General features: G+C 67.0%; 120 protein-coding genes and 2 tRNA genes (2 of these 122 only partly in view). 56 read left to right on the plus strand and 66 right to left on the minus strand.

Annotation, left to right across the window (positions count from 1 at the left end; all coding sequences use genetic code 11):
• Positions 1–129, plus strand: partial view of a glycosyltransferase family 2 protein gene (locus AB431_RS26910; RefSeq protein WP_047332521.1) — the final stretch only. Its footprint begins 573 nt before the window's first position; the window shows 129 of its 702 coding nt (coding positions 574–702); its start codon lies beyond the left edge, outside the window; the stop codon is at positions 127–129.
• On the plus strand, positions 126–464 hold the full coding sequence (locus tag AB431_RS26915; protein ID WP_047332522.1) for a DUF2304 domain-containing protein: 339 nt from the start codon (positions 126–128) through the stop codon (positions 462–464). Before AB431_RS26910 ends, AB431_RS26915 begins: the two co-directional genes overlap by 4 nt.
• Here AB431_RS26915 and AB431_RS26920 read toward each other — a convergent pair.
• Positions 461–1,393 carry an NAD-dependent epimerase/dehydratase family protein gene (locus AB431_RS26920; RefSeq protein ID WP_047333839.1) on the minus strand — a complete coding sequence of 311 codons (933 nt, stop codon included), beginning with the start codon at positions 1,391–1,393 and terminating at the stop codon, positions 461–463. The genes AB431_RS26915 and AB431_RS26920 overlap by 4 nt on opposite strands.
• A gap of 38 nt (positions 1,394–1,431) precedes the next feature.
• Between AB431_RS26920 and AB431_RS26925 the strand changes: the two genes are divergently transcribed.
• From AB431_RS26925 to AB431_RS26935, 3 genes are all read left to right on the plus strand, one after another.
• Entirely contained in the window at positions 1,432–3,222 is a 1,791-nt protein-coding gene (locus AB431_RS26925) for a hypothetical protein (RefSeq protein WP_047332523.1), read from the plus strand.
• A gap of 27 nt (positions 3,223–3,249) precedes the next feature.
• Positions 3,250–3,618, plus strand: a complete 369-nt coding sequence (locus AB431_RS26930) for a carboxymuconolactone decarboxylase family protein (protein ID WP_047332524.1) — start codon at positions 3,250–3,252, stop codon at positions 3,616–3,618.
• A gap of 256 nt (positions 3,619–3,874) precedes the next feature.
• The gene (locus tag AB431_RS26935; protein WP_047332525.1) at positions 3,875–4,324 is read left to right on the plus strand and encodes a hypothetical protein; all 450 of its coding nucleotides are present in this window, start codon (positions 3,875–3,877) and stop codon (positions 4,322–4,324) included.
• Between the two features lie 58 nt (positions 4,325–4,382).
• On the opposite strand, the gene AB431_RS26940 is transcribed toward AB431_RS26935, so the two are convergent.
• Together AB431_RS26940 and AB431_RS26945 are read right to left on the minus strand one after the other, a co-directional pair.
• A tRNA-Thr gene (locus AB431_RS26940) sits at positions 4,383–4,458 on the minus strand.
• A gap of 28 nt (positions 4,459–4,486) precedes the next feature.
• Positions 4,487–5,701 carry a DNA polymerase III subunit delta' gene (locus AB431_RS26945; RefSeq protein WP_047332526.1) on the minus strand — a complete coding sequence of 405 codons (1,215 nt, stop codon included), beginning with the start codon at positions 5,699–5,701 and terminating at the stop codon, positions 4,487–4,489.
• Between the two features lie 72 nt (positions 5,702–5,773).
• Between AB431_RS26945 and AB431_RS26950 the strand changes: the two genes are divergently transcribed.
• A complete protein-coding gene (locus tag AB431_RS26950; protein ID WP_200902794.1) occupies positions 5,774–7,384 on the plus strand; it encodes an adenylate/guanylate cyclase domain-containing protein in 1,611 nt (536 codons plus the stop codon).
• A 5-nt stretch (positions 7,385–7,389) separates the two neighbouring features.
• Here the strand turns inward: AB431_RS26950 and topA are convergent, their stop codons facing one another.
• The 3 genes from topA to AB431_RS26965 all read right to left on the minus strand — a co-directional run bounded on the left by topA (position 7,390) and on the right by AB431_RS26965 (position 11,237).
• On the minus strand, positions 7,390–10,182 hold the full coding sequence (gene topA / locus AB431_RS26955) for a type I DNA topoisomerase (protein WP_047332528.1): 2,793 nt from the start codon (positions 10,180–10,182) through the stop codon (positions 7,390–7,392).
• Positions 10,183–10,295: 113 nt separating this feature from the next.
• Complete coding sequence (locus AB431_RS26960; RefSeq protein WP_047332529.1) at positions 10,296–10,874, minus strand: hypothetical protein; 579 nt, start codon at positions 10,872–10,874, stop codon at positions 10,296–10,298.
• A 159-nt stretch (positions 10,875–11,033) separates the two neighbouring features.
• Positions 11,034–11,237 (minus strand): cold-shock protein, encoded by a 204-nt coding sequence (locus AB431_RS26965; RefSeq protein ID WP_003925183.1) that lies wholly within the window; start codon positions 11,235–11,237, stop codon positions 11,034–11,036.
• A gap of 290 nt (positions 11,238–11,527) precedes the next feature.
• Here AB431_RS26965 and AB431_RS26970 point away from each other — a divergent pair, with 290 nt between their 5' ends.
• On the plus strand, positions 11,528–13,855 hold the full coding sequence (locus AB431_RS26970; protein WP_047332530.1) for a DEAD/DEAH box helicase: 2,328 nt from the start codon (positions 11,528–11,530) through the stop codon (positions 13,853–13,855).
• Between the two features lie 308 nt (positions 13,856–14,163).
• Positions 14,164–15,189 carry a PAS domain-containing protein gene (locus AB431_RS26975; RefSeq protein WP_047332531.1) on the plus strand — a complete coding sequence of 342 codons (1,026 nt, stop codon included), beginning with the start codon at positions 14,164–14,166 and terminating at the stop codon, positions 15,187–15,189.
• Here the strand turns inward: AB431_RS26975 and AB431_RS26980 are convergent.
• The 7 genes from AB431_RS26980 to ssd are packed head-to-tail and all read right to left on the minus strand — an operon-like array spanning position 15,186 to position 19,639.
• Positions 15,186–15,500 carry an Rv3654c family TadE-like protein gene (locus tag AB431_RS26980; RefSeq protein WP_235435771.1) on the minus strand — a complete coding sequence of 105 codons (315 nt, stop codon included), beginning with the start codon at positions 15,498–15,500 and terminating at the stop codon, positions 15,186–15,188. The genes AB431_RS26975 and AB431_RS26980 overlap by 4 nt on opposite strands.
• 22 nt (positions 15,501–15,522) lie before the next feature.
• A complete protein-coding gene (locus tag AB431_RS26985; RefSeq protein ID WP_082135964.1) occupies positions 15,523–15,813 on the minus strand; it encodes a TadE family type IV pilus minor pilin in 291 nt (96 codons plus the stop codon).
• 35 nt (positions 15,814–15,848) lie between these two features.
• Complete coding sequence (locus AB431_RS26990; RefSeq protein ID WP_047332533.1) at positions 15,849–16,040, minus strand: DUF4244 domain-containing protein; 192 nt, start codon at positions 16,038–16,040, stop codon at positions 15,849–15,851.
• Between the two features lie 26 nt (positions 16,041–16,066).
• The gene (locus AB431_RS26995) at positions 16,067–16,636 is read right to left on the minus strand and encodes a type II secretion system F family protein (protein ID WP_047332534.1); all 570 of its coding nucleotides are present in this window, start codon (positions 16,634–16,636) and stop codon (positions 16,067–16,069) included.
• On the minus strand, positions 16,633–17,412 hold the full coding sequence (locus AB431_RS27000) for a type II secretion system F family protein (protein ID WP_235435772.1): 780 nt from the start codon (positions 17,410–17,412) through the stop codon (positions 16,633–16,635). The genes AB431_RS26995 and AB431_RS27000 overlap by 4 nt, the downstream gene beginning before the upstream one ends.
• On the minus strand, positions 17,409–18,575 hold the full coding sequence (locus AB431_RS27005; protein WP_047332535.1) for a TadA family conjugal transfer-associated ATPase: 1,167 nt from the start codon (positions 18,573–18,575) through the stop codon (positions 17,409–17,411). Before AB431_RS27005 ends, AB431_RS27000 begins: the two co-directional genes overlap by 4 nt.
• A complete protein-coding gene (ssd, locus tag AB431_RS27010; RefSeq protein WP_047333842.1) occupies positions 18,572–19,639 on the minus strand; it encodes a septum site-determining protein Ssd in 1,068 nt (355 codons plus the stop codon). The genes AB431_RS27005 and ssd overlap by 4 nt, the downstream gene beginning before the upstream one ends.
• Positions 19,640–20,053: 414 nt before the next feature.
• Here ssd and AB431_RS27020 point away from each other — a divergent pair, with 414 nt between their 5' ends.
• On the plus strand, positions 20,054–20,911 hold the full coding sequence (locus tag AB431_RS27020; RefSeq protein ID WP_144418380.1) for an HAD-IB family hydrolase: 858 nt from the start codon (positions 20,054–20,056) through the stop codon (positions 20,909–20,911).
• A 382-nt stretch (positions 20,912–21,293) separates the two neighbouring features.
• Here AB431_RS27020 and AB431_RS30940 read toward each other — a convergent pair whose 3' ends face one another.
• Positions 21,294–22,040 carry a hypothetical protein gene (locus tag AB431_RS30940; RefSeq protein ID WP_047332537.1) on the minus strand — a complete coding sequence of 249 codons (747 nt, stop codon included), beginning with the start codon at positions 22,038–22,040 and terminating at the stop codon, positions 21,294–21,296.
• Between the two features lie 58 nt (positions 22,041–22,098).
• Between AB431_RS30940 and acs the strand changes: the two genes are divergently transcribed.
• Positions 22,099–24,057 carry an acetate--CoA ligase gene (gene acs, locus AB431_RS27030; protein WP_047332538.1) on the plus strand — a complete coding sequence of 653 codons (1,959 nt, stop codon included), beginning with the start codon at positions 22,099–22,101 and terminating at the stop codon, positions 24,055–24,057.
• 1 nt (position 24,058) lies between these two features.
• On the opposite strand, the gene AB431_RS27035 is transcribed toward acs, so the two are convergent.
• Positions 24,059–24,724, minus strand: coding sequence for a peptidase (locus AB431_RS27035; protein WP_047332539.1), 666 nt, complete (start codon positions 24,722–24,724; stop codon positions 24,059–24,061).
• A gap of 192 nt (positions 24,725–24,916) precedes the next feature.
• Between AB431_RS27035 and AB431_RS27040 the strand changes: the two genes are divergently transcribed.
• Both AB431_RS27040 and AB431_RS27045 read left to right on the plus strand, forming a co-directional pair.
• The gene (locus AB431_RS27040) at positions 24,917–25,429 is read left to right on the plus strand and encodes a phage holin family protein (protein WP_047332540.1); all 513 of its coding nucleotides are present in this window, start codon (positions 24,917–24,919) and stop codon (positions 25,427–25,429) included.
• Positions 25,423–26,379 carry an alpha/beta fold hydrolase gene (locus AB431_RS27045; RefSeq protein ID WP_047332541.1) on the plus strand — a complete coding sequence of 319 codons (957 nt, stop codon included), beginning with the start codon at positions 25,423–25,425 and terminating at the stop codon, positions 26,377–26,379. Before AB431_RS27040 ends, AB431_RS27045 begins: the two co-directional genes overlap by 7 nt.
• On the opposite strand, the gene marP is transcribed toward AB431_RS27045, so the two are convergent.
• The 4 genes from marP to nth are packed head-to-tail and all read right to left on the minus strand — an operon-like array spanning position 26,372 to position 29,693.
• A complete protein-coding gene (gene marP / locus AB431_RS27050; RefSeq protein ID WP_047332542.1) occupies positions 26,372–27,559 on the minus strand; it encodes an acid resistance serine protease MarP in 1,188 nt (395 codons plus the stop codon). The two genes, AB431_RS27045 and marP, sit on opposite strands and share 8 nt — an antisense overlap.
• Positions 27,556–28,329: a CoA pyrophosphatase gene (locus AB431_RS27055; protein WP_047333844.1), complete on the minus strand. Its 774-nt coding sequence runs from the start codon at positions 28,327–28,329 to the stop codon at positions 27,556–27,558. The genes marP and AB431_RS27055 overlap by 4 nt, the downstream gene beginning before the upstream one ends.
• 20 nt (positions 28,330–28,349) lie before the next feature.
• Entirely contained in the window at positions 28,350–28,991 is a 642-nt protein-coding gene (locus AB431_RS27060) for a TlpA disulfide reductase family protein (protein ID WP_047332543.1), read from the minus strand.
• Between the two features lie 21 nt (positions 28,992–29,012).
• Complete coding sequence (nth, locus tag AB431_RS27065; RefSeq protein ID WP_047332544.1) at positions 29,013–29,693, minus strand: endonuclease III; 681 nt, start codon at positions 29,691–29,693, stop codon at positions 29,013–29,015.
• Positions 29,694–29,918: 225 nt separating this feature from the next.
• On the opposite strand from nth, the gene AB431_RS27070 reads away from it, so the two are divergent.
• Both AB431_RS27070 and crp read left to right on the plus strand, forming a co-directional pair.
• Positions 29,919–30,218: a hypothetical protein gene (locus AB431_RS27070; protein WP_047332545.1), complete on the plus strand. Its 300-nt coding sequence runs from the start codon at positions 29,919–29,921 to the stop codon at positions 30,216–30,218.
• A gap of 100 nt (positions 30,219–30,318) precedes the next feature.
• A complete protein-coding gene (gene crp, locus AB431_RS27075; RefSeq protein WP_005138643.1) occupies positions 30,319–30,993 on the plus strand; it encodes a cAMP-activated global transcriptional regulator CRP in 675 nt (224 codons plus the stop codon).
• A gap of 7 nt (positions 30,994–31,000) precedes the next feature.
• Here crp and AB431_RS27080 read toward each other — a convergent pair whose 3' ends face one another.
• From AB431_RS27080 to AB431_RS30655, 3 genes are read right to left on the minus strand one after another with little or no spacing between them, the layout of a single operon-like run.
• Positions 31,001–31,783, minus strand: coding sequence for an MBL fold metallo-hydrolase (locus tag AB431_RS27080; protein ID WP_047332546.1), 783 nt, complete (start codon positions 31,781–31,783; stop codon positions 31,001–31,003).
• Complete coding sequence (locus AB431_RS27085) at positions 31,780–32,235, minus strand: RidA family protein (protein WP_047332547.1); 456 nt, start codon at positions 32,233–32,235, stop codon at positions 31,780–31,782. Before AB431_RS27085 ends, AB431_RS27080 begins: the two co-directional genes overlap by 4 nt.
• Positions 32,232–32,393 (minus strand): DUF4177 domain-containing protein, encoded by a 162-nt coding sequence (locus AB431_RS30655; protein WP_005138621.1) that lies wholly within the window; start codon positions 32,391–32,393, stop codon positions 32,232–32,234. The genes AB431_RS27085 and AB431_RS30655 overlap by 4 nt, the downstream gene beginning before the upstream one ends.
• A gap of 65 nt (positions 32,394–32,458) precedes the next feature.
• On the opposite strand from AB431_RS30655, the gene AB431_RS27090 reads away from it, so the two are divergent.
• Together AB431_RS27090 and AB431_RS27095 are read left to right on the plus strand one after the other, a co-directional pair.
• Positions 32,459–33,478, plus strand: a complete 1,020-nt coding sequence (locus AB431_RS27090) for an ArsA-related P-loop ATPase (RefSeq protein ID WP_047332548.1) — start codon at positions 32,459–32,461, stop codon at positions 33,476–33,478.
• Positions 33,475–34,611 (plus strand): ArsA family ATPase, encoded by a 1,137-nt coding sequence (locus AB431_RS27095; RefSeq protein ID WP_047332549.1) that lies wholly within the window; start codon positions 33,475–33,477, stop codon positions 34,609–34,611. The genes AB431_RS27090 and AB431_RS27095 overlap by 4 nt, the downstream gene beginning before the upstream one ends.
• A gap of 41 nt (positions 34,612–34,652) precedes the next feature.
• On the opposite strand, the gene AB431_RS27100 is transcribed toward AB431_RS27095, so the two are convergent.
• Positions 34,653–35,006, minus strand: a complete 354-nt coding sequence (locus AB431_RS27100; protein WP_047332550.1) for a WhiB family transcriptional regulator — start codon at positions 35,004–35,006, stop codon at positions 34,653–34,655.
• Positions 35,007–35,299: 293 nt separating this feature from the next.
• On the opposite strand from AB431_RS27100, the gene ponA2 reads away from it, so the two are divergent.
• The 4 genes from ponA2 (at position 35,300) to AB431_RS27120 (ending at position 40,182) form a co-directional block, all read left to right on the plus strand.
• Positions 35,300–37,726 carry a transglycosylase/D,D-transpeptidase PonA2 gene (gene ponA2, locus AB431_RS27105; protein ID WP_047332551.1) on the plus strand — a complete coding sequence of 809 codons (2,427 nt, stop codon included), beginning with the start codon at positions 35,300–35,302 and terminating at the stop codon, positions 37,724–37,726.
• A 38-nt stretch (positions 37,727–37,764) separates the two neighbouring features.
• Positions 37,765–38,721, plus strand: coding sequence for a metallophosphoesterase (locus AB431_RS27110; RefSeq protein WP_047332552.1), 957 nt, complete (start codon positions 37,765–37,767; stop codon positions 38,719–38,721).
• Positions 38,722–38,749: 28 nt separating this feature from the next.
• Positions 38,750–39,868 (plus strand): PLP-dependent cysteine synthase family protein, encoded by a 1,119-nt coding sequence (locus AB431_RS27115; protein WP_047332553.1) that lies wholly within the window; start codon positions 38,750–38,752, stop codon positions 39,866–39,868.
• A 240-nt stretch (positions 39,869–40,108) separates the two neighbouring features.
• Positions 40,109–40,182 (plus strand) — tRNA-Pro (locus tag AB431_RS27120).
• A gap of 61 nt (positions 40,183–40,243) precedes the next feature.
• Here AB431_RS27120 and AB431_RS27125 read toward each other — a convergent pair.
• The 3 genes from AB431_RS27125 to AB431_RS27135 form a co-directional block, all read right to left on the minus strand.
• On the minus strand, positions 40,244–41,209 hold the full coding sequence (locus AB431_RS27125) for an alpha/beta hydrolase (protein ID WP_052960409.1): 966 nt from the start codon (positions 41,207–41,209) through the stop codon (positions 40,244–40,246).
• Positions 41,210–41,836: 627 nt separating this feature from the next.
• Positions 41,837–42,547 carry a hypothetical protein gene (locus AB431_RS29690; RefSeq protein WP_144418381.1) on the minus strand — a complete coding sequence of 237 codons (711 nt, stop codon included), beginning with the start codon at positions 42,545–42,547 and terminating at the stop codon, positions 41,837–41,839.
• Positions 42,548–42,874: 327 nt separating this feature from the next.
• Positions 42,875–44,545, minus strand: coding sequence for an FAD-binding dehydrogenase (locus AB431_RS27135; RefSeq protein ID WP_047332555.1), 1,671 nt, complete (start codon positions 44,543–44,545; stop codon positions 42,875–42,877).
• A gap of 43 nt (positions 44,546–44,588) precedes the next feature.
• Between AB431_RS27135 and AB431_RS27140 the strand changes: the two genes are divergently transcribed.
• Positions 44,589–44,954 (plus strand): hypothetical protein, encoded by a 366-nt coding sequence (locus AB431_RS27140; RefSeq protein WP_047332556.1) that lies wholly within the window; start codon positions 44,589–44,591, stop codon positions 44,952–44,954.
• Positions 44,955–45,014: 60 nt separating this feature from the next.
• The gene (locus AB431_RS27145; RefSeq protein WP_047332557.1) at positions 45,015–46,034 is read left to right on the plus strand and encodes an iron-containing redox enzyme family protein; all 1,020 of its coding nucleotides are present in this window, start codon (positions 45,015–45,017) and stop codon (positions 46,032–46,034) included.
• Here the strand turns inward: AB431_RS27145 and AB431_RS27150 are convergent.
• Together AB431_RS27150 and AB431_RS27155 are read right to left on the minus strand one after the other, a co-directional pair.
• Positions 46,014–46,238: a CDGSH iron-sulfur domain-containing protein gene (locus AB431_RS27150; protein ID WP_047332558.1), complete on the minus strand. Its 225-nt coding sequence runs from the start codon at positions 46,236–46,238 to the stop codon at positions 46,014–46,016. The genes AB431_RS27145 and AB431_RS27150 overlap by 21 nt on opposite strands.
• Positions 46,235–46,930, minus strand: a complete 696-nt coding sequence (locus AB431_RS27155; RefSeq protein WP_047332559.1) for a HemK2/MTQ2 family protein methyltransferase — start codon at positions 46,928–46,930, stop codon at positions 46,235–46,237. The genes AB431_RS27150 and AB431_RS27155 overlap by 4 nt, the downstream gene beginning before the upstream one ends.
• Positions 46,931–47,052: 122 nt before the next feature.
• On the opposite strand from AB431_RS27155, the gene AB431_RS27160 reads away from it, so the two are divergent.
• Positions 47,053–47,748: a hypothetical protein gene (locus AB431_RS27160; RefSeq protein ID WP_052960489.1), complete on the plus strand. Its 696-nt coding sequence runs from the start codon at positions 47,053–47,055 to the stop codon at positions 47,746–47,748.
• On the opposite strand, the gene AB431_RS31070 is transcribed toward AB431_RS27160, so the two are convergent.
• The 3 genes from AB431_RS31070 to AB431_RS27170 form a co-directional block, all read right to left on the minus strand.
• Positions 47,745–47,918 (minus strand): hypothetical protein, encoded by a 174-nt coding sequence (locus AB431_RS31070; RefSeq protein ID WP_194163729.1) that lies wholly within the window; start codon positions 47,916–47,918, stop codon positions 47,745–47,747. The genes AB431_RS27160 and AB431_RS31070 overlap by 4 nt on opposite strands.
• Before the next feature lie 105 nt (positions 47,919–48,023).
• Positions 48,024–49,010 (minus strand): LLM class F420-dependent oxidoreductase, encoded by a 987-nt coding sequence (locus AB431_RS27165; protein WP_047332561.1) that lies wholly within the window; start codon positions 49,008–49,010, stop codon positions 48,024–48,026.
• 43 nt (positions 49,011–49,053) lie between these two features.
• Entirely contained in the window at positions 49,054–49,518 is a 465-nt protein-coding gene (locus AB431_RS27170; RefSeq protein WP_047332562.1) for a GatB/YqeY domain-containing protein, read from the minus strand.
• A 99-nt stretch (positions 49,519–49,617) separates the two neighbouring features.
• On the opposite strand from AB431_RS27170, the gene AB431_RS27175 reads away from it, so the two are divergent.
• Genes AB431_RS27175 through AB431_RS27195 form a run of 5 tightly spaced genes read left to right on the plus strand, consistent with a single transcriptional unit; the run spans position 49,618 to position 54,933 of the window.
• Positions 49,618–50,847 carry a hypothetical protein gene (locus AB431_RS27175; RefSeq protein WP_047332563.1) on the plus strand — a complete coding sequence of 410 codons (1,230 nt, stop codon included), beginning with the start codon at positions 49,618–49,620 and terminating at the stop codon, positions 50,845–50,847.
• 12 nt (positions 50,848–50,859) lie between these two features.
• Positions 50,860–51,513 carry a DUF4129 domain-containing protein gene (locus tag AB431_RS27180; protein WP_047332564.1) on the plus strand — a complete coding sequence of 218 codons (654 nt, stop codon included), beginning with the start codon at positions 50,860–50,862 and terminating at the stop codon, positions 51,511–51,513.
• Positions 51,510–52,631, plus strand: a complete 1,122-nt coding sequence (locus tag AB431_RS27185) for a DUF4350 domain-containing protein (protein ID WP_082135821.1) — start codon at positions 51,510–51,512, stop codon at positions 52,629–52,631. Before AB431_RS27180 ends, AB431_RS27185 begins: the two co-directional genes overlap by 4 nt.
• A complete protein-coding gene (locus AB431_RS27190; RefSeq protein WP_047332566.1) occupies positions 52,628–53,611 on the plus strand; it encodes a MoxR family ATPase in 984 nt (327 codons plus the stop codon). Before AB431_RS27185 ends, AB431_RS27190 begins: the two co-directional genes overlap by 4 nt.
• Entirely contained in the window at positions 53,611–54,933 is a 1,323-nt protein-coding gene (locus AB431_RS27195) for a DUF58 domain-containing protein (RefSeq protein ID WP_047332567.1), read from the plus strand. The genes AB431_RS27190 and AB431_RS27195 overlap by 1 nt, the downstream gene beginning before the upstream one ends.
• A 1-nt stretch (position 54,934) precedes the next feature.
• On the opposite strand, the gene AB431_RS27200 is transcribed toward AB431_RS27195, so the two are convergent.
• Positions 54,935–55,927, minus strand: a complete 993-nt coding sequence (locus AB431_RS27200; protein ID WP_047332568.1) for a stage II sporulation protein M — start codon at positions 55,925–55,927, stop codon at positions 54,935–54,937.
• 28 nt (positions 55,928–55,955) lie between these two features.
• Between AB431_RS27200 and AB431_RS27205 the strand changes: the two genes are divergently transcribed.
• The gene (locus tag AB431_RS27205; RefSeq protein WP_047332569.1) at positions 55,956–56,831 is read left to right on the plus strand and encodes an RDD family protein; all 876 of its coding nucleotides are present in this window, start codon (positions 55,956–55,958) and stop codon (positions 56,829–56,831) included.
• On the opposite strand, the gene AB431_RS27210 is transcribed toward AB431_RS27205, so the two are convergent.
• Positions 56,828–57,289: a DUF1772 domain-containing protein gene (locus AB431_RS27210; protein ID WP_047332570.1), complete on the minus strand. Its 462-nt coding sequence runs from the start codon at positions 57,287–57,289 to the stop codon at positions 56,828–56,830. The two genes, AB431_RS27205 and AB431_RS27210, sit on opposite strands and share 4 nt — an antisense overlap.
• 85 nt (positions 57,290–57,374) lie before the next feature.
• On the opposite strand from AB431_RS27210, the gene AB431_RS27215 reads away from it, so the two are divergent.
• Positions 57,375–58,307, plus strand: a complete 933-nt coding sequence (locus AB431_RS27215) for an AraC family transcriptional regulator (RefSeq protein WP_047332571.1) — start codon at positions 57,375–57,377, stop codon at positions 58,305–58,307.
• On the opposite strand, the gene AB431_RS27220 is transcribed toward AB431_RS27215, so the two are convergent.
• The 6 genes from AB431_RS27220 to AB431_RS27245 are packed head-to-tail and all read right to left on the minus strand — an operon-like array spanning position 58,294 to position 62,850.
• Entirely contained in the window at positions 58,294–58,635 is a 342-nt protein-coding gene (locus AB431_RS27220) for a hypothetical protein (RefSeq protein ID WP_047332572.1), read from the minus strand. The genes AB431_RS27215 and AB431_RS27220 overlap by 14 nt on opposite strands.
• 45 nt (positions 58,636–58,680) lie before the next feature.
• A complete protein-coding gene (locus tag AB431_RS27225; protein WP_082135966.1) occupies positions 58,681–59,781 on the minus strand; it encodes a cation:proton antiporter in 1,101 nt (366 codons plus the stop codon).
• Between the two features lie 41 nt (positions 59,782–59,822).
• Positions 59,823–60,200 carry a hypothetical protein gene (locus tag AB431_RS27230; protein WP_047332573.1) on the minus strand — a complete coding sequence of 126 codons (378 nt, stop codon included), beginning with the start codon at positions 60,198–60,200 and terminating at the stop codon, positions 59,823–59,825.
• Positions 60,201–60,225: 25 nt separating this feature from the next.
• On the minus strand, positions 60,226–60,726 hold the full coding sequence (locus AB431_RS27235) for a nuclear transport factor 2 family protein (protein WP_047332574.1): 501 nt from the start codon (positions 60,724–60,726) through the stop codon (positions 60,226–60,228).
• The gene (locus tag AB431_RS27240) at positions 60,719–61,468 is read right to left on the minus strand and encodes an SDR family NAD(P)-dependent oxidoreductase (protein WP_047332575.1); all 750 of its coding nucleotides are present in this window, start codon (positions 61,466–61,468) and stop codon (positions 60,719–60,721) included. Before AB431_RS27240 ends, AB431_RS27235 begins: the two co-directional genes overlap by 8 nt.
• A 47-nt stretch (positions 61,469–61,515) precedes the next feature.
• Complete coding sequence (locus tag AB431_RS27245) at positions 61,516–62,850, minus strand: carotenoid oxygenase family protein (RefSeq protein WP_047332576.1); 1,335 nt, start codon at positions 62,848–62,850, stop codon at positions 61,516–61,518.
• A gap of 89 nt (positions 62,851–62,939) precedes the next feature.
• Here AB431_RS27245 and AB431_RS27250 point away from each other — a divergent pair, with 89 nt between their 5' ends.
• The gene (locus AB431_RS27250; RefSeq protein ID WP_047332577.1) at positions 62,940–63,464 is read left to right on the plus strand and encodes a PadR family transcriptional regulator; all 525 of its coding nucleotides are present in this window, start codon (positions 62,940–62,942) and stop codon (positions 63,462–63,464) included.
• Between the two features lie 83 nt (positions 63,465–63,547).
• Positions 63,548–64,282 carry a PadR family transcriptional regulator gene (locus tag AB431_RS27255; protein ID WP_047332578.1) on the plus strand — a complete coding sequence of 245 codons (735 nt, stop codon included), beginning with the start codon at positions 63,548–63,550 and terminating at the stop codon, positions 64,280–64,282.
• Positions 64,283–64,333: 51 nt separating this feature from the next.
• On the opposite strand, the gene glpK is transcribed toward AB431_RS27255, so the two are convergent.
• Positions 64,334–65,902, minus strand: coding sequence for a glycerol kinase GlpK (gene glpK, locus AB431_RS27260; protein ID WP_200902796.1), 1,569 nt, complete (start codon positions 65,900–65,902; stop codon positions 64,334–64,336).
• A 17-nt stretch (positions 65,903–65,919) separates the two neighbouring features.
• Between glpK and AB431_RS27265 the strand changes: the two genes are divergently transcribed.
• From AB431_RS27265 to AB431_RS27300, 8 genes are all read left to right on the plus strand, one after another.
• Positions 65,920–66,675 carry a class I SAM-dependent methyltransferase gene (locus AB431_RS27265; RefSeq protein ID WP_047333847.1) on the plus strand — a complete coding sequence of 252 codons (756 nt, stop codon included), beginning with the start codon at positions 65,920–65,922 and terminating at the stop codon, positions 66,673–66,675.
• 48 nt (positions 66,676–66,723) lie between these two features.
• Positions 66,724–68,202, plus strand: a complete 1,479-nt coding sequence (locus tag AB431_RS27270; RefSeq protein ID WP_047332580.1) for a glutamate--cysteine ligase — start codon at positions 66,724–66,726, stop codon at positions 68,200–68,202.
• A gap of 229 nt (positions 68,203–68,431) precedes the next feature.
• Complete coding sequence (locus AB431_RS27275; protein WP_047332581.1) at positions 68,432–68,998, plus strand: hypothetical protein; 567 nt, start codon at positions 68,432–68,434, stop codon at positions 68,996–68,998.
• A gap of 44 nt (positions 68,999–69,042) precedes the next feature.
• Positions 69,043–69,357, plus strand: a complete 315-nt coding sequence (locus AB431_RS27280) for a hypothetical protein (RefSeq protein ID WP_047332582.1) — start codon at positions 69,043–69,045, stop codon at positions 69,355–69,357.
• Between the two features lie 131 nt (positions 69,358–69,488).
• A complete protein-coding gene (locus AB431_RS27285; RefSeq protein WP_235435774.1) occupies positions 69,489–70,838 on the plus strand; it encodes an MFS transporter in 1,350 nt (449 codons plus the stop codon).
• Between the two features lie 5 nt (positions 70,839–70,843).
• A complete protein-coding gene (locus AB431_RS27290) occupies positions 70,844–71,512 on the plus strand; it encodes a response regulator transcription factor (protein WP_047332583.1) in 669 nt (222 codons plus the stop codon).
• A 1-nt stretch (position 71,513) separates the two neighbouring features.
• The gene (locus tag AB431_RS27295; protein WP_047332584.1) at positions 71,514–72,896 is read left to right on the plus strand and encodes an ATP-binding protein; all 1,383 of its coding nucleotides are present in this window, start codon (positions 71,514–71,516) and stop codon (positions 72,894–72,896) included.
• Positions 72,893–73,828, plus strand: coding sequence for a TAXI family TRAP transporter solute-binding subunit (locus AB431_RS27300; RefSeq protein WP_052960411.1), 936 nt, complete (start codon positions 72,893–72,895; stop codon positions 73,826–73,828). Before AB431_RS27295 ends, AB431_RS27300 begins: the two co-directional genes overlap by 4 nt.
• Here the strand turns inward: AB431_RS27300 and AB431_RS27305 are convergent.
• The gene (locus AB431_RS27305) at positions 73,807–74,607 is read right to left on the minus strand and encodes an alpha/beta fold hydrolase (RefSeq protein WP_047332585.1); all 801 of its coding nucleotides are present in this window, start codon (positions 74,605–74,607) and stop codon (positions 73,807–73,809) included. The two genes, AB431_RS27300 and AB431_RS27305, sit on opposite strands and share 22 nt — an antisense overlap.
• A gap of 56 nt (positions 74,608–74,663) precedes the next feature.
• Between AB431_RS27305 and AB431_RS27310 the strand changes: the two genes are divergently transcribed.
• Positions 74,664–75,224 (plus strand): TetR/AcrR family transcriptional regulator, encoded by a 561-nt coding sequence (locus AB431_RS27310; RefSeq protein ID WP_047332586.1) that lies wholly within the window; start codon positions 74,664–74,666, stop codon positions 75,222–75,224.
• Between the two features lie 6 nt (positions 75,225–75,230).
• Here the strand turns inward: AB431_RS27310 and egtE are convergent, their stop codons facing one another.
• From egtE to AB431_RS27355, 9 genes are all read right to left on the minus strand, one after another.
• Positions 75,231–76,346 carry an ergothioneine biosynthesis PLP-dependent enzyme EgtE gene (gene egtE / locus AB431_RS27315; protein WP_047332587.1) on the minus strand — a complete coding sequence of 372 codons (1,116 nt, stop codon included), beginning with the start codon at positions 76,344–76,346 and terminating at the stop codon, positions 75,231–75,233.
• Positions 76,343–77,308, minus strand: coding sequence for an L-histidine N(alpha)-methyltransferase (gene egtD, locus AB431_RS27320; protein ID WP_047332588.1), 966 nt, complete (start codon positions 77,306–77,308; stop codon positions 76,343–76,345). The genes egtE and egtD overlap by 4 nt, the downstream gene beginning before the upstream one ends.
• Positions 77,305–78,039 (minus strand): ergothioneine biosynthesis protein EgtC, encoded by a 735-nt coding sequence (gene egtC, locus AB431_RS27325; RefSeq protein ID WP_047332589.1) that lies wholly within the window; start codon positions 78,037–78,039, stop codon positions 77,305–77,307. Before egtC ends, egtD begins: the two co-directional genes overlap by 4 nt.
• Positions 78,039–79,325: an ergothioneine biosynthesis protein EgtB gene (gene egtB, locus AB431_RS27330; RefSeq protein WP_047332590.1), complete on the minus strand. Its 1,287-nt coding sequence runs from the start codon at positions 79,323–79,325 to the stop codon at positions 78,039–78,041. Before egtB ends, egtC begins: the two co-directional genes overlap by 1 nt.
• A complete protein-coding gene (egtA, locus tag AB431_RS27335) occupies positions 79,322–80,608 on the minus strand; it encodes an ergothioneine biosynthesis glutamate--cysteine ligase EgtA (protein WP_047333850.1) in 1,287 nt (428 codons plus the stop codon). The genes egtB and egtA overlap by 4 nt, the downstream gene beginning before the upstream one ends.
• 78 nt (positions 80,609–80,686) lie before the next feature.
• Positions 80,687–81,325, minus strand: a complete 639-nt coding sequence (locus AB431_RS27340; RefSeq protein ID WP_047333851.1) for a sensor domain-containing protein — start codon at positions 81,323–81,325, stop codon at positions 80,687–80,689.
• Positions 81,326–81,329: 4 nt separating this feature from the next.
• The gene (locus AB431_RS27345) at positions 81,330–81,758 is read right to left on the minus strand and encodes an organic hydroperoxide resistance protein (protein ID WP_200902674.1); all 429 of its coding nucleotides are present in this window, start codon (positions 81,756–81,758) and stop codon (positions 81,330–81,332) included.
• A 114-nt stretch (positions 81,759–81,872) separates the two neighbouring features.
• The gene (locus AB431_RS27350; protein ID WP_047332591.1) at positions 81,873–83,318 is read right to left on the minus strand and encodes a catalase; all 1,446 of its coding nucleotides are present in this window, start codon (positions 83,316–83,318) and stop codon (positions 81,873–81,875) included.
• Positions 83,319–83,461: 143 nt separating this feature from the next.
• On the minus strand, positions 83,462–83,887 hold the full coding sequence (locus AB431_RS27355) for a DUF308 domain-containing protein (protein ID WP_047332592.1): 426 nt from the start codon (positions 83,885–83,887) through the stop codon (positions 83,462–83,464).
• A 154-nt stretch (positions 83,888–84,041) separates the two neighbouring features.
• Here AB431_RS27355 and AB431_RS30890 point away from each other — a divergent pair, with 154 nt between their 5' ends.
• Positions 84,042–84,263 carry a hypothetical protein gene (locus tag AB431_RS30890; RefSeq protein WP_158423564.1) on the plus strand — a complete coding sequence of 74 codons (222 nt, stop codon included), beginning with the start codon at positions 84,042–84,044 and terminating at the stop codon, positions 84,261–84,263.
• Positions 84,264–84,481: 218 nt separating this feature from the next.
• Here the strand turns inward: AB431_RS30890 and AB431_RS30895 are convergent, their stop codons facing one another.
• Positions 84,482–84,667: a hypothetical protein gene (locus AB431_RS30895; RefSeq protein ID WP_158423565.1), complete on the minus strand. Its 186-nt coding sequence runs from the start codon at positions 84,665–84,667 to the stop codon at positions 84,482–84,484.
• An 82-nt stretch (positions 84,668–84,749) separates the two neighbouring features.
• On the opposite strand from AB431_RS30895, the gene AB431_RS27365 reads away from it, so the two are divergent.
• A complete protein-coding gene (locus AB431_RS27365) occupies positions 84,750–85,361 on the plus strand; it encodes a hypothetical protein (RefSeq protein WP_158423566.1) in 612 nt (203 codons plus the stop codon).
• Positions 85,362–85,501: 140 nt separating this feature from the next.
• Here AB431_RS27365 and AB431_RS27370 read toward each other — a convergent pair whose 3' ends face one another.
• From AB431_RS27370 to AB431_RS27385, 4 genes are all read right to left on the minus strand, one after another.
• The gene (locus tag AB431_RS27370; protein WP_047332595.1) at positions 85,502–86,002 is read right to left on the minus strand and encodes a hypothetical protein; all 501 of its coding nucleotides are present in this window, start codon (positions 86,000–86,002) and stop codon (positions 85,502–85,504) included.
• A gap of 75 nt (positions 86,003–86,077) precedes the next feature.
• Positions 86,078–87,160: a DUF4185 domain-containing protein gene (locus tag AB431_RS27375; protein ID WP_047333853.1), complete on the minus strand. Its 1,083-nt coding sequence runs from the start codon at positions 87,158–87,160 to the stop codon at positions 86,078–86,080.
• A gap of 80 nt (positions 87,161–87,240) precedes the next feature.
• The gene (locus AB431_RS27380; RefSeq protein ID WP_047332596.1) at positions 87,241–88,275 is read right to left on the minus strand and encodes an aspartate-semialdehyde dehydrogenase; all 1,035 of its coding nucleotides are present in this window, start codon (positions 88,273–88,275) and stop codon (positions 87,241–87,243) included.
• A gap of 2 nt (positions 88,276–88,277) precedes the next feature.
• Positions 88,278–89,543, minus strand: coding sequence for an aspartate kinase (locus AB431_RS27385; protein ID WP_047332597.1), 1,266 nt, complete (start codon positions 89,541–89,543; stop codon positions 88,278–88,280).
• A 94-nt stretch (positions 89,544–89,637) separates the two neighbouring features.
• On the opposite strand from AB431_RS27385, the gene AB431_RS27390 reads away from it, so the two are divergent.
• Complete coding sequence (locus AB431_RS27390; RefSeq protein ID WP_047332598.1) at positions 89,638–90,315, plus strand: nitroreductase family protein; 678 nt, start codon at positions 89,638–89,640, stop codon at positions 90,313–90,315.
• Here AB431_RS27390 and AB431_RS27395 read toward each other — a convergent pair.
• A complete protein-coding gene (locus AB431_RS27395) occupies positions 90,256–90,699 on the minus strand; it encodes a hypothetical protein (RefSeq protein WP_047332599.1) in 444 nt (147 codons plus the stop codon). The two genes, AB431_RS27390 and AB431_RS27395, sit on opposite strands and share 60 nt — an antisense overlap.
• 134 nt (positions 90,700–90,833) lie before the next feature.
• Between AB431_RS27395 and AB431_RS27400 the strand changes: the two genes are divergently transcribed.
• The 7 genes from AB431_RS27400 (at position 90,834) to AB431_RS27430 (ending at position 98,243) form a co-directional block, all read left to right on the plus strand.
• Positions 90,834–92,087, plus strand: coding sequence for an ammonium transporter (locus AB431_RS27400; RefSeq protein WP_047332600.1), 1,254 nt, complete (start codon positions 90,834–90,836; stop codon positions 92,085–92,087).
• A gap of 92 nt (positions 92,088–92,179) precedes the next feature.
• The gene (glnT, locus tag AB431_RS27405) at positions 92,180–93,487 is read left to right on the plus strand and encodes a type III glutamate--ammonia ligase (protein ID WP_047332601.1); all 1,308 of its coding nucleotides are present in this window, start codon (positions 92,180–92,182) and stop codon (positions 93,485–93,487) included.
• 20 nt (positions 93,488–93,507) lie between these two features.
• On the plus strand, positions 93,508–94,401 hold the full coding sequence (locus AB431_RS27410) for a glutamine amidotransferase (RefSeq protein ID WP_047332602.1): 894 nt from the start codon (positions 93,508–93,510) through the stop codon (positions 94,399–94,401).
• Positions 94,389–95,075, plus strand: coding sequence for a protein glxC (locus AB431_RS27415; protein ID WP_047332603.1), 687 nt, complete (start codon positions 94,389–94,391; stop codon positions 95,073–95,075). Before AB431_RS27410 ends, AB431_RS27415 begins: the two co-directional genes overlap by 13 nt.
• Positions 95,076–96,410: an FMN-binding glutamate synthase family protein gene (locus AB431_RS27420; RefSeq protein WP_047332604.1), complete on the plus strand. Its 1,335-nt coding sequence runs from the start codon at positions 95,076–95,078 to the stop codon at positions 96,408–96,410.
• Positions 96,407–97,594: an FAD-binding oxidoreductase gene (locus AB431_RS27425; RefSeq protein ID WP_047332605.1), complete on the plus strand. Its 1,188-nt coding sequence runs from the start codon at positions 96,407–96,409 to the stop codon at positions 97,592–97,594. Before AB431_RS27420 ends, AB431_RS27425 begins: the two co-directional genes overlap by 4 nt.
• A complete protein-coding gene (locus AB431_RS27430) occupies positions 97,569–98,243 on the plus strand; it encodes an XRE family transcriptional regulator (protein ID WP_047332606.1) in 675 nt (224 codons plus the stop codon). Before AB431_RS27425 ends, AB431_RS27430 begins: the two co-directional genes overlap by 26 nt.
• On the opposite strand, the gene AB431_RS27435 is transcribed toward AB431_RS27430, so the two are convergent.
• Positions 98,215–99,012, minus strand: a complete 798-nt coding sequence (locus AB431_RS27435; RefSeq protein WP_144418383.1) for a hypothetical protein — start codon at positions 99,010–99,012, stop codon at positions 98,215–98,217. The genes AB431_RS27430 and AB431_RS27435 overlap by 29 nt on opposite strands.
• 277 nt (positions 99,013–99,289) lie before the next feature.
• Between AB431_RS27435 and leuA the strand changes: the two genes are divergently transcribed.
• Complete coding sequence (gene leuA / locus AB431_RS27440; RefSeq protein WP_047332608.1) at positions 99,290–101,128, plus strand: 2-isopropylmalate synthase; 1,839 nt, start codon at positions 99,290–99,292, stop codon at positions 101,126–101,128.
• Here the strand turns inward: leuA and AB431_RS27445 are convergent.
• The 4 genes from AB431_RS27445 to AB431_RS27460 form a co-directional block, all read right to left on the minus strand.
• A complete protein-coding gene (locus AB431_RS27445; RefSeq protein WP_047332609.1) occupies positions 101,118–101,699 on the minus strand; it encodes a TetR/AcrR family transcriptional regulator in 582 nt (193 codons plus the stop codon). The two genes, leuA and AB431_RS27445, sit on opposite strands and share 11 nt — an antisense overlap.
• Positions 101,700–101,725: 26 nt before the next feature.
• Entirely contained in the window at positions 101,726–101,935 is a 210-nt protein-coding gene (locus AB431_RS27450; protein ID WP_047332610.1) for a hypothetical protein, read from the minus strand.
• 121 nt (positions 101,936–102,056) lie between these two features.
• Positions 102,057–104,372, minus strand: a complete 2,316-nt coding sequence (locus tag AB431_RS27455) for a bifunctional diguanylate cyclase/phosphodiesterase (RefSeq protein WP_052960412.1) — start codon at positions 104,370–104,372, stop codon at positions 102,057–102,059.
• A gap of 41 nt (positions 104,373–104,413) precedes the next feature.
• On the minus strand, positions 104,414–105,403 hold the full coding sequence (locus tag AB431_RS27460) for a DEDDh family exonuclease (protein ID WP_047332611.1): 990 nt from the start codon (positions 105,401–105,403) through the stop codon (positions 104,414–104,416).
• Between the two features lie 104 nt (positions 105,404–105,507).
• Here AB431_RS27460 and AB431_RS27465 point away from each other — a divergent pair, with 104 nt between their 5' ends.
• Together AB431_RS27465 and AB431_RS27470 are read left to right on the plus strand one after the other, a co-directional pair.
• Positions 105,508–106,734: a Mur ligase family protein gene (locus tag AB431_RS27465; protein WP_047332612.1), complete on the plus strand. Its 1,227-nt coding sequence runs from the start codon at positions 105,508–105,510 to the stop codon at positions 106,732–106,734.
• Between the two features lie 2 nt (positions 106,735–106,736).
• Entirely contained in the window at positions 106,737–107,441 is a 705-nt protein-coding gene (locus tag AB431_RS27470) for a type 1 glutamine amidotransferase (protein WP_162489467.1), read from the plus strand.
• Positions 107,442–107,465: 24 nt separating this feature from the next.
• Here the strand turns inward: AB431_RS27470 and AB431_RS27475 are convergent, their stop codons facing one another.
• The 4 genes from AB431_RS27475 to AB431_RS27490 all read right to left on the minus strand — a co-directional run bounded on the left by AB431_RS27475 (position 107,466) and on the right by AB431_RS27490 (position 110,169).
• Positions 107,466–108,347, minus strand: coding sequence for a hypothetical protein (locus AB431_RS27475; RefSeq protein WP_047332614.1), 882 nt, complete (start codon positions 108,345–108,347; stop codon positions 107,466–107,468).
• 113 nt (positions 108,348–108,460) lie between these two features.
• A complete protein-coding gene (locus AB431_RS27480; protein ID WP_047332615.1) occupies positions 108,461–109,225 on the minus strand; it encodes an EAL domain-containing protein in 765 nt (254 codons plus the stop codon).
• A gap of 2 nt (positions 109,226–109,227) precedes the next feature.
• Positions 109,228–109,839 carry a recombination mediator RecR gene (gene recR / locus AB431_RS27485; RefSeq protein WP_047332616.1) on the minus strand — a complete coding sequence of 204 codons (612 nt, stop codon included), beginning with the start codon at positions 109,837–109,839 and terminating at the stop codon, positions 109,228–109,230.
• A gap of 3 nt (positions 109,840–109,842) precedes the next feature.
• Positions 109,843–110,169: a YbaB/EbfC family nucleoid-associated protein gene (locus tag AB431_RS27490; RefSeq protein ID WP_047333855.1), complete on the minus strand. Its 327-nt coding sequence runs from the start codon at positions 110,167–110,169 to the stop codon at positions 109,843–109,845.
• A 158-nt stretch (positions 110,170–110,327) separates the two neighbouring features.
• On the opposite strand from AB431_RS27490, the gene AB431_RS27495 reads away from it, so the two are divergent.
• Positions 110,328–111,086, plus strand: coding sequence for an Rv3717 family N-acetylmuramoyl-L-alanine amidase (locus tag AB431_RS27495; protein WP_047332617.1), 759 nt, complete (start codon positions 110,328–110,330; stop codon positions 111,084–111,086).
• Here AB431_RS27495 and AB431_RS27500 read toward each other — a convergent pair.
• Complete coding sequence (locus AB431_RS27500) at positions 111,083–111,520, minus strand: SRPBCC family protein (protein ID WP_047332618.1); 438 nt, start codon at positions 111,518–111,520, stop codon at positions 111,083–111,085. The genes AB431_RS27495 and AB431_RS27500 overlap by 4 nt on opposite strands.
• Before the next feature lie 89 nt (positions 111,521–111,609).
• Here AB431_RS27500 and AB431_RS27505 point away from each other — a divergent pair, with 89 nt between their 5' ends.
• Positions 111,610–112,656: the 5' portion of an FAD-binding oxidoreductase gene (locus AB431_RS27505; protein WP_047332619.1), read on the plus strand. The gene runs 327 nt beyond the window's last position; only the first 1,047 of its 1,374 coding nucleotides appear in the window; the start codon lies at positions 111,610–111,612; its stop codon lies off the right edge, out of view.

The following is a 112,656-nucleotide window of genomic DNA, read 5'->3' on the forward strand; positions in this document are numbered from 1 at the left end:
CATTGGCGGGTGGCCGAAGAGCCCGTCGAAATCCTCTACACCGAGTACTCGATGTCGAAGGGCCAGCCCCTGCTGAACGGGGTGAACATCGTCTTCGACGGTTTCCTGCGCGGAAGGATGCGCCGATGAACTGGATCCAGGTACTGCTGATCGCCGCGGTGATCGCGCTGCTGGTCTACCTGCTGCGGTCTCGCACCAACGCCAAAGCCAAGGCATGGGTCAAGGTCGGCTACGTGATGTTCGTGATCCTCGCGGTCTACGCGATCCTGCGGCCTGATGACACCACGGTGCTGGCGAACTTCCTCGGCGTCCGGCGTGGTGCCGACCTCATCACCTATGCGCTGATCATCGCGTTCGTGTTCACGACGATGAGCACGTATCTGCGGTTCAAGGAGCTCGAGCTCAAGTACGCCCGGCTGGCACGGGCGGTCGCGCTCGAGGGGGCGCGGACGCCGGAGCGTTAGTTTCGGAAGTAGTCCACCGTTCGGGCGATGCCCTCTTCGAGGCGCACCTGCGGGTGCCATCCGAGCACCATCTCGGCCTTGCGGACATCCAGGCAGGATCGCTTCAGATCGCCAAGCCGCGCAGGCGCGAACTCCGGGTCGTCGGCGACCCCGACCACCTTGGCCACCACCGAGTGCAGCTGCCGGTCGCTGGTTTCCACGCCCGTGCCGATGTTGAACCGCTGCCCACATCCGCCCGCGCCGGAGGCCCGGACGAAGGCGTCGACGACGTCGTCGACGAACACATAGTCGCGGGTGTTGGAGCCGTCGCCGTAGACCCTGGTCGGCTGCCCAGCCAGCATCGCGTTGGCGAAGATCGCGACGACCCCGGCCTCGCCATGCGGGTCCTGGCGCGGGCCATAGACATTCGACGGCGCGATGAACGAGCAGTCCACGCCGTAGAGGTGGCGGAAGGTGTTGAGGTAGATCTCGCCCGCGACCTTGCTGGCCGCATAGGGCGAGGCGGGATCGACCGGAGTTGTCTCGTTGACCGGAAAGTTCGTCGGCGCACCGTAGATCGAGCCGCCCGAGGAGGTGTGGACGACCTTGCGGACCCCGGTGCGGCGGGCCGCCTCGGCCAGCCGGACGGTGCCGATGACGTTGATCGCTGCGTCGAATTCCGGTTCCTCCACCGAGCGACGCACATCGATCTGGGCGGCAAGGTGGTGGACGACCTCAGGCTTGTGCTTCTCGAACAGGCCGATCAGATCCGCGTCGGCAATGTCCGCCTCGACGAACTCGAACCGCCCGTCGGCGCCTGCCGCCGCCAGGTTCTCGATGCGGCCACGGCTCAGATCGTCGAGCCCGACGACGGTGTGGCCGTCGGCGAGCAGACGATCGACCAGCGTCGACCCGATGAAGCCGGCAGCCCCCGTGACCAGTACCTGCATGGCGGTCACCCTACCGGCAGGTGAGTACAGTCGACGCGATGGCAGTTCCGACCCGGGTGGCGCGCATGCCACCGGTGGCTGCTGCGGCCGTCGTTCTCATCGCGGTGCAACTCGTGGTCCGCGCGATCCTGGCGTTCGGTGGTTACTTCTACTGGGACGACCTGATCCTGGTGGGCCGGGCCGGCACCCAGGATCTGCTGTCGGCGTCGTATCTGTTCGACGACCACGACGGGCACGTCATGCCCGGCGCATTTCTGGTGGCCGGGTCGATCACCCGGGCGGCCCCGCTGGTGTGGGCGTGGCCGGCGGTCAGTCTGGTGGTGCTGCAGCTGCTGGTGTCGCTGGCGGTGCTGCGTGTGCTGCACGTGATCCTCGGCTGGCGTCCGGTGTTGTTGATTCCGTTGTGCTTCGCCCTCTTCACACCGTTGGGCGTGCCCGGGTTCGCGTGGTGGGCGGCGGCGCTGAATTCGCTGCCGATGCTGGCCGCGATGGCATGGGTGTGCGCCGACGCGATCCTGTTGGTGCGCACCGGGAATCGTCGCTATGCCAGCACCGCGGTATTGGTGTATTTCGGCGGCCTGCTGTTCTTCGAGAAGGCGGCGGTCATCCCGTTCGTCGCATTCGCGGTGACCGCACTGCTGTGTCACGTGCAAGGTGACACCGCCGCGCTGCGCACGGTGTGGCGCCGCGGCCTAGGGCTGTGGGCGCCCGCGCTGGCGGTGACGGCGGTGTGGGTGGCGGTGTACCTGTTCGTCGTCGACCACCGGCGGTGGAGCTCGGATCTGGCGATGACGTGGGACCTGTTGTGCCGCTCGGTTACTCGCGGGATCGTGCCAGGACTGGCCGGCGGTCCATGGGAGTGGCAGCGGTGGGCGCCCGCTTCCCCCTGGGCGGTGCCGCCGCTGTCGGTGACGGTCCTGGGCTGGCTGGTACTGATCGCGGTCGTGGCGCTGTCCCTGGTGCGCAAACGGCGCATCGGTTGGGTGTGGTTGGTGGCCGTCGCGTATGCGGTGGCCTGTCAGATCCCGATCTATCTGCTGCGTTCGTCGAAGTTCACCGCCCTGGAGCTGGCCCAGACCCTGCGGTATTTCCCCGACCTGGTGGTCGTGTTGACATTGCTTGCCGCGGTGGCGTTCTGCGCGCCGAACCGCGACTCGGCCTGGCTGAACGTCTCACGTTCGCGCACCGTTGCGGTGGTCGTTGTCGGGGTGGCGTTCGTCGCCAGCAGCCTGTATTCGACGTCGACGTTCCTGAGCAGCTGGCGTGACAATCCGGCACAGCCCTACCTGCAGAACGCGATTCGCGGGCTGGCGCAGGCGCGGGCGTCCTCGTCGGCGCCGCTGCTGGACCAGGAGGTCGACCCGCTGGTGCTGCAGCGCGTCGCCTACCCGGAGAACCTGGCCAGCCACATGTTCGCCTTGGTTCGCGAGCGTCCTGAATTCGCGGGTTCCACAACACAATTGCGCATGCTCGACAGCAGCGGCCGACTGGTGAATGCCATCGTCACCTGGACCCGCACGATCGTCGCGGGTCCCCAGCCCGGCTGCGGTTACTTCGTCCAGCCCGACGCTCCCGTACGGATGCCATTGGACGGACCGCTGTTACCCGCGGACTGGACGGCGGAGATCAACTACCTGGCCAACAGCGACGGCTCGATGCTGATGAAGCTGAACGAGGGACCCGAGACCAAGGTGGCCGTGCACCCCGGGCTGAACCGGGTGTTCGTGCGGCTGCCGGGGGCCGGTGACGCGATCACCGTGCGCGCGTCGACCGCTGCGCTGTCGTTGTGCCTGGCGTCGGGACCGGTCGGGTATCTGGCGCCGCACTGACCCCAGCGGTGTGCCAAAGTGCTTTGTATGTCTAACTTGCGCGAGGATGGTCTACGTGTCTTCCGGGAGATGCTGCCCGGCACCCTGCCCGATGGTGAGGTCGACTTCGGCGGCGGCTTCGCCCCCGAACTGATGGACATCGGCGTCGAAAGCGTGTTCGGCCGGCTGTGGACTCGCGAGGGGCTCAGCCGCCGCGACCGCAGCCTGGTGACGTTGGGCATCCTGATCGCGCTGCGCGCCACCGAGGAGATGAACGCGCACTTCCGCATCGCCCGGCAGAACGGCCTGTCCGAGGACGAACTGGCCGAGGTGATCTACCACGCCAGCGGCTACGCGGGCTTCCCCGCGGCGGCCACCGCCCGCAATATCGCCGCAGAAGCGCTCGGCGGGGCGTGACCGCCGGCGCTATGTCGTTTCGCGACCGCGTTTCGTTAACAGCTTCGCGTAGATTCACAGCGAACTAATTCAGAATTTTCTCCGCCCGGATACAGATAATCACCGATCCGGGTCGATTTCGCATTCTCTTGTCTTGTAACGGTTTAGGGCTACGCCCTAGAGGCAAGCCTCTCCCTGGGGTCGGGGAAACCGTTTACGCGACAGCGCGTAGCAAACGGATGTCAGTGAGTTGCAATCAGTGCAGGAGGTTCACGCAGTGGACATCAAGAAGATCGCGGCAGGTGCCGCAACCGCAGGTGTGCTTGGACTTGGCGGGCTTGGAGTCGGCGCGGGGCTGGCACAGGCAGATCCCCACGGGACGCCCCCGAATCCGGGGCACTCGGACAACGGGAGCGGAAACGGTCAGGGCCAGTGGCCCTCGACGATCACCGGGCCGGGCGTGAACGCCGGCACACCGGGCAACCCGCTGCCGCCGGGGCAGGGCTTCCTGCCGCCTCCGGGACATGGTGGACCGGCCCTGGAGGCCCGGATCACCTACCCCGACATTCCGGACTGGGTGACGATGCCGGTGCTTCCGCCGCTCGACATTCCGCAGCCGCCGTTGCCGGACTGGGCAGTGAATCTCAACCTGCCGACCGTGTGGAATCCGGAGCTGAACGCCTGGGGCGTCTGGGACGCTTCGTCGAGCGTGTTCGTCCGGATCTGACGTAGACAAAGAGACAGCCGCCTCACCCGATAGGTGAGGCGGCTGTTTCGTGTAGTGCTGGAGCCACCTAGGAGAATCGAACTCCTGACCTATTCATTACGAGTGAATCGCTCTACCGACTGAGCTAAGGTGGCGCGGCCCGCCGAGGACCGAGCAGTGAGTCTACAGGTCCGAACGCAGCGCCTGACCCACGGTGGCCACCATCGCATCGACCGCGAACTTGGGCTTGACGTTGATCGCCAACGCCTCCCGGCACTCGAGCACCGCCTCGATACAGCGCAGCAGCCGTTCCGGGGACGCATGCGCCGCCAGCGCCGCCACCCGCTCGGCCATATCGGGATGATTCGGTGCCACCGAGCCGGCGCCGTTGGCCACCAGCAGCGCATCCCGGAAGTACGTCGCCAGGTCGATCAGCGCACGATCCAGTGCGTCGCGCGAGGCGCGGGTCTGACGCGACTTCTGCCGTCGCTCGAGGTCCTTGATCGCACCCGCGGAACCCCGCAGTGTCCCAGCGGTGCCCTTACCGGTGCCGCCGGCGCCCAACGCGGTGCGCAGCTCATCCGCCTCGGCCTCGTCACGGCCGACGTTGACCGCCCGCGCCTCGGCCTCGGCGGTGGCGACGAGCTCCTCGGCGGCCGCATATGCCCGCGATGGGGTCGCGGCGTCGCGGGCCAGACCCAACGCGCGGGCTCGTCGTTCACGGGCATCGGGATCGGTGGCCAGCCGCCGGGCCCGCCCGACATGGCCACCACTGATCGACGCCGCCCACTGCGCCTCCTCTGCGGAGAGACCGTCGCTGTCCATCAGCACCTGCGCGATCGCCGCGGCCGGCGGCGTCACCAGCGCCACGTGGCGGCACCGCGAACGCAGGGTGATCGCGATGTCCTCCGGATCCACCGACGGCGCACAGAGCAGGAACACCGTGGATGGGGGTGGTTCCTCCACCACCTTGAGCAGGGCGTTCGCCGCGCCCTCGGTCAGACGGTCCGCATCCTCGACCACCACGACCTGCCAGCGGCCGGTGCTCGGCCGCCGGGACGCGATCTGGACGATCGCGCGCATCTCGTCGACTCCGATGGACAAACCCTCGGGAACGATCCGCCGGACATCGCCGTGCGTGCCGGCCATCGTCGTCGTGCAGGCCCGGCACTCCCCACACCCCGGCGTGCCCTCGGACGTGCATTGCAGGGCAGCCGCGAAGCACTGCGCCGCGACCGAGCGGCCCGATCCCGGCGGGCCGGTGATCAGCCAGGCGTGTGTCATGGTCCCGGTGGCGGCCACATCGTGAGCGGAATCACCCCGCGCCGCCCATGCGGCGGCCACCAGCTCCGCTTCCACGGCGCTTTGGCCCACCAACCGTGTGAAAACTCCGGACATCGCCTCAGACACTAGTGCTCAGCAACGACACAACCGCCGCCCACCGGGTTTTGAAGGTGCTGATCGGTCGCTCTGTACCGATACGGTGGGACCGTGAGCACCGCGCAATTCAGCCCGGGGCGAATCAATGGATTCGTCCGGTGGGTCGCGCGCACGCCCTGGCCGGTGTTTTCCCTGGGCATGCTGCAGGCCGACATCATCGGTGCGCTGCTGGTGCTGGGCTTCCTGCGGTTCGGGTTGCCCCCGTCGGATCGGGTCATGCTGCAGGACCTGCCGACGCTGAACCTGGTCATCTTCCTGAGCTACCTGTTCATCTCGTTCGGGGTCGGTGCATTCGTCAGCCTCAAGCTGCTCGTTCCGGTGTTCCGCTGGCAACGCCGTGACGCGCTCCTGGCCGAGGACGACCCGGCCGTCACCGAACAGGCCCGGCTGCGGGCACTGCGGATGCCGGTGTATCGCTCGGTGATCAGCATGACGAACTGGGTGCTCGGCGCGGTGGTGTTCATCGCCGCCAGCTGGCCGGTGGCCAGCCATGCCGCACCCGTGCTGGCGGTGTCCACGCTGCTGGGCGCCACCGCCACCACGATCATCGGCTACCTGCAGTCCGAGCGGGTGTTGCGTCCGGTGGCGGTCGCGGCGCTGCGTGGCGGGGTTCCGGAGAAGTTCCACCGCCCGGGCGTCGTCCAACGACTGGTGCTGACCTGGCTGCTGTCCACCGGGGTGCCACTGCTGGCGATCGTGCTGTCGGTCGTGGCCAGTAAGTTCTCGCTGCTGGCGGCCTCGGCCGACGCCCTGTTCACGCCGATCCTGCTGATGGCCGTGGCCGCGCTTGTGGTCGGGATGGCCGGCAACGTGCTGGCAGCGATGTCGATCGCGGACCCACTACGGCAGCTGCGCTGGGCGCTCGGCGAGGTCCAGCGCGGCAACTACAACGCCCACATGCAGATCTACGACGCCAGCGAGCTCGGCCTGCTGCAGGCCGGCTTCAACGACATGGTCCGCGACTTGAGCGAACGCCAGCGGCTGCGCGACCTGTTCGGCCGCTACGTCGGCGAGGACGTCGCCAGGCGCGCTTTGGAGCGGGGCACCGAGCTCGGCGGCCAGGAGCGCGACGTCGCGGTGCTGTTCGTCGACCTGGTCGGGTCAACCCAGCTGGCCGCGTCGCGACCGCCCAGCGAGGTCGTCAGCATGCTCAACGAGTTCTTCCGGGTGGTCGTCGAGACGGTCAAGAAGCACGGCGGTTTCGTCAACAAGTTCCAGGGTGACGCGGCGCTGTGCATCTTCGGCGCGCCCATCGAACACCCCGACGCCTCCGGGGCGGCGCTGGCGGCTTCACGCGAACTGCACGACGAACTGGTCGGGGTGCTGGGCCAAACCGAATTCGGTATCGGGGTATCGGCCGGGCGCGCCATCGCCGGGCACATCGGCGCGCAGGCCCGCTTCGAGTACACCGTGATCGGCGACCCGGTCAACGAGGCCGCCCGGCTGACGGAGCTGGCCAAGCTGGAGAACGGCCACGTGCTGGCGTCGGCGATCGCGGTCAGCGGCGCCCTGGACGCCGAGGCGCTGTGCTGGAACGTCGGCGAGATCGTCGAGCTCCGCGGCCGCCGGGCACCGACGCAACTGGCCCGCCCGGTAAACCTTCTCCTGCCCAGCCAAACCAGCGAAATCGCTACTGGCTGAGGCGGTTACGCCTTCTTCGCAGCCTTCTTGGCCGGTGCCTTGCGGGTGGTCTTCTTCGCGGCAGCCTTCTTCTTGACCGGACCCCGGGCGCGCCGGTCGGCGAGCAACTCCGAGGCCCGCGCGTCGGTGATGCTCATGACGTCGTCGCCCTTGCGCAGGCTCGCGTTCGTCTCACCGTCGGTGACGTAGGGGCCGAAGCGGCCGTCCTTGATCACCATCGGCTGGCCCGACGCCGGATCCGTGCCCAGCTCGCGCAGTGGCGGGGCCGCAGCGCCCTGCCGGCCACGGCGTTTGGGCTCGGCATAGATCTTCAGCGCCTCCTCGAGGGTGATCTCGAAGATCTGGTCCTCGGTGGCCAGCGAACGAGAGTCGGTGCCGCGCTTGAGATATGGCCCGTAGCGGCCGTTCTGCGCGGTGATCTCCTCGCCGTTCGCGGGATCCACGCCGACCACCCGCGGCAGCGAGAGCAGCTTGAGCGCATCCTCGAGCGTGATGGTCTGCAGGTCCATCGACCGCAGCAGCGAACCGGTGCGGGGCTTGGGGCCGGTCGGCTTCTTGCCCTTCTTGGCGCCCACACCCGGGTCGTCGTCCGGCGGCGGCGGCAACACCTCGGTGACGTACGGCCCGTATCGCCCGTCCTTGGCGACGATTTCGTGCCCGGACTCCGGATCCACGCCGAGTACTCGGCCCTCTTGCGGTGTCGCAAACAGGGTTTCGGCCAGCTCGAGAGTCAGCTCGTCGGGCGTGATCTCGTCGCTGAGGTTGGCGCGCTGCGGCTTGGGTTCGCCGTCCTCACCGGTGATCATCCGCTCCAGGTACGGCCCGTTCTTGCCCACCCGGACCACGATCGGCCGGCCTTCTTCATCATCAAAAAGCTTGATGGAGTTCACTTCTCGGGCGTCGATACCTTCGAGGTTGACACCCACCAGCTTCTTGAGGCCACCGGCGCGGGCGATCGAGTCCGCCACCCCGTGTTCGCCGCCGAAGTAGAAGTTGGACAGCCAGTTGGTGCGCTGCTCCTGGCCGGTGGCGATCTCGTCGAGTTCGTCTTCCATCGCGGCGGTGAAGTCGTAGTCCACCAAGCGACCGAAGTGCTGCTCGAGCAGACCGGTCACCGCGAACGCCACCCAGGACGGCACCAGCGCGCTGCCCTTCTTGTGGACGTAGCCGCGGTCCTGGATCGTCTTGATGATCGAGGAATACGTTGAGGGACGGCCGATTCCGAGCTCTTCGAGCGCTTTGATCAGCGATGCCTCGGTGTAGCGGGCCGGTGGGTTGGTGTTGTGCCCGTCGGCGGTCAGCCCGGTGGCGTCCACCCGCTGGCCCTGGCGCAGCTGCGGCAAGCGGCTTTCGGCGTCGTCGGCCTCACCGCCGGCCAGCTCGTCGACGGTCTCGACGTAGGCCTTGAGGAAGCCGGCGAAGGTGATGGTGCGGCCGCTGGCGGCGAAGGTGACCTCGCGTCCGTCGGAGGAGGTGCCGTTGATGCGCAGGCTCAGCGTGGTGCCGCGGGCGTCAGCCATCTGCGAGGCGACAGTGCGCTGCCAGATCAGCTCGTAGAGCCGGAACTCGTCGTTGTCCAGCTCGCGGTGCAGCGCCCCGGGGGTGGCGAACGTGTCACCGGCGGGCCGGATGGCCTCGTGCGCCTCCTGGGCGTTCTTGACCTTGCGGGTGTACTGCCGCGGCGACGGATGCACGTACTCGTCGCCGTAGAGCTGGCGGGCCTGATTGCGTGCGGCGTTGATGGCCGACTCCGACAACGTCGTCGAGTCGGTACGCATATAGGTGATGTAGCCGTTCTCATACAGCCGCTGCGCGATGCTCATCGTGCGCTCGGAGGAGAACCGCAGCTTGCGGCCCGCCTCCTGCTGCAGCGTGGACGTCATGAACGGCGGATACGGCTTCCGGGTGTAGGGCTTCTCCTCCACCGACGCCACCGACAGGCTGGAGCCCCGCAGTCCGGTGGCCAGCGAGCCGGCTGCGGCCTCGTCGAGCACGACAACCTCGTCAGGCTTGCGGACCACGCCGAGGGAGTCGAAGTCGCGTCCCGTGGCGACCCGCTTGCTGTCGACGTTGACCAGCCGGGCGGTGAACCGCGGCGGCGCGGCGTTCGGGTCCGAGACGCTGGCGTCGAGCTCGGCGATCACGTCCCAGTAGGAAGCGCTTCGGAAAGCCATCCGGTCGCGTTCGCGCTGCACGATGATCCGGGTGGCCACGGACTGGACCCGGCCCGCCGACAGCTTCGGGGCGACCTTCTTCCACAGAACGGGGCTGACCTCGTAGCCGTAGAGGCGATCGAGGATGCGCCGGGTCTCCTGCGCGTCGACCAGATCGTTGTCCAGGTCGCGGGGGTTTTCGGCGGCCGCGCGGATGGCCGGCTCGGTGATCTCGTGGAAGACCATCCGCTTGACCGGCACGCGGGGCTTCAGGGTCTCCAGCAGGTGCCAGGCGATGGCCTCACCCTCGCGGTCACCGTCGGTGGCGAGATAGAGCTCGTCGACATCCTTGAGCAGGCCCTTGAGCTCGGTGACCGTGCTCTTCTTCTCGGGACTGATGATGTAGAGCGGCTCGAAGTTGTCCTCGACGTTGACGCCTAGCCGCGCCCACGGCTCCGTTTTGTACTTGGCGGGCACGTCGGCGGCGTTGCGCGGCAGGTCACGGATGTGGCCACGGGAAGACTCCACGATGTAGTTGGAGCCGAGGTAACCGGCGATTTTGCGCGCCTTTGTGGGCGACTCGACGATGACGAGCCGCCGAACGTTGCCGTTCCGGTCACCGCTGCCGCGGTCGTCGTCAGCCAACTGCCCTTACGCTCCACTTCTGTCTTTCCCTCAGGTACCCCCAAACCCGCGGGCACCTGACAATTTCGCACCCCGGAGGTGTCAACGCAAACCGACCCCCGCAGGGGAATCTGTCAGATCCTGGGCCACGCTGACAACGCTTCCATCTGATTGGGGGGTTCCCCCACGTTCTCTACCAGGCGTGATAGCCGTCGACGGCCGCTGATTCGCAGGGCCGGGCGAGCGCCTCGAGTGCCGATCAGAGTCGGTGCGATACCGACCCGCATCAACGCCGATGCCAGCGGCGAATGCGTATCGGGGGCGTGCGGGTCCAGTCCGAGCAGATAGCGGTCGGCCTCCGGGCTGCCGGCCGCCAGCGTCCAGGCGCGCAGTTCGCGAGCGCCGGGCAGCCATTGCGGCGGCACCGTCTTGACGGCTCCCCTGGTCCAGCTGGCGGCGATTCCGGCCAGCCGCGCGTCGACAGCGGTGCGCACCAGGGGGTTGTTCTCGTCTGTGCGGGTGATCTCGGCCTCGAGACCGGTCTCGCTGATCATCTCCGCCAGCGCCTCGGCCCGCCACAGATCATCGACCACTACCGACAATCTGGCCCCACCGCCGACGACGACCACCTGTCCGGTCGTCGCGAGCAACCCGGTGAGGTCGGCGACCGCAGGCGGCACCGACTCAGCCGAGAAAAAGGACAGCTGGCTCACGAGTCGACAGTAAGGCAGTCGGAGACGTGCGGGACGCAGCCGAGCTTTCGGACTGGCGCCGGGCGTGGCGGCCGCTGCGTGGGGCGGCCACCTACGAAAGCACCCCCGGCGAGACCCGTCACCGGGACGCTCGGGGGTGTTTCGTGATGTCGTTGTTGATCAGATGGAGCGCACGCCAGTGGCCTGCGGTCCCTTGGGGCTCTGACCGACCTCGAACTCGACCCGTTGGTTCTCCTCAAGGGTGCGGAAGCCCGACCCCTGAATTTCCGTGTAGTGGACGAACACGTCGGCAGAGCCGTCCTCGGGTGCAATGAACCCGAAACCCTTCTCGGCGTTGAACCACTTCACAGTTCCCTGTGGCATCTTTCGTACTTTCCTTATCTTCCAACCGGGAGCGGCCGACCGAGTTTTCGGCAGACCGGGCCCGTTCCGACCGCCATCCTTCGTGGAGTCGTCGGAACTCACCCGACCTACAGACCCTCGCAGGAACCGCGATCGCAACGTCGATCCTGCGAGTGCTGACACACGAACACAGAAGCTGCGACCGCCCATATCCAATCACGTCCAGAGCTCTTGCGACAGTCTCAGTGCTACTAACTGATGAACAATTCGATACAGGGCTGTGCATCGCTTTTAGAAAGGGCTGATTTCAAATGGTGAGTTTCGGCAGCCAGCTGCTTAACGCGGCTGTCGCAGGCGCCGAATCATCGCCGGATGCGCTGCGTCACGTCGCTGAGCTGCCCGCCCGCCAGGCGCAGGTCGCGGACTGGCCTACCTGGGCCGATCCAGATGTACTCCGCGCGTTCCATGATCAGGGAGTCGCCCTCCCGTGGTCGCATCAGGTGCACGCCGCCGACCTCGCGCACTCTGGGCATCATGTCGTCATCAGCACCGGCACCGCATCGGGCAAGTCGCTGGCGTTCCAATTACCGATCATGGATGTGCTGGCGCGTGATCCGCGTGCAAGGGCGCTTTATCTGTCGCCCACCAAGGCGCTCGGCCACGACCAATTACGGACCGCCCATTCGTTGACCACCGCGGTGCCGGCGCTGGCCGACGTCGCACCGACGTCCTACGACGGCGACACCCCGGTCGAGGTACGCAGATTCGCCCGTGAACGATCCCGCTGGCTGTTCTCCAACCCCGACATGATTCATCTCTCGTTGCTGCGCAACCACGCTCGCTGGGCGGTGTTCCTGCGCGGCTTGCGCTACATCGTGGTCGACGAATGCCATTACTACCGTGGCATTTTCGGTTCGAACGTGGCCATGGTGCTGCGCCGGCTGCTGCGGCTCTGCGAGCGTTACGCACCGGCGTCCGGACCGGGACCGACGGTCATCTTCGCCAGCGCGACCACCGCGGCGCCCGGCGAGACGGCCGCAGAGCTGATCGGCCAGACCGTGACGGAGGTGACCGAGGACGGGTCACCGCACGGCGCGCGCACCGTGGCGCTGTGGGAGCCCGAGCTGCGCACCGATCTGCTGGGGGAAAACGGTGCGCCGGTGCGACGTTCGGCCGGTGCCGAAGCCGCTCGGATGATGGCCGATCTGGTTGCTGAAGGCGCGCGAACGTTGACTTTCGTCCGGTCCCGGCGCGGGGCGGAGCTGACGGCTCTGGGGGCCCGGACGCGGCTCGAGGACATTGCTCCGCAACTCCTGGACACGGTGGCGTCGTATCGCGCCGGTTACCTCGCCGAGGATCGCCGGGAGTTGGAACGCGCCCTCTCCGAAGGAGATTTACGCGGGCTGGCCACCACGAATGCCCTTGAGCTCGGTATTGACATCGCCGGGCTGGATGCGGTTCTGCTGGCGGGTTTTCCAGGCACGGTGGCATCGTTCTGGCAGCAGGCCGGCCGGTCCGGACGGCGCGGTCAGGGCGCACTGGTGGTCCTCGTCGCACGCGACGACCCGCTGGACACCTATCTTGTGCACCACCCGGAGGCGTTGCTGGACAAGCCGGTTGAGCGGGTCGTCATTGATCCGACGAACCCCTATGTCGTCGGCCCGCAACTGTTGTGCGCGGCAACGGAGATGCCGCTGGACGAGGCGGAGGTCAGGCGATGGGAGGCCGAACCGGTCGCCGCTGAATTGGTCGACGACGGGCTGTTGCGCCGCCGCGGCGGCAAGTACTTCCCCGCCGCCGGCCTGGATCCACACCCGGCGGTGGACATCCGCGGCTCGGCAGGGGGCACGATCGCGATCGTCGAAGCGGGGACCGGCCGGATGCTGGGCAGCGCGGACGCCGGCCAGGCGCCGGCCACCGTTCATCCGGGTGCGGTGTATCTCCATCAGGGCGAGAGCTATCTCGTCGATTCGTTGAGTTTTTCCGACGGGGTGGCGTTCGTCCACGCCGAGGATCCCGGCTACACCACCTTCGCCCGGGAGATCACCGACATCGCAGTGACCGGGACCGGTGAGCGCGTGCACTACGACGCGGTGACGCTGGGTCTGGTTCCGGTGTCGGTGACGCACCGGGTGATCGGTTACCTGCGCCGCCGGTTGTCGGGGGAGGTCATCGATTTCGTCGAACTGGACATGCCCGAGCATTGCCTACCGACCACCGCGGTGATGTACACCATCACGCCGGAAGCGTTGGCCGGCAGTGGAATCGAGCAGCTGCGCGTACCCGGGTCCTTGCATGCGGCCGAGCATGCTGCGATCGGGCTGCTGCCGCTGGTGGCCAGCTGCGATCGTGGAGACATCGGCGGCGTTTCCACCGCCATCGGCGCCGACGGCCTGCCAACGGTATTCGTCTACGACGGGCATCCGGGCGGCGCGGGTTTTGCCGAGCGCGGCTATCGTCTGGCCAGCACGTGGCTGGGCGCCACCGCAGCGGCCATCGAAGCATGCGAATGTCCGCAGGGGTGCCCGTCGTGTGTGCAGTCACCCAAGTGCGGCAACGGAAATGACCCGTTGGACAAGTCCGGTGCGGTTGCGGTCCTCAAGCTCGTTCTCGCGCAGCTGGCTGCCGGCGGTGCCTGACCGGTGTGCCGACCGACCCCTCGAACGGTCGACACCTACGATGCAAGCACGCGCCACGTGCCGGCTCCTTACCCCACACCGCTGGAGGCGTTGCGACAGCCTGACATGACTGTCTGCGCGAACGGTCGGACAACACAATCCGTTCGCAATCCCAATGGTCGGGTAGGCGAAAAATACCGAACCACCCTTGCGCCCGCAAGAGAATCGACATCGTGGCGGTTTGCCGGACCAAGTCCTTGGTTTTCACCTGGCGATTCCGCCCGCTTGATCCCAAGGCGGCCCCAAGGTGGCCTCGTTAAACTGCGACCATGACCCCCGATTGGCTGCTGGTGGAGACACTCGGCACCGAACCGGTGGTGGTCGCGCAGGGCCGTCAGATGAAGAACCTGGTGCCTCTTGCCATCTACCTGCGACGCAACCCGCATCTGGCTGCGATCCAGACCGCCATCGCCGAGACCGTGGCGACCGGCAACAGCCTGGCGAGCATCACCCCGAAGAGCGATCGTGTGATCCGCACCGAACCGGTCCAGATGTCCGACGGCCGGATGCACGGTGTGCACGTATGGATAGGACCGGCCGGCGCCGAACCGCCCGAACGGCCGATACCCGGACCGTTGAAATGGGATATGACCCTCGGGATTGCGACCGACACCGTCGAATCACTGGTCAACGCCGGGATGGATCCCACCAAGGAGCCCACCCACGGCCGGGCATTCGCCGAGGACCTGCCGTCCCGCAGCTTCAACCGGGACGAGGCCAAGGTCCTGGCGCTGGCCATCGATGCCGCACCCGGCCGGACCTATTGCACGACATGGACTTTCACCGACAGTAACGGCGAGACCATCCGGGCCGGGTTCGTGGCGCGCACCGCCTCCGAGATGGCCGAGGATGCCACCGAACATCTGATCGCCCGCGCGATGAACCTGCGCTGCGACCTCGACGAGGGCACGCTGCCGCCCGACCATCTGGCGCAACGCATTCTCGACGGCCTGTCGCAGCCCGGCGTTCACCGCGCCCTCGTCGACCTCGGCACCTGGAAGCTACTGAAGTGGCTCGACGATCCATGCCCGCACTACGACTGGCGCCAAAGCGTCCAGTTCCACCCCGACGACCGCGACGAGCTGATCCCGATGGCGGACGAGTTTCGCACCGGCAGCACGAGCCGGGTGTTGCGGCTGCCCGGAGTCGATGGCGGCTGGGTCCCGATGCACGTGACGGTCAACCGGGTCGAAGTCGACAAGAACATCTTCGCCGGGTTGATCACCCTGCGCCTGCCCACCGCGGCTGAACTCGCCGCCGCCCGACTGACCGTCAAGGGCACCTCGACCGCCTAGTGTGCGTCGACCGGACCCGCCCGCGCCGCAGAGTGGGCCCGGCCGCCCAACAGCCGGCCGGTCGCGACGTCGACTCGGACGACGATGTCGAGCCCGTCGACATCGCACCCGCTCAGCGCCGCGCCCATGGCGCGGCTCACCTCGGCCGCTTGCCCGCATGCGGACCCGACTCCGCTGGGCAGCCACATGGCCGCGGCCAGCGCGGCCATGTCGGCACCGGCCTGCGCCCGATGCCGCGCGATCACAGCACTGCCGATCTGAACACCGGCGAGGGTGATGGCCACGAGCGTGGCGATCAGCAGCGCCGCCAATACGGTCGCGACACCGTGCTCATCATGCGCCAGGCTCGGTGGCCGCGACTGCCTCGGCGGTGATGACGAGGCCGGGCAGCAACCGGGACCGGCCGCTGACCGTTGCGACGATGAAGGGGCCGTCGCGACGCAACTGCAACGCCGCGCCCGCGGGCCCGACCCCGCGTGCCGCAACGCTCGCGGCCGCCTCGTCACCGCGCGCCGCCAACCGCGCCGCCTCACGGGCCGCGTCGATGCAGCGCACCTGCATCGCGACCGCGGTGAGGCCGCTGGCGCACAGGACCAACACCACAACCAGCGCGGCGATCGCCAGGGCTGCCTCGACCGTGGCGAAACCGCCGTCACGCGTTAGACCTTCGTGTTGAGCGCGCGGTTGATGATGTTGGTCAACGCGCCGACGATCGAGTCGCCGGTGACCACGCTGTACAGAATCGCGCCGAACGCCGCGGCGGCGATCGTCCCGATAGCGTATTCGACCGTAGACATCCCAGTATCGTCGACCGCCACCACCAGCATTCGAGCTTTTATCTGCTGAAACATATTGTTGCCCAATTACTTTCTCTCCTTTACAGGATTCCCGATGTGAACACATCACCGGCCAGCCCGGCCACCACCGGCACGATGCCCAGGCAGACGAATGCAGGCAGGAAGCACAACCCCAGCGGTCCGGCGATCAACACCGAGGCGCGCTCGGCGGCCGCCGCCGCGGCGTGACCGGCGTCCTGCCGCGACTGTTCGGCGAGCTCGGCGACGCCCTGCGCCAGAGCACTTCCCGACGATGCCGACCGGCGCGCCAGCCTGGCCAGCGCATCACTGTGCTCGCCGGGTTGCGGGGACCAGGCGGTGTCGGGGTCGGCGCCCAGTGCCAACAGGTCCGCAGCTCGCCGCAATACCGCGGCGAGGCGATCCGGCGCCGAGGACGCCGTTGCGGCCGCCGCGGCCGACACCGACATCCCGCCCGACAGGCACACTGCGAACACGTCGAGCGCCGACGCGGTGGCGAGCGGGTCGATCTGGGCCGCAGCACGACGGACCGGAACCGACCGCGTCGGGCCCAGCCCCATCCTGCGGCGAACCGCGTGCGGTCCGGGCGCGAGAAATATTGCAGCGCAGAGCAAACCAGCGGCAACACTCATGTCAGCAGCCGATCGGTGATGCGTTCGGCCCACATCAGTCCGGCGCAGACCAACACCGTACCGGTCACGAGTAACCAACCGCCCGCACCGCCGCCGAGGAGGAATCCGACGGGATGCGCACCGATCATCTCGCCGAGCAGCACTCCCAACAGCGGCAGACCCGCCAGGATCACCGCGGTGGCGCGTGCACCGGCCAGACCGGCCTCGACCCGGGCGGTGAAGCGTTGCCGCTCGACGATGTCGCGGTGGGCGGTCCGGATCAGCGATGCCATCGGCAGTCCGTGATCGGCTGCCAGCTGCCAGCACACCGCAAGTCGTTCCCACTGTGCGGGAACCGATGTCGAGCTCGCCAGCACTCGCAGCCCGGTTCCGACGTCGGCGCCCAACCCGGCCCGCGCCGCGACCGCGCGCAACGCGGCGCCGATCGCACCGGCCGATTCAGTGGCGGCAATGCTGAAGGCACGCACCGGATGCGCGCCAACGCGCAGCTCCCCGGCAAGGGTCTCCAGCGCGGCCGCCAACGTCGCACCGGCATGATCGCGATCGCGGGCCCGAACGCGACGCCGTCGCCGGGCGATGAGCGTGACACCGAGGGCCGTAGAAGCCAGCAGGACCGTCGGCGGCAGCGCAATAGCGATAACCGCGAGGCACAACACCATCGCGGGCATCCGCATCTTGACGCGCGCCGGTGCCATCCCCAGCCGCGCTCGCGGTGGTGGTGGTGCGAGAAGTATCGCAACGCCTAATAGGCCTGCCGCGTAGGGCATCCCGGTCACAACCGGCGCCGCTCGTCGATCAACGTCTGCAGTCGCTGCTGTCCGTCCTGCCAACCGCGGTCGGCATGCCACGCCGTCACCGCACACACGCCGCCGCCGTCCGCGCGGCGCAACACCGCGATCTCGCTGAGCCGGCGCGTCCCATCGCGCCGGCGGCTCACGTGCACCACCGCCTGCACGGCCGCGGCGAGCTGACTGTGCAATGCCGCGCGATCCAAACCGCCGAGCGCGGCAAGCGCCTCCAGCCGAGCCGGCACCTCGGCGGGGCTGTTGGCGTGCACCGTCCCGGCACCTCCGTCGTGGCCGGTGTTCAGCGCCGTCAGTAGGTCGACGACCTCGGCGCCGCGAACCTCCCCGACGACGATCCGGTCGGGCCGCATCCGCAGGGCCTGACGGACCAGCTGCCGCATGGTGACCTCGCCGGCGCCTTCCACGTTGGCGGCGCGCGCGACCAGCCGAACGAGGTGCGGGTGGCGTGGTGCGAGTTCGGGGGCGTCCTCCACGCACACGATCCGCTCGCCGCCGTCCACCGCGCCCAGCGCGGCAGCCAGCAAGGTTGTCTTGCCTGCGCCGGTACCACCAGAGACGAGGAAGGCCAGCCGGGCCTCGATGATCCCGGCGAGCAGCGCCGCCGCCTCCGGCGCGATGGCCCCCGCGGTGATCAACGCCGCGAGATCCTGGGTGGCCGGCCGCAATACCCGCAGCGAGAGGCAGGTTCCGGCGGCGGCGACCGGAGGCAGCACCGCGTGCAGGCGTACCGAGAACTCGCCGGTGCCCAGCCCGGTGAGCTGCCCGTCCACCCACGGCTGGGCGTCGTCGAGCCGTCGTCCCGCGGCAACCGCGAGCCGTTGCGCCAGTCGGCGGACCGCGGCTTCGTCGGCGAACCGAACTGTCGTGGGCCGCAGGCCGGTGCCGTCATCGACCCACACCGCATCCGGTGCGGTGACCAGAACGTCGGTCGTGCCCGGCGCCCGCAGCAACGGCTCCAGCGGCCCGGCGCCGGTGAGTTCGGTTTGCAGGACATGCAGGTTCGTCAGGACCTCGGTGTCGCCGAGCACTCCCCCCGATTCGGCTCGTATCGCGGCCGCCACCGCCGTCGGCCGCAAAGACGAAGACTCGGCCGCCAGCCGCTCGCGGACCCGTTCGACCAACGAGGCGTTCATGCGGCGCGCACCTGCCCTCCGGCCGGCAACATCGACAGCACCGCACGGGCAGCCGTACCGAGCGGAGAACGCCGCCGCACCCGCAGCCCGCCGTGCTCCACACGTTCCGCCAACATCGGCTCGGGGCGCATCGCCGCCAGAAGCGGCAGGTCCGCGACCGTGGCGGCCTCGGCAGCACGCAGCCCCCCGGGGGCCGGCCCCCGCACCACCAGTCCAACGTTGGGGTTGACCCCGCGCAGCACCGGAGCCAGCGCGGAGGTAGCGGCGACGGCCCGGACGTCGCAGGCGGTGATCACCACCACCAGGTCGGCCACCTCGAGTGTGCGGACCGCCGCCCCAGTCATTCGCCGCGGCAGATCGCAGATCACCAGAATTCCGCCGCGTCGGCCCGCGTCGACGACGGCCTCGACCGCGCCGGGTTCGATCTCATGGCTGTGCCGGGCACCGGAGAGCACGCTGACACCGTGGTGACTCGGCAGCGCATCACGCACTGCCGACCAGGCCAGCCGCCCACCCTGCAGGCTCAGGTCGGGCCACCGCAGGCCCGGCACCGACTCGGTACCCAGCAGGAGGTCGATCCCACCGCTCCACGGATCAAGGTCGACCAGCAGCGACGACGCCGCGAGCTGAGCCACTGCAGCCGCGAACGTCGAGGCGCCCGCACCCCCACGTCCCCCGATCACGGCGACCACCCGCCCGGGGCGGGTCCCCTCGCGGCTTGCCTCGGCGGCATCGGAGAGATAGCCGACCAGCTCTGCGTCTTGCATTGGAAGCGCACAAACCTGCTGAGCGCCAACGGCCATCGCCGAGGCCCAGACCGGCCCCTGTGGTTCGGTCGGGCAGATGAGGATGACCCCGTCGCGCCTGGGCAAGCCGTCTCGCTGACAGCTCCGCGCCGCTTCCTCGTCGAGCACGATCGCAACGGCTGCCGACCATGTCTTGCGCGTCAACGGCGTAGACACCGACACCGGACGCAGCCCGACGGCAGCGACGACTCGCTCGGCCTGCTCACGTAATTCGGGATCACCGGCGAGGATGAGGACGACACCCGGACTGCTGCTCACCACCCCACCGTCGGGCGCGCGGCTGACGAACACCAGTCAGCCCGACCCGAATTGTGGATGAACGCCGATCTGGGGAGTAATCCTCGACACGAAGACGGCACACAAGTAATCCCGGCAACGTTTGTGGAGTTTGCCGGGATCGCCAGAAATTCTTTGTCGGAAAAAGGGACGACCCCCGCCAGGGGGGGAGGAGGCGGAGGTCGTCGTGTATCAGCCCCGGGGGGTCGGGCTGATGCACACCCGGCATAAGCCGAGTAATACTCACTATACACACGACAATGTGCAGTCGCGCAAGTGTTGCTACCACTTCGAAACCATGTATTCGCTGTGAAATTGCAGGGTGCGACACGTGGCTTGGCCTGCCACTTTGTGTTCGCCCTCCAACCCGTCCCCTGCCGCACCTATCCTGGGTGCGTGACCGACCCTGCCTCGGCCGCCGACCAGCTAATCCATGTTCGGCCCGGGCCCACGACTGGGGCCCCTTCCCGCACTGCGGCCTTCTTCGACCTGGACAAGACCGTCATTGCCAAATCAAGCACGCTGGCTTTCAGCAAACCCTTCTTCGACCAAGGGCTACTCAACCGGCGAGCCGTTCTGAAGTCCAGCTATGCGCAGTTCCTGTTTCTGATGTCCGGCGCCGACCACGACCAGATGGACCGGATGCGGTCCTACGTCACCGCGATGTGCGCCGGCTGGGATGTCGAACAGGTTCGGGCGATCGTCACCGAGACGCTGCACGACATCGTCGATCCGCTGGTCTTTGCGGAAGCTGCCGAACTGATCGCCGACCACCGGCTGTGCGGGCGCGACGTGGTGATCGTCTCGGCATCGGGTGAAGAGATCGTCGCCCCGATCGCCCGTGCGCTGGGCGCCACCCACGCGATGGGCACCCGGATGGTCATCGAGGACGGCAAGTACACCGGCGAGGTTGCCTTCTATTGCTACGGCGAGGCAAAGGCCGCGGCGATCCGCGAACTGGCCGCGCTGGAGGGTTACTCCCTCGAACACTGCTACGCCTACTCCGACTCGATCACCGATCTTCCGATGTTGCGATCCGTCGGCCACCCGAGCGTCGTCAACCCCGACCGCGCGCTACGCAAGGAAGCGGCCGCGCAGGAGTGGCCGGTGCTGACCTTCCTGCGCCCGGTGCCGTTGCGCGACCGAATTCCAGCGCCGTCCGGCGCGGCGGTGGCGACGACCGCCGCGTTGGGAATCAGTGCGCTGGCCGCCGGAGCGTTGACGTACTCCGTGCTCCGCCGGTTGTCGTTCTAACGCATCCAATTCGTTGCCGATTAGCCTCTTGCTGTGACGGTGGTCACGGAGTACAAAGGAAAGCACGGACGCCTGGCAAGGCCAAGATAGCGCCGGAAGAGAAGGCGTTATCTCCCAAGCCAAGCGGCCCAGCACGGTTCCCGGCACCCACGCGGAGCACGCCGCGATATGGCAGAAGTGTTGCGGGCCTGCGTAATTGCGAAGAGCGAGCGGAAAGAACGACCCCTTGGGTGGGGTTGTAAACGAAGCGCATCGCAAAAACGCCGAGGCCAACCCACGCAGCCCACCCCGCACGCCTGGTAACCGAGAAACCGTGCTAGCGGGCGGCGAGCCGAAGACTTCGGATCGCCGCCCGCTTCGCTGTGCAGGAGCTCCCGGGCTCCTACTTCGTGGCGGCTTCGGCGATCGATATCGCCTCTCGCGCACCGTCTTCCAACGCCTGGCAGCACAGCAGCAGCCAGGCGCCGACAGCCGCCGGCTCGCCGGTCGCGAACGCGCGGGCACTGGACCGGTACTCCTCGGCGCGGCGCATCCAGTACACCTCCGGCACCCCGAGGCCATGCGGGTCGAGGCCGGTCGCCATCGTGACGAGCCGCGACACCGCCCGTGCCACAACGCCGTCGCCGGGGCCGAAGGGCGCCAGCGTGAGCAGTTCGCCGTGCGCGACAGCGGCCAGCACCGGAGCGGGAGCCGTGCTGCCGCCGGTCGTCAGCCGAGTGACGAGATCGAGCCGGGCGGCAACCTCGGGATCCTGTCGCGGTCGGCCCAACAGGTCCTCGTCGATCAGGTCGGCCGCGGCGAGCGCGTGCAAGCGCGCCAGGGCTTGCAGGGGGGCGCGCTGCCACACCCCGAGCAGGTTGGTCGTCCCGCCTTCCAGTGCCTGGCCGACGCGCAGCGCACCCGCCAGGACCGGATCGTTCGGTTCGGCTCCGGAGGCATCCAGCTGTACCGCGCCGCCGTCGAGGGCCGACGACGAGCGGGCACCGCGGACGGCCGACTCGGCCGCGGTCACCGGCCAGTTGCGCAGGTTCGTGCGATGCCGGTGGGCCTTGGCCAACGCTTCCCGGGCCGCCTCGGCGGCCTCGGCCACCCCGGGCAGAGTCAGCAGCGGGGCCAGGAGGTCACTCACGTTCGGTCACGCTATCGGATCGCTGTACGACCTCCGATCGGTGACTAGGCTCACAGGCATGACCGAGGCGCACACCGAAGTTCCGACCAGTTACTCACCGTCGGCTGATTTCGCCGCGACTGCTAATGCCACTGCCGCCCTGTATGACGCGGCGGAGGTGGATCGGTTGGCGTTTTGGGCTGATCAGGCCAACCGGTTGTCGTGGGAGAGGCCCTTCACCGAGGTGCTGGACTGGTCGGGTGCGCCGTTCGCGAAGTGGTTCGTCGGCGGCACGCTCAACGTCGCCTATAACTGTGTGGATCGTCATGTGGAAGGGGGTCATGGGGATCGGGTCGCTATTCATTGGGAGGGTGAGCCGCTCGGCGATGCCCGCACGATCACCTATGGCGAGCTCAAGGACGAGGTGTGCAAGGCTGCCAATGCCTTGACTGATCTCGGGTTGGTCGCGGGGGATCGGGTGGCGATCTACATGCCGATGGTGCCGGAGGCGATCGTGGCGATGCTGGCGTGTGCCCGGTTGGGGGTGATGCACAGTGTGGTGTTCGCCGGGTTTTCGGCCTCGGCGTTGCGGGCCCGGATCGAGGACGCTGAGGCCAAGTTGGTGATCACAACTGATGGGCAGTATCGGCGCGGAAAGGCGGTGTCGCTGAAGGAAGCTGTTGATGAGGCCGTCACGGGGCAACAGTGTGTGGAGCATGTTCTGGTGGTGCGCCGCACCGGTATTGACGTCGACTGGACCGATGAGCGGGATCGGTGGTGGCACGAGACGGTGGACACGGCGTGCACCGAGCACACCCCGGAGGCGTTCGACTCCGAGCAGCCGCTGTTTTTGCTGTACACCTCGGGCACCACCGGTAAGCCCAAGGGCATTATGCATACCTCGGGTGGTTATCTGACCCAGGCGTCGTACACCCATTACAACGTCTTCGACATCAAGGCCGATTCCGATGTGTATTGGTGCACAGCCGATATCGGCTGGGTCACCGGGCATACCTACATCGTGTACGGGCCGCTGTCCAACGGGGCGACGCAGGTGGTGTACGAGGGCACCCCGGCCTCCCCTGATGAGCACCGCCATTTCCAGGTCATCGAAAAGTACGGTGTGACAATCTATTACACCGCGCCGACGCTGATCCGCACGTTTATGAAGTGGGGCCGCGAGCTGGCGTTCGAACACGACCTGTCCAGCCTGCGGCTGCTGGGCTCGGTCGGTGAGCCGATCAATCCGGAGGCGTGGCGTTGGTACCGTTTGGTGTTCGGCGCCGAGAAGACTCCGATCGTGGACACCTGGTGGCAGACCGAGACCGGCGCGATCATGATCTCGCCGCTGCCCGGGGTGACGAACTGCAAACCGGGGTCGGCGATGCGGGCGCTGCCGGGTATCTCGGCCAAGATCGTCGACGACGACGGACGTGAGTTGGAGCCCAGCCCCGATCACGGCGAGCACGTCACCGGTTATCTGGTGCTGGACAAGCCGTGGCCGGCGATGCTGCGTGGGATCTGGGGCGACCCGCAGCGGTTCACCGAGACCTATTGGGCGCGCTTCGCCGAGCAGGGCTGGTACTTCGCCGGTGACGGTGCCCGCTACGGCAGCGACGGTGAAGTGTGGGTGCTCGGGCGCATCGACGACGTCATGAACGTGTCAGGACACCGGATTTCGACCGCCGAGGTGGAGTCCGCGCTCGTCGGGCATGCCGGGGTCGCCGAGGCCGCCGTCGTCGGCGCCACCGACGAGCACACCGGACAGGCGATCTGCGCCTTCGTCATCCTCAAGGCCCACCACGCCGAGATGCCGACCGATCAGATGGTCGACGAACTGCGCGCCGAGGTCGCCAAGGAGATCTCCCCGATCGCCAAGCCACGCGAAATCCACGTCGTCCCAGAGCTACCCAAGACCCGCAGCGGCAAAATCATGCGCCGACTCCTGCGCGATGTCGCCGAAGGACGCGAACTCGGCGACACCTCGACCCTGGTCGATCCAGGAGTCTTCGAAGCGATCCGAGCCAGCAAAACCTGACTCAACCGACGGCGGTCGTGGGGACGAAACCGGTGCCGGGCCGGTTCTTGCCGGCGACATCGCCCAACACCGCGTTGATCGACATCGTCACCGCGGGAGTGTGCAGCGGGATGAACTTGACCACGCAGGTCGGCAGGTCTTCGCTGAAGGCGCCGTGAATCATCCCGACGAGCTTGTTGTTCACCGTCACCGGGGCACCCGAGTCGCCGGGCTGGCCGCACACCTGGTTGACGATGGTGCCTGGATCCTGCCCGGGGCCCCAGGTGACCCCGCAGGAATAGCCGGTGGTGCGCCCGAGTTTGCAGGCGATCTGGCCGAACACCGGGTCCGGACCGATGCCGTCGATGACGAAGCCCTTGTAGTTCGAGATCGGCGCCACCTTGTCGGGGTCGAACCGGATCACCGCGTAGTCGAGCGCGTCGTTACCCGCGACCATGGTGCCGATCACACCGTCGGCCGGTCGGTCCTCGGCGGAGACCTGAGCGCCCGGGCCGCCGCAGTGCGCGGAGGTGAACCCGATGAGCGCACCGGTGTTGTCGTTGCCGATGCTCGTCAATGTGCAGTAGGTGTCGCCGTTGACGACGACGCCCGCCCCACCGCCCATCGGCACCTTGCCGTCGGCCGCAGCAACCGGGGCTACGCCGGACATCAGGGCGACGAAGGCCATGACAACGGCTCCCGCTGTCAGACGCACACGCTGCGCGGTCGTCACTGGCAACCTCCATCCAAAGTCCGCCCCAACAGGGCGAGTCTAGCCTGACCACACGCGTAACTTGCGTAACAGCTCAGTGGGTATCCCCGCTGCGGGCGTCGCATGGCAACATGAACCGCGACGACAGCGAACAGTTGGAGGACAGCCGTGAGCAATGGCGATCGCACGACCGGTGTACCCACCACCGTCACCTCGATCCCCCTGGTGGACCCGAACGCGCTACCGGCCAACCCCTCCGTCGGCGACCTGGTCAAGGACGCCACCGCGCAGATGTCGACCCTGGTGCGCGCAGAGGTCGAATTGGCCAAGGCCGAGATCACTCGCGATGTGAAGAAGGGCCTGACCGGCAGCGTGTTCTTCATCCTCGCACTGGTGGTGCTGTTCTACTCGACGTTCTTTCTGTTCTTCTTCCTCGCGGAGCTGCTCGACACCTGGCTGTGGCGCTGGGTGGCCTTCCTGATCGTCTTCGTGTTGATGGTCGTCACCACCGCGGTGTTCGGTCTGCTCGGGTATCTGAAGGTGCGCCGCATCCGCGGACCGCAGAAGACGATCGAATCGGTCAAGGAAGCCCGCGAGGCGTTCACGCCGGGCCACGACAGGTCGGCGAGCAAGGCCGTCACCCCGGGCGCCGCGCCGCCCACTGACCCGTCCGGCTGGTGATTCCCGATCCGTCCGTCGCCCGCATCGCGGGCCCGTGGCGCCATTTCGACGTCCACGCCAACGGTATTCGGTTCCACTGCGTCGAGGCCCTGAACGGCTCCGAGTCGGCGGCCGGTACGTCCCAACCGTTGGTGATCCTGCTGCACGGCTTCGGCTCGTTCTGGTGGTCGTGGCGCCACCAGTTGCGCGGACTGTCCGGTGCGCGAGTGGTGGCCGTCGATCTGCGCGGCTATGGCGGCAGCGACAAACCACCGCGCGGCTACGACGGGTGGACGCTGGCCGGAGATACCGCCGGACTGATCCGTGCGCTCGGTCATAGCTCGGCCACGCTGGTCGGGCACGCCGACGGCGGGCTGGTCTGTTGGGCCACGGCGGTGTTGCACCCGCGGGTGGTGCGCGCCATCGCACTGGTGAGTTCACCACATCCCGCCGCGCTGCGGGCGTCGGCTCTTCGCCGGCGCGATCAGGGCCGCACCCTGTTACCCACGCTGCTGCGCTATCAGCTGCCGATATGGCCTGAGCGCGCACTCACCCGGCATGACGCCGAATTCCTCGAGGATCTGGTGCGTAGCCGTGCATCAGGTAAATGGCTTGCCTCCGAAGACTTTTCGGAGACGATTGCCCACATGCGCCGGGCGATTCAGATCCCATCGGCCGCGCACTCAGCCCTGGAATACCAGCGCTGGGCGGTACGCAGCCAACTACGCAGCGAAGGTTGGCGATTCATGAAGTTGATGAACCGCCCGCTAGACGTTCCCATGCTGCACCTGCGCGGCGACGCCGACCCCTACGTGCTCGCGGACCCGGTGGAGCGCACCCAGCGCTACGCGCCGCGCGGGCGGTTCGTATCCGTAGCCGGTATCGGGCACTTCGCCCACGAGGAAGCCCCCGACGTGGTCAACGGACACCTGCGGCGATTCCTCGGGCAGCTCTACGACCCGACTAGGTGACGCACGCCCCGGTCGCCACCTTGGCCGTGTTGCCGATCTTGGCCAGCTGACGCGACACCTCGTTGGCCGTCAGCACGAACCCCGTGTCGTTGTCGTCCACCGCCGCGCCGAACACCACGCCGAGCACCTGGCCCGCCCGGTTGATCATCGGGCCGCCCGAATTACCTTGACGCACAGTGCCTCTGATCGTGTACACCTCACGATTGACCGTCGTCGTGCGGTAGATGTCCGGTCCGTTCAGCTCGATCGTCTCGCGGACCCGCGCCGGGGTCGCCGCGAACTCACCGCCACCGGGGTAGCCCAGCACAACCGCGTCGGTGCCGGACTTGGCCGGCTGCTCGGCGAACACCAGCGGACGCTGCGGCAGGTTCGGCACATCCAGAATCGAGATGTCCTCGTTGGGGTCATAGGAGACGACGGTCGCGTCGTAGGTCTGTCCCTCGGCCTCCACGGTGACACTGTCGGACCCGGCGACCACGTGCGCGTTGGACATCACCCGGTTCGGGGCGATCACAAAACCTGTGCCCTCCAGCACCTTCTGGCACCCCGGGGCGACGCCGCGGATCTTCACCACGCTCGCCCGCGCGCCTGAGACGACCAGGCTGTCGGCCAGCGAGGCGTCCGGGGCGTCGACGGCCTGAATAGGAGTGCGGCCGAACGGCTGCAAGACATCTGGGAGACCGGACGTGCGCAATAGCGCCGACATCCGCTTGGGCACCGCCTTGAGCCACTCGGGTGCGTACTTGTCCACTTCGGCAAGCACTTTCGAGCCGCGTGTCGCAGCAGCCAGATTCGGTTGGTCCGACGATGTCAGCGGGCTGGCCAGCAGCCACGCGGCGACCATCACCACGAGCAGCTGCACTGCCACGCCGATCACCGAGTCGACGGTGCGAACGGCGCGGTTGCGGATCGCGCCACGCACGGCCCGGCCGAGTACCACGCCGGCCACCTCGCCGACGACCACCAGCGCCAGGATCAGAAACAGTGCGGCAAACAGCTTGGCCCGTGGCGAACTGATGTGGCTGACGATATGAGGAGCGAGCATCACCCCGGCGATAGCACCGAGGATCACGCCGACGAACGACATCAGGGAGCCCAGCGCGCCGGATCGCCAGCCCGAGATGGCTGCGACCAACGCCACCGCCAGCACGGCGATGTCCAGCCATTGCGAACTCGTCACAGGGGCTCCTCACTTCCGACGAGCGCCATCGCCTCGTCCAACTCCCGGACGTCTTCGGTGTTCCACGGCTGCGACCACCCGGCCACGTCGAGCATCGCTGAGATTACGTGGCCGGTGAACCCCCACACCAACATCTCGTTGAGCAGAAAGGCCGGCCCGGCCAAACCTCGCCCGGCCCCGGTGCGGTACACCATCAGCCGATTCTCAGGATTGATGAACGCACGCACCGGAACCCGCGCGACGAGGGCCGTTTCGCCGCGGTCGACGACGGCCACCGGTCCCGGGTCCGGCGAGTACGCCAGTACGGGCACGACGTGAAAACCGGAGGGCGGGATGAACATTCGCTCCAGGATGGCCAGCGGGTGCAACCGCCCCGGGTCAATGCCGGTCTCCTCCTGCGCTTCTCGAAGCGCGGTGGCGACCGGACCGTTGTCTTCTGGGTCTGCCGCTCCCCCGGGGAACGCGGCCTGCCCGGCGTGGTGGCGCAGCGAGCCGGCCCGAACGGTCAGCAAAAGGTCGGCATCGTCGGGCAACCGGCCGTCCCCGTGACCGGAAGTCGGTCCCGAGAACAGCACGAGCACGGCGGCGTCACGCGCGCTGCTACCGGCATCCCGTGCTTCGACAACCGCGGCCAGCAGCTCGGGCGGCACCCTGCGGCGATACGCGTGCGGAACCCGGTCGACGTTGTCGACTAGCGGCGCCAGCCAGGGCGGCCGGTACTGCGGGGTGAGCGCAACCGAGGCCGCCGAGCGGGAGGAACCCTGGGTCACCGCGTCTCTCTCGTTTGTCGTCACTGCAATGCATTCTTCACCGCGGCGGCGATCTCGTCGGCACTGGTGAACGCCTGCGGCAGGATTTTGGCAACGCTACCGTCCGCGCGCAGCACCACGGTCGCGGGCATGACGTTGGGCACTCCCAATGCTGCGGCGATCCGGCGTTGACCGTCCTGCAGGGTGGGCAGGCGCACGCCGAGCTCGGCCAGCCGCAGTAGACCAGCCGTCTCGTTCTCGTCCTGATGCACCGTCACCACGGCGACGTCCGTACCTGCTCGGCGCTGGTAATCCGCCATCGCCGGGAGTTCCTCCGCGCACGGTCCGCACCAATAGGCCCAGAGGTTGAGGACCACCGGGCGCCCGGCCAGAGCCCGGGCCACGTCGACCTGTGCCCCGTCAGCGGCGCACTCCACGACGATGCCGCGCAGCTCCGGCGGCCCCGGGTTGGCGCCTGCCGCTGGGCAGGGGGGTAGATCGGCGCGCTGTCGCGGGCCGGCCAGCGCCTCGGGCGTGTCGGCGTCGCGGTGGGTCCGCGACACCTGGGCACCCGGCGAACCTGCGGGGCCGGCCGGGGTGTCGTCGAGCTCGAGAGCAAAGGCCACGATGAGTGTCGCCACCACAGCGAGCACCACCAGCGTCCAGCGGGTCGACGTCTTCATCAGTGAGTGCAGGCCGGAAAATCAGAGCCCGGCCAGCGCCAGCAAGTGCTCGGTTTCGGGGCCTTTCACCAGAGGCGCGGCGATGAGCGGATCGGTCGGTCCGAGTCCGAAGGACGGGCAATCCTTGGCCAGCACGCACACACCGCAGGCCGGCTTTCGGGCGTGGCATACCCGCCGACCGTGAAAGATGACGCGATGGCTCAGTAATGTCCACTCGCTGCGCTCGATCAGATCGCCCACGATGTGTTCGACCTTGACCGGATCTTCTTCAGCAGTCCAGCGCCAGCGGCGTACGAGCCGGCCGAAATGGGTGTCCACGGTGATACCCGGGATGTCGAAGGCATTGCCCAGGATCACGTTCGCGGTCTTGCGCCCCACGCCGGGCAGGGTGACGAGTTCTTCGATCGTGCGCGGCACTTCGCCGTCGAACCGCTCCTCGAGTTCCTGACCCAGCCGGATCAGCGAGTTGGCCTTGTTCCGGTAGAAGCCGGTGGGCCGGATCAGCTCCTCGAGCTCAGTCCGGTCGGCTTGGGCGTAATCCTTGGCGGTTCGGTATTTCTTGAACAGCGCCGGGGTGGTGAGGTTGACCCTCTTGTCGGTGGACTGGGCCGAAAGGATGGTGGCGACGGCCAGTTCCAGTGGATTGGTGAAGTCGAGTTCGCAGTACACGTGCGGAAACGCCGTGGCCAGGGTGCGATTCATGCGGCGGGCGCGCCGGACGAGGCCAAGATGGGTTTCCGAATTCCACTTCTTTGCCTCCGCCGTGCTCGACGCCGGCGGCTTCGCAGCGCCGCCAGCGGCCTTGCGCCTGGTTGACGGGCTGTCCGTGGTCACGTTGCAAGGGTACTGACGCGGTCCGTCAAGCCGCGGACTGACCGGTGACAATTCGTGATCCCGCTGAGACCTTGCGCGTGTTTACTTTCCCCCGTGACCTGGTTGCTCGCGGTGTGTGTCCCCGGGCTGTTGATGCTTTCAACCTTCGGTTTGCAAAGACTCGAAGAAGCGTTGCGTGTCGAACGCACCGCCGCCGACGAGGTCACCGAGTATCTGGAGCGGACGGCGAAAACGCCGGTCGCGCAGGCGCCGCCGGGAACAGAAATCGCGCCCAGACGGGTCGAGGTCCAGTCCTGCCTGAGCGATGACGAACCCGGATTGCCTACGCGGACCTATGCCCATGCGCGTCCCAATCCGCAGTTTCGCCGGACTCAGTACGCCAATCGTGTGTAGCGTTGGCACGTCGAAAGACCGGCAACGACTAGACTGACATGGCTTAGCAATACAGCTGGCCTGCGCATTTCACATCATCGAAGAGTTTAAGAGGGGCGACGTGGACGAGATCCTGGCGAGGGCCGGAATCTTCCAGGGAGTTGAACCCAGCGCTGTTTCGGCGCTGACGAAACAGCTTCAGCCGGTTGACTTCCCGCGGGGACACACCGTGTTCGCCGAAGGCGAGCCGGGTGACCGGCTATACATCATCATCTCCGGGAAGGTGAAGATCGGCCGCCGTTCCCCGGACGGCCGGGAGAACCTGCTGACGATCATGGGCCCGTCGGACATGTTCGGCGAGTTGTCGATCTTCGACCCGGGACCGCGGACGTCCAGCGCCACCACCATCACTGAGGTGCGCGCCGTTTCGATGGATCGCGACGCGCTGCGCGCGTGGATCGCCGACCGTCCGGAAATCGCCGAGCAGTTGCTGCGCGTGCTGGCCCGTCGCCTGCGCCGCACCAACAACAACCTCGCCGACCTCATCTTCACCGACGTGCCGGGGCGCGTCGCCAAGCAGCTGCTGCAGCTGGCTCAGCGGTTCGGCACCCAGGAGGGCGGCGCGTTGCGGGTCACCCACGACCTCACGCAGGAAGAAATCGCCCAGCTGGTCGGCGCCTCGCGCGAGACGGTCAACAAGGCGCTCGCCGACTTCGCCCACCGCGGCTGGATCCGCTTGGAGGGCAAGAGCGTGCTGATCAGCGACTCCGAAAGATTGGCGCGGCGGGCGCGCTAGGGCCCGCTTAGCGGCGCAGGTAGTCCAGCTGGGCGCGCACCGATTTCTCGGCCGCGTCCCAGAGTTCCTGGTCGACGTCGGTGTAGACATGTTCGACGACCTGGCGCGCCGTGGCGTCGTCGCCGAGCACCCGCAGGGCCTGCCGTACCTGATCGAGCCGCTCTTCGCGGTGCGACAGATACGCGGTGGTGACGGCTTCGAGGTCCGCGAGGTCGGGGCCGTGCCCGGGCAGCACCGCGCGCGGTCCGAGCCCCTGCAGCCGGCGCAGTGACTCGAGGTATTGAGTCAGGCTGCCGTCCTCGTCGTCGATCACGGTGGTGCCGCGACCGAGCACGGTATCGGCGGTCAGCACCGCATCGTCGACCAGGAACGACAGCGAATCCGCGGTGTGACCGGGGGTGGCCATCACGGTGATCCGCAGCCCGGCGGCATCGATGACCTCACCGTCGCTCAGCGGACCGCCCAGCCCGCGCAGAAATCCGCTGCCCACCGATCGCACCACCGCACCGGTTCGTTCGACGATCTTGTCGATGCCGCCGGTGTGGTCTTCGTGCTTGTGGCTGATCAGCACCAGGGAGATGGTGCCGAGCTCAGCGAGCTTGCCGATGTGCTCGTCGTCATCGGGACCCGGGTCGACGAGCACCATCTCGTCGCTGCCGGGCCCCCGCAGCACCCAGGTGTTGGTGCCATCCAGCGTCATGATCCCGGGGTTGTTGCACAGCAAAACGGAGGCCGTCACCGTGTCGGTCTGCACGACCGGCCGCAGTACGCCATACGCCGGATGAGTCATTCCACCTCGACGATGAGCTCGACCTCGACCGGTGCGTTCAGCGGCAGCTCGGATACGCCGACAGCGGACCGGGCGTGCGCGCCGGCCCCACCGAACACCTCGCCCAGAAACTCAGAGGCCCCGTTGACGACGCCGGGCTGACCGGTGAAGCCCGGCGCCGACGCAACGAAGCCGACCACCTTGACCACCCGGGTGACGTTGTCGAGGCCCGCCAGCGCGTCGACAGCGGCCAGCGCGTTCAGCGCGCACAGCTGAGCGGCCTGCTTGGCCTGCTCCGCGGTCACCTCGGCGCCGACCTTGCCGGTGAAGATCAGGCTGCCGTCCTCCGTCGGAAGCTGGCCGGAGGTGTAGACGAGATTGCCGGTGCGCACCGCCGGCACGTAGGCCGCCAACGGCTTGGCGGGCGTCGGCAGGGTGAGGCCGAGCTCGGCGAGCCGCTGGGATGCGGTCACTTGGGCCGCTTCAAATAAGCCACGTGCTGTTCACCGGTGGGACCGGGAAGGACCGCGACGAGTTCCCAGCCGTCGGCCCCCCACTGATCGAGAATCTGCTTGGTCGCGTGGGTCAGCAATGGCACCGTGGCGTACTCCCACGTCGTCGGTTGGCTCATGGCCGAAGCTTATCGCCCGCCACCGTTGCCGCAGGGGCCTGCCGCGGCTTCGTTAGCATGCACAGATGGCGACCACACCGAGCGACGGAAGCTCCCTGGCCTGGCCCTCCCGCCTGACCAAGGCGCGGCTGCACTTCGTGACCGGCAAGGGCGGCACCGGCAAGACCACGGTCGCGGCGGCGCTGGCACTGACCCTCGCCGCCGGCCGCCGCAGGGTCCTGCTGGTGGAAGTCGAAGGGCGGCAAGGCATTGCGCAGCTGTTCGACGTTCCGCCGCTGCCTTATGAGGAGTTGAAGATCGCCACGGCCGAGGGCGGCGGCCACGTCAACGCGCTGGCCGTCGACATCGAGGCGGCGTTCCTGGAATACCTCGACATGTTCTACAACCTCGGCCTCGCAGGCCGGGCGATGCGCCGAATCGGCGCTATCGAGTTCGCGACGACGATTGCGCCGGGCCTGCGTGACGTCCTGCTCACCGGCAAGATCAAGGAGTCGGTGGTGCGGCTGGACCGCAACAAGCGGCCGGCGTACGACGCGATCGTTGTCGACTCTCCCCCGACCGGCCGGATCGCCCGGTTCCTCGACGTCACCAAGGCCGTGTCGGATCTGGCCAAGGGCGGTCCGGTGCACTCGCAGGCCGACGGCGTGGTCAAGCTGCTGCACTCCGAGCAGACCGCGATCCATCTGGTGACCCTGCTCGAGGCGCTGCCGATCCAGGAGACCATCGAGGCCATCGAGGAACTCAAAGACCTCGGCCTGCCCATCGGCAGCGTGATCGTCAACCGCAACATCCCGCCGATCCTGCCGGCCGATGACCTCACCAAGGCCGCCGAGGGCGACGTCGACGCCGACGCCGTACGCGCCGGGCTCCAGACGGCTGGGATCACCTTGGGTGACGCCGACTTCGCCGGGCTGCTGACCGAGACGATCGAGCACGCAAGCCGGATCAAGGCCCGCGCCGAGAGCGCCGAGCAGCTCGACCGCTTGGAGGTGCCACGGCTGGAACTGCCGACGATCGCCGAAGGCGTGGATCTGGGAAGTTTGTACGAGTTGGCGGAAACGCTTGCACAGCAAGGAGTCAGATGAGTACCACGCCCCCGGCGCTCGACATGAAGTCGATCCTGGCCGACAGGTCCAACCGGGTCGTGGTGTGCTGCGGCGCGGGTGGCGTCGGTAAGACCACCACCGCGGCGGCGATGGCGCTGCGAGCCGCCGAGTATGGCCGCACCGTCGTCGTGTTGACCATCGACCCCGCCAAGCGGCTGGCACAAGCGTTGGGAATCAAGGAACTCGGCAACACGCCGCAGCGGGTGCCGTTGGCTCCCGAGGTGTCCGGTGAGCTGCACGCGATGATGCTCGACATGCGCCGGACCTTCGACGAGATGGTCGTCGAATACTCGGGAACCGAACGCGCACAATCGATTCTGGACAACCAGTTCTATCAGACGGTCGCCACGTCCCTGGCCGGCACACAGGAATACATGGCCATGGAGAAGCTCGGCCAGCTGCTCGGGCAGGACCGCTGGGACCTGGTGGTGGTGGACACCCCGCCGTCGCGCAATGCACTGGACTTCCTCGACGCACCGAAACGGCTCGGCAGCTTCATGGACGGCCGGCTTTGGCGGATGCTGCTGGCACCCGGGCGTGGCTTCGGCAAGCTGGTGACCGGCGTCGTCGGGCTGGCGATGAAGGCCATGTCGACGATCCTCGGGTCGCAGATGCTGTCCGACGCCTCGGCGTTCGTCCAGTCATTGGATTCGACGTTCGGCGGCTTCCGCGAGAAGGCCGACCGCACCTATGAGTTGCTCAAGCGCCGCGGCACCCAGTTCGTCGTGGTGTCGGCCGCCGAGCCGGACGCGCTTCGGGAGGCATCGTTCTTCGTCGATCGGCTCTCGGAGGAGAACATGCCGCTCGCCGGCTTGATTCTGAACCGCACCCACCCGACGCTGTCCGCGCTGACCGTGGAGCGCGCCGTCGACGGCGTCGCGGCGCTGGAAGCCGAGGGACTGGACAACAACGGGAATCAGCTCGCGGCGGCGGTTTTGCAGATCCACGCCGACCGGGCGCAGACCGCCAAGCGGGAAGTTCGTCTGCTGTCGCGGTTCACGGGCGCCAACCCGCACGTTCCGGTGGTGGGCGTGCCGTCGCTACCGTTCGACGTGTCCGATCTCGACGCCTTGCAGGCGATCGCCGATCAGATCACCGGGGAGACTGGGTAGAGAAAGAGTCCCGGCCGATCGGCCGGGACTCAGGGCGAAAGTTAGCTGACGCTGCGGTGCTTGCGCTGCGCGGCGAAGAACTCTGACCAGGACACCACTTCGGGGTGCTGCTTGAGGAGTGCACGGCGCTGACGCTCCGTCATGCCACCCCACACTCCGAATTCCACACGGTTGTCGAGCGCGTCCGCGCCACACTCGGCCATGACTGGACAGTGACGGCAGATGACCGCGGCTTTGCGCTGGGCAGCGCCGCGGACAAACAGCTCGTCAGGGTCGGTTGAGCGACACAAAGCTCGCGAAACCCACGCGATCCGGGCTTCCCCGTCTACACCGTGGATGGATCCATTCAAAAGCGCTGCGCTTTGCTTGCGAACAGCGGTCCGAATACCTGACACCGACGATCCCCTTCGTCCGGCCGCTGTCTGCGGCTGACAATCTTCTGGTGTAGGCCGCGTATGCGATCTACGCCACATTGCGACTCGGAGTGTTACCTGTATCGCACTGTCTGTTTAAGTTAGGTGGTCAGGTATCTTTTGCGCAACAGTTAGATCTCAGGTTTTTTGGGACGCCCGTCCAGACCGATCATGAACTGGCTTTTTCTGACTCCGGCGTAAATACCGTTCGATATCCTCGCGGGCCGAGGGATGCTGCGCAAGACCCGTCCCGGTCTCTCGTTACTCTGTTACTCATGTCGGAACGCCCGCCGGCCGGGGCCACGATCATCAAGCTGGCCTGGTGCTGCCTTTTGGCCGCCGTGATACTGGCAGCGCTCCTGTTTCCCGTGGTCGGCGGCGTGGGCCTGATTTCGAATCGCGCCTCCGACGTGGTGGCCAACGGTTCGGCTCAACTGGTCGAAGGCGAAGTGCCGGCGGTGACGACGATGGTCGACGCCAAGGGCAATCCCATCGCATGGCTGTATTCGCAGCGCCGGTTCGAGGTCCCCGGCGACAAAATTGCCGACACGATGAAGCTGGCAATCGTGTCCATCGAGGACAAGAGATTTGCCGAACATAACGGTGTCGACTGGAAAGGCACGCTGACCGGTCTGGCCGGTTACGCCTCCGGCGACGTCGACACCCGCGGCGGGTCCACACTCGAGCAGCAATACGTCAAGAACTATCAGCTACTGGTGATCGCGCAGACCGATGCCGAGAAGCGAGCGGCCGTCGAAACCACCCCGGCCCGCAAGCTGCGCGAGATCCGGATGGCGCTCACGCTGGACAAGACGTTCACCAAGCCCGAGATCCTGACTCGCTACCTGAACCTGGTCAGCTTCGGCAACGGCGCCTTCGGCATCCAGGACGCGGCGCAGACCTACTTCGGTGTCGACGCCTCACAGCTGAACTGGCAGCAGGCCGCGCTGCTGGCCGGCATGGTGCAGTCGACCAGCACGCTGAATCCCTACACCAACCCGGACGGGGCACTGGCCCGGCGCAATCTCGTGCTCGACACCATGATCGACAACGTTCCCGACAAGGCGGACGAGCTGCGGGCCGCCAAGCAGGAGCCGCTGGGCATTCTGCCGCAGCCCAACGAACTGCCGCGCGGCTGCATCGCCGCCGGGGATCGCGCATTCTTCTGCGATTACGTCCAGGAGTATCTGGCCCGGGCCGGTATCAGCAAGGATCAGCTGTCCAAGGGCGGCTATCTGATCAAGACCACCCTCGATCCCGATGTCCAGAACTCGGTCAAGGGTGCCGTCGATTCGCTTGCCGCGCCGGACATCAACGGCATCGCCAGCGTGATGAGCGTCGTGCTGCCCGGTAAGACCGCCCACCCGGTGGTCGCGATGGTCAGCAACCGGACCTACGGGCTGAACTCCGCGGCGGGGGAAACCATGCAGCCGCAACCGTTTTCGCTCGCCGGTGACGGCGCCGGTTCGATTTTCAAAATCTTCACCACGGCCGCCGCACTGGATATGGGCATGGGTATCAACGCTAACCTCGACGCCCCCGCGCGGTTCGAAGCCAAGGGCCTGGGCAGCGGCGGCGCGAAGGGCTGCCCGCGCGAGACGTGGTGCGTGCAGAACGACGGTAACTACCGCGGATCGATGAGCGTCACCGATGCGTTGGCCCAGTCGCCCAACACCGCCTTCGCCAAGCTGATCTCGCAGGTGGGTGTGCCGCGTGCGGTCGACATGGCGGTCAAGCTGGGCCTGCGTTCCTACGCCGAACCGGGCACTGCGCGCCCCTATGACCCGGAGACCAACGAGAGCCTCGCCGACTTCATCAAACGGCAGAACCTCGGCTCGTTCACCCTGGGCCCGATTCAGGTCAACGCCCTCGAGCTGTCCAATGTGGCGGCCACGCTGGCCTCCGGCGGCACCTGGTGCCCGCCCAACCCGGTCGACAAGCTCTATGACCGCAACGGCAACGAGGTATCGGTCACCACCGAGACCTGCGACCAGGTGGTGCCCGAAGGTCTGGCCAACACACTGTCCAACGCCCTGGGCAAGGACGACGTCAGCGGTACCGCCGCCGGCTCCGCCCGCTCGGTGGGTTGGGACCTGCCGAGTTCCGGTAAGACCGGTACCACCGAGGCGCACCGGTCCTCCGGGTTCCTGGGCTACACCAACCGCTACGCGGCGGCCGCCTATATCTATGACGACTCGCCCACGCCCTCGGATCTGTGCTCCTTCCCGTTGCGGCAGTGCGGTGACGGGAACTTGTACGGCGGAAACGAGCCCGCCAAGACGTGGTTCACCGCGATGAAACCGATCGCCCGGAACTTCGGTGACGTCGGGCTTCCACCGACCGACCCGCGCTACGTCGACGGCGGCCCCGGCTCCCGGGTGCCCAGTGTCTCGGGCCTGACCCAGGACGCCGCACGCAGCCGACTCAAGGAATCCGGTTTCCAGGTGGCCGATCAGGCCACCCCGGTCAACAGCGTGGCGCCGTACGGCACGGTGGTCGGCACGTCGCCGGGCGGGCAGACCATTCCGGGCTCGATCATCACGATCCAGATCAGCAACGGCATCCCGCCTGCACCGCCGCCACCCCCGCCGGGAGCACCACCGATACCCGGGGTCGACGGTGCACCCTTCGGGCAGACCGTCGTCGAGATCCCAGGCCTGCCGCCGATCACGGTGCCACTGCTGGCCCCGCCGCCGCCATGATCGGGTGAAGGACGGCCGGGCACAGTATTCTGGCGCACATGTCTGTGCCGTCCGCAGTGAAGTCGTCCGCCCTCGCGGCCGCCGGCTCGGCCGCACTCGCGGTCGGCTACGCCACGGTGATCGAACGCAACGCGTTCGTCGTCCGCGAGGTGACCATGCCGGTGCTCTCGCCCGGCTCCACCCCGTTGCGAGTGCTGCATCTCAGCGACATCCACATGCGCCCGACCCAGCGGCACAAGCAGGCCTGGCTGCGTGAACTGGCGCGCTGGGAGCCCGACCTGGTGGTCAACACCGGCGACAACCTGTCGCACCCCAAGGCGGTGCCCGCGGTCGTGCAGGCGATCGGCGACCTCCTGTCGGTGCCCGGCGTCTTCGTGTTCGGCAGCAACGACTACTTCGCCCCGAAGCTCAAGAACCCCGCCAAGTACCTCTACGACCGCGATCATCGGGTGCACGGCAAGCCGCTGCCGTGGCAGGACCTGCGTGCGGCGTTCACCGAGCGCGGCTGGCTGGACCTGACCCATAACCGTCGTGACTTCGAAGTCGCGGGGCTGAGCATCGCCGCCGCCGGCGTCGATGACCCGCATCTGGGTCGGGACCGCTACGAGACCATCGCCGGCCCGCCCAACCCGACGGCCAATCTCAGCCTCGGTGTCACCCACGCGCCCTACACCCGGGTGCTGGACCGCTTCGCCGCCGACGGCTATCAGCTGATCATGGCCGGCCACACCCACGGCGGGCAGCTGTGCCTGCCGTTCTACGGCGCCCTCGTCACCAACTGCGACCTGGACCGTTCCCGGGTCAAGGGGGCGTCCCGCTGGGGCACCGACACCGCGCTGCACGTGTCGGCGGGCATCGGCACCGGACCATTCGCTCCGTTCCGGTTCTGCTGCCGTCCCGAGGCCACCCTGCTGACTCTGGTGGCGGCCCCGACCGGTGGGCACGACGAGACGCGAAACGTGGTGCGCTCCAGCCCCACCGCCTCGGTGCGGTGACCGCGGCCGCCTGCTGTCCCAGCCGGCGATGACAACTGTCGCCGCCCACTCCCGGCCGCGTGACTGGGCCGACAACGCCATCCGGCTGATCGAGGCAGACAGCCGCCGCAGCGCGGACACCCACTTGCTGCGTTACCCGCTACCGGCTGCGTGGTGCGTCGACGCAGACATCGCGCTGTATCTCAAGGACGAGTCGACGCACATCACCGGCAGCCTGAAACACCGGCTGGCGCGGTCGCTGTTTCTCTACGGGCTGTGCAACGGCTGGATTGACGAAGGTACGACCGTCGTCGAGGCGTCATCGGGGTCGACGGCGGTGTCCGAGGCGTACTTCGCTGCGCTGCTGGGCCTGCCGTTCGTCGCGGTGATGACCACCTCGACGAGCGCGTCGAAGGTGAAGCTCATCGAGGCTCAGGGCGGGCGATGCCACTTCGTCGACTCACCCGGTGAGGTCTACACCGCGGCTCAGCGGATCGCCGACGAGACCGGCGGCCACTACTTGGACCAGTTCACCAATGCCGAGCGCGCCACCGACTGGCGGGGCAACAACAACATCGCCGAGTCGATCTATCACCAGATGAGCGCCGAACGTCATCCGGTCCCGACGTGGATCGCCGTCGGGGCGGGTACCGGGGGCACCAGCGCCACGATCGGACGCTACATCCGGTATCGACGCCACGAGACGCGGCTGTGTGTGGTGGACCCGGAGAACTCAGCGTTCTTCCCGTCTTACGCGCAGGGCCGCGACATCGTCACTGGACAGCCGTCGCGGATCGAGGGCATCGGGCGCCCGCGGGTGGAGCCGTCGTTCCTGCCGGAGATCGTGGACCGGATGGTGAGTGTGCCTGATGCTGCGTCGATTGCGGCGGCCCACCACGTCTCGCGGGTGTTGGGGCGCCGGGTCGGACCGTCGACGGGCACCAATGTGTGGGGTGCGTTCGGTCTGCTGGCCGAGATGGTCGCGGCCGGCGCCGGCGGCTCGGTGGTCACCCTGATCGCCGACAGCGGCGACCGCTACGCGGACACCTACTACGACGCCGGCTGGTTAGCCGCTCACAACCTCAACCCCGGCGAGTACGCAGACGCGCTGGCCGAGTTCGAACGCTCCTGCGGCTGGGTCTGGTCCGGCTCGTCGGCGACGTCATAGTCGCCGGTCACCACCAGCCACAGCGCTGCGAGCAGGAAGAAACCCCCATACACCACGGCCCCCAAAGCGGTCATCATCCGCCCCACCTTTCGCTGCTCGGCGCATTTATGTCGCCGTCAGTTTCCATAACGCCACCGACAAGTCAGATCCATCCCGCGACACGCCGTGAAGTTGGCCGACGGTCCGACAAGCCGTTTGGCTTCTCACCGGTTGCGTGCGATACGCTGTCGTGGCTTCACGCGGGGTGTGGCGCAGCTTGGTAGCGCGCTTCGTTCGGGACGAAGAGGTCGTGGGTTCGAATCCCGCCACCCCGACCGCGAAAAAGTACAGGGCCTCGATCGAGTAATCGGTTGAGGCTTCTTTCTTTTTTCTGCCCTAGAGGCCCAGTGCCTGGTAGATCCCCGGCCGCTCGCGGTAGGCATCAGGCAGCGGCGCGAAGATCGTCCAGTCGTGGAACTGGCCCTGCCTGAGCACGAACGTGAAGTCCGCACCGGCCGCCGTCGCTTTGTCGCGCAGTCGCAGCGCCTGCTGGGTCAGCAGGTCTCGGGAGCTCGAGTACACGGTGGTCGGCGGCAGTCCGCCCAACGAACCGAAGATCGGGCTGACGATGGGGTCGGTGGGGTCGAGGTCACCCACCCACGACAAAAGGTTGTTGTCGTGCCCGTCGTGCGGATTGCCCAGCAGGGGGTCATCCACCGGGTTTCCGAACGTGTCACTCAGATCGAGGGCGGGCGCCATCAGGACGAGGCGGTGCGGCTGCGTCCCGTTGCGCTTGACGATCTCCTGCAGTGCGGCCAGCGCGATGTTGCCGCCCGCCGAGTCGCCGATCACGCTGACGTTGTCCGAGCCGTGCGCCGCGATCTGTGCGCTGATGAAGTCCGCCATGACCGGGATGTCGGTTGCCGCAGTGCCAAGGGGGGCAAGGGTATACAGCGGGACCACGATCGTCGCACCGGTGTTACGAGCCATGTCGGTGTAGGTCCACCAGTGGAAGATGCTGATCTGACCGATGAACGAACCACCGTGGATTCCGACGACGTACTGACCGCTCGGGTCCCGCGGTGTCAGCGTCCACACGGCCATGCCGTTGTATTCCGTCTGCTCCGCCTTGATCCCGGACAGCAGGAAGAAGTCGGGCGTTCCGTCGGTGAAGAACGGAATCTGTGCGCTGGTACCACTCAAGCTGAACGGCAGATTGAGTGCCCTTGTGACGAAGTTGATGACCCGCAACCCGACGACCACTGCGCGCTGGAAGATCGTCGGCGGCGGCCCGCTGTACAAACTCTCGTCGACCGGCGGGGTCGCCACGTCCGCGGTGAGTGCCTCCGCTGTTGCGGTCACCCTCGCCGATGATGCATGGGTCAAGACTTCAGTGGTAGAGCCGGCCGCCAAAGATGTTGTTACGGTAGGCTTTCCGGTAACCGAAGCGGGCGAGTCCGCGTTTTGGTCGTCGCGCCGAGTGGCGCCCAAGACCGACAGGGCCACCGCGACGACGTTCGGCGCACGGGGCGCGGGAACCGTGGCGGCAGCGCGTGCGCGGTTCGAAACCACGGACACCGCTTGCGAATTCGCCCGCGTCTTGTCTCGCGCACTGGAGGCAGAACCGGCGGGCGTGTTCTTGGTAGACGAGGCTGACGACGACGGCCCGGCCGAGGCCGATCCTGTATCGGCCCACGCGACACCCTGGGCCGCCAGCGCTATGCCCGCACCCACCCCGAGAGCGGCGGCAAGCCCTCCGATCCGCCCGACGAACACACCTGCTGCCATGGCCCGACCCTCCCGACTGAGGACTGCACGACTTTGTGCCGATGCTGAACCTAGCAGGGGTTGAGCCCCAACCTGGTCGACCTCGCGACCACCGTCGCCAAACGGAACTACGTCTGCGGGCGAAGTCGATCAGCAGGCGACCCGACTACCCGGACCACATCGATGCAATGCGCCGAATGGTCCAGCCTCACCGACCGCGCGTCAGAACGGCGGCGGCGGTAGCTGCGGCGGGCCCGGCAGAGCCGGCGGGGCCGGCAATGGCGGCGAGCCCGGCAGGAACGGAACCCACGGCGGCGGCGGCAGTGGCGGTGGCGCGATCGCGGGTGGCGGGGGCAATGCCGGCGGACCCACCGCGGGCGGTGGCGGCAACGCAGGCAGACCAACCGCAGGCGGCGGCGGCAATGCTGGCCCACCAAGCGCAGGCGGCGGCGGCAGCGACGGCAGACCAACCGCAGGCGCCGGCGCCAACGCGGGCGCACTCAATGCCGGCAGTGATGCAGCGGCTGGGGCCACTGCTGCCGGGGCTACTGCGGCCGCGGACGCGGGCTTGTTGAACGCGTTCTGAACGATCGCGTAGGTCGCCGCTGAGGCCGCAGCGCCTGCCACGGCCGTCGCGCCACCGATCGCACCATTGGCGATCGGTACGCCGATTGCCAGTCCGACGTTGGTCCCGATTTGCTCGGTGGCCGACTCGCGCGCCTCGGTAACGGAACGACCGATGGTCCTGTCGTAGGCGCTCGTCAAGCTGTCGAGGTAGGTCTGCAAATCCGACCCCTGGTCGGTCGACTTACTGGGCCCTTGGTCTTTCGGCTGACTGGGTGCGGCTGATGCCATACCGGCCGCCGCAAACAACGCCGCCACCGTCAAGGATGTGGCGGCCACCGCTCGGAGCGGTGTATGTCGAAGGCTCATCTCGGCCCCTTCCTGCTTGGGCCATACTATCGGGCCGAGCCGTAATTCGACACTTACAATTTTCTAAGGTAGCGACAGCTATCCCAGCAACGCTGAAGCGACTTCGTTCAGATGGCCCGACCTCGTCATCATCCGAGGCTCCGAACGGTAGGCGTTTACGGCAGCGCAACCGCCAATAGCGGGCGTTGTCGGCCACGATGGCGACTTGCACCGCTTGGTTGGGCAGCGCGATCGGGATGTCGTTACGGGAGCCCCCAGCCCGAAGTGGTCCGGCACCGCAAAGGTCTGACCGCGCAGGTGTTGGGGTCCCGTGCGATCGTCCCGACCTCACAGAGCTGCCGCGGCCGCCCTGCCCGCGGCGCGACCGGAGAACAGGCAGCCGCCGAGGAACGTCCCCTCCAGCGCGTTGTAGCCGTGCACGCCACCGCCGCCGAAGCCGGCGACCTCCCCCGCCGCGTACAGTCCGTCGATCGGACTGCCATCCAGTCCCATGGCTCGCGACGACAGATCGGTTTGAATGCCGCCGAGGGTTTTCCGCGTCAGGATGTGCAGCTTCACCCCGATCAACGGCCCCGCTGCCGGGTCGAGGATCCGGTGCGGTACGGCGGTCCGGCCGATGCGGTCCCCGATGTACCGCCGGGAATTCCGGATGCCTTGTACCTGGGCGTCTTTGGCGTACGGGTTGGCCATCTGCAGATCGCGCGACTCGATCTGCGTGCGGATGGCGCCGGCGTCCAGCAGCGGTTCGTCGGTCAGCGTGTTCATCTTCGCCACCAATTCGTCGAGTCCGTCGGCCACGACGAAATCCGCGCCGTTGCGCTTGAAGGCCTCCACCGGTGCCGGTGCGCCCTTGCTCAACAACCGTTCCTTCAGAAACCCGGCCCGGTCCTTGCGGGTGATATCGGGATTCTGTTCGGAGCCTGACAGCGCGAATTCCCGCTCGATGATCTTCTGGGTGAGGATGAACCAGCTGTGGTCGTAGCCGGCGATCTCGGGGGTGCTGCGCAGGTAGCGCAGAGTGCCCAGGGTGTCGTAGCCGGGTAGGTAGGGCGCGGGCAGCCGGCGGCCCAGCGCATCGAACCACATCGACGACGGACCCGGCAGAATCCGGATCGCGTGCCCGGGCCAGATCGGGGCCCAGTTCTGCACGCCCTCGGTGTAATGCCACATGCGGTCGCGGTTGACCAGCCGCACACCGGAGTCGGCAGCGATGTCGAGCATCCGGCCGTCGACGTAGGCCGGCACTCCGGTGATCATCGACGTGGGCGGCGTCCCCATCCGCTGCGGCCAGTGGCGCCGGACGATCTCGTGGTTCCCGCCGATACCGCCGGAGGTGACGATCACGGCTTGTGCATGAAACTCGAACTCGCCCAACGGGTCCCGGTTCGATGGTGCGCCACGAGGTGCCTCGTCGGGCGCCAGGCGGGTACCGCGCACGCCGGTGGCGGCGCCGTTCGCGATGACCAGTTCGTCGACCCGGTGTCGGTGGCGGAAGGTCACCAGTCCCCGCTCGGCAGCGGCTGATGCCGAGTTGACGAACGGCTCGACCACGCCGGTGCCGGTGCCCCAGGCGACGTGGAAACGCGGCACCGAATTGCCGTGCCCGTCGGAACGTAAGTCGCCACGCTCGGCCCAGCCGACGGTGGGCAGAAACCTGATGCCGTGCCCGAGCAGCCACGAGCGCTTCTCCCCGGCGGCGAACTCGACGTAAGCGCGCGCCCACCGCACCGCCCAACTGTCCTCGTCGTCGACCCGGTCGAACTGAGCACTGCCGGACCAGTCGCCCCAGGCGAGATCGAAGCCGTCCTTCACACCCAGGCGGCGCTGCTCGGGAGTGTCGACCAGGAACAGCCCACCGAAGGACCAGAACGCCTGCCCGCCCAGGTTGGCTTCGTTCTCCTGATCGAGCAGCAGCACCTTTTTGCCGCGGCTGGTCAGTTCGTGGGTGGCTACGAGGCCGGCAAGGCCGGCGCCGACCACGATGACATCTGCGTCCATGGATCAGAGCCCTTCGGTGTCGAGAGAGGATTATCGTCCCCCCATGACGGAAGTTAGTTTCGATCGGTGGTACCGCCCGCTGGCGACCCCGCTTGGCCTCGGCCCCGGCCGCTGCGACGTTTCCATCGCCGACGGCGTCTTGCATGTGTCGATGGGCTGGGGCTTCTCGGCCGACGTCCCGTTGGCATCGATCACCGACGCCAAGCCGGCGAAGGGACCGTTCCTCGGTTGGGGCGTACATGGCTGGCGCGGACGTTGGCTGGTCAACGGTTCGTCGAAGGGCGTCGTGGAGCTGAATATCGATCCGCCGGTACAGGCCAAGGTGGTCGGCGTCCCGACGACGTTGCGCACGCTGCTCGTCAGTGTCACTGACCCGGACGCCCTGATCTCCGCTTGCTCGCGCAACTAAAGCCGCAACTAAAGTGACGTCTGGGGTTTAGCTCCAGCCTCGGCCGGGGATAAAACCGAGGTGACGGTTGCTCCCATCGTTGTAGAACCACGCCTCCCCCAAGCTCGAGGCCCGGTGTCCATGGCAGTTCTGGATCTTTTGACCGAGCGTGCGCCGCGTAATCATCTCCATCGGATCGAAGCGTCGCTGCACGACTCCGATCCGTACGGCATCGACGTTCAACTTGCGCTGTACGTCTGCTACGAGTTGCACTACCGCGGATTCGCCGGCGTCGACGCCGGCTGGGAATGGAACCCCGGGCTGCTGTACTTGCGCGCGCAACTCGAAGAGACGTTCCTGGCGGCCGTGCAGCGCGATGTCGGCGACATCGGTCCCGAGGACACCGCCGACGCCGAGATGGAAAAGCTGACGATCGAGCCGGCCGACGGCACGGGACCGTCCTACTACCTTCGGAGCACCGGCACCTGGGAGCAGATGCAGGAGTATTTCGTCCATCGCTCGCTCTACCACCTCAAAGAGGGCGACCCGCACGCATGGGCCATTCCCCGACTCACCGGGATGGCCAAAGCCGCGTTCGTGGCGATCGAGTTCGACGAATTCGGTGGTGGCAGAAGCGATCACGTGCACCAGCAACTCTTCGCGGATCTGATGGTCGCCGCGGGCCTGGATGCGAGCTATCTCGGTTATATCGACGCCGTGCCTGCCGAGTCGCTGGCCGTGGTGAACCTGATGTCGCTGTTCGGGCTGCACCGCAAGTATCGCGGGGCGGCCATCGGCCACTTCGCCTCCACGGAGATCACGTCGTCACCCGGGTCGCGCCGCCTTGTCGAGGCCATGGAACGTATGGGCGCGCCGGAGACCTGCACGCGGTTCTACCGGGAGCATGTCGAGGCCGACGCCGTGCACGAGCAGGTAGTGCGCACCGATGTCGTCGGTGACCTGGTCAGCCGCGAGCCGGCACTCGACCGGGACGTGATCTTCGGGATCAGGGCGCACCTGATGGTGGAGGATCGGCTCGCCGATCACCTGATGCGGTGCTGGACCAGCGAGCGCAGTTCGCTACGCCGGCCGCTGAGCTGAGGACTCGCCGCCGACACGCTTGCGTCGGCGATGACTGGTGTCGCACAGCGGATAAGTCTTGCTGCGCTTGCACATACAGATGGCGACCATGAACCGGTCGGACTCGACGACGGTTCCGTCGGGCAGTTCGATGCGCACCGGCCCCTGAACCATCATGGGGCCGCCGCTGACGATCCGGACCAGCCGGGACTCGTCCTCGCTCAACGCTTTTCCGCTTGAATGACCACGATTTCCTCTTCCCGCCGGCCAACGGGCAGCATACCGATGCGCTCCATCCACGACGCCCGGGCGGTGAGCACCGGACCGAACGGAATGAGCTGGCTGAGAACAACTTCAGCGTCCAGACCGGCACTGCGCAATCGGCGCAACGACTGCTCCGTGTCCGAGAACTCCGACTGCACGATCAACATCGTACCGCTGTCGGTCAGCAGTTCAGGCGCTGAATCACACAGGGGGTTCAGCACCTGCCTACCATCGACGCCGGCGTTCCACGCCGTCGCCGGACCCACTTCCGAGGGGATTTCTTCCAGATGTGCGTCGGGACTTGTTGGCACATAAGGCGGATTCGATACAACCACGTCGAACGGGCCGGCCTCCAGTGCTTCACCCCAGGTTCCCAGCCGCGTATCGATACCCACGCCCGCCTCGGCGGCATTGCCCGTCGCGCACCGAATAGCCTTCGGGCAGATGTCGAATGCGGTGACGCTGCGTGCGCCCAGTTGGGCGGCCGCAATCGCAATGACGCCACTACCGGTGCACAAGTCCGCCACACGACGTTCGGTCACCACACCGGTGAGGGTCATCGCATCGATCAGGAGTTGTGAATCATGTTGCGGCGCATACACGCCAGCGTCAGCTGCCACCGAACTCTGAAGGTCGGGATAAAGAATGGTCAACGTTGGCCTTTCGACGGTCGGTCGCGCCGTGTTTTCTCACCGCGTTGGAGATAAATGCCCCGTTACGGCATCGCTAAACCCGCATGGGTTTGCCCGCGCCGTTGACCGGGAAGGTGATCGGGGTGAAAGCTTCCGATCTTGCAGCCCTGCCCATCGCCGCTGGAGCGGCCCTCCGGCAGCGCCGTTTCTTCCACCCCGCCGGGGTGTTGGCCAACGGCACGATCGAGCGGATGTCTCCCCCCGGGGAGGGTCTGCCGGTGGAATCCGGCAACATCTTGGGACGCGTTTCCAAAGCCCTCGGTACGCCAGGCTCGTTGCCGGATGCCGCTGGGCTGGCTTGGCGGATGCCACCAAGCCCGTTCGCGGCTACTCCGTGGGATGTCCTGCTGGCCACCGCAGGCTTCGGTTCGAGCGCGTTGCTGCCCAACCGGGTGGCACTGCGTCCCGTGACCTCCTGGTCCGAGGCCTGGTACTCGAGCCTGCTGCCGCTGCGCTACAAGGATGAGCTGTGGTGGATCCGGGCCCGCCTGGCCACGACCATGGGGTCGGGGCTTTCGCTGCAGGCGGCGCACGAGCACATCAACGGCGACGGCCTGGAGTTCGACGTCGAGCAAGCCTGCGGCAACAGCGACTTCGAGCCGATGGCCACCCTGCGGCTGACCGAAGTGGTGCCGTCGGACCAGCAGGCCGACCATGACACCGCCTTCGACCCGGTTCGCCACAGCGCGCCCGAGGTTCGGGTTTGGCCCGAATGGCTGCGCAGCTTCCGGGAATCGGCGTATCGCAGCAGCCGCGAAGGACGCGACGCGGAGTCCTAGTCCGGCGGCTCCTGGTCGGGTGAGTCCGCTACGTCGGGGGCGACTTCGCGAGTGGCCATCCCGCCCTCGCGGCCCTTGTCCGCGGGACCGGGCCGCCCGCCGCGCGGTTCGTCCTGGTGATCGTCGGTGTAATCGGCGTGGTCTTCCTCGTCCGAGGTCCGGTCAGTCATGACGGCCGAATAACCCGAGATGCTCCGTTTCAACCCCTTCGTGGGGGGCATCACGCTGCCGTTCCGCGACGAGCAGGGGAGCCTGCTCGTCGCGGACGACACGGTCTAGTTGGCTGCCTCGCGCAGCTTGTCCAACAGCGGTTCGGCAGCTTTGGCGAGGAACTCGTCCTGTCCCTCGTCACCGATCTGGACGAGCGCGATATCAGTGAATCCTGCTTCCCAGTAGGCACTCACCGATTCGACGATGGCATCGAGGTCGGGTCCGCAGGGGATGCTTTCGGCAACGTCCTCGGGCCTGACGAACTGCGTGGCGCCCGCGAAGCCGGCCGGGGTCGGCAGGTCGGCGTTGACGTTCCAGCCGCCACCGAACCAGCGGAACTGTTCATGCGCCCGTTTGATGGCGGCGTCGCGGTCGGGATCCCAGCACACCGGGATCTGACCGATCACCCGGCCGCCGCCGGCCAGACCGGTGGCCTGGCGTGCACCATGCCAGCCGTCGACCAGCTTGCCGTCCGGTTCGACGGCAATCATGTGGTCGCTCGCCGTGGCGAAGGCCTCCAGCGAGCGCTCCCCGGACAACGCGACGGCGATGGTGACAGGCTCGTCGGGGACATCCCAGATCCGCGCCGAATCCACCTCGAAGTATTCGCCCTTGTAGTCCACGAGCTCGCCGCTGAGCAGCTCACGGATAACCGCGATCGCTTCTTTGAGCATGTCCTGGCGGCGCTGAATCGTCGGCCATCCCTTGCCGACGACGTGTTCGTTCAGGTTCTCACCGGAACCCAACCCGAGGGTGAATCTGCCGTCGGCCAGGATCTGCAGGGTGGCGGCCTGCTGCGCGACGACGGCGGGGTGATACCGCATAGTCGGGCAGGTCACGTAGGTGTAGAGAGCCGCTCGTTCAGTGGCATGTGCGACCGCACCCAGCGTCGTCCAGGCGTTGGGCGCATGGCCCTGCGAGGTCAGCCATGGCGAGAAGTGGTCACTGCAGACCTCGAAGTCGAAACCCACCTGTTCGGCCGAAACGGCATAGCGCACAAGGTCTTTGGGCCCACTCTGTTCGGTCATCAGGGTGTATCCGAAGCGCGTCATGCGCGACGAGTACCCCCACCTCAGATAGCGAAACGAGCTGTCCCTACAAGCGCGCCTTGACCGCGGCAGACAACCGCGACCCGTCGGCCTTACCCGCGGCGATCGCGGTGGCGGCCTTCATCACCAAACCCATCTGTTTCGTCGAGGGCCGCTCCCCGATCTCCTCAGCCACCTGCGCGATCGCGGTGTCGGCCACATCGGCCACCTCGGCATCGGTCAGTGGAGTCGGCAGGTACTCGTCGATGATCCGGGCTTCGGCGTGCTCCTCGGCGGCCAGCTCGCCACGACCGTTCTGGGTGTAGATCTCGGCGGACTCGCTGCGCTTCTTGGACTCCCTGGCGAGGACCTTGAGCACCTCCTCGTCGGAGAGATCGCGCGCCTGTTTACCGGAGACCTCCTCGGTCTGGATCGCCGCAAGCAGCAGTCGCAGCGTCGCGGTACGCAACTTGTCCTGAGCCTTCATCGCTTCGGTGAGGTCCGATCTCAGCCGGTCCTTGAGCTCCGCCATGGCGCAAACGCTACGCGCCCGGGATGGTCGGGACGTTGAGAAATACCCCGCCGGTCGACAGGATGGGCTGATGAGCAACGACGTCGGGGGCGTTCGCCGGTGACGACTCCGCCTGCCGGACCACCAGGACCGCCGCCGGGATGGCCTGGTCAGCCGCCATTCCCGCCGCCCGGATATCCCGCGTCGGGTTATCCGCCGCCGGGCTACGGGCCGCCGGGGTATCCGCCACCGGGTTACGGCCCGCCCGGCTATCCACCGCCCGGCTACCCCCCGCCCGGCTACCCCCCGCCGGGTTACCCGCCGCCGGGCTATGGCCCGCCCGGTTATCCGCAGCCGGGATACGGACCGCAGGTGCCCATGGCGGCCAAGCCGGGCATCATCCCGCTGCGGCCCCTTTCCCTCAGCGACCTCTTCAACGGCGCGGTCGGCTACATCCGCGCCAACCCGAAGGCCACGCTGGGTCTGACGACGGTCGTCGTGGTGATAACCCAGGCCCTGGCGCTGATTCTGCAACTCGGTCCGCTGCTCTCGATGGGCAAGGTGGGCGCAGAGACCGGTGAGGAGATGTCGACGCCGGCTCTGCTGGGGACCGCGGCGTCCGGTGTGACCAGCGCATTGACCACTGCGCTGGCCGGGATCCTGCTGGCCGGCATGCTCACCGTCGTCGTCGGGCGGGCCGTGTTCGGCGCCAAGATCACCGTTGGTGAAGCATGGCATCGCCTCCGCGGCCGGTTATGGGCGCTGATCGGATTCAGCGCGCTTGAAGTCCTCGCCGTCCTGCTCTTGGTCGGGGTGGTCGTGGCGGTCATCGCAGGCATTGCCGTGGCGGCCAACGGCACCGCCGCCGTCATCGTCGGCATTCCGCTGGTGCTCGCCTTGATCGCTGCGCTGGCTTACCTCTACACCGCCCTGTCGTTCGCGCCAGTGGCGGTCGTCTTGGAACGCAAGCCCGTCGTGGCGTCAATCCGCCGCTCATTTGGCTTGGTACGCAACCACTTCTGGCGCGTACTCGGAATACGGCTGCTCGCGTCGGTGGTGGCCGGCGTGATCGCCGGCGCGGTCGCTGTCCCGTTCAGCATCGCCGGCCAGGTATTTCTGCTCGGAGCTGATTCCTCGGGACCGATCATCCTCGCGACGGCTTTGGCGGCAGTCGGGGGTGCGATCGCGCAGATCATCACCGCGCCGTTCACCGCAGGAGTGACGGTGCTGCTCTACACCGACACCCGCATCCGCGCCGAGGCATTCGATCTGGTGCTGCAGACCGGCGCCACCGCGGGGCCTGCGGACACCGTCACCGCCGACAATCTGTGGCTCACCCCGGGCGGCTGATACCCGATCACCATGCCTGCCATCGACATCGACCGGGATGCTGCCCACGACGCGGCGCAGCGTGAGCTGGCCAAACCGATCTACCCGAAGGAGTCGTTGACCGACCGCCTCGGTGAGTGGCTGCAGGAACTGCTGTACCGGGTGATTGCCAAGGGCTCGTCGATTCCGGGCGGCTGGTTGACGATTGCGGTGCTGGCCATCGTGGTGCTGGTGGCGTTCATCGTCGCGGTGCGGATCGCCAGGGGCACGATGCGCACCAGCCGGGGCGGCGACGCGGGACTGTTCGGTGCACGGGAACTCAGCGCCGCCGAACATCGCGCCACCGCCGAGTCGTATGCGGCGCAAGCTAACTGGTCCGCGGCGATTCGCCATCGCCTTCGCGCGGTGGGCCGCCACCTAGAGGAGAATGGCCTGCTCAATCCGGTTCCGGGCCGGACCGCCAACGAACTCGCTGGTGACGCCGGTGAACTGCTGCCGGCATTCGGTGGCGAGTTACGGCAGGCGGCAACGGTGTTCAACGATGTCACCTACGGCGAACAGCCGGGCACCGAATCCGACTACCGGCTGGTCGCCCACCTCGACGAAGCACTGCGCCGGCACGCCACCCTGGCCGGCTCCGACGCGAACACGCCAGTCGTCCTCGACACCTGGGCTCCGCTGCGGTGAGCACCACCATCGGCCAGCGATGGCGTACCGGACGCTGGATTGCCCTTGCACTGGTTGTGATCTCGGCCATCGCGGCGGTCAGTGCGTTTCTCACCGCCCCGCGCCCGGGCGGCCGGATGGATCCGGAGTCGACCGGCCCCGACGGTGCGCACGCCCTCGTCACGCTGCTTCGCGACCGCGGCGTCGACGTCATCGTCGCCCCCACCGTGGCCGAGGTCGAGCAGGCCGCCCGGCCGGACACCCTGCTGCTGGCGGCCGAGACGTACTACACCCGCGGTGAGGATCTGCTCAACCGGTTGGCCGATGTCCCGGGTGACCGGCTGCTGCTGGAACCCACCTCGCGGGTGCGGCAGGCGCTGGCCCCCGATATCCGCATCGATAGCGCCACCATGCTGACCTCCGAGCCCGATTGCGATCTGCGCGAAGCGAACCGAGCCGGGACCGTGCAACTGGGAGCCACCGACACCTACGAGAAGGCACGCGACGTGGACGTGACGCGCTGCTACGGCGGCGCGCTGGTGCGCTATCAGGACGGCGGCCGGACCGTCACGGTCGTCGGCAGTGCGGACTTCATGACCAACGGCGGGTTGCTCCGCGAGGGCAACGCAGCGCTCGCGATGAATTTGGCCGGCGATCGGCCACGGCTCATCTGGTACGCACCGCAAAAGCCCGAAGGCGACGGAGCGGCGGGCTCATCGCTGACGGACCTGATGCCCGACGCAGTCAGCTGGCTGGTGCTGCAACTGTGCCTCGTGGTGGTGCTGCTGGCGGTGTGGCAGGGCCGCCGGTTGGGGCCGCTGGTCGCCGAGAAGCTCCCGGTGGTGGTGCGCGCCTCGGAGACGGTTGAGGGCCGGGCCCGGCTCTACCGGTCTCGCCGAGCCCGCGGCCAGGCCGCCGAGGCCTTGCGCACCGCAACGTTGCAGCGGCTTGCACCGCGACTCGGCCTGGGTCCCAACGCCTCTCCCGCCGCGGTGACATCTGCGGTGGCGCAGCGCTATTCCGGAGATCCGAACACCGTGCAGCATCTGCTGTTCGGCCCGCCACCGTCGACCGATTCCGATCTGCTTCATCTTGCCCATGCACTTGACGACATCGAAAGGCAGGTCACGACGTCGTGACGAACTACGCCCCACCTCCCGCCCCCACTGCCGAGCACGACGCCGCCCGCGCCGCCCTGCTCGCCCTGCGCGGTGAGCTCGCCAAGGCCGTCGTCGGTCAGGACGCCGTGGTGAGCGGGCTGGTGATCGCGCTGCTGTGCCGCGGACATGTTCTCCTGGAAGGCGTTCCGGGCGTTGCGAAGACGCTGCTTGTGCGTGCGCTGTCCGCCGCGCTGCAACTGGACTTCAAACGGGTGCAGTTCACGCCCGACCTGATGCCTGGCGATGTCACCGGCTCACTGGTCTACGACGCGAAGACAGCGGCGTTCGTCTTCCACGAAGGACCGGTGTTCACCAACCTCATGCTCGCCGACGAGATCAACCGCACCCCGCCGAAAACGCAAGCGGCGCTGCTCGAGGCGATGGAAGAACGCCAGGTCAGCGTCGACGGTCAGCCACGTCCACTGCCGGACCCGTTCATCGTGGCCGCCACCCAGAACCCGATCGAGTACGAGGGCACCTATCAGCTTCCCGAGGCACAGCTCGACCGGTTCCTACTGAAGTTGAACGTTCCGCTGCCGCCGCGCGATCAGGAAATCGCGATCCTGGCCCGGCACGCGAACGGTTTCGATCCGCGCGACCTGAGCACCATCCGTCCCGTCGCCGGTGCCGCTGAGCTGGCCGCGGGCCGCGAGGCGGTGAAGCGGGTCCTGATCGCCGACGAGGTGCTGGCCTATATCGTCGACATCGTCCACGCGACAAGGAATTCGCCGTCTCTTCAACTCGGGGTCTCACCCCGTGGCGCCACCGCACTGTTGAGCACGGCACGGTCGTGGGCGTGGTTGTCCGGCCGCGGTTACGTCACCCCGGACGACGTCAAGGCCATGGCCCGGCCGACCTTGCGCCACCGCATCGCGCTGCGCCCGGAAGCCGAGCTCGAAGGGGCCACCCCCGATGGTGTGCTCGACGGCATCCTGGCCGCGGTGCCGGTGCCGCGCTAGTGATCCTCACCGGACGCGCCGGCCTGATCGCTCTCGCAGGCGCGCTGCCGATCGCCGTATCGCCCTGGCCGGCAACGACGTTCGTTGTTGTCCTCCTGCTGCTGCTGGCTGCCGTGGCCGCCGACGTTGTGCTGGCCGGAAGCCCGCGGGCACTGGAATTGACCCGCGCGCCGGACACCTCGGCACGGTTGGGGCAGTCGGTGGACGCCGTTGTGTACGTCCGGAACACCGGCTCACGCCGGTTCCGGGGTGCGCTGCGCGATGCGTGGCCACCCAGCGCCTGCGCCGAACCGCGCTCCCACTCGTTGGCAGTGCGGGCCGCTGAAAGCGAAACCATCACAACGACATTGCGGCCGGTGCGCCGCGGCGATCTGCGCTCGGAGGTCGTCACGGTCCGGTCGATCGGACCGCTGGGGGTGGCTGGTCGGCAGCGGTCCCATCCGGTCGCCGGACAGGTGCGCATCCTGCCGCCGTTCCTGTCGCGTAAACATCTGCCGTCCCGGCTTGCCCGGCTGCGGGAGATCGACGGGCTGCTGCCCGTGCTGATCCGCGGTCAGGGCACCGAATTCGATTCGCTACGCGAGTACGTCGTCGGTGATGACGTCCGCTCGATCGACTGGCGCGCCACTGCCCGCCGCGCCGATGTGGTGGTCCGCACGTGGCGGCCCGAGCGCGATCGGCGGGTCGTGATCGTGCTCGACACCGGGCGCACGTCGGCGGGGCGGGTGGGCGTCGATCCCACCGCGCGTGACCCGGGCGGCTGGCCACGGCTGGACTGGTCGATGGATGCGGCACTGTTGCTGGGCGCCCTGGCGTCTCGGGCCGGCGACCATGTCGACTTCCTCGCCCACGACCGGCTCACCCGCGCCGCGGTTTTCGGCGCATCCCGGACCGAGCTGCTGGCCCACCTGGTGGAAGCGATGGCTCCGCTTGAACCGGCCCTGATCGAATCGGATGCCTCGGCGATGGTGGCCGCCGTGCAACGCCGGGTGCGCCGCCGAGCGCTGGTGGTGCTGCTGACCGACCTGAACTCCTCGGCCCTCGACGAGGGCCTGCTGCCGGTGCTGCCACGATTGTCAGCCAAACACCAGGTCATCGTCGCTGCCGTGGCCGATCCCCGGGTTGACGAGCTGGCCGCGGGCCGCGCCGACGCCGCCCAGGTCTACGACGCGGCGGCCGCCGAGCGGGCCCGCAACGACCGGCGCAGCATCGCCAGTCGGCTACGGCACACCGGGGTCGAAGTGGTCGACGCGGCCCCGGAAGACCTCGCACCCGCGCTCGCCGATCGCTACCTGTCGATGAAGGCCACGGGCCGCCTGTAGTTCAGCCTGTCGGCACCACGTCGGGGGCGTCCTCGACGTCACCGGTCTCTCCGGCGCGGATGGCCTTGCGGCCGAAGTAGATGACGTACGCCAGGAACCCGACCTCGGCGGCCACCCCGATGCCGATGCGGATGAATGTCGGCAGCGGCGCCGGCGTCACCAACGCCTCGATCAGGCCGGACACCAGCAGCACACCGGCGAGCCCGACCGCTGCCGCAACCACCGCCCGACCCTGTTCGGCCAACACCTGACCGCGCGGGCGGTCGCCGGGGGAGATCACCGTCCAGCCCAGCCGCATGCCGACCGCACCGGCCAGGAACACCGCGGTCAGCTCCAGCAGTCCGTGCGGCACGAGGAATCCGAACAAGACGTCGGCCTTGTCGGCGTGGATCATCAGGCCGCCGACGACACCCAGGTTGGCCGCGTTCTGGAACAGCACCCAGGGGATCGGGATGCCCAGCAGGATCGCGAACGCGATGCATTGTGCGGCCACCCACGAGTTGTTCACCCACACCCGCAGCGCGAATGAGCCGGCCGGGTTCTCGCTGTAGTACGAGGCAAAGTCGTGGTTAATCAGATGCTCGATCTCCTGCGGCGTGCTCAGCGCGGACTGCACTTCCTGGCTGCCGCCCACCCAGATCCCGATCACCACGGCAACGGCAAAGAACGCGACCGCCGTCGCCAGCCACCAGCGCCAGGCCCGGTACGCCACCACCGGGAACGACACCATCCAGAACCGGGCGAACTCATGCCACATCGGCGCGTGAGCACCGGTGACAGCGGCGCGGGCCCGGGCCACCAGGCTGGACAGCCGGCCCACCAATACCGAGTCCGACGAAGCCGAGCGCACCATCGACAGGTGGGTCGAGACCCGCTGGTAGAGCTCGACGAGTTCGTCCACCTCTTCCCCGGAGAGGCGACGGCGCCGCTTGACCAGCTGCTCGAGCCGAGTCCACGTCTGCTGGTGTGCCAGCACGAAGGCGTCGACGTCCACCCGGCCGACACTAGTACCGTGGACCGTTATGGTGCCCGAGACTGTGGTGACCGGCGACGCCGTCGTCCTCGACGTCCAGATCGCCCAGCTTCCGGTGCGGGCTGTCGGCGCGCTGATCGACTTGACGATCATCATGGTCGGCTACATCATCGGTGTGCTGTTGTGGGCGGCCACCATCACCCAGTTCGACGAGGCGCTATCCGCCGCGGTTCTGATCATCTTCACGTTGCTGACCCTGATCGGCTACCCCGTCGTCTTCGAAACCGCCACGCGGGGAAGAACACTCGGCAAGATCGCGATGGGCCTTCGGGTGGTGTCCGACGACGGTGGACCAGAACGCTTCCGCCAGGCTCTGTTTCGCTCCCTGGCCGGCTTCGTGGAGATCTGGATGTTCATGTGCGGCCCCGCGGTGATCTGCAGCTTGATCTCACCGCGCGGTAAACGCATCGGCGACGTCTTCGCCGGCACGGTCGTGATCAGTGAAAGGGGCCCGAAGCTGCCGCCCCCGCCGGTGATGCCACCGACCCTGGCGTGGTGGGCGTCATCGCTCGAGCTCTCGGCGCTGGGGCCCGATCAGGCTGAGCTGGCTCGCCAATTCCTCGCTCGGGCACCGGAATTGACCCCTGCTGTTCGTGAGGATATGGCGTACCGCATCGCGATCGACGTGACGAGCCGGATTTCCCCGCCGCCGCCACCTGGCGTCCCGCCGCAGTACATCCTGGCCGCGGTGCTCGCCGAGCGGCACCGCCGCGAGCTGGTCCGGCTGCGCCCGTCCGGACCGCCGCCGCCGTATCCACCCGCGCCACCCTCGTATCCGGTTGGGCCGCCCTCGTATCCGGGCGCCGCGCCGCCCGCGCCGCCGCCGACCCCGCCCCGATCCGATGGGTTCGTGCCGCCGAGCTAGCGCAATCGGGCGCCGATCACCATGAGCGCCGATCCGATCAGCGAGGTAATTGTCCGCACGTGGTTCCAGAGCGTCCAGCTCCGGTAGTAGTCCGGCCACGGCAACGACCCGGCGAGGCGGTCGTTGAGCGGCACGTTGAACGCGATCGTGACGACGATTGGCACCAACGCCAGCACCGCACCCGCCAAGATCCAGCCACTGCCTGGATGTGACAGTCGCGTCGCCGCGGCGATGCCGACCACGAGAGCGATCAATGCGGACCCGAAAAACAGGCCCAAGAACGGCGCATTGCCTTGGGCTTCGGCGTTGATACCGCGCATCGCGGTGGCGGCGGCGTGCGGGCCGGTGCGGTCGAGTCCACGCATCACAAACGTGGAGAAGGCGTAGAACAGCCCGCCGACCGCGGCCGCGGAGATTGCGGCGACAGTGGCCAGGACGACCACGGGAGAATTCGACATAGTGCCAGTAGACCGGGGCACCGGGAGACTGAAAATAGCTCACAGTCCCATACGCATACTCAATCGTCTCATTTAGGCTGCACCGGTGGACGCGTTGGTGGGGCTTCTCGACGGCGTGCGTGCGCATGGCGCGTTCGTGCTGCGCATGGTGCTCGATCCGCCGTGGTCGATGCGCATCCAGGACCAGGCGCCATTGACGGTCATCTGCATGACCGATGGGGGCGCCGTTTTGTCACCCGATCACGGCGCACCGATCCGGCTGCATGCCGGCGACGTGGCGCTGACCCGCGGCACCGAGAACTACGTGCTCGCCGACGCCGTGACCACCGCTGCGCAGGTTGTCATCCATCCGGGTCAGCGGTGCACGACCCTGACCGGCGAGGACCTGAAATTCGCGATGGCGCTGGGGGTGCGGACATGGGGCAACAGCGCAACCGGCGCCACGCGTGCGGTTGTCGGCGCCTATGAAGGCCGCAGCGCGGTGAGCGCTCGGCTGATTGGCGCGCTGCCCGATGTCGCGGTGCTGCGGGCGGCTGATTGGGATAGCGGGCTGCCGCAGTCACTGGCGGCTGAGGCGGCGCACGACGGCCCTGGCCAGGAAGCGTTTCTGGATCGGTTGCTCGATCTGATGCTGCTCGACTTTCTGCGGACCTGGTTCGCTCGACCTAATTCCGCCCCGGCATGGTGGACCGCCGAGTCCGATGAGCTTGTGGGGCCGGCCCTTCGGCTGATGTACAACAATCCGGCTCATCCATGGACCGTCGCAAAAATTGCTGCCGCGGTTGGCAGTTCGCGTGCGTCATTCGCCAGACGATTCACCGATCTGGTCGGCGAGCCGCCGATCGCATTCCTGACTTCGTGGCGTCTGGCCTTGGCCGCGGATCTCCTGGAATCGTCGGACGTCACCATCGGGTCGGTCGCGCGCCGCGTCGGTTACAGCACGCCGTTCGCGCTGAGCGCCGCCTTCAAACGGGCCAATGGGTTCAGCCCGGCCACTTTCCGGGCTAGGAGAAGGTAGCGGCAAGAATCGCGATGTCGATGAGGATCAGCACCCACGCGATGACGGGAACCACCCACCCGCGCGGATGTCTCGCGGTGAAGATGGTGACGAGGATCGCCAGCACCGCGATGGCCGGCGCGCCGTAGGTGAGCAGGCCGTAGACGAAGCCGCTCGGCTTCGGACAGTTCGGGTTGCTGCATGCGGCGGTACCCATCACTGCGCCCATGGCGAACAATTGCACGGCCGCCGCACCCAGGATGGTGGACAGCGCCAGCAGCCAGTTGATCCACAGCCGAGTTCGCGGCGCCTTTTCGGGGTGAGTCTCGATGGCGTTCGATGCGGTCATAGACCTCGGCTACCCCAAGCGGGCAACCGGCACACGTTTGTCGCATCAGGCCGGCTGAGCGCGGTGCCGTCCCGCCGCCACCACGCTTGCAATCGAGGTAACCCCGATGGTCAGCAGGGCGCCGAGCATCAGCGCCGAAGGTTCGCCTGCAGACAGCAGATGGTTCTGGGTGCCGAGGGTGGCCGCGGCCACCGGAACCCCGAGCTGGGCCGCGGCGAGCGCCGCGAGTGCCAGGGGCTGGCCGGTCAGCCGCCCGACACAGTGTGCGAGCACCGCGCCGACGCCCAGTCCGATGCCCAGCAGGATGTAGCCGGGGTGGTCGCCGAGTTCACGCACCTGCAGCGAGGCGCCGAGCCAGACGAAGAACAGCGGGCCGAAGAGGCCTTCGGTGATGCCGAACAGCTGACGGGCCAGGCGTCGTGGTTCGCCCGCCGCCTTGACCGCCAGACCGAGCGCAAAGCCGGCCAACATGATCGACACGTGCATGGTGAGCGCGAGGGTGGCCAGGGTGAATAGCGCGATCAGGCTGATCCGTAACTCGAGCGCGAAGTTGTTGTCCTCGGAATAATGATGCAACCGCTTGCGCCAACCACGTCGGTCGGACACCCACAAGCCGATGAAGAGGACGCCCGCGCAGAGCGCGATCAGCACCGCTCCGATCGCGGCGGTCAGCGCACGGTCCGGATCGATCACCAACGGCAGCAACACGATCGACGTCGCGTCGGCGATCGCGATCTGTGCGGTGACGGCCTGGACCGGGGCGCCGTCAAGCCCGAGGGCCTGGATGACCGGTAGGGCCAGCGCCGCCGACGACGACGCCATCAGCACCGCGTATACCGCGGCGTGACCAGTGTGAAAGACCGTCGCCAATCCGACGCCGATCGCGGTCGCGACGGCACCGACGAGGACGGCCCGGAGAGCCGCCGTGGGAACAGAGGCGCGCAGGGTGACGTCGCGAATAGGCACGTGAGTACCCACGACGAACATCACCAGGGCGAAACCGATGTCAGCGAGCAGGCTGAAGGTCTTGTCGCCGGGGTCGACGATGCCGAAACCTGTTCTGCCGATGAGTAATCCCACCGCCAGCTCGCCGATGACGACCGGAATGCGCAACCTCGGCACCGATGCGAGAAGCGGTCCGGCCATGCCGACCACCACGACCAACGCAAGGGTGGAGAAGCCGAAGCTCACGCCTGGTGCACCCACGACACGAGGCGGCACGGGATGGTGGTGTTCTCGTCGGTGAGGAAGCTGGCGCACACGCGGTGATAGCCGTCGGCGATCTGCATCGCATCGGCCGGCGTGCCGCGCACCAGCAGTATGGGGGATAGTTTCCTGCCCGCTTCGATCTTGGCGAGGTCAGACTTCACATGCGGATTGTCCACCGGCAGCAGGGTCAGTCGCGCGGCCCGCAAGATGTCTTTGGCCTTGCGGTACACCGGTTTCACCGACCGAAGTGCGTCCACCGTCGCTTTCACGGTGCCCTCTTCGGCGAGCATGCTCAGATAGTCCGCCGCCGCGTCATAATCGTGGTCTTCCGGGTCATCCAACCATTTCACCGCCATGGTGAGGTGAGGGTACTCGCACCGCCTACAGGTCAAAGCGTTTCAAGAGGACGAACAGCGGATCGTCAGCGTCCCGGCGCCCGCGGGGGCCGGGCTGTTCGGGAGCGGCGAACACGTCGGGCCGGGTCCACTCCCGCACCGCCCAGCGTTCGGCAATCGCCCACCGGCCGCGCCGCCGTTCCATCAGGTCGACGTAGCGAGCACCGGTGGTGAAGTTGGCGCGCTGGTCTGTACCGGGCTTGCCCCAATGCGTTGCCATCAAGTAGGTCTCGCTGATCGCGACGTCGTCACCGGCAAAATCGACGTGATGATTGCCGATCAGATGCATTGTTCCAGCAAGGTATTCGAGACTCTTGCGCACCCAGGCCACGTATTCGTCGACCGTCCCGTCGAAGCCGGTGTGGTGGTCGATGCCGTCGGGGTGATAGGCCTGCCGAACCAGATCGAAGTCGAGGCGGTCGATACCGCGGCAATAAAGGGTGACGACGTCACGGATCGCATGGATATCAGCCGACCGGTCAGACACCGTATCCCCCGTCCACGTCCAGTTTCTGGCCGCTGATGAACCCGGCACGCGACGAGGCCAGGAAGCACACCGCCTCGGCGACATCGGCGGCATTGCCGAAGCGCCCCAGGGGGGTGTTGCGCCGGGCGGCATCGAGCGCCTTCTCGTCGAGCTCGCCGTCGGCGATCAGCCGCTGCGCGTTGCCGTCGACCAGCATGCCGGGGCCGACACAGTTTGCGCGCACCCCGAATCGGCCCTCCTCGGCGGCGATGCCGCGGACCAGTGCCTCGATGGCGGCCTTCGGGGCGACCGACAGTCCGTCGCGGACGGCGAAGCGCCGGGTGGCGGCGGTGGTGACGACCACCAGACTGCCGTGCGAGTCGCGCAGGTGCGGCAAGGTCGCGGCAACGACGTGGAAGAAGCCGCCGGTGTCGGTGTTCAGCTGCTGATCGAAACGGTCCGGTTCGACGGCGCTGAGGTGTCGCATGGGCACGTGAGCGCCGGCGGCATGGACAACGGTGTGCACACCACCGTCCTTCGCGAACACATCGACGACACGACGGACCGCTGCGGCATCGGTGATGTCGAGTTGTTCAGCCGTGATATCGGCGGCGCTGAGTTCGGCTGCCTTGCTTGCATTGCCGTGGTAGGTGAAACCGACCCGCGCGCCACGCTCTGCCAGCATGCGCACGATCTCGGCACCGATCCCGCCGGTACCGCCGATGACGATCGCCGTGCCGGGCAGCGCGCTGAAGTCGCCCATGGGGTTCATGGTCTCAACAGCCGCGGCCCGGCGGGCGCGGTGTACCGCTACGCGGGAATCCAGTTGCCGTGGAAGCCGTATGGCACCCGCCGGGGTAGTTCGATGCGCGCGACCGGCTTACCCGCGAAATCGGAGGCATCCAGGATCACCAGATCACTTCCGTTGCGCGCGGCGTCATAGACATAACCGACATACCAGCCGTTGCTCTCGTCGGCCGGCCCTGACCTCGACGGGACGAAGACCGCCTCCCCCGGGCCGCCCGGCACCAGGCCGGTGCCGAAGCGGTGCTCGACAGCGCTGCCGTCGGTCAGGTCGTGGCGCACCAGACTGGCGTCGCCGACGGAAACCGAGTAACGGGCGGGCAGGCCGGCCAGCCGGTCATCGATCCGTGGGAACTCCACCGCGCGGTCGTCGAGCTGACGCTCGCTGACCGCACCACTTTGCAGATCGAGCGTCCAGCTCCACATCACCGCGTTGGCATCGAACCCGCCGTTGTCCCGCCACAGTTCGGCGTAGCGGACAGCCTGCAGCACAATGGATTTCCCGTCAGCAGTCTCATGGGCATTGGCGACATGGAAGACGTAACAAGGATCGATGTCGAACCAACGGATCTCACCGAACGGATCGTCGCGGCGCAGTACACCCAGCCGGGCACCATAGTCGTCGTCCCAGCGGTAGGGCATGTCGCCCTCGCCGCGCATCGCGATGTCGAGATTGAACACGATCGGCAGATCCATGAAGATCACGTGCTCCGCGGTCAGCGCGAAGTCGTGCATCATGGTGTGCGCCTTGACATCCAGCGGACGGTTGATGGTCAGCTCGCCGCTGGCGTCAGCTCGGTGGTAGGTCACGTACGGCTCGAAGATGCTGCCGTATCCGAAAAAGTGCAGTTCTCCGGTTGTCGGGCAGATCTTGGGGTGCGCGGTCATCGAGTTCTGCAGCTTGCCGCCAAAGTCGTAGCAGCCCACCGTCTCGAGTTCATTGGTGATCTCGTACGGGAACGACGACTCCACCAACGCCAGCGTCTTGCCGGCGTGGTTGACGACGTGGGTGTTGGCGACAGCGGCGCGAAGGTCGCGGGTGCCGTCCTCGCGGTAGAGCGGGAATGGGTCCACGAAACTGTCGGTGCGCACCCAGCGGTTGCGGTACCACTGGGCCGCGCCACCCTCGATGCGGACGCCGTGGATCATCCCGTCGCCGGTGAACCAGTGACTGTTGGGCTGCCGCGGATTCGGGCCGTTGCGCAGGTACCAGCCGTCGAGTTCGGGTGGAATGGCGCCCTCGACGGGCAGGTGAGTCTCGGTCAATTCGTCCGGCACCGGCGCGTAGTTGCCGCGCTGAAAGAACTGCCCCTCGGCGGGCAAGTTGGCTGTTTCCGTCATGCCGACAACTTTGACAGTCCACTGATGACATGTCAATGGTGAACTGTTAGATAGTCCACAATTGACATGTCGAGCTCTACGATGAATCCGTGAGCCTTCGGTACGCAGCACTGGGCCTCCTCGCCCAGCAACCCGGCAGCGGGTACGACCTGCTCAAACGTTTCGACGTGTCGATGGCCAACGTCTGGCCCGCGACCCAGAGCCAGCTCTACGGTGAACTCAACAAGCTGGCCAACGCGGGCCTCATCGAGGTCACCGACGTCGGCCCCCGTGGCCGCAAGGAATACCGCGTCACCGAGGCCGGCCGTCGGGATCTGCTGCGCTGGATGACCAATCCCCAGGACGATCCGCCCTACCGCAGCGCCGAACTGCTGCGGGTGTTCCTGCTCAGCGAGATGACGTCCGAGCAGGCCCGGGCCTACATGCTCTCGGTCGCCGAACACGCCGAAGCCGAGCTCACACGCTACGAACAGGTGCGCGATTCCATGGACTGGGGCGACGGCGACGTGGGGTTTTACGGGCGCGCGGCCCTGGAATTCGGCCTGCGGATCGAGGCCATGGAAGCCGAGTGGGCCCGCTGGGTGGTCCAGGAGATCGATCAAAGATCCTTCTGAACGTTGCATCGCGATAGTTTCCGATATATCGTCAACGTATCGGAGACGCATTCGGCGTTTCCTGACCAGAAACGAGAACTTCCATGAACACCCCATTTCCCCAGTTCGGAGGCCCTCAGATGGGCCGTCCCAGCTTTGGTCCCGGCTTCGGCCCGGGTTTCGGTTTCGCCCCCGCAGGGCGAGGCCATCGACACGACCGGCATGGCCGTCGCGAGCTCCGCGAGCAGTTGCGTGAGCAGTTCCGCGAGCACGGTGGTCGCCACGACGGTCCGCCCTTCGGCCCGCGCGGCGGCTTCGGCCCCGGCTTCGGCCCGGACTTCGGTCCCGGCTTCGGCTTCGGCCCCGGCGGACGCGGTCGTCGCGGTCACGGCCGCGGACGCGGTCGTCGCGGTGACGTGCGAACCGCAATCCTCAAGTTGCTTGCGGAGCGACCGATGCACGGCTACGAGATGATCCAGGAAATCGCCGAGCGCAGCCAGGATCTGTGGAAGCCGAGCCCCGGCTCGGTCTACCCGACCCTACAACTGTTGGTCGATGAAGGACTGATCGTCTCCGGCGAATCCGAAGGCAGCAAGAAGCTCTTCGAGTTGACCGACGAAGGTCGCGCGGCAGCCGAGAAGATCGAGACCGCGCCGTGGGACGAGATCACCGAGGGCGCCGACCCCGGCCAGGTCAACATCCGTGCCGCCGTGGGCCAGTTGTTCGGCGCCGTACGGCAAGCGGCGTTCGCCGCCAACCCCGAACAGCAGCAGCGCATCGTCGACATCGTCAACAATGCGCGCCGGGAGATCTACCAGATCCTCGGCGAGTCGGAGTAAGACCCAACCGGGCGCGGTTTCGTTCGTCCAGCGAACGAAACCGCGCCCGATTCACGAGACGTCGACCCAGTCCAGCGTGCGCTGCACGGCCTTACGCCATCCGGCGTAGCCAGCTTCGCGCTGGTCGTCATCCCACGCCGGCGACCAGCGCCGGTCCTCCCGCCAATTGGCCCGCAGGTCATCGGGATCCGCCCAGAAACCCACCGCCAGTCCGGCCGCATACGCCGCGCCCAACGCGGTCGTCTCGGCAACCACCGGCCGCACCACGTCCACCCCGAGCACATCGGCCTGGATCTGCATGCACAGCTCGTTTTGCGTGACGCCGCCGTCGACCTTCAAAACCTCAAGGTGCACACCGGAATCGGCTTCCATCGCGTCGACCACGTCGCGGCTCTGGTAGCAGATCGCCTCCAGCGTCGCGCGGGCGACGTGCGCGTTGGAGTTGTAGCGGGAAAGCCCCACGATGGCCCCGCGCGCATCGGAGCGCCAATACGGCGCGAACAGACCCGAAAACGCCGGCACGAAGTACACACCGCCGTTGTCGTCGACCTGCCGGGCCAGTGTCTCGCTCTGCGACGCACCACTGATGATGCCCAGCTGATCGCGCAGCCACTGCACCGCCGAGCCCGTCACCGCGATCGAACCCTCAAGAGCATAAACGGGTTTCGCGTCTCCCCCAGCTCTGGGCGCGAACTGATAGCACACCGTCGTCAGCAGTCCGTTCTCGCTGCGCACGATCTTCTCGCCGGTGTTGAGCAGCAGGAAGTTTCCGGTGCCGTAGGTGTTCTTCGCCTCGCCCGGACTCAAGCACACCTGCCCCACCATCGCCGCCTGCTGGTCGCCGAGGATGCCGGTCAACGGCACCTCACCGCCCAGCGGGCCGCCGGACAGCGTCACCCCGTACGGTTCCGGTGACGACGACGGCCGGATCTCGGGCAGCATCGCACGCGGAACCCCGAAGAGCGACAACAGTTCGTCGTCCCAGTCCAGGGTTTCCAGGTTCATCAGCATGGTGCGGCTGGCGTTCGTCACATCGGTGACGTGTACGCCACCGTGCGCTCCCCCGGTCAGATTCCACAGCACCCAGGTGTCAGGCGTGCCGAACAGCGCATCGCCGCGCTCGGCATCGGCGCGCACCCCGTCGACGTTCTCCAGGATCCACTGCAGCTTGCCGCCGGAGAAATACGTCGCCGGGGGCAGACCTGCCTTGCGCCGGATCACGTCACCGCGCCCGTCCCGATCCAGCGCCGACGCGATCCGATCGGTGCGGGTGTCCTGCCACACGATCGCATTGTGGTACGGGCGCCCAGTCTTGCGATTCCACACCAGCGTGGTCTCTCGCTGATTGGTGATGCCCAACGCGGCCAGGTCGCCAATGCTCAGGTTCGTCTTGTTTAGCGCCGAGACCACCACCGTCTGGGTGCGCTCCCAGATCTCCACGGGGTTGTGCTCAACCCAGCCGGACTGCGGCAGGATCTGCTCGTGCTCGAGCTGGTGCCGGCCTACCTCGGCGCCCTCGTGATCGAAGATCATGCAGCGGGTGCTGGTGGTGCCCTGGTCAATCGAGGCGACAAAGTCAGCCAACGGTGCTCCTGAAGACGTGCGACGCTGCTCGTGCAGCGAACCTTTCGTCCATGATGGCCTACATGGCATCCCAGATCACCGACATCGCCGACATGCCGCGGGGTGGGCCGGACGCCTCCTGGCTGGATCGCCTGCTGGAAACCGACCGCCTCGAGTACCTCGACCGCGACGACGTCGACGACGACGTCAAGCGCGGCATCGTGACCGCACTGGACGTCGTCGGTTCACTGTTCCGCGAGCATGACCGCAATGCCGAACTGGTGCTGCGCGAGGTCGCCGACACCGTCGACCCCACCATCCTCGAACTCGGTGCCGGCCATGGCGTGCTGTCACGCAAGGTGCTCGAGCAGCACCCGACCGCTCACGTGACGGTCTCCGATGTGAACGCCGAATCGGTGGCGGCGATGACTGCCTCTGATCTCGGTAGCCACCCGCGCGCCACGGTGCGCACCATCGACGCGACCGCGATCGACGCGGCCGACGGCGCCTTCGACCTCGCCGTCTTCGCGTTGGCATTTCACCACCTACCGCCGGTACAGGCCGCCCAGGTTCTCGCTGAAGGGACGCGGGTCGCCGCCGAGCTGCTGGTGATCGATCTGCCTCGGATGCCGTCGCTACTCCACATCGGCAAGCTGGCGGCGATGGCGCCGCTGGTGTGGTGGCCGTTCGTCCATGACGGCCTGATCAGTTCGCTGCGCTCGTACAGTCCGTCGGCGCTGCGAGCGCTCGGTGCCCACGCAGGCGTGGCCGTCGACGTCAGCACCAACCCGTTCGACCGGCAGGTTCTTCGGGCCCAGCGGCGTGGTTGACGGTGCCCGAGCTTGCGCAGCTTGGCCTGAACCGGTTCCATCGACCACATGGGCGACGAGGTCACGCACGCCACCTACAGCCGGGCGCATCGGCAGGAATACCGGCGCAAGGTCCAGCGCTGCCTCGACGTGTTCGAAACCATGCTGGCCCAGTCCAGTTTCGAGTTCGACCGCCCGCTGACCGGGATGGAGATCGAGTGCAACCTGGTCACCGATGACTACCAGCCCGCGATGTCCAACCAGGAGGTACTGGAAGCGATTGCGGACCCGGCCTACCAGACCGAATTGGGTGCCTACAACATCGAATTCAATGTTCCGCCGCGGCCGCTGCCCGGGCGCACGGCACTGGAACTGGAAGCCGAGGTCCGCGCCAGCCTGAATGCCGCCGAGACCAAGGCCAACTCCGATAACGCGCATATCGTCATGATCGGGATCCTGCCGACGTTGATGCCGCAGCACCTCACCGGCAGCTGGATGAGCCCGTCGCTGCGCTATCAGGCGCTCAACGACTCGATCTTCACCGCCCGCGGCGAGGACATCCTCATCGACATCACCGGCCCCGAGCGGCTCAGCTTGCATGCGGAGTCGATCGCGCCCGAATCCGCCTGCACCAGTATGCAATTGCATCTGCAGGTGTCGCCGGCCGACTTCGCCGCCAACTGGAACGCAGCTCAGGTGCTGGCCGGCCCCCAGCTGGCCATCGGCGCCAACTCGCCCTATTTTTTCGGCCACCAGTTGTGGGCCGAGACGCGCATCGAATTGTTCGCCCAAGCCACCGACACCCGGCCCGACGAGCTCAAGGCTCAGGGTGTGCGTCCGCGGGTGTGGTTCGGGGAACGCTGGATCACCTCGATCTTCGACCTCTTCGAAGAGAACGTCCGCTACTTCCCCTCCCTGCTGCCCGAATTATCCGACGAGGACCCGGTCGCCGAGCTGGCCGCCGGGCGCACCCCGCGGCTACCCGAGCTGCGGCTGCACAACGGCACGGTGTACCGCTGGAACCGACCGGTCTACGACGTCGTGAACGGCCGCCCCCATCTGCGCGTGGAAAATCGAGTGCTGCCGGCCGGGCCGACGGTCGTCGACATGATGGCCAACTCAGCGTTCTACTACGGCGCGCTGCGGATCCTGTCCGAAGAGGACCGTCCGCTCTGGACAAAGATGAGTTTCGCTGCGGCACATGACAATTTCATCGAAGCCGCCCGGCACGGCATGGACGCCCGACTGTACTGGCCCGGGTTGGGTGAAATAACTCCCGACGAGTTGGTGCTGCGGACCCTGCTGCCCATGGCCGACGAGGGCCTGCGCCGCTGGGGCGTGGCAACGGAGGTGCGTGAGCGCTATCTCGGCGTGATCGAGGGCCGCGCGAAGACCGGCCGCAACGGGTCGGTGTGGCAAGTGGCGACCGTGCAGGCGTTGCAGCGCCGTGGCATGGCACGGCCACAGGCGCTGGCCGAGATGCTGCGCCGCTACTGCGGCCTGATGCACAGCAACGAACCGGTGCACACCTGGGAGATCACGACATGACGGTCCGTGCCCGCCCGACGCGGTGACGACACACTTCGTGATCGATGACAGGGGCCGGTTGACGACGCCGGCCCTCTTGCTCACCGCCCACAAGGACGACTGATCGCCGTCGGCTCCGAGCAGCCGATGCGGCTGATCGCTCAAACCAAATCTGTGAATTGCGCTAGGGAATGCCGCGTTCGGGCCCTGAGTACTTCCGCAGCCGAAGCGGCCGTTCGCATCATCGGCCATGGACCTACTACGAACCCGTTACGGACAACTCCGGCGAGGCCGGGGGCTCGAGCGTGTCGAAGCCGCGCTCGCCGTACTCGACCTACCCGAGGCTGCGTTCAAGACCTGCCCGTGGCAACCCCGGGAACTCATCGAGACAGGTCTCAAGCAGTGGCTGCGCTGCTGCGCGGTGGCTCTCGGGGACCGGCGAATGATCGGGATGCCCTCGCGTGCGGTCGACGAAGCATGGCATGGATTCATTCTCTGCACCGCAATGTATTCCACGTTCTGCGATAAGGCGTACGGCACATACCTGCACCACCATCCCGAGGGTGCGGCACCGCTCGGCACACCCGGAGCAACCGATTCCATCGGTGAGCAACTCGGCCGAACGGTCGTCGCATGGTCGTTGGTCGCCAGGCCCGAGGAGCGCTGCGTCCTTTGGGATCTCGACACCCGAGCTGCGGTGGAGTACCCCTGGGGCATCGACCAAGCGCGGGTCACGGCGATCGAAACCGCTGTCGCCAATCTGAGTATTGGGCAAGGTAATGCTCTGCAGCGCAACGAATCTCTTGTCAGAGTCTGATCTTCCATTCACCGTAGGCGCATCACCAAGAAAGGGTCGACATCATGAACGAGACAGTTGTCATCACAGGTGTGTTGTCGTTGGTTCTCACAGTAGCCGCAGCAGGTGCGGTGATCGTGGTTACCGCAGCGATCCGCGCGGCCCGTCGCCGCAGCACAAGCATCCAGGACCGAGGCCGGCGCGCGATCACCGAACTCGGCATGGACCGCAGGCGCCGCCAGGTGTGGGGTGCCGCGTCGCTGGGGGCCATCGCCGCCGGTGCGGAATCCAGTTGCGGCGCCGGAGGTGCCGGCGGCGGCTGCGGAGGAGGCGGCGGTTGCGGAGGTGGCGGTTGCGGCGGCGGTGGTTGCGGCGGGTGACGACCATGGGCATCAGGTGAATCTGTGAAATGTGCAAGGAATGGCCGTCAATCCCACGAAACAGCTTCCCGGCGGGCGACCGTCGCCACATGATGAACGGCACTGACATGCAATGGAGGGGGACGACTATCGTGCGACCGGAACTCCCGACGAAGTCCGTGGCCAGCAACGTGATTCGAGGATCACTGGGCAACCTGATCGAGTGGTACGACTGGTATGCCTACGCCGCCTTCAGCGTGTATTTCGCGAGCGTCTTCTTTCCTTCCGGTAACCAGACCGCTCAGCTGCTGAACACCGCGGGCATCTTCGCGGTCGGCTTTCTGGTCCGGCCATTGGGCGGGTGGGTCTTCGGCCGATATGCCGACCGTTTCGGCCGCCGCGCAGCCCTGACCCTATCGGTGTTGCTGATGGGTGCGGGCTCGCTGGGAATCGCGGTGTTGCCGGGTTACGCGCAGATCGGCGACCTGGCCCCGATCCTCCTGGTCGTCGCGCGCCTGCTGCAGGGGCTGTCGCTGGGCGGTGAGTACGGCACCTCTGCGACGTATCTCAGCGAAGTCGCCTCCCCGCACCGGCGCGGCTTCTACTCGTCGTTTCAATATGTGACGCTCACCAGTGGTCAGCTGCTGGCGCTGGGTGTGCAGATCGTCCTTCAACAACTGTTGACCTCGGCGCAGCTGCACGCCTGGGGCTGGCGGATCGCCTTCGTCGTCGGCGCAGCGGCCGCACTGACGGTCATGTGGTTGCGCCGCTCGATGGACGAGTCGGCCAACTTCACCCTGGCCGCGCAGGAGTACACCGAGCGCGGCACGCTGCGGCTTCTGCTGCGCTACCCGCGGGAATGCCTGACCGTGGTCGGTCTGACGCTGGGCGGAACGATTGCGTTCTACACGTTCACGACCTACATGCAGAAGTTCATGATCAACACCACCGGCCTGCCGAAGGAACAGGTGACGTGGATCAACTTCGTCGCGCTGATGATCTTCGTCTGCCTGCAGCCGGTGTTCGGCGCGTTCTCCGACCGGGTCGGCCGTCGCCCGCTGCTCATCGCGTTCGCAGTCAGTACCACTCTGTTCACCGTGCCGCTGTTATCGGCGGTCGCCCGCGCCGAGTCGGCCATGACCGCGTTCGTGTTCATGATGGCCGGGCTGGTCATGGTGTCCGGCTACACGTCGATCAACGCGGTGGTGAAGGCGGAGCTGTTCCCGGCCCGCATTCGCGCGCTCGGTGTCGGTCTCCCCTACGCGCTGACGGTCGCCATCTTCGGCGGCACGACCGAGTACGTCGCACTGTGGCTGAAGAACGCCGGCCATGAGGCGTGGTTCTTCTACTACGTCGCCGGGGCCGCCCTGGTCTCGCTGTTGGTGTACGTCTTCATGGGAGAGCCCGCCAAGCGTTCGCAGCTCGAGCACGAGGCGGACGAGCTGCACACCGGCGGCTCGCAGTTCGCCGGTGCCGCGCCGGATTCGGACAAGGACACCTAGCTGCCATGCGCGTGCTGCTGGTCGAGGACGACGAGGGGGTCGCATCGGCACTGGCCGAACTTCTCGGCCAGACCGGTGCGTCAGTCATCCAGACCAGCCGTGGCGCCGATGCTCTGCACCGGGTGAAGGGTTGCGATCTGGTTCTGCTCGATCTGGGGCTGCCCGACATGGACGGCCTCGACGTGCTTCGGACATTGCGACGCGCATCGAGTGTGCCAGTGATCATCATGACCGCCAGGGACAGCGACGGCGCGGTCGTGCTCGGGTTGCGTGCCGGGGCCGACGACTATTTGGTCAAGCCGGTGCGCAAGGCCGTACTGCTGGCGCGGATCGAGGCGGTCATGCGGCGGCTCCGCCGGGTGACCGGTGAGGCGACACCACCCTCCGCCGGACCGATCGTCGCCGGCCCGGTGACCATCGACCGTGAGCGCAGAGAGGTCACGGTCGATGGTGTGCAGCAGGCGTTGACCCGGACGGAATTCCAGATCATCGCCAATCTGGCTGCGCGACAAGGCGAAGCGGTCAGCCGCGAGGTGCTCATGCTCGAGGTGTGGGGCACCGCCGTCGTCGGGCGGTCCCGCTCGCTGGATTTCTTCATCGGACAGATCCGAGCCAAGCTCCCCGGACTTCCCCTGAGAACGGTGCGCGGCTTCGGGTTCCGGTTGGACACCTGAGATGGGGGCGCGGGTCCGGCTGATACTCGTCGTCCTACTGCTGCTCGCGGTGACGGCCCTGGCCGTGCCGCTCGCGCTGAGCCTGGCCGACCGGCGGACCTCCGAGCTGGCGGCCGAACGCGACCGGCAACTGGCGGCGCTGGCCGACGAGGCCGCAGTCGTCGGCGCCCCGCTGCAACAGGTGGTCGAGCGTTACCACGACGTCTACCGCGAGGGCGTGCTCGTCGTCGACGCCGACCAGAAGATCCTCGCCGCCCATGGACTCACCAGTTCGGATCCGGGCGTCAGCAGCGCGTTGGACCACGCCCTGGTCGACGCTCCCACGTCGCCGTGGAGCCGGATCTGGCCGTGGGACAGGCGCGTTGTCCTGGCCACCGCGGGTGTTCGCCGCGACGGTGAATTGATCGGTGCGGTCGTCGCCGCCGTGGACACGTCCGTCGCTGCCCGGGCGATCGCCGTCGCGTGGTTGTGGGTGGTGGTCGGCGCGGTGGTCCTGCTCATGTTGGCGGTCCTGGTGGCTCGTGGCCTCACCCGCTGGGTGCTGCGGCCGGTGACCGGGCTGGAACAGGCGGTCGCGGCGATGACCGAGGGCGTCGCGGGCCCACCGGCCAACGTGGCCGGCCCTCCCGAGTTACGCCACTTCACCGCCGCCTTCAACAGGATGTCGCAGGTGGTTCGCGCCTCACTCGAGCGGCAACGCCGGCTGGTCGCCGACGCGTCCCACCAATTACGGAATCCCCTGGCTGCCGTCCGGTTACGCGCCGACACCCTCGAGGAATCGGTGACGGAATCGGGACAGTCGACGTACGACTCGATGACCGCCGAGCTGGACCGGCTGGAAAACCTGCTGCACCAACTCTTGCGGCTGGCTCGTGCCGAGGAGATCAGCGGTACCCGCAAAGCCGGCCTGTCGTCAGCGGTGACCGACTCGACCGACCTGGCCGACGTGATCGGTGAGCGCCTCACGTTCTGGCAGCCCGTCGCCGACCGCCGAAACCAGCTGTTGCACAACCTGTGTCCCCAGCCCGGGCCGGCCGTCCAGCTCGCGCGCCACGATGTGGAGCAGCTGCTCGACATCGCGATCGACAACGGCCTGCGCTACGCCGGGGAGGGTGCTGCCATCTCGGCTTCGGCAGTGCAGACCGAAGACCGGGTCGAACTCATCGTCAGCGATGACGGGGTGGGCCTGGATGAACCCGAGCGGTCGATGGCTGCCACCCGGTTCTGGCGCGGGCGCCGCGACACCGCGGGAACCGGTCTCGGACTGGCGATCGCCGCCGAGATCACCGCCGGCCACGGCGGCACAATCGGACTGGAGAAGGCACCCGAAGGCGGCCTACTGGTCCGGTTTCGGCTGCCGGCAGCGGACGAGAGCTCGTCATGAGCATCCCCACCATGAGCCGTCGCACCTTCGTCCTCGGGGCGGTGGCGCTGAGCGCCGGGTGCTTGCGGACCGAACCGAGTGGCCGGATCCGGATCGCTGCCGGCGATCCGGGTGGGCTCTATCTGGCGTTCTCCGAACTGCTCGCCACGCGAATCCACCTGCGCTATCCGGGCATTGACGTCGAGGTGGTGCCCACAGCGGGCAGCGTGGAGAATCTCAGGCTGTTGAGATCGGGTCAGGTGGACATGGGGCTTGCGTTGGCCGATGTCGCCGAACGCGATCGCGCCACCAGCCCCGCGTCGACGGCACCGTCGGCGGTTGCCCGAGTCTACGAGAACTATCTGCAGGTCATCGTGCCCGATAACGGCCCGGTGCAACATCTTTCGGATCTCAAGCGCGCGCGCATCTCGATCGGGCCCGACGGGTCCGGCGCCTCGGCTACCAGTCGAGTGCTGATCGCGGCGGCCGATCTCGAAGGCCGGGTGGAGCTGCTGGCCTTCAGGCTTCGGGATGCGCTGGCGAAGCTGGCGGAGAACAGCATCGCCGCGCTGGTGTGGTCCGGTGGTGTTCCCACCCCAGCCATCGCCGAGCTGGACGCTGTACGGCCGTTGCGCATCCTCGACATCAGCGGACAGGCATGGCGGATGAGCGACCTGTCCGGTTATCCGTATGTGCTGCGGCCGGTCCCGACGTGCGGTTACGTTCCGTCGGGGATTCGGTCGATCGGGGTGGCGAACCTGCTGCTGTGTCGCCAGGGCATACCCACCGACCTGGTCAGTGCGACGGTTCAGACGTTGGCGAACGATGCGTCGCACCTGGTGCCGCCCTACATCCGTGGGCTGCAATACCTCGACACCCCGTCGATGATCCAAACCGGTTTCATCCCTTTGCATTCCGGTGCCATCGACGCCTACCGCGAGTTACACGGTTGAACCTCACGCAGAAAGGGCCCGACCACAGCGAGGAACTGTCGCGGCTGGGAGGAGAAGGGCAAGTGTCCGGTGGCGAGCACTTCCAGACGTGACCCCGCGATCGCCCGTTGAGTGGCACGGCCGAGCCGCAGCGGGATCGCCGTGTCGTGCTTTCCCCACACGATGAGCGTCGGCGCGGTGATCTGGGCGGCACGTCCACGCAGATCGGCGTCCGCCGTGGCGAAGCTACGCCACAACGCAGCGGTCATGCCCACCCCATCGGGAGTGCGGGCGCGGGCAATGACCCGCTGCGCCACGGCCGCGTCGTTGTCGCTCTGCACCCACAGGTAGCTGCGGACGAAGCGCGGCAGCACCCGGCGCATCACCGCGGGTGTTCCCAGGAACCGGCAGTAAGCGTTCGGCAGCGGTCCGCCCAGGAAGCCTCCGGTGTCGACCAGCACGAGGCCAGCCACCCGCTCCGGTTGTGTGATGGCAAGCCGGGCCGCGGAGAACCCGCCTACCGAGCTGCCGAGGAAGATCGCAGGCGGGAGATCGAGCGCGGCCACCACATCTTCGAGAACCTCGGCGTAGAGCGCCGCACTCGGCCTCGACGACGGCGCCGGTGATTCACCGTGTCCGGGCCAGTCGACGGCGATCACTCGATAGTTTTCGACCAGAGCGGGTGTGATCGCGTCGAAGTCGTGGCGGTCGTGCAGCGCGGCGTGCAGGAGGACGAGTGCAGGTCCCGTGCCGTCATCGGAATACGCCACCGGGCCTACCCGAGTCGCAAGTGATGGCATGAATCCTCCGTTTCACTGACCGGCCGGTCGGTCAAAATGATGCCAACCTCAGACTCGTGCCACCACAACAGGCCGTCACACGCAAAGTCGCCGCGGCAGCCACCAGATCCAAGCTGATCGACTCGGGGCTGCGGCTCGCGGAGCGAACCGGGCTCACCGGCCTGAGTGTGAACCTCCTGGTCGAGGAGGCGGGTGTGTCAAAGGGCAGCTTCTTCCACCATTTCGGCGATCGGGCAAGCTATCTGTTGGCATTGCATCGCGAGTTCCACGACCGCATCGCCGAGCACATCGACCAGACGATCAACCACCGTCCACCGGGTCGGGAACGGCTTCTGGCCGGCGCCATCGCCTATCTCGATATGTGCCTGGAGCAACGCGGGATTCGCGCACTCCTACTCGAAGCGCGCGCCGAACCTGCTGTGGCGCAAGAGATCACCCGCCGCAATGCCGACTTCGCGCGTAGGTGTGAACCGGACTTCGTCGCGTTGGGGCATCGACATCCGCTGCAGAGCGCGCAGCTGGCGGTCGCCATGACCGCCGAGGCAGCGCTGATCGAGTTGGCGGACGGGTCCGCGGTGAAGTCCGTGCGTGCGGCTCTCGAGGACTTCTTTCACTGAGTTGCTTCAGGTTACGGCGCGCAACGCGGTGACCAGTGTCTCGAGGTCGTCGGCGGTCGCGTCCACGTGCGGTGAGACTCGCAACACCGGAGTCGTCAATTCCATGGGTGCCCGCTCGACCCCGGCCGCGGTCGTCACGATGCCGTACTCGTCGATCAGCCGGGCGCGCACCCGCACCGGGTCGGCACCTTCAGTGGGCTCCAGCGTGGTGATCGCGGTGGGCGCGTCGGCGGGCTCCACCACCCGCCAGCCGGGAATTTCGGAAAGTATCGTGCGCGCCTGTTGGCCGAGTGCAGTTAAGCGCTGCCGAACCTTCTCCGGCCCGGCCGCGAGATGCTGGCCCACCGCGACGGAAAATCCCACCCGCGCAGCAACATTGGCTTCGCCAAGTTCCAGGCACTGCAGCGCCGACATCGCGCCGGCCCACGGCGGGGACTGCAACAAGTCCGCCAGCGCGGGGCGCACCGCGAGCACCCCGACTCCGCGCGGCCCCGCCAGCCACTTGCGCGACGACGAGTAGACGGCGTCGGCATCGACCGCGCAGTCGACGTGGCCCAGCGCCTGGGCAGCATCGACGATCAGCGGAACACCGATCTCCCGGCACACCCGCGCAACCGCGGCGACCGGTTGCACGACACCGCGGTGGCTGGCCACCGCGGTCAGGTGGACCATCGCCGGCGGGGTCTCGACCAGCATCGTGCGGGCCGCATCCGGATCGACCCGCCCGAGGCTGTCGACCGGTAGCGCCTGCCGCGTGAAATCGCGGGCCGCGAACTCCGCGAGGTTGGGGCCGTACTCGCCGGGCAGGCACGCAACCGTGCGCTCCATCGGCCATACGCCCAGCAGCAATTGCAGCGCATTGCCCGAGCCGGTGGTGAAAATGACGTCAGCCGAGGACATTCCGGTCAACGCAGCGATACCGGCGCGTCCGGCGTCGAGCACCGGTGCCGCCGCTTCTGCGGCGATGTAACCGCCGACCTCGGACTCATGGCGGGCGTGCGCGGCTGCGGCATCGATGGCCGCCAGGCTCTGCCGCGAGCATGCTGCGCTGTCGAGATGCACGCCGGCAGCGGGCAGCCGCGCCTCGCGCCAGCTGTCGGCGAGGGCGTCGCGTGCGCTCACTTCACCGCCAGCGACAGCCCGAAGTCACCGGCCGGATCCGTCCACCACTGCGTCCGGCGCAGTCCGGCGCCGGCGAGTTCCTGGGCGACCGCCTCAGGCCGGAACTTGCACGACACCTCGGTGAGCATCTCCTCACCGGCGTCGAAGTCAACCCGCAGGCCCAGGCCTGCCGCGAACACCTGCTGCGCAGTCGTTGCGCGCAGCCACATCTCGATGCGTTCTTCTTCGGTGTTCCAGCGGGCCACGTGCTCGAAGGCGTCGACGTCGAAGTCGGCGTCCAGTTCGCGGTTGACCACGGCCAGCACATTGAGGTTGAAGCGCGCGGTCACGCCGGCGCTGTCGTCATAGGCGCGGACCAAGCGGTCGGAGTCCTTGACGAGATCGGTGCCCAGCAGCAGGCTGTCGCCCGGATCGAGGACGTCGGCAAGCGCCGCGAGGAACTTGGCGCGCGGGCCCGCCGTCAGATTGCCGATCGTGGAGCCGAGGAAGACGAACAATCGCCGGCCGCCGGTGGGGATCTTGGCCAAATGTTCCTCGAAATCGCCACACACCGCGTCGATCTCGAGGTCGGGATATTCACGACCCAACGCGGCGCCCGCCAACTCCAACACCGTCGCGTCGACGTCAAAGGGCACAAAACGCCGCAGTGATCCATGGTCGCGCATGGCGCTCAGCAGCAACCGCGTTTTCTCGGACGTTCCGCTGCCGAGTTCCACCAAGGTGTCAGCGGCGCTGGCCGCGGCGATCGCCGGCGATTGATCTCGCAGGATCTGTGCCTCGGTGCGGGTCGGGTAATACTCCGGCAGCCGGGTGATCTGGTCGAACAGGTCACTACCGACCGCATCGTAGAACCACTTGGGCGGCAATGACTTCGGTGTCTGCGTCAAGCCGTTGAGCACATCGTCGCGCAGCGCCTGGGCGGCGGCGTCAGCGGCCAGGTAGTTCGACAGCGTGAACGTCACGAAGTTCCTTTCATCGGTGTCAGCGTCACCTGTCCCCCGCTGCTCACCTCGACGAGGTGCCGGTCCGGGATGTCTTCCCAATCAGGGTGGTCGTCATAGGGTTCACTCGCCAGCACCACACCATCGTCGCGGCGCAGCACCGACAGCGTATCGCCCCACGTGGTGGCCACGAGCCGAGAGCCGTTGGCCGCCAGGATGTTCAGACGTGCTCCGGGATCCGCGGCGCCGACTTCGACGATTGTGTCGGCCAGGTTATCGAGCCCGCGGTCGAAGATCAGCGCAGCTAGCATCGCACTGTCGACGATCGATTCGGCGGCGGCACTCACCGGCAACACCCCGCGGTCCACGACTCCGTTGTGGGACAGCAGCCAGTTGCCGTCGCTGAACGGCGCTGACGCACTGGCCTCGATCGGCATACCAACCGTCGCCGAACGTACCGCGGCGACAATGCATTTGCTGTGCAAGGCGGGTGAGACCGACGTGAACGACACGTCACCCCACAGCGGGGACGCGCTGCGCCACCGGCGTACTTCGCCGGCCGGCTTGTCCCCCGAGTCGCTTCGCTCCTGCCCCCCAGGGTCGAAGAAGCCCACACCCCATCCGTCGGCGTTGATCAGCCCGTGCTTTTGCCGGCGCGGGGCGTAAGACTGCACTCGCAGTCCGCACGGCGGATCGAGGACCAGCGAGGCGATCGACACCGGTTGACCCAGCCAGCCGAGATGCCGGCACATCAGATGTCCCACGCCAGGCGCACACCGGAGAAGATCTGCCTGCGGATCGGGTGATCCCAATTGCGGAAGCTGGGCCGCAGTGTGTCGGCACCCACCGCCCACGACCCGCCGCGCAGTACTTTGTAGTCTCCGTCGAAGAATGGCTCCGAATAGCGTTGATAGATCATCGGAGTGAAGCCCGGCCACGGCCGCAACGGCGAGGTGGTCCATTCCCACACGTCGCCGAGCATCTGCTCCGCGCCGTAGGCGGATGCCCCGCCCGGGTAGGCACCGACCGGCGCGGGGCGCAGTGCGTACCCGTCCAAATTGGCCCGCTGCGGCGTTGGTGCGTCGGCTCCCCACGGGTAGCGGCGCCGTGCCCCGACCACGGGATCCCACGCGGCCGCCTTCTCCCACTCGACCTCGGTGGGCAACCGGGCACCCGCCCACGCGGCATAGGCCTCGGCTTCGAAAAAAGTCACGTGCTGCACGGGTTCGTCACCAGGAATGGCCTCCACGTGACCGAACCGGGTTCGCGAGCCGTCCGGGTTCCAGAACTGCGGCGCGCTCAGGTCGGCGTGGACCCGATGCTCCCATCCGCGCGGTGACCACCACCGCGGTTGGTTGTAGCCGCCGTCGTCGATGAACTGGCGCCACTCGGCGTTGGTCACCGGCACCCGGCCGATCCGGAACGCCGGCACGTCGACCACGTGGGCGGGACGCTCGTTGTCCAGGGACAGCGGCTCGGTCGCCGCGTCGACGCCCAGGACGAACGGACCGCCGGGCACTACCACCGAGGTGCCGGCCAGTCCGGGCCGACCCCGGGGCAGGGTTGCGTGGGGCGTCAGGATCGGTGCGCCGCTGCGCAGGTTCAGCGCCTGCAGGATCGTTTCGTCGTGCTGGTTCTCGTGGCTGATCACCAGACCGAACCGGAACGTCACCTCGGCGTCGTCGTCGCGGTGGGACACGGTGTCCAGCACGTCGAGGGCCGCGGCGCGCACGCTGTTGCAGTAGGCCCTCGACTGCGCCGGTGTCAGCAGCGGAAGGTCGACGCGGCTGGCGCGGCTGTGCACGAATGCGTCGTAGAGGCCTTCGATATTGGCCGGCAACATGCCCGGTCTGTTCGGATCGCCGTCGCGCAGCAGCCATAGCTCTTCCTGCTGGCCGATGTGGGCGAGGTCCCACACCAGCGGGCTCATCAGCGGGCTGTACTGGCGATGCAACTCGTCATCGTCGAAGTCGGTGAGGGCCAGGGTGCGCTCGCGGGCCCGGTCGAGGTCGCGCGCCAGCGTCTCGCGTGCGATCACGTCGCCTCGGCCATCTGCAACACGGCGCCCTCGATGCCCCGTTGGATCGCTTGGTCGGCGAAGTCGTCGGCTGGGCAGCGGCCTGCTTCCACGTTCTGCACCAACCGCTGCATCGACTCCGATAATTCCGCGGGTGCCCGTTCGGCCGCGAGCGCGACGCAGCGGTTGGCCGCCTCGTAGAGGCGGCCGTCTCCGAGCCCGACCCGGGCAGCCAGATCCCACGCCGTAGCAACGGGTTCGACGGCCTCGGCGGCCAGTCCGGCGACGGCCGGATCATCGAGCAGAGTGACGACCAGGAACACCACCGCCGGCAGCAGTTCGTCGGGCACGCCGTCGAGGTAGCGGATCTCCAGCCAGCGACGCGGCCGCACCGGTGGGAACAACGTGGTGAGGTGGTAGTCGAGATCCGCGGTCGTCGGCCGGCGATCGCCCAGCAGTACCAACCCGTCGGCCCAGTCGGCGAACGGCACGTGCTCGGTGATCGCCACCGGTTCAGGGTTGTGCACCAGCATCACCGGCGCCTTGAGCGCATAACGCGCCCAGTCAGTGCCAGGATCGTCACCACTGGCGCCGAGGATAGGTCCGCAGCGCGCAGAGTCCAGCTGGCTCCACACCCGCTGGCGGGCGGACACCCAACCGGTGAAGTCACCGGCGAGCAGCGGCGAGTTCGCCGCGATCGCGACCATCGTCGGGCCGAGCGCATGCGCCAGCCGCACCCGGTGGGCCCAGCCGTCCCGCGGGCCGGCGTCGAGGTTGATCTGAATCGAGGCCGTCGACGTCATCATCGCGGCGCCCGCGCTTGCGGAGTTCGAGGCGACGAAAAACTGCTCCATCGCCTGGTACCGGGCGCCCGGATTGACTCGATGCGGGCTACGCAGCGGATCGGCCCCCAGCAGGATCAGACCGAGGCCGGCGTCGGCGAACACCGAACGAAGGGCTGTTCTGTCGAGCGCCAAGGCAGCGATCGCCGGCACCGGCCCGTCGGCCGGGGGGCCGGACAGTTCCACCGCGCCACCAGGTTCCACGGTGACCGCGCTGCCGCCGGGTAGCGGCCCGACGGAGTCGATCACGTCGCTGAGCTCCGACCAACCGGGACGGCGCAGCGGATCGCGCAGGTCGAAGCAGTGCGCCTCGAGCTCCAGGCCTACCCGGCCGATCGAGCCGTCCTCCAGGGAGGCGGCGGCGATGTGCAGTGCTGCCGAGGAAGAACTGGTCAGGACGCGTTCGTCCGCACCCGACCCGCTTCGTGCCCGGCCCGGCTCGGACGTGACGACGAACGTCATGTCATCCATCTTCGGCGATGACACCGACATGTTTCTCCGATCCTGGGCTGACACGTTGATGACGTCCACCCGATCTCGCTATATACCCAGCGTGTTCTGCATGGCGCCGGCCAGCACGTTGACCGCGGGGCCGCCGTTTCCGGACTGGCAGACCTTCGCTTGGAGCAACACGTTTTCCCGCAGGCGCGTCTGGGTGAAACAACGACGATCGGTATCTGCTTCCTGCTTGACCCACACGGCGTCTGTGGGGGTGGGGGCCGCACCGCCGAACGACCACACCTGGATCGTTCCGTCGTCGAGGTGCATGGCGGCGGTCTGCCCGGCGCAACCGACGGTGCGATCGATTACGCGGTGGTACGCGCGGCCGGCGGCGTCGGCGGTGGCGAAGACGCCGACGGCTTGCTTGACGAGGTGGTTCTGGTCGGTGGCCGACGTCTGGGTCACCGCGCTGTTGAACGACGCGAGGTCGGGGTCGTAGAACACCTCCGGCAGCCCGATATCGGCCCAGTTGTTGCAGACCGGCACATCGACCCAGAAGTTCTGCTCGGGGTTGGTGCTCACCGATTCCCACGTCATCGGTGCGCCGACGATATTGCCGACCGAACCCTTGGCCAGAACGGCGTAGGACACCACGCCCGGATCCGCCGGACGGGCCTGCGCCGGACCAGCCACGACGGCGCTGGCCAGCACGGCGGCGGCCGCTGCGGCGGGACGCATCACGTCAGACCTTGGCGGTCAGCGTGACGTCGATGTTGCCCCGGGTCGCCTTGGAGTACGGGCACACCTGGTGGGCCTTGTCCATCAGCTCGTCGGCCTGCCTCTGCTCGAGCCCGGGCAGATAGCCGATGAGGTGGGCGTTGATGCCGTACCCGCCGTCGGCATCCTTGCCGAAGCCGACCCGCGCGGTGATTCCCGATGCGCCGTCGAGCGACACCTTCTCCGAACGGGCCACCAGCTGCAATGCCCCGAGGAAGCAGGCGGCATAGCCCGCCGAGAACAGCTGCTCGGGATTCGTGCCCTCGCCGCTGCCGCCCGCCTCCTTGGGCGGCCTGGTGTCCAGATCAATCCGGTTGTCCGACGACTTCACATGGCCGTCGCGGCCGCCACCGCTGGCCGTCGACTCCGCGGTGTAGATGACCTCGATACTCATGACTTCGATCATGCCAGCCGCCGCGCGCACGGCAAGCTGCCCGAACTATTCGCGCGAGATCGACATGAGGGTCGTGAAAATTCAGCAATCGCAACCCTCATGTCGATCTCGGTTTCACTGGCCGCTGCGCACACCTTCTTCGATCTTCTTCCCGAGGTCGGGGTCGATATTGCGCCAGTACTCGAACACCCGGGACAGCACCGGCTCCTTGACACCCTTGGACACGTGGCCGATGACGTTGTGCGCCAATCGTTCTCGGGCGTCGTCGTCGAGTACTTCGCGGACCATCGTGCCGGCCTGTCCCCAGTCGTCGTCATCGGGTCGAAGCGTGTAGGCCGTACGGACCATGTCACCGTCCGACGCCCAGTGCACCTCAGCCGCACGTGCGGGATCGGCTTGCGGACCGCCCATCGAGTTGGGTGCATAAACCGGGTCGGTGACGTTGTGGATCCGCATCGCACCGTCTTTGGAGTAGCTGCGCACGTCAACCTTCGGTGTATTGACCGGGATCTGCTTGTAGTTCACGCCGAGCCGGTGCCGGTGGGCGTCGCTATACGAGAAGCCACGGGCCAACAGCATTTTGTCCGGGCTCAGCCCGGTGCCGGGAACGATGTTGTTCGGCTCGAAGGCAGCCTGTTCCATTTGGGCGTGATAATCGATGACGTTGCGGTTCAACGTCATTCGGCCGACCTCGTGCAGGGGGTAGTCGCCGTGCGGCCACACCTTGGTGAGGTCGAACGGATTGAATCGGTAGGTCTTGGCCTCCTCGAACGGCATGATCTGCACGTGCAGCGTCCAGCTCGGGAAGTTGCCGGCCTCAATGGAATCGAAGAGATCGCGCTGGTGGTAGTCACCGTCGGTGCCGGCCAGCTCGTCGCCTTCCTCCTGGGTGAGGAACTCGACGCCCTGATCGGTCTTGAAGTGGTACTTCACCCAGAACAATTCGCCGCCGGCGTTGATCCAGCTGTACGTGTGGCTGGAGTAGCCGTTCATGTTGCGCCAGGTCTTCGGGATGCCGCGATCGCCCATCAGCCAGGTGACCTGGTGGGCGGATTCCGGTGACAGCGTCCAGAAGTCCCACTGCATGTGGTGGTCGCGCAGGTTGGACGACTGGAGGCGCTTCTGCGACCGGATGAAGTTCTGGAACTTCATCGGGTCGCGCATGAAGAACACTGGGGTGTTATTGCCGACGAGGTCGAAGTTGCCCTCAGAGGTGTAGAACTTCAACGCGAACCCACGGGGGTCACGCCAGGTGTCTGGGCTGCCGCGCTCGCCGGCGACGGTAGAGAACCGCGCGACCATCTCGGTGTTGGCGCCGGGCTGGAGAAACGCCGCCCGGGTGAACTGGCTGACGTCCTGTGTCACCTCGAAGGTCCCGAAGGCACCGCCGCCTTTGGCGTGAGGCTGGCGTTCCGGTATGCGCTCGCGGTTGAACGTCGCCATCTGCTCGATCAGATAGTGGTCCTGCAGGAGAATCGGACCGTCCGGGCCCACGGTCAGCGAATGTTCGAGGCTCGGGGCCGGGGCACCGGCGTCAGTCGTGGCGAATTTTTCGGTCATCGTCTCCCCTATCTACTGTCAGCGGTTTTCGGGAAGCGGATACCCACGACGGAGGGTTCTGTCCCAGACGGGTTCGGATCCCGGACGGCAGGGTGCCCAGCGTCCCTTGGGGGGTAGGGACGCTGGGCACGTCTGCGGGACGGTCAGGGACGAGGGGTCGGGGAGGCGGTGCCACCCGGTCCCGTGCCGCCGGGTCCGCCGGGCCCGGCTCCCGGACCCTGGTTCTGTCCGCCCGAACCACCGGGTGCGCCGGGGCCCATCATCGGACCCATCGGGCCCCACGGCCCGCCGCCGGGTCCGCCTCGGTGATGGAACTGCTGCGAGTCACCATCACCGCCGTGGTGACGCCAGCCGCCGTCGCCGCTGTGGCGTCCGAGGGCGAATCCCGTGAAGAAGACCGCGCCGACGATGAAAACGATGCCCGCCACGATGGCAACCCACGCAGCGGCTTGGTAGAGCCTGTTGGGGCGCTCGGCAACCGGTGCCGGGCCGTAGTAGGGCGGGGGCGGATCGACGGTGGCAACAGGGCTGGTCGCGGGCTCGTCGGCCCGCTCGGGTGTTTCGGTCATGCATCGATCATGCGAGTCCGCTACCCAGTGCGGGTTAGGTAGCACCTTTGAGTTGGCTATGAATGGGGCGGTTGCCGCCGCCGGTGACCGCACTGGACAGCAACAGCGAACTTTGCGACCATGTTGCACAGGTTGCCGTGAAGGAGTGTTCGCCGTGTTGCTGTACCTCTATCTCGCTGGCATGCCGCTATTCGTCTTTCTTGCAGGGGTCTTCTCCGACGCATTTCACGCTGGTGAGGCTGTGCGCAACCGGGTACGCGTGCCACTGATCATCACGGCGGGCATCCTGTGGCCGGTGTTACTGGTGGGAGTTGCTCAAATCCACGTTGTGTGTGTCCGAGCGAAGCTCGTTTACTCGCCTACTGCGGCGGCTTGATCGCAAGCTCAACCCCAACGAATCCCTCAAGACCCCGCTCGAACCTTTCGTGTTCGGGCCGGTGTGCGGGCGCCGCGGCGGCGATCTTCCCGACGCTCCCATAGTTTCGTTCTGCGGCAATGCAGTAGCCCGCTACTTAACGGTCCCGTGTTGGCCTCCGATAATTTTCGGTTCGTCGGTACGCGAAATACAACGTTTGGGGGAACGATCATGGGCCGTCAGATCGCGAGCATCAGCGGGCTCCGCAGCGGCATCGCAGCGGCCACATTGACCGCCGGTGCGCTGGCCTCGGCGGGGCTGGGATCGGCTCCCGCCGCCAACGCCACGTGCGCTTCGTTCTTCGGGGTCGGCAACACCGCCCAGTGCACGAGCAATCCGACCAGTATCGCGATCGCGATCGGCACCAACGCTGAGGCTCACGCCGAAGGGTTCTTCGGAACGGCCTTCGCGGCGGGCAACGCCGCCTTCGCAAGCACCACGGCGGCCTTGACCTTCGCGACGGCGATGGGCGACCAAGCAGGCGCCTTTGCTTATGGGTTGTTTGGAATCGCCACCGCGCTCGGTCCGAATGCGAGCGCCGAAACGAGCGGGTCGGCTTCGGCCAACGATCTCGGCTTCAATATCGCCATCAATCTCTCGCCCGGAACCGCCCCAGTTGGAACCAGTACGGCTTTCGCCATCGGCGTAGGCAACGTCGCCATAAACCTATTCGGTAGCGCGACTGCGCCATCTGGTCACCAAGTCAATGCGGTGGGCATCCTGAACGGCGCTGTGACTATCGGAGGTACCAACAACAGGATTTATTCGGGGACGGGGCCGGGTAGCGCCTTGAACTACGGATTCAGCGGCTTTGGTAGTGGAAACGCCGTCCACGCGGGTCCCGGTCCAGCGGCGATCGCCGGATCGATTCTGCAGACGGGTGCGGTCATCACCAAAGTTGGGCCCGGCGTCAACATCAACGGGGTCAGCGTTGGCGGTGCCGCCGCGACGGGACAATCAGAAACCGCAGAGTCGACAGGTGCGGCTAGATCTCCACGGCCAACTGCGACAGGCCATCGCAAGCCGCACACTGCGACCCAACGCCGAGCGAATCACTAACCAAGGCGTCCGCCGCCGGTCTCGTGCCGCGTGGGGTGAATTGCCAGCCCTAGACCCCGTCGGCACCGAAGTCGGCCCGCCCCCAGATTGTCTTGGAGGCGGGCCGAACAACGTTTCTGTTAGCTAGTCATTCCCGAGGGTCACTCGTCGATGATCTCGAAGCAGCCGAGGCCGCACCGGCGCATCTCGTCTTCGTAGGCCTTCACCTCGTCGGATGCATCGCCCAACCGCTGAGCGCTGGTGGGGACCGGCTGGGGCGTGGCGCCGGGGACCGGCTTCGGCGTGAATCCGGGAATGAGGTGCGCGGGAATGGCCGGATCCTCGGTGCCGGTCACCGGCTTCGGGGTGAATCCCGGAATCAGATGAGCGGGGATTGCCGGATCCTCAGTGCCGGTCACCGGCTTCGGCGTGAATCCGGGGATGAGGTGGGCGTGGATCTCGGCGTCGTCGCCACCGTTGGCCGGCTTCGGAGCCGGGTGAGCCTCGTGCTTGGACGTCGTTGTGGCACCCGGGCCTGAACCCGCGTGGTCTGCCGGTGCCGCCGCTGCGATGCCGGTGGCCAGTGCGAGGCCGCCTAAGCCGAGCGACCCGGCGATGACGGTCGAGGCGGCGATTTTCTTGATGGTGCCAATGGTGCTCACGTGCTATTTCTCCTTTTCCCTCGAGCCCTTGTTGGCTCGTTGGGAAAAGGATCGATCGCGGACCTCAATGGATTCTCAAGACCAGGGCTTGACCGGGTTCACCGCGAACTGCAGTACGCGATAGGGCGCGCGGTCGCGCGGCGCGGTGTTCCACTGGCTGATGAACACCCGAACTTCGTCGAGCGTCGAGCCCGGCGAGATGTAGCCGCCGTAGGGCTGTGCGAGCCGATTGTCGTCGGGCGGCGGCAGGCTCTGAGGAGGGTCGGGCCAGTCGCCGGCCTGCACCACCGTCGTCACCGGCGCGGCGCCCAGGCCGGTCGGGACGTAGGCGACCCGCATCTCCATGTTCCCGGTGCTGGCATTGAAATACGACAGCACTGGCTTGCCGTCGACTTCCCGCATGCTCATTTCCCCGACCTTGTCCGGCCACAGCGGTGTCGGCGTCTTGTTCCACCCGCCACCGGGACCGGCCGCCCAACCCTGCCAACGTGAGCGGTCGGTGAAGGTCTGCGGGGCGGTCCGGTAGAGCACCACCGGACCCGACCGGTCGAAATTGTTGGCCACGATGTACACCCAGCCGTTTTGTGAATCCGGGGTCGGGATCGGGTCGTAGTAGCCGCTGATCTGGGTCTGGCGTCCACCGGCATAGGCGGCGGGTCGCTGCGATCCGGCAACGGTTTGCCAACTGCCCTGTCCGGCAACTGCTTTCACCAGCCGCGAGCTCTGCGGCACCAAATCCTTGGTGGTGGTCACCAGCAGATAGTTCTGCCGGTTGATCTGCACTATCCCGGCCGGCAGCTGCGACGAGCCCGCCGGCGTGGAATCGGCGAGCAGCGGCTTGTCCATACCGACGACCCCGGTGTACCGAATCCCCTCGGGATCGTCGACCGAGTCACCGGCGACGCGCAGTGCGATCGGCGAGAACCACCCGCCGAAGCCGACGCCCTGCCCGGCAAAGCTGTCACCACAGATCTGCAGCAGTTCGGTTGGGAATTCCATGAACTCGCATAGATCGGTCGCCCCGATACCGTAATCGCGAGTCGGTGTCCCGGTACCCGCGATCGGCCCGATCCGCACCACCTGACCCGGTGCCAGTGGCGCCAGGATCGGATCGGGTGCCGGACTTGGCGGGTCGGCGCCTGCGTTCGAGGCGAACATCAACGCCGAGATCGACGAAATGGCGCAAACCACTCGCAGTTTCACGCCCAAACTCACGTTTCGGCGCAAGGGAATCAGCCTCAGAGCTCGGCGGCCAGCAGCTCGGCGATCTGAATGGTGTTGAGGGCAGCACCTTTTCGCAGGTTGTCGCCCGAGAGAAACAGTGCCAGCCCGCGGCCGTCCGGCACGCCGGGATCGCGGCGGATCCGGCCGACCAGCGTCTCGTCCACCCCGGCGGCAGCCAGCGGCGTGGGCACGTCGACGAGCTTCACACCGGGCGCACCGGCAAGCAGTTCGGTGGCCCGCTCGGGCGAAATGGGCTGTGCGAATTCGGCGTTGATCGACAGTGAGTGCCCGGTGAACACCGGCACCCGCACACACGTTCCCGATACGGCCAGTTCGGGGATACCGAGGATCTTGCGGCTCTCATTGCGAAGCTTCTGATCTTCGTCGGTCTCACCGGAGCCGTCGTCGACCAGCGAGCCGGCCAGCGGCACCACGTTGAACGCAATCGGCGCAACGTATTTCACGGGAGCGGGGTAGTCCAGCGCCGACCCGTCGTGCACCAGCTCCTCGACGTCGTCGATCACCGCGCGTGCCTGGGTGGCCAGCTCGTCCACACCGGCCAGACCGCTGCCGGAAACCGCCTGATAGGTCGAGGCGATCATTCGCACCAGCTGCGCTTCTTCGTGCAGCACCTTGAGCACCGGCATCGCAGCCATGGTGGTGCAATTCGGGTTGGCGATAATGCCTTTGGGCCTGTTGCCGGCGTCGCGGGCGAAGTTCACCTCGGACACCACCAAGGGCACTTGCGGGTCTTTGCGCCACGCGGAGGAGTTGTCGATCACGACCACACCGGCGGCGGCGAACCGCGGCGCCTGCACTCGCGACATCGTCGCGCCTGCGGAGAACAACGCAATGTCCAGGCCCGAGGGATCAGCGGTCTCCGCGTCCTCGACCTCGATCTCCTGACCTCGGAACGGCAACTTCTTGCCCGCCGAACGGGACGAGGCGAAGAACCGCACACTGGTAACCGGGAAGTCCCGCTCCTCCAGCAGCGTCCGCATCACCTGACCGACCTGGCCGGTCGCTCCTACTACGCCGATCGCAACCACGACTACCGCCCCGTTCCCGCGTACACGACGGCCTCTTCGTCGCCGCCGAGGCCGAACGCCTCGTGCAGGGTGGCCACCGCCTTGTCCAGCTCAGTGTCCTTGACCAGCACCGAGATTCGGATCTCGGAGGTCGAGATCAGCTCGATGTTCACCCCGACGCGGGCCAGCGCCTCACAGAACGTGGCGGTCACGCCGGGATGGCTGCGCATGCCTGCGCCCACCAGCGAAACCTTCCCGATGTGGTCGTCGTAGAGCACCTTGGTGAAGCCGATCTCGCCCTGCAGGGCAGTCAGCTTCTCGACCGCGGTCGGGCCGATGTCGCGCGGGCAGGTGAACGTGATGTCGGTCTTGCCGTCCTCGACCTTGGAGATGTTCTGCAGCACCATGTCGATGTTGATGTCGTTGTCGGCGACCGCACGGAACACCTTGGCGGCGTAACCGGGTACGTCGGGCAATCCGACAACGGTGACCTTGGCCTCGCTGCGGTCGTGGGCAACTCCGGTCAGGATGGCGTCTTCCATAGGGATGTCCTCGATAGATCCTGTGACGATCGTGCCGGGCTTGTCGGTGTACGAAGACCGGACGTGAATCGGAACGTTGTAGCGGCGCGCGTATTCCACGCAGCGCAGCATGAGCACCTTGGCGCCGCAAGCCGCCATCTCGAGCATCTCCTCGAAGCTGACGGTGTCCAGGCGGCGCGCGTTGGACACGATGCGCGGGTCCGCGGTGAAGATGCCGTCGACGTCGGTGTAGATCTCACAGACGTCGGCGTTCAGGGCGGCGGCCAGTGCGACGGCGGTGGTATCCGAGCCGCCGCGCCCCAGGGTGGTGACGTCCTTGGTGTCCTGGCTGACACCCTGGAATCCCGCCACCAGCACAATCTGGCCTTCGTCGAGCGCGGAGCGCAGCCGGGTGGGGGTGACGTCGATGATCTTGGCGTTGCCGTGGGCGCCGGTGGTGACGACGCCGGCCTGCGAGCCGGTGAACGACCGGGCCTGGGCGCCCAGCGACTCGATGGCCATCGCGACCAGCGCATTGGAGATGCGCTCACCGGCGGTCAGCAGCATGTCCAGCTCGCGCGCGGGCGGTGCCGGGCAGACCTGCTTGGCCAGGTCCAACAGTTCGTCGGTGGTGTCACCCATCGCCGAGACAACCACGACGACGTCGTTGCCGGCCTTCTTGGTTTCGACGATGCGCTCGGCGACGCGCCGGATCCGGTCGGCGTCGGCCACCGAGGATCCGCCGTACTTCTGCACGACGAGCGCCACTGTCTGCCCTTCCGAAAGAGTGGGATATCGGCTCTAAGGATAAAGGGTCAGAGCACCTGCTTTTTCCTCCCCGATCGGCGGTAACGTCGCGGCAGTGTCCGACCAACGCGTCGTCCAACCCTCAGACCAAGCTCGCGACCGTCATGCCCGGACCCGGGTGCCGATCCACCCGCCCATCGCTGCCAGGTGGAGTCCGCGCGCCTTCGACCGCGACGCGGTGGTGACGTACGAACAGCTGATCGCCCTGCTCGAGGCGGCTAGGTGGGCCGCGACGTGGGGCCACCGTCAGCCGGTCCGGTACGTGGTGGGTCTGCGTGGCACCGAGGCGTTCGCCACGATCGCGGGCCTGCTACGCCGCGGCAACAGCTACGCCCACGCCGCGAGCGCACTGATCCTGGTGTGCGCTGACCAGGGCGAAGACGATCGCACCGCGCTCTACTCCGCGGTCGACGCGGGTGCGGCGATCGCGAACATGTCCGTCGAAGCGGTCGCCCGGGGGCTGATCGCGCATCCGATGGCCGGCTTCGACGTGGACGGCGCCCGCACCGCCTTCGATCTGCCGGATGGGCTGCGCCCGCTGGCGGTGGTGGCCGCCGGTGCGCTCGGCGATTATGCGCAGGTGACACCGGAGATCGCCGAGCGTGACGGCCGGCCCCGCGAGCGGTCGCCGCTCGAGGAGATTGTCCTCAACTGGTCAGGAGCGTGGCCGTCGTCAGGAGCAGGTTTTCCGCAGCTCGCCGAGCTTGGCGACGATCCGGTCGTTGAGCAGTGACATTTCGTAGACCTGCGGCGGCGCCGGTGCTCCGGGGGCGCGGTTCTGGGTCTGCGAACGCAGTGCCGGCAGCCCGCTGACGAACTGATTGGCGAGCTGAGCCACCTCGGTGGCCTGCGCGGCCAGCCCCGGATCGGTCACCTTCTGAGCCCGCTCGGCCAGGCCGTCGGCCCAGTCCTTGTAAGCACTGTCCTCGGCGACGGTCGGCACGCCCTCATTGCCCTTGGAGTCGATTTTCGCCGCCTGCGACCGGCTGAAGTCCAGGAAGTCGATTACCGGCTTGCACTTCTCCGGCGGTCCGTCGAACCACTTCGAGTAAATGGCGAAGCCGACGGCGATGACCACCACGGTGATGGTGAGGACCCAGCGCGGACGTCGGTGCATGGTCGCCCAGCGTAGCCGGGCCTCAACGTTTAACGCGGCGGCAACACCATGACGGTGTCTACGTAACAGAAACACCGTTCACTGCCGGTGAACGGCCCCACCGTCTACGGGCCGCCCACCCCGCAGGAGATTAGATGGATACAGGGACCACAGCATTCATGCTGTGTTGCATCATCGGACTGACGATGATGATCCCGGGCCTGGCGCTGTTCTACGGCGGCATGGTCTCGGTGAAGAGCTCCACCAACATGATGATGATGACGTTCGGCGCTGTCGCCATCGTCGGCGTGCTCTGGATTTTGTTCGGGTTCTCCATGACGTTCGGTACGTCGTACGGAGGGTTCGTCGGCAGTCTGACCGAATTCGCCGGGATGAAGAACCTGCTGGAATCCCAGACCACGATCTCCGGTCTGCCGGTCAGTCTGTTCGCGTTGTTCCAGGCTCTGTTCGCTGCGATCACCGTAGCGCTGATCTCCGGTGCGGCGGCGGACCGGATGAAGTTCGCGGCCTGGATGGTGTTCGCGACCCTGTGGGCGGTTCTGTGCTACTTCCCCGTCGCACACTGGGTGTTCGCGTTCAACGGTGTCGTCACCCCGGACGCGGTCGGCGGCTGGATCGCCAACAACCTCAAGGCTATTGACTTCGCCGGTGGTACCGCAGTGCACATCAACGCCGGTGCAGCCGCACTGGCGGTGGCCATCGTGCTCGGCAAGGGCGCCAGTTGGGGCAAGCTGCGCAAGCCGCACAACGTCCCGCTGACACTGCTCGGCGCCGGACTGCTGTGGGCCGGCTGGTATGCGTTCAACGGCGGTTCGGCACTGGCCGCGGGCAATTCGGCGGCCATCGTCATGGTCACCACGTTTGTCGCGACCTGCGCTGCCACGCTCGCCTGGCTGGCGGTCGAGAAGTTCAAGGACGGCCACGTCACCGGCGTCGGTGCGGCGGCGGGTGCCATCACCGGCCTGGTCGCGATCACCCCGGCCTGTGGTTCGGTGACGCCGGTCGGCGCGATCATCCTGGGCCTCGTCGCAGGCGCCATCTGCCCCTTCGCCGTGGGACTCAAGGAGAAGTTCGGCTACGACGATTCGCTCGACGTCGTCGGCGTGCACCTCGTCGGTGGTGTCATCGGCACCCTGCTGATCGGCTTCCTGGCCAGCGACTCCATGCCGAACAAGGTCAACGGCTTCTTCTACGGCGGCGGTTTCGACCAGCTGTGGCGACAGGCGGTCGCCGCTGGCGCGGTGATGGTCTACTCCTTCGTGATCGCGTTCGTCATCGCATGGGCCATCAAGAAGACGATGGGCATTCGCATCTCCTCCGAGGAAGAGGAGAAGGGTATCGACACCCACGTCCACCGCGACCCGGCGTACGAGCTCGAATACGCCTGACGAGGCTCGAGCCGGGCGGGGTAACTCCTTCCCCCGCCCGGCTCGACCCCTCGCCATCGCCGTCTATCCCATGAAAGAGCTTGTTGGAGAACATGTCTGCCACCCTCGCTGAGCTGGCCGAGGCCTCAGCAACCAAGTTCATCCTCGCGCTGTTCGTCGACCTCCGCGGAAAGCCCTGCGCCAAACTGGTTCCCGTCGAGGCGGTCGATCTGCTGGCCACCGAAGGCGTCGGCTTCGCCGGATACGCCGTCGGCGCCATGGGCCAGGAACCCAAAGACCCTGACCTGATGGCCATCCCCGACCCCGGGTCGTTCACCCCGATCCCCTTCATCAAAGAGGGCTTGGCGATCGTGCACTGCGATCCCCACGTCGAGGGCCGGCCGTGGCCGTATGCACCGCGGGTGATCCTGAAGTCCTTGATTCAGCGTGCCGCCGACGCCGGCTTCGAACCCTGGGTCGGTGCGGAGGTCGAGTACTTCCTGCTGACCCGCGGCGCCGACGGAAATCTGGCCACCGCCGACACCGCGGACACCGCGGCGCAACCGTGCTACGACGCGCGCGGCGTGACCCGGATGTACGACCACCTCACCGCGATCTCGACCGCGATGAACACCCTCGGGTGGTCCAACTACGCCAACGACCACGAAGACGGCAACGGCCAATTCGAGCAGAACTTCCAATTCGCCGAGGCGCTGACCACCGCCGACCGGGTGGTAACCCTGCGCTACCTGCTGTCGATGATCGCGGCCGAGCGCGGCATGATCGCCACGTTCATGCCCAAGCCGTTCTCCGATCGGACCGGCAGCGGCCTGCACCTGCACCTGTCGCTGACCAGCGGCGGCACACCGGTGTTCCCCGAAGAGTCCGACGATCGCGGGCTGGGCCTGTCGCCGACGGCGTATGCCTTCATCGGCGGCATCCTCGACCACGCCTGCGCCCTGCAGGCCGTCGTCGGTCCAACGGTGAACTCCTACAAGCGAACCGGCGCGTTGACAACGGCCTCCGGCGCCTCCTGGGCTCCACGCCTGCCAACCTATGGCGGCAACGACCGCACGCACTACATCCGGGTGCCGGACTCCCAGCGCGTCGAGCTGCGTGGCGGCGACGGGTCGGCCAATCCCTATCTGGCCATCGCGGCGGCGTTGGGCGCCGGCATCGACGGCATCAAGCGCAGCGCCGACCCCGGCGCGATCGGCAACACCGACGGCCGCACCGCCCTGCCGCCGACCCTGCTGCACGCCGTCGAGGAGTTCGAGGGCGACCCGGTGGTCAGTGGTGTGCTCGATTCCGTCGGCGAGGGGGTTGCCACGTACTTCGCCGGCATCAAACGCGATGAATTCTTCGCCTACCACGGCACGGTCAGCCCGTGGGAAGTCGACCAGTACCTGACCGCATTCTGACCTGCGAGGAAGGAACAACCATGTGCGGAATCGTGGGTCTGCACCTGCGCAACCCCCAGCTCTACCCCCGGCTCGGTGAACTGCTGACCGGCATGCTGTGCGAAATGTCCGACCGCGGAAGCGATTCGGCCGGAGTGGCCGTCTACGGTGATCCACGCTGGTCGCCGCCGGGGCGGGGCACCGTGTCGGTGCTCGACGTCGACGAAAGTCCGGATCAGATCGCTGAGGCGCTGCACACCGTACTCGGCGAGGTGTCGGTGCACCGCATCGACGAGACGCTGTTGGTGTCGGCCGATGTCGCACCCGAAACACTGCATGCCGCGATCACGGCGCACTACCCGCACGCGCTGGTCGCGGGGTTCGGTGCGAATGTGGCGGTACTCAAGGGGGTCGGGCACCCGAAGGCGCTGACCGAGGCGTGGGGGCTCACCGGTGCACAGGGCTGGCAGGGGGTGGGCCACACCAGGATGGCGACCGAGTCGGCGGTGATACCCGCCGGCGCACATCCGTACGCGGTAGGGCCGGATCAGTGCCTGGTGCACAACGGTTCCTTCGCCAACCACGCCACCATCCGCCGCGACCTGATCGCCCACGGCATCGCGTTCGACAGCGAGAACGACACCGAGGTGGGCGCCCGCTTCGTGGCCGACCAACTGGCCCACGGCCGCGACGTGGAGACGGCCTTGAAGGAGCTGTGTGCCACCTTCGACGGCTTTTACACGCTGCTGGTGTCCAACCGCGACTCGTTCGCCGTCGTCCGGGACGCGATCGCGTGCAAGCCTGCCGTGATCGCCGAGACCGACGACTGGGTGGCGATGGGCAGCGAATACCGCGCGCTGGCAGCGCTTCCCGGCGTCGGGAAAGCGGTCATCTGGGAGCCTGAGCCCGAGGTGGTCTACGCATGGACGAGGTGACCACATTCGACCTCGCGATGACCCCGCTGCGCGAGGTCAACGCGGCCCTGCACGCTCCCGACGTCTCGGGTGAATTCCAGATCGTCAATCCCGCTGGCGCGCATAACGTCGCGGTCGGCCTCGACGCGCCGCTGAGAGTCGAAATCGACGGCCACGTGGGCTATTACGCAGCGGGAATGAACAAGCAGGCCGAGGTCATCGTCGACGGCAACGCCGGAACCGGGGTGGCCGAGAACATGATGAGTGGCACCGTCTGGGTCAAGGGCAACGCCTCCCAGTCGGCGGGCGCCACCGCGCACGGCGGCCTGCTCGTGATCGAGGGCAATGCCGCAGCGCGGTGCGGGATCTCAATGAAGGGTGCCGATATCGTCGTCGGTGGCAGCGTCGGACACATGAGTGCGTTTATGGCTCAGGCGGGGCGGCTGGTGATCCGCGGCGATGCCGGTGAGGCACTGGGTGATTCGATCTACGAGGCGCGCCTCTACGTCCGCGGTGAGGTGGCCTCACTGGGAGCGGACTGCATCGCCAAAGAGATGAGTGCCGAGCACCACGAAGAGCTCGGCAGGCTGCTCAAGGCCGCCGGTTTCGAAGACGACGACACCAGCTCCTACACCCGCTACGGCTCGGCCCGCCAGCTCTACCACTTCCACGTCGACAACGCAGAAGTTTACTAGATGACATACGCAGAAGACGACCGCGCCCGCCTCGGCCTGCGCGAGTCAGCCACCTTCGACCGCGCCACCATCGCGGCGATCCAACGCGCCGCCGATACCGGCATCTACGACATCCGGGGCTGGGGTGCCAAGCGCGCGCTGCCCCACTTCGACGACCTGCTGTTCCTCGGCGCGTCGATGTCGCGGTACCCGTTGGAGGGCTATCGCGAGCGGTGTGGCACCGACGTCGTGCTCGGCGATCGGCATGCCAAACACCCTCTGCACCTGGAGATCCCGGTCACGATCGCCGGCATGTCCTTCGGCGCGCTGTCCGGGCCTGCCAAAGAGGCGCTGGGTCGCGGCGCCAGCGAGGTCGGCACGTCGACCACCACCGGCGACGGCGGGATGACGCCCGAGGAGCGGGGACAGTCGAAGTATCTGGTCTATCAGTACCTTCCATCGCGTTACGGGATGAACCCGGACGATCTGCGCAAGGCAGACGCCATCGAGGTCGTCCTCGGTCAGGGCGCCAAGCCCGGTGGCGGCGGAATGCTGCTGGGGCAGAAGATCTCCGAACGGGTGGCCGCGATGCGCACGCTGCCCGAGGGGATCGACCAGCGGTCCGCCTGCCGGCATCCGGATTGGACCGGGCCCGACGACCTGACCATCAAGATCAACGAGCTTCGCGAGCTCACCGACTGGGAGAAACCGATCTACGTCAAGGTCGGCGCCACCCGCACCTACTACGACGTGAAGCTGGCGGTCGCGGCGGGGGCCGACGTTGTCGTGGTCGACGGTATGCAGGGCGGCACCGCTGCGACCCAGGACGTCTTCATCGAGCATGTCGGCATTCCCACGCTGGCCGCCGTTCCTCAAGCGGTCCAGGCACTCTCCGAGCTGGGCGTGCATCGGACAGTGCAACTCATCGTGTCGGGCGGCATCCGCACCGGCGCTGATGTCGCCAAGGCGATGGCCCTGGGTGCCGACGCGGTGGCGATCGGTACCGCGGCGCTGATCGCGCTGGGTGACAACGACCCGAAGTACGCCGCCGAGTACGAAAAGCTCGGCAGCGCAGCCGGTTTCTACGACGACTTCCAAGACGGCCGAGACCCGGCCGGCATCAGCACACAGGACCCGGAGCTCGCCGCCCGCCTCGACCCGGTCGAGGGCGGCCGCCGCCTGGCCAACTACCTGCGGGTGCTCACCATGGAGGCCCAGACCATCGCGCGCGCGTGCGGCAAGGCCCACCTGTTGCACCTGGAGCCCGAGGACCTCGTTGCGGTCACCATCGAGGCCGCGGCGATGGCACGGGTGCCGCTGGCGGGTACGTCGTGGATTCCCGGAGCCGGACTGTGACCGAGACCGCTGATGTCGTCATCGTCGGCGGCGGCATCGAGGGGTGTGCCGCCGCGTGGGCGCTGAGCCAGCGTGGCATCACCGATGTCGTTGTCCTCGAACGCAATACCGTCGCCTCCGGGATGACGGGTAAGTCCAGCGGCATCGTGCGCTGTCATTACGGGGTCAGCTCGCTGGCCGCCATGGCGACCGTCGGCCTCGAGGTGTTCGAGAAGGCCGAAGAGATCTTCGGCGACGATATCGGCTTCCGGCAGACCGGATACGTCGTCGGCGTCGGCGAACCCAACGTCGAGGCGTTGCGCAACAGCATGGCCGCCCAGCGGGCCGTCGGGGTGCAGACCGAAGAGATCGACGCCGACGAGGTGGCCCGGCTGTGGCCGGCCGCCGACCTGTCGCCCTTCGCCGCGTTCGGCTGGGAAGCCCGCGGCGGCTACGGCGACGCCTACCAGACCGCGCAGGCGTTCGCGCTGTCCGCCCGAGCAGCGGGGGTGCGAATCCGCCAGGGCGCCAACGTAACCGGCCTGGTGACGGACGGTGACACCGTCACCGGGGTACGCCTGGTGGACGGCACCCAGATCAGCGCGGGCAGCGTCGTCGTCGCCACCGGGGTATGGACGAGTGCGTTTCTGGCGCCCTACGGGGTCGACGTACCGATCCGGGTGGTCCGCGAGCAGATCGTGATGATCTCCCCCGGCGTCGAGCTCGGACCGGTGCCGGTGTTCTCCGATCTGGTGTCGCTGCAATATGTGCGCCCCGAGGTGGGCGGCGATGTCCTGTTCGGCAACAGCGACCTGTCCGATGTGCTGACCGCCGATCCCGACGACTACCTCAACCGGGCTACCGAGGACTTCATCGACCTCACCGTCGAGAAGGTCGGCACCCGCTTCCCCGGCTTCACCGGTGCGGCGATCACCTCGAGCTACGCCGGGTGCTACGACGTCACACCGGACTGGAACCCGGTCATCTCGGCCAGCGGCCGCGACGGGTTGTTCGTGGCCGCCGGTTTCAGCGGTCACGGGTTCAAGATCGCACCCGCGGTCGGCCGGCTGGTCGCCGACTTGCTTGTCGACGGCCGCAGCAGCGATCCACGGATACCCGAGACTGACTTCCGGCTGTCCCGGTTCACCGACGGGGAGCTGCTGAAGAGCCCGTATCCGTATGTCGGTGCGGGGCAGATGCGATAGTGCGCTTGTGACCGATCTGCTTCGCAACCAGTCGGGTACCGCCCGCGAGCGCGACCCGGACGAGCCGGTCTCCGAGCTGGAGTTCGAGGCCGCGATCGCCCACAACGTGCGCCAGCTACGGCAGCAGCTGGGACTGTCGGTTGCCGACATGGCGAGCCGGGTCGGCATCTCCAAGGCGATGATGAGCAAGATCGAAAACGCGCAGACCTCGCCGAGTCTGTCCACGCTGGCGTTGCTGGCCAAGGGGTTCGACGTACCGGTGACCACGCTGTTCCGCGGCGCCGACGTGGAGCGGCCCGCCGCCTTCGTCAAAGCGGGTACCGGCGCGCGGATCGTGCGCAACGGAACGAAGGCGGGTCACGAGTACGAGCTCCTCGGCTCGTTGCGCGGGGAGCACAAGCGGCTGGAGTGCCTGCTGGTCACGCTCTCGGCGAAGAGCAAGACCTATCCGCTGTTCCAGCATCCCGGAACGGAGTTCATCTACGTGCTCGAAGGTGTCATGGACTATGCCCACAGCCGGTCGGTGTACCGGCTGCATCCGGGCGATTCGCTGCAGATAGACGGCGAAGGCGCGCACGGGCCCGCCGACCTCATCGAAGTGCCGATCCGGTTCCTGTCGGTTATCGCGTTTCCCGATTCCCAGGTCTAGCCGACTGGCCCTTGCCGTTCGACGTCGCCTTCGGGGCGTTGGCGTCGACCTTGCGCACCGCGTTCGGGCGCTTCGCCGTACGCGATGCACCGGTCTTGGGCGCTGCGAGAATTGCCTGTGCGCGACGACTCTGGGCGACACCGGAAACCGGCGCTGGTTGCTTCGCAGCGGCCGCCGGCGGTTCGGGCGCCGGCGCGGGCGGTATCTCCAGCGCTTTCGCGATCGCCGGCCCCAGCGAGAGCAGGTAGCCGAGAGGACCGGGGTTCAGCAGGCCGAATGCCAGCTGAAAGACCGGGCTGGAGCAGCAGTTGAACGTGGTGTTCAGATAAACCGCCGGTGCGTCGATGAACGCCTGCAGAACCGTCAGCGGGGTCGACGGGTACCTGCCGGTGTCGACGATCAAGTGCGCGATCATGACGCCGGGAGCGATGAACGCCCCGATGAGGCTCAGCGGCGCCATCAGCCCAAGCGTGGCGGCCACGCCCACGACCGCCGCAACGTGGTCACCCATCGTCTGCACGATCTTCAGGGGGCTACCCCCGTCCTGCCCGACAAGCCAGTGCGAATAGGTGGTGAAGTTCTTCGCCACCTGGGTCAGGATCGGCGCAGGGGGATAGTGGACGATCGCCGCGGCCAGATTGGCCAGATCCTGCTGGACATTCGTCTGCAGGTCCTGCCAGGCGCCGGCGAGGATCACCGGTGCGGCGTGCGCCGACGGCAGCGGCTGGGTGGGCAGTGGCGCCAAGGCGATGCTGGCGGCTGCGCTCACGCAGACTCCCGTCGCGAGCATGGAGCGAATGCTCAGTTCCACGGAAAACCCCCGATCACGTCTTGCGGCGTCGTCAATTTACCCTGCCAGCGAACCGTCGGGTCCCGTATTCGACTCAGACTTTGGCCTGGTGGGACAACCGGAGTACAGTACGGACTTGTGCAGCGGGTGCTCCTTCTCGGACGCCGCGACGGGGTCTGATCCAGACTGGCTTCCCGTCGCGGGTATTCGCGATGCGCCGGTCTGAAGTCCAATCCAAGACATCCCGGAGCCAATCGTGACCACGCATTCTTTTGAATCTGTAGACGCCTACGTCTCTGCCCGCACTATCACCACCCCCGCCGGCCCGCCACGCGAAGGCCAGCCCGCCTGGAACACCCAGCGGAGTTCCTCGATGCCGGTCAACCGGTACCGCCCGTTTGCCGCTGAGATCCCCGGAGGAGCGCCCGAATCCCCCTTCGCCCGGACCTGGCCGGACAAGGTCATCGAACACGCACCACTGTGGTGTGCGGTCGACCTGCGCGACGGCAACCAGGCCCTGATCGACCCGATGAGCCCGGCTCGCAAACGCCGGATGTTCGAGCTGCTGGTCAACATGGGCTACAAGGAGATCGAGGTCGGCTTCCCGTCGGCCAGCCAGACCGACTTCGACTTCGTCCGCGAGATCATCGACCAGGGCGCGATCCCCGATGACGTCACCATCCAGGTGCTGACGCAGTGTCGCCCCGAATTGATCACCCGCACGTTCGAAGCGTGTGCCGGTGCGCCGCGTGCGATCGTGCACTTCTACAACTCCACCTCGATCCTGCAGCGCCGCGTCGTGTTCCGTGCCGACCGCGAGGCGGTCAAGAAGATCGCCACCGACGGCGCCCGGCTGTGTGTCGAGGAGGCGGCCAAATACCCCGCCACCCAGTGGCGGTTCGAGTACTCTCCCGAGTCCTACACCGGCACCGAGCTGGAGTACGCCGTCGACGTGTGCAACGCCGTCGCTGAGATCGTGCAGCCGACCCCGGATGTGCCGCTGATCGTGAACCTGCCGGCGACCGTGGAGATGGCCACCCCGAACGTTTATGCCGATTCGATCGAGTGGATGAATCGCCATCTGGCACCGCGGGATTCGATAATCTTGAGCTTGCATCCGCACAATGACCGCGGAACTGCCGTCGCCGCAGCCGAATTGGGTTATCAGGCCGGTGCGGATCGCATCGAGGGTTGCCTGTTCGGAAATGGTGAGCGCACCGGCAACGTCTGCCTGGTGACGCTGGGGCTGAACCTGTTCTCCCGCGGTGTGGATCCGCAGATCGATTTCTCGAATATCGACGAGATCCGCCGCACCGTCGAGTACTGCAACCAGCTGCCCGTGCACGAGCGCCACCCCTACGGCGGCGACCTGGTGTACACCGCGTTCTCCGGCAGCCATCAGGACGCCATCAACAAGGGCTTGGACGCGATGAAAGTCGCTGCCGACGAGGCGGATTCGGATGTCGATGACATCCTGTGGCAGGTGCCGTATCTGCCGATCGACCCCAAAGACGTCGGCCGCACGTATGAGGCGGTGATCCGGGTCAATTCGCAGTCCGGCAAGGGCGGCGTGGCCTACATCATGAAGGCCGATCACGGACTGGTGCTGCCGCGCCGGTTGCAGATCGAGTTCTCCCAAGCCATTCAGGCGATCACCGACGGTGAGGGCGGCGAGGTGTCACCGAAGGAGATGTGGGACGCCTTCGCCGACGAATACCTGTCGCCGGTGCGCCCGCTGGAACGCATCCGCCAGAAGGTGGTCGGGTCCGAGGTCGATGGCGGCACCGACGTCATCGAGGCCGTCGTCAAGATCAACGGGACCGAGACACAGATCAACGGCCGGGGCAACGGTCCGCTGGCCGCGTTCGTCGACGCCCTGGGCACCGTCGGCTTCGATGTGAGCGTGCTGGACTACTCCGAACACGCGATGTCCGCCGGTGAGGAGGCCGCTGCGGCGGCCTACGTCGAGGCGTCCATCGGCGGGCGCACCGTGTGGGGTGTCGGCATCGCGACGTCGATCACCACGGCGTCGCTGCGGGCGGTGGTCTCGGCGGTGAACCGGGCCGCGCGGATCGGCGCCATCCCTACGGCGTAGGAGGCGGCAACACCGCGGCGAGCATTCGATCGATCAACTCGGCGGGGCCATCCCCGTCGGGCTGATCGATCGTGAGATTGCTGAACGTCAGGCCGTTGAGCAGCCGGGTCAGTTGGTCGACCTGCTGCGGTGACGCGTCGATTCCCGCCCAGCCGAGGATCAAGCCGGCCGCTTTCATGGCGGCGTGCTGCAATTCGTAGATGAACGACTGCAATTCGGGCCGGCGGGTCGCCTCGATGAACAGTTCGAAGCGGGCCAGGTGCCGTCGCCGCGCCGCCTCGTCGGGATCGGCCACCATCCGCGTCAACAACGCCGCCACGCCGGCGCGGTCCATCGGCGACGGCAGCGCGGACTTCAGCACGTCGACGTGCCGCCAATGCAGGTCGACGACATGCGCCGCGGTCGCCTCGAGAAGTGCGAGTCGGGTACGGAAATAGTTCGACGTGGTTCCCGACGGCAGGCCGGCACGGTCGTCGACCTGGCGGTGGGTGAGTCCGCCGATCCCGACGTCGACGATGATGTCGATCGCGGTGTCGAGGATGGCGGTCCGGCGTTCGGGATTGGGAGGCATCTTCAGATGCCAGCGTAGCCGCCCAGTCAGTGCACGGTCGGCACTGACGTCGTTGTCACGGCCCCTGAAACCTCCGCCGGCGACACCGGTGTGGGTGTCGGGAACTTCGACTCCTGGCCGGAGTCGGCCGTGGTGTGGGTGGTTGGCGGTCCGCCGATGCCGTCGGCCACGGCGAAGAGGGCAAGTGTGGCGATGGCCGCCGCACCGACGGTTGCGGTGAGTGCTTTATCGTTCATATCCAGTGCCTCCTGCCAAAAATGCTGTCATCGGGCCCAACTCGACAGTACGTCAACATATTTCGGCTAAGGCCGGGCCTCAGGGTGTTGGGGACAGACACACAGGATGCGTCGAGGATTCCTACGGTACGGCTTGGGCTGCCACCAGGACCGAGATCTCGTCGGCTGCAACCGGCATGGAGAAGTAATAACCCTGCCCGATGTCACAGCCATGGTCCCGTAGCCACTGGGCGGTTTCGGCGTCCTCGACCCCCTCGGCTACCACCGTGATCCCGAGGTTGTGGGTCATTTCGATGACGGGACTGACCACGGCCGCAGCCCGGGCGTCGGTGGCGACCGAGGCGATGAAATGCCGATCGAACTTCACTTCGTCGATGGGAAGGTCGCGTAGATAGCTCAACGCCGAGTAGCCGCTGCCGAAGTCGTCGATCGCAATCCGGATACCGTCGTCGCGCAGTTGTTGCAGCACGCCGGTGACCCTGCCGACCTCGTCGAGCACCAAGTCCTCGGTGATCTCGATAGTCAGCAGACCAGGTGGCAGATTCCGCTGCTGCAGCGCCTGGCGCAGCGTGTCCGGCAACTGCGCATCACGCAGCAACGGTGCGAACAGGTTCACCGCGACCGGGACCTCCAACCCCATCGAGACCCATCGCGCGCAGTCGTCGAGGACCTTTCGGAACACCAGGTCGGTCACTGGCCGCATCAACCCGTGTCGCAGTATCAGCGGCATGAATGCCCCGGGCCGAAGCGTATTCAGTCGCGGGTGGGGCCACCGCAGCAGCGCTTCAACACCGGCGATACGTCCGGTGCTCAACTCCAGCTTGGGCTGATAAACCATTTCCAGGCCGCCACGTTCGATGGCGCGCCGCAGTTCGCCGAGCAGCCGCACCTGCTCCGCCCCGCTCTCGGCCGAACGGGATTCGCCGTCGCGTGCCAGCTCGCCGATATGCGGATCACGCAGCGCCATGTCGGCACTGAAGGTCTGCACCGTCGAGGTGCGGGAGCGCTTCGCGAAGTACATCGCGGTGTCGGCGCGCTTCACCAGTTCCTCGGCCGTGATGTCGTTGTCGGCCAACGAGGTAGCCGCCATACCTGCACTGGGGCGCATCAGCACTTCGTGTCCGTCGATGAGGAACGGGGTGTCGAATGCCGCCATCACGCGCTCGCACACCAGGTGTGCGTCGTCGACGTCGCCCTCGAGAAGCAACACGAATTCGTCGCCGCCAACCCGTGCCACGGTGTCGCCGGCCCGCACACAGCCGGCGATGCGTTGCCCCACATTGATCAAGAGACTGTCGGCGGCCGGATGACCCATGCTGTCGTTGATCAACTTGAAGTCGTCGAGATCCAGCGACAACACCGCGACGGAGCGATTGTCGCGGCCGCGCAGCGCCATCGCGTGCGCCAGCCGATCCTGGAACAGGGTGCGGTTGGCCAGCCCGGTCAGCGGATCGCGCAACGCCTGTTCGGCTGCCGCCGTGAGCAATCGACGGTTCTCCCATCCCGAGAGCACCTGCCGGACACAGATGAGCGTCATCAGGATGGGAACGAGGATCCGCAACAAACCGGTCACGACGATTGCCGGCGCGATGGCGCCGGCAATCAGAAGGGGCACATAGGGAAGCCATAAAGCGATCGACGGTTGCGCCGCGGGCGCCGGCAGGACCGGTGGCCGCGACCGTCGGCTCAACAGCGCAGCCGCACCGAAGCACGACATTCCCAGCGCCCAACCGACACTCGTGATGTGCCCCGGGTGATAACGGTTGGCGCCCTGCAGGAAGGCGAACGTGACCCCGGAGAACGCCATGAGCGTGACTGCGCCCATGAGGAGCCACATCACCACGCTGTTGCCGGCACCGGAGCGGACGACGAACACCACCGCTCCGACGAACACGAACAGGATGAACAACGGGTACAGCAGTGCTCGCCCTTGCATGACGCTGTCCACTCCGGTGGCCTGATACACGTTGCCGAGCACCACGACCCACAACACGAGAAACAACGACGTGGCGACGATCAACGTGTCGACGAGCAATCGGGTGCGCGAGCCCTGCATCGGTTCGGCAGGGAATTGCAGGAACGCAACCGGCGCCAACACCACGAAAACCAGATAGAGAAAATCCGCGGGCGACGGAAACAGGCTGCGTTCCAACACCAGCGTCAGGAACGCCCGAGTCAATTCTCCCAGGGTCCAGGCCGCCAGGGCGATGGCCATCGTGGTCCAGGCGGTGCGAGTTCGTCCCTGCGCGGCGCGGGCCGCGATGGCCGAGCACACCGTCGCGTAGGCGCCGAAGGCGGCGAAGGCCAGCGCGTCGACGATGCGGACGGTGTTGTCGCCGCCCCAGTTGAAGGCGAAGCCCAAGGCGAGAAGTAGACAGCTGATGACCGAGGAGGTGATCAACACGACCGACTGCAACGTGGTCTTGCGATCGTTCACGGCATCATCACCCCGCTGGCGATGCTAGCGGTGCCGCCGCGCTAGAAAAGGGCGAACTGCTGGCCCTGGTCGACGGAGGGTTCGAACTGGTCGATCCCGGTGCCGTTGGCGACCGAGTCGACCGAGTCCATGAACTGCCGGTCGGACACCACCGGCACGCCGAGTTCCCGGGCCAGGTAACCCTTGCCCTGTTCGGGTGCACGCTCGTTACAAATGACCAGCGAGGTCTGCGGGTCGACGGCATCGGCGTAGGCCAACCCGGCGTGCAGGATCCGCTCCACCAGTTCTTCGTGTGTGCGATTCACCTCGGCCGACAAGGCCACCCGCATGCCCTGGACGAGCGGACCGCCGCCTCGGTAGGGCCCGGGATTCAGATAGGGGCACGGCATCCGGGACGCCAGCATTTTCAACGGGCGCAGCTCATCGTGGGTGACTCGGCCGTTGGGCCAGCGCCGCCGCGTCACCGGACGCACTGGTAGCCACACCTCGCGCTCGCGGGCCCGCTGCAGCGCGGGGCTCAATACCCGCGACAGTACGAGGGCGTCGTCGAAGGCGTCATGAGCACGGGTCTGCGGGACCTCCCAGTGCCGCGCCAGCGTCTCCAGCCTCAGGTTGTCCAGGCCGAGGTCGAGGCGGCGCGCCAGCTCGACGGTGCACATGACGGTGTCGACCGGCAGCGCGGTCTGGGCGAGCTCGGCCTCACTGGACAGGAACGCGTAGTCGAACGCGACGTTGTGGGCGACCAGCGTGCGGCCGTGTAGCAGATCGATGACATCGGGGGCGATGTCGGCGAACGTCGGCTGATCCTCCAGCATCTCTGCGGTGAGGCCATGGATGTGGGTGGGGCCGGGATCGACACCGGGATTGAGCAGGCTGACCACGGAGTGCTCGACGCGCCCTTCGTGGTCGAGCGCCAGCGCGGCCAGACTGATGATGCGGGCGTGGCCGGGCCGAAAACCGGTGGTCTCGACGTCGACCACGACCCAGCCGTCTCCCGGCTCGCGTGCTGGTCGACCCCAGGTGTGGCTCACACAGTCAGGATGGCACGCAGGTCCGACAGTCCCCGGGACATCGAATCCGTGTCGGCCGGCCCGTCATTTCGCGCATAAACTGCGTTCCGATGCCCAGGCCGACGATGACACTGCGAGGGCGCGCCGCACTGGCCGCCGGGTCGGCCGCGCGCTGGGCTTCCCGGGCGACCGGACGCGGCGCCGGCGCCATGATCGGCGGCCTCGTCGCGATGACATTGGACCGCTCGATCCTGCGCCAACTCGGGCTCGACCGGCGAACCGTGGTCGTGACCGGCACAAACGGCAAATCCACCACGACCAGGATGACAGCCGCTGCGCTGGCGACCCTGGGTCCCGTCGCCACCAACGCCGAAGGCGCGAATATGGACGCCGGCCTGGTGGCCGCGCTCGCCGGCGCGCGTGAGGCGTCGCTGGCCGCCCTCGAAGTCGACGAGATGCACGTGCCGCACGTGGCCGACGCCGTGGACCCGGCGGTGGTCGTACTGCTGAATTTGTCGCGCGATCAGCTCGACCGGGTGGGTGAGATCAACCACATCGAGCGCACGCTGCGGGCCGGGCTCGCCCGCCACCCAGATGCGATCGTCGTCGCCAATTGCGACGACGTCCTGATGACGTCGGCGGCCTATGACTGTCCGCGGGTGGTGTGGGTGGCTGCCGGCGGGGGTTGGGCCAACGACTCGGTCAGCTGCCCGCGCTCCGGTGAAGTGATCGTTCGCGACGGCGTGGACTGGTACTCGACCGGCACCGATTTCAAACGGCCCAGCCCGCAGTGGTGGTACGACGACATCACGCTCTACGGCCCGGACGGGCTCGAGGTGCCGATGCGCCTGTCGCTGCCGGGAACGGTCAACCGCGGCAATGCCACCCAGGCGGTCGCGGCCGCGGTGACATTGGGTGCGGACCCCGCTGCGGCAGTGGCGGCCGTGTCCGGAGTCGACGAGGTCGCCGGGCGCTACCAGACCGTGCCGATGGGCGAGCACACGGCGCGCATTCTGCTGGCCAAGAACCCGGCCGGGTGGCAGGAGGCGCTCTCGATGGTCGACAGGAGCGCCGACGGTGTGGTGATCGCGGTGAACGGTCAGGTGCCCGACGGTGAAGACCTGTCATGGTTGTGGGACGTCAACTTCGAGCACTTCGAGGATGTACCGGTCGTCGCCGCCGGGGAGCGCGGAACCGACCTCGCGGTGCGACTCGGCTATGCCGGGGTGACTCATACATTGGTGCACAACACGATTGACGCGATCGTGTCGTGTCCCAAAGGACATGTCGAGGTGGTCGCGAACTACACGGCGTTCTTGCAGTTGACGCGAACGTTGGGGCGGATGCGATGAGCATTGTGCAGATCGGGCTGGTGCTGCCCGATGTGATGGGCACCTACGGCGACGGTGGCAATGCCGTCGTGCTGCGGAAGCGGTTGCAGCTGCGCGGAATTCCGGCCGAGATCGTCGAGATCACACTGGCCGACCCGGTGCCGGATTCCTTGGATCTGTACACGTTGGGCGGTGCGGAGGATTACGCGCAGCGGCTGGCCACCAAACATCTTCTGACGCATCAGGGTTTACAACGGGCAGCGGCCCGCGGTGCTCCCGTGTTGGCGATCTGCGCGGCGATCCAGGTGCTCGGTCACTGGTATGAGACGTCCGCCGGTGAACGAGTCGAGGGCGTGGGGCTGCTGGATGTGACGACGTCGCCGCAGCCGAGCCGCACCATTGGCGAGGTGGTGTCCACGCCACTGGTTGACGGTCTCTTGCAGCCGCTGACCGGGTTCGAAAATCATCGCGGCGGAACGGTTTTGGGGCCCGACGCGCGGCCGCTGGCGGCGGTGGTCAAGGGTGCCGGAAACCGCGAGGGTGACGGTTACGACGGTGCCGTGCAGGGCAGCGTGGTCGCTACCTATCTGCACGGGCCCTGCCTGGCGCGCAATCCCGAGCTGGCCGATCTGCTGCTGTCGCGGGTGGTCGGCCCGCTGGAGCCGCTGGAGCTGCCCGAGGTCGAACAACTCCGTCGCGAGCGGCTGGCCGCCCCCCGCCGCGTGTAGCTCACCCTTTCGCCCAAACCGACATTACGCAGCGAAAGTTCGAGTGAATCGCCGCATTTCGTCGATCTCGGTGCCGCCGCGGCGGAAGAATGCCTCCCTCGCGCGCCATAACACTTCAGCTGGTCTGTCTTCCGCAATAACCCTGATAACCTCCCAGCCGTGCCGTTCAACCATCGGTAGACGCCGAATATCTTTGACGTACTGGCGCCGATCGCTGCGATGTTGGTCGCCGTCGTACTCGAACGCGAGCTTGATATCGCGATACCCCATGTCCAGATAGGCGACGGGCAGTCCCCCTTCGACCACTGGTATCTGCGTCTCCGGCACAGGAAGTCCGCCGTCGATCAGCAGGAGTCGGAGCCAGCTCTCCTTCGGAGACTCAGCGCCTGCATCGATCCGCGGTAGGAGGTCGCGGAGTTGACGGATGCCTCTGACCGGGCCGTACCGTCGCATGAGCAGTTCGACACTCTGCGTACCGAACGGTGCGACACGCATCAATGCATCCAGGCGCGCCAGTGCCAGCGCACGCTTCTCGTACCTACCCATGTCGAAGGCCGTCCGCGACGGCGTAGTCACCGGGAGGCCGTCGACTGTCAAGATTTCGTCATCACCGAGACGATCCATGCGGACAATCAGACCTGGCTGCCGCCGGCGCTCACCGACGAGCACTTCGATCGGCACGTCGTCGTCGACCCATTGGGCGCCGTGCAATGCCGAGGCGGCAACGCCACCGATCACTCCGGTTCGGTCGGTATACAGCCAGGCGCCGAACGCGCGCTCACGTAGAGATGGCGTGGCGTACTTGGGGATGTAGACGCCGCGATACATCTGCCGGTACCAACGCTGCAGGTCGTGGCGGGACAAGCCGTCGGCCAGCGCTTCCCTGCCGAGAAATACTTCTGTCATGCCGGCATCGTCGTTGTAGGGTCCGACAGCTTCCCGAGATCGACGAAATGTCGCGATCTTCCTCGTACTTCCCCTGCCAAATGTCGGTTTGGGCGATCGGGAGGGGGCGTAGGTCAGTACAACTGCGGGTTGATCTCGGCGATGCTCTCGAATGCCGGCTTCGCGATGTAGTAGCCCTGAAACAGGTGCACACCGAGGTCTTGTAGACAGTGGAGTTCGTCCTGCCGTTCGACGCCCTCGGCGATCACCCCGATGCCCAACTCCTGGCAGATCGACACGATGCCGCGGCAGATCGCCCGCCGAGCCTTGTCGCGGTCCACGTCTCGCACCAAGCCCATGTCGATCTTGACCAGGTCCGGCTGCAGATCGGCCAACAGGTTCAGTCCGGCATACCCGGCGCCGAAATCGTCGATCGCCACGGTGAATCCCCGCTGCGTGTAGTCGGTCACGATGGAGCGCAGGTGCGCGAAATCCACGACCTTCTCACCCTCGGTAATCTCGAAAACGATGCGGTCGTGCGGAAAGTCGTACGTCTCGGCCGCTTCCAACGTCGTCCGGATGCACAGCTCGGGTCGATAGACGGCGTTGGGCATGAAGTTCACATTGAGCGACGTCGAGATCCCCAATTCGGCCGCCATCTTGATCGCGGTGACGCGGCAGGCTTGGTCGAACCGGTACAAATTGTGGTCGCCGACTTGGGCGAAGATCGAGGCGGCCGGCTCGTTGTTGGCCCCGCGAACCAGCGCTTCATGCGACTCGATCTGTTTGGTCGCAGCATTGAAGATCGGCTGGAAGGCCATCGAGATCTCAAATCCCAAGCCGGCGCCGTCCACACAGGCGCGGCAGTTCATTGGGACGAAATCGCTGGGGCCCGCCATCCCTAGACCATCTGACGGCGCCCGGACAGCGCGCGGCCCAGGGTCAGCTCGTCCGCGAACTCCAGGTCGCCACCCATCGGCAAGCCGGACGCGATTCTGGAAACCGTCAGCCCGGGAATATCGCGCAGAATCCGGACCAGATAGGTGGCGGTCGCCTCGCCCTCGGTGTTCGGATCGGTCGCAATGATCACCTCGGCGATGTCGACCCCGTCGACACGTTCACCGATCCTGTTGAGCAGCTGGCGAATTCGCAACTGATCCGGACCGACGCCGGACAGCGGATCGAGCGCGCCGCCCAGGACGTGATAGCGCCCGCGGAACTCACGGGTGCGTTCGACGGCCTGGACGTCCTTGGGTTCCTCGACCACGCACACCAGTGAACCGTCGCGGCGGGCGTCACTGCAGATGCGGCAGCGGTCCGCATCGGACACGTTGCCGCACACCTCGCAGAACTGCACCCCGTCTCGAACGCGGCCCAGCGCCGCGGTCAGCCGGTCGATGTCCGGCGGTTCAACCGACAGCAAATGGAACGCGATCCGCTGCGCACTCTTGGGACCAACGCCCGGCAGCTTGCCGAGTTCGTCGATCAAATCCTGGACGGGGCCTTCAAACAAAAGTCAGGCCTCCGGAATGCCCGGGGCCTGGCCGGCCAGCGGGCCGAGGTGGGTCTGCGCCAGGATCGTGAATTGACGGGCCGAATCAGCGAGCGCGCCGACGATCAAGTCCTGCAGCGTCTCGATGTCATCGGGATTGACGACCTTCGGGTCGATCCGAATCCCGACGACCTCGCCGCTGCCCTTCATGGTCACCTGCACCAGCCCGCCCCCGGCCTGGCCGTGCACCTCGGCAGCGGCCAGCGCGGCCTGGGCCTCCATCAGCTTCTGCTGCATTTCCTGGGCCTGCGCCAGCGCGGCCTGCAGGCCCGGCATCACCTGGTCGCGCATCTGCTCCGCCTGCTCGCGAAATCCTTCGAGGTTGGGAAGCTCACCGGGTTGCATGACAGTCTCCTTGCGTCTCGGTCTCGACTTGGTTTCGCCTGCAAATTCGGGCAGCCAGCGACTTCAAGACTAGACGCCGAAGAGTTACGGTGACGCGCGTGCTCATGTCCGCCCGCACTCGTGTCGTGGCCGCCGCATGCACCGGCGTCATGCTGGTCGCATCGACGGTGACCAGTCCCGTCGTCCATGCCGCGCCGGCCAGTATCGCCGGGATGATCGTGTTCCTCGATCCCGGCCACAACGGCGCCAACGACGCGTCGCTGACCAAGCAGGTGCCGACCGGCCGCGGCGGCACCAAGGACTGCCAGACCTCGGGCACCACCACCAACGACGGGTTCCCCGAACACACCTTCAACTGGGACACCGTGCTGCTGATCCGGCAGGCCCTGACTCAGCTCGGCGTGCGTACCGCCATGTCCCGTGGGAACGACAACCAGGTGGCGGCGTGCGTCGACGAGCGCGCGGCGATGGCCAACGCGTTGCAGCCCAACGCGGTCGTCTCCATCCACGCCGACGGCGGCCCCGCGACCGGTCGCGGCTTCCACGTCAACTACTCCAGCCCGCCCCTGAACCAGGCCCAGGCCGGCCCGTCGGTGCAGCTTGCCCGGACCATGCGGGATCAGCTTCTGGCGTCGGGGCTCCCGGCCGCCAACTACATCGGCTCCGACGGCCTCTACGGGCGCGCCGACCTCGCCGGATTGAATCTGGCCCAATATCCCTCGGTGCTGGTCGAACTCGGGAACATGAAGAACCCGGTCGATTCTGCGCTGATGGAAAGCCCGGAGGGGCGCCAGAAGTATGCGGCCGCCGTCGTTGCGGGGATCGCGGCGTTTCTGGCCACCCAGCCGGCCCGCGCCAGCTAGGCCTCGAGTGTCGTCTTGAGGTTGCCCAGCACCTCGTCCTGAATCCGGCGCAGACCCAGCGGAGCGAAGGTCTTCTCGAAGAAGCCGCCGATGCCACCCGCCCCGTTCCAGGTGGTCTTGAGGGTGACGCTCGAGCCGGGACCGGCAGGTGCGACGGTCCAGTTGATCACCATCGAGGAATTAGCGTCCTTCTCGATGACGGTGTGGCCGGCGACGTCGACGACGGCCTGCACCTCCCGCACCCGCGACTTGGTGGCCTGCAGCTTCCACTTGGCGACGGTGCCCTGGCCCTGGCCGCCCTGCAGCACCTGGTACTCGCTGTACTGCGGCGACAGGATCGTCGGGCGCACGTTCTGGTAGTCGGCGATCGCGTTGAGCACGGCGGCCGGTTCGGCGTCGATCAAGATCGAGCTGGCGGCGCTGACCTGTCCCATCAGGCAAAACTCCTCGGGTGCGGTGGGTTGCGGTGTGATCCATCAGCCGTGCGTTCGCATCGGCTGTGGCTGCGGACTAGCGTAGTCGTGTGCCTGTTTCCGCAGCACTGACAGTTCATGCCCAAGGCGTGGAGCGGCTCCTGGCCAGCTACCGCGCCATTCCGCCGAACGCGTCGGTCCGCCTGGCCAAGCCGACGTCCAACCTCTTCCGCGCCCGCGCCAAGAGCAATGCACCCGGGCTGGACACCTCCGGGCTGACCGACGTGATCTCGGTCGATCAGGCCGCCAAGACCGCCGACGTCGCCGGCATGTGCACTTACGAAGACCTGGTGGCCGCGACGCTGCCCTACGGACTGTCCCCGTTGGTGGTTCCGCAGCTCAAGACCATCACCCTCGGCGGCGCGGTCACCGGCCTGGGCATCGAGTCGGCCTCGTTCCGCAACGGCCTGCCGCACGAGTCGGTCGTCGAGATGGACATTCTGACCGGCTCCGGCGAATTGATCACCGCCAGCCGGGAGCAGCATCAGGACTTGTTCCGCAGCTTCCCCAATTCCTATGGCACCCTTGGCTATTCGGTCCGCTTGCGGATCGAGCTGGAACCGGTCAAGCCCTTCGTGGCACTCAAGCACCTCAGGTTTCACGCGCTGGCCGACCTGGTCGCCGCGATGGACCGCATCATCGAAACCGGTGGCCACGACGGCACTCGCGTCGACTATCTGGACGGCGTGGTGTTCAGCGCCGACGAGAGCTATCTGTGCCTGGGCATGCAGACCTCGGCGGCCGGCGCGGTCAGCGACTACACCGGCCAGGACATCTACTACCGCTCGATCCAGCACGATGACGGCATGAAGGATGACCGGCTGACCATCCACGACTACCTGTGGCGCTGGGACACCGACTGGTTCTGGTGTTCGCGGGCGTTCGGTGCGCAGAATCCCAAGATCCGCCGATGGTGGCCGCGGCGCTACCGGCGCAGCAGCTTCTACTGGAAGCTGATCGGCTATGACCAGAAGTTCAACATTGCCGACCGCATCGAGGCCCGTAACGGCCGCCCGCCGCTGGAACGGGTGGTCCAGGACGTCGAGGTGCCGATCGAGCGTTGCGTCGAATTCCTGGACTGGTTCTTGACCACTGTT

The organism is Mycobacterium sp. EPa45 (assembly GCF_001021385.1).
GTDB lineage: Bacteria > Actinomycetota > Actinomycetes > Mycobacteriales > Mycobacteriaceae > Mycobacterium.

Bases quoted from the DNA above. Each gene is read 5' to 3' on its own strand.
- AB431_RS26915 (WP_047332522.1), top strand. From the start codon at position 126: ATGAACTGGATCCAGGTACTGCTGATCGCCGCGGTGATCGCGCTGCTG.
- egtA (WP_047333850.1), bottom strand. From the start codon at position 80,608: ATGACGTTCGTCGTCACGTCCGAGCCGGGCCGGGCACGAAGCGGGTCG.
- AB431_RS27475 (WP_047332614.1), bottom strand. From the start codon at position 108,347: ATGACAGAAGTATTTCTCGGCAGGGAAGCGCTGGCCGACGGCTTGTCC.
- AB431_RS26945 (WP_047332526.1), bottom strand. From the start codon at position 5,701: ATGTCCGGAGTTTTCACACGGTTGGTGGGCCAAAGCGCCGTGGAAGCG.
- AB431_RS27110 (WP_047332552.1), top strand. From the start codon at position 37,765: ATGTCTGTGCCGTCCGCAGTGAAGTCGTCCGCCCTCGCGGCCGCCGGC.
- AB431_RS27280 (WP_047332582.1), top strand. From the start codon at position 69,043: ATGAACGAGACAGTTGTCATCACAGGTGTGTTGTCGTTGGTTCTCACA.
- AB431_RS27400 (WP_047332600.1), top strand. From the start codon at position 90,834: ATGGATACAGGGACCACAGCATTCATGCTGTGTTGCATCATCGGACTG.
- AB431_RS27500 (WP_047332618.1), bottom strand. From the start codon at position 111,520: ATGGGACAGGTCAGCGCCGCCAGCTCGATCTTGATCGACGCCGAACCG.
- AB431_RS27165 (WP_047332561.1), bottom strand. From the start codon at position 49,010: ATGACGCGCTTCGGATACACCCTGATGACCGAACAGAGTGGGCCCAAA.
- AB431_RS30655 (WP_005138621.1), bottom strand. From the start codon at position 32,393: ATGAGCCAACCGACGACGTGGGAGTACGCCACGGTGCCATTGCTGACC.
- AB431_RS27395 (WP_047332599.1), bottom strand. From the start codon at position 90,699: ATGCACCGACGTCCGCGCTGGGTCCTCACCATCACCGTGGTGGTCATC.
- AB431_RS27090 (WP_047332548.1), top strand. From the start codon at position 32,459: ATGGCGACCACACCGAGCGACGGAAGCTCCCTGGCCTGGCCCTCCCGC.
- AB431_RS27295 (WP_047332584.1), top strand. From the start codon at position 71,514: ATGGGGGCGCGGGTCCGGCTGATACTCGTCGTCCTACTGCTGCTCGCG.
- AB431_RS27170 (WP_047332562.1), bottom strand. From the start codon at position 49,518: ATGGCGGAGCTCAAGGACCGGCTGAGATCGGACCTCACCGAAGCGATG.
- AB431_RS26925 (WP_047332523.1), top strand. From the start codon at position 1,432: ATGGCAGTTCCGACCCGGGTGGCGCGCATGCCACCGGTGGCTGCTGCG.
- nth (WP_047332544.1), bottom strand. From the start codon at position 29,693: ATGAATCGCACCCTGGCCACGGCGTTTCCGCACGTGTACTGCGAACTC.
- AB431_RS27275 (WP_047332581.1), top strand. From the start codon at position 68,432: ATGGACCTACTACGAACCCGTTACGGACAACTCCGGCGAGGCCGGGGG.
- AB431_RS27445 (WP_047332609.1), bottom strand. From the start codon at position 101,699: ATGCCTCCCAATCCCGAACGCCGGACCGCCATCCTCGACACCGCGATC.
- AB431_RS26970 (WP_047332530.1), top strand. From the start codon at position 11,528: ATGGTGAGTTTCGGCAGCCAGCTGCTTAACGCGGCTGTCGCAGGCGCC.
- AB431_RS27345 (WP_200902674.1), bottom strand. From the start codon at position 81,758: ATGAGTATCGAGGTCATCTACACCGCGGAGTCGACGGCCAGCGGTGGC.
- AB431_RS27035 (WP_047332539.1), bottom strand. From the start codon at position 24,724: ATGGCCTTCGTCGCCCTGATGTCCGGCGTAGCCCCGGTTGCTGCGGCC.
- AB431_RS27230 (WP_047332573.1), bottom strand. From the start codon at position 60,200: ATGGCGGTGAAATGGTTGGATGACCCGGAAGACCACGATTATGACGCG.
- AB431_RS26975 (WP_047332531.1), top strand. From the start codon at position 14,164: ATGACCCCCGATTGGCTGCTGGTGGAGACACTCGGCACCGAACCGGTG.
- AB431_RS27240 (WP_047332575.1), bottom strand. From the start codon at position 61,468: ATGGGCGACTTCAGCGCGCTGCCCGGCACGGCGATCGTCATCGGCGGT.
- AB431_RS27420 (WP_047332604.1), top strand. From the start codon at position 95,076: ATGACATACGCAGAAGACGACCGCGCCCGCCTCGGCCTGCGCGAGTCA.
- ponA2 (WP_047332551.1), top strand. From the start codon at position 35,300: ATGTCGGAACGCCCGCCGGCCGGGGCCACGATCATCAAGCTGGCCTGG.
- AB431_RS26965 (WP_003925183.1), bottom strand. From the start codon at position 11,237: ATGCCACAGGGAACTGTGAAGTGGTTCAACGCCGAGAAGGGTTTCGGG.
- AB431_RS27060 (WP_047332543.1), bottom strand. From the start codon at position 28,991: ATGAAGACGTCGACCCGCTGGACGCTGGTGGTGCTCGCTGTGGTGGCG.
- AB431_RS26995 (WP_047332534.1), bottom strand. From the start codon at position 16,636: ATGAGTGTTGCCGCTGGTTTGCTCTGCGCTGCAATATTTCTCGCGCCC.
- AB431_RS27220 (WP_047332572.1), bottom strand. From the start codon at position 58,635: ATGACCGCATCGAACGCCATCGAGACTCACCCCGAAAAGGCGCCGCGA.
- AB431_RS27465 (WP_047332612.1), top strand. From the start codon at position 105,508: ATGACACTGCGAGGGCGCGCCGCACTGGCCGCCGGGTCGGCCGCGCGC.
- egtC (WP_047332589.1), bottom strand. From the start codon at position 78,039: ATGTGCCGGCATCTCGGCTGGCTGGGTCAACCGGTGTCGATCGCCTCG.
- AB431_RS27415 (WP_047332603.1), top strand. From the start codon at position 94,389: ATGGACGAGGTGACCACATTCGACCTCGCGATGACCCCGCTGCGCGAG.
- AB431_RS27350 (WP_047332591.1), bottom strand. From the start codon at position 83,318: ATGACCGAAAAATTCGCCACGACTGACGCCGGTGCCCCGGCCCCGAGC.
- AB431_RS27255 (WP_047332578.1), top strand. From the start codon at position 63,548: ATGAACACCCCATTTCCCCAGTTCGGAGGCCCTCAGATGGGCCGTCCC.
- AB431_RS26920 (WP_047333839.1), bottom strand. From the start codon at position 1,393: ATGCAGGTACTGGTCACGGGGGCTGCCGGCTTCATCGGGTCGACGCTG.
- AB431_RS27480 (WP_047332615.1), bottom strand. From the start codon at position 109,225: ATGGCGGGCCCCAGCGATTTCGTCCCAATGAACTGCCGCGCCTGTGTG.
- AB431_RS26930 (WP_047332524.1), top strand. From the start codon at position 3,250: ATGTCTAACTTGCGCGAGGATGGTCTACGTGTCTTCCGGGAGATGCTG.
- AB431_RS29690 (WP_144418381.1), bottom strand. From the start codon at position 42,547: ATGAGCCTTCGACATACACCGCTCCGAGCGGTGGCCGCCACATCCTTG.
- acs (WP_047332538.1), top strand. From the start codon at position 22,099: ATGACCGAGGCGCACACCGAAGTTCCGACCAGTTACTCACCGTCGGCT.
- AB431_RS27005 (WP_047332535.1), bottom strand. From the start codon at position 18,575: ATGAACGCCTCGTTGGTCGAACGGGTCCGCGAGCGGCTGGCGGCCGAG.
- AB431_RS27205 (WP_047332569.1), top strand. From the start codon at position 55,956: ATGGTGCCCGAGACTGTGGTGACCGGCGACGCCGTCGTCCTCGACGTC.
- AB431_RS27495 (WP_047332617.1), top strand. From the start codon at position 110,328: ATGTCCGCCCGCACTCGTGTCGTGGCCGCCGCATGCACCGGCGTCATG.
- AB431_RS27265 (WP_047333847.1), top strand. From the start codon at position 65,920: ATGGCCTACATGGCATCCCAGATCACCGACATCGCCGACATGCCGCGG.
- AB431_RS27305 (WP_047332585.1), bottom strand. From the start codon at position 74,607: ATGCCATCACTTGCGACTCGGGTAGGCCCGGTGGCGTATTCCGATGAC.
- AB431_RS27135 (WP_047332555.1), bottom strand. From the start codon at position 44,545: ATGGACGCAGATGTCATCGTGGTCGGCGCCGGCCTTGCCGGCCTCGTA.
- AB431_RS27340 (WP_047333851.1), bottom strand. From the start codon at position 81,325: ATGCGTCCCGCCGCAGCGGCCGCCGCCGTGCTGGCCAGCGCCGTCGTG.
- AB431_RS27245 (WP_047332576.1), bottom strand. From the start codon at position 62,850: ATGACGGAAACAGCCAACTTGCCCGCCGAGGGGCAGTTCTTTCAGCGC.
- AB431_RS27095 (WP_047332549.1), top strand. From the start codon at position 33,475: ATGAGTACCACGCCCCCGGCGCTCGACATGAAGTCGATCCTGGCCGAC.
- AB431_RS27115 (WP_047332553.1), top strand. From the start codon at position 38,750: ATGACAACTGTCGCCGCCCACTCCCGGCCGCGTGACTGGGCCGACAAC.
- AB431_RS27490 (WP_047333855.1), bottom strand. From the start codon at position 110,169: ATGCGCGACCAGGTGATGCCGGGCCTGCAGGCCGCGCTGGCGCAGGCC.
- AB431_RS27410 (WP_047332602.1), top strand. From the start codon at position 93,508: ATGTGCGGAATCGTGGGTCTGCACCTGCGCAACCCCCAGCTCTACCCC.
- AB431_RS26990 (WP_047332533.1), bottom strand. From the start codon at position 16,040: ATGTTTCAGCAGATAAAAGCTCGAATGCTGGTGGTGGCGGTCGACGAT.
- AB431_RS27080 (WP_047332546.1), bottom strand. From the start codon at position 31,783: ATGACTCATCCGGCGTATGGCGTACTGCGGCCGGTCGTGCAGACCGAC.
- AB431_RS27180 (WP_047332564.1), top strand. From the start codon at position 50,860: ATGCCTGCCATCGACATCGACCGGGATGCTGCCCACGACGCGGCGCAG.
- AB431_RS27225 (WP_082135966.1), bottom strand. From the start codon at position 59,781: ATGGCCGGACCGCTTCTCGCATCGGTGCCGAGGTTGCGCATTCCGGTC.
- AB431_RS27140 (WP_047332556.1), top strand. From the start codon at position 44,589: ATGACGGAAGTTAGTTTCGATCGGTGGTACCGCCCGCTGGCGACCCCG.
- AB431_RS27430 (WP_047332606.1), top strand. From the start codon at position 97,569: ATGTCGGTGCGGGGCAGATGCGATAGTGCGCTTGTGACCGATCTGCTT.
- AB431_RS27290 (WP_047332583.1), top strand. From the start codon at position 70,844: ATGCGCGTGCTGCTGGTCGAGGACGACGAGGGGGTCGCATCGGCACTG.
- glnT (WP_047332601.1), top strand. From the start codon at position 92,180: ATGTCTGCCACCCTCGCTGAGCTGGCCGAGGCCTCAGCAACCAAGTTC.
- AB431_RS27210 (WP_047332570.1), bottom strand. From the start codon at position 57,289: ATGTCGAATTCTCCCGTGGTCGTCCTGGCCACTGTCGCCGCAATCTCC.
- AB431_RS27300 (WP_052960411.1), top strand. From the start codon at position 72,893: ATGAGCATCCCCACCATGAGCCGTCGCACCTTCGTCCTCGGGGCGGTG.
- AB431_RS27375 (WP_047333853.1), bottom strand. From the start codon at position 87,160: ATGTTCGCCTCGAACGCAGGCGCCGACCCGCCAAGTCCGGCACCCGAT.
- AB431_RS27450 (WP_047332610.1), bottom strand. From the start codon at position 101,935: ATGAACGATAAAGCACTCACCGCAACCGTCGGTGCGGCGGCCATCGCC.
- AB431_RS31070 (WP_194163729.1), bottom strand. From the start codon at position 47,918: ATGACTGACCGGACCTCGGACGAGGAAGACCACGCCGATTACACCGAC.
- AB431_RS27355 (WP_047332592.1), bottom strand. From the start codon at position 83,887: ATGACCGAAACACCCGAGCGGGCCGACGAGCCCGCGACCAGCCCTGTT.
- AB431_RS27270 (WP_047332580.1), top strand. From the start codon at position 66,724: ATGGGCGACGAGGTCACGCACGCCACCTACAGCCGGGCGCATCGGCAG.